This window comes from Actinomyces glycerinitolerans (genome assembly GCF_900098745.1).
Lineage (GTDB): Bacteria > Actinomycetota > Actinomycetes > Actinomycetales > Actinomycetaceae > Actinomyces > Actinomyces glycerinitolerans.
In genome coordinates this window covers 115344-230686 of the sequence record NZ_FQTT01000009.1, presented here as the reverse complement: position 1 = coordinate 230686, position 115343 = coordinate 115344, and the positions used below count along the sequence as shown (strand labels likewise).

Genomic DNA, 115343 nt, shown 5'->3' with positions numbered 1-115343 from the left:
CGTCCCACAGGTTGGGGGCGGCGGCCTGCTCGGACAGCTCGGCGATGCGTCCGCGCAGCGCCTCCGGGTCCGTCACGGCGACGACGGAGGCGTAGGTGTGTCGGAGCTGCTCAATCTCGGCGGGAAAGTCTGTGGCCACGGGCCCGAGTCTAGAACAGACCCGGGGCCGGCCCCGACAGACGGGATAGCAACGGCGACCGCAACGCCATCCTGAGCCGCTGCCCGTCCAGCAGGACCGCCGTCACCGGCCGCCCTCCGCAACCTACCCAACGGAGCCGCACTCGCAAGACCGGTTCCGGTTAGGGTGGATACGTGCATGTCGTTCCCTACATCCTCGCGCTGACGCTTGAGGAACACGGCGGGTTGTGCGCGTCCGTCATTCCCTCCGACAACTCCCCGGCATCGTGACTCCTCTCGCCGACACCGCTCGCGGCAGCTCCTCCGACGGCGATGTCCCCGCCGCGGACGCTCCGGTCACCACCGCGACTCCTACAGGGTTCCCGGCACCGACCGCCCTGGACTGGCGTCGGCACTGCCGTCTGATCGGCCCCACCCGCTACCGGATTCCGCTCAGCGACGCGGTGCTCACGATTCTGTTGGCGGTCGTGGTGCTGGCCGACTTCACACTGGTGTACACCTGGGGCCCGCACCCGGCCTATGTGGCGAACATGCTCGTAGCCCTGACGGTGACCGCGGCTCAGCCCTTCCGCCACCGCTCCCCCACGGTTTCGGGCGTGGTCGTCTACCTGGCGATGGTGGCCTACGTGGCGCTGCTGCGCGTCACCCCGGTCAACCTCGGCCTCTCCCCGATCATCGTGGCGGTGCCGACGGCGTTGCATGCACTCACCCGCTGGGCCGCGGACCGGCGCTGGGGCGTGGCGGGGCTGCTGGCCGCACTGGTCGGGGCGGTGATCAACCCGCAGACGGTGTACGCGGTCAACCCCCATACCGCCGACATGTTCAACTATCCGCCCTTCGGGTTCGCCCTGGCCTGCGTGCTCGTAGTGACCGTCACCTACCTGTGGGCGCTCAGTCGACGTGCCGGCGCGGAGTCCATGGACCGTACCGTCGCCGCAGCATCCCGGCTGGCCGCCGCCCAAGCGGTGTCTGCGGAGCGCCTGGCCGTTGCGCGGGAGCTGCACGATCTGGTCGGCCACGGCCTGACCGTGGTCAAGGTGCAGGCGGATACCGGGCTCGCCCTGGGTACCCCCGAGGCCGCCCGCGATTCCCTTACGGCGGTGCGCGATGCCTCCGCGGCCGCGCTCGCCTCCACCCGCGAACTGGTGGCCCTGTTGCGCAGCTCAACGACTCAGGGGCCGCCGGCCCCGGTGGCGGACCTGACCGCGCTGCCGGAACTGGTGGCACAGGCGCGCGCCACCGGCGTGGAGGTCGAAGCCGCGCTGCCCACTGCGGCCGAACTCGCCGCCTGGAACGACTCCTGGACGGCGTTGCAGCGGCTGACATTGATTCGGGTGGTCACCGAGGGCCTGACCAATGCGGCCAGGCACGGCGACGGCACCGCCCGGATCACCATTGCCCGGCACGACGACAGCTGCCGGGTGCGTATAACCAACCCGTTGCCCGGCGGCGTATCCACTTTGGCCGCGGACGGGGATAACGGCCACGAACACGGATATGGACTGACCGGTATGGCCGAGCGGCTGCGTCTGGTCGAGGGCCGGTTGGAGGCCGGCCCGAGCGACGACGCCGGGGCGTACTTCCTGCTCGACGCCGTCTTCCCGGCTGACTTCAGCCACGACCCCGAGGAGCATCGATGAACCAGGACCGGCTGCGTATCGCCGTCGTCGACGATCAGCAACTCCTGGTCGCGGCCTTCCGTTCCCTGCTGGACGCCCAGGCGGACATGACCGTAGTGGCCACCGCTCATGACGGCCGGGCGGCGCTGGAGTCGCTGCGCCGCGCCAGGGGCCGTGGCGAGCCGGCAGACGTGGTGCTGATGGACATCCGCATGCCGGGACTGGACGGCATCGCCGCCACGCGGCGGCTGCTATCCGATACCGCCCTGAGCGGCCGCGACGGCGACAGCCCCACACGGGTACTCATGCTCACCACGTTCCAGGAGGAGGAGCTGGTGCTGGGAGCGCTGCGGGCCGGGGCCGTCGGCTTCCTGCTGAAGGACTCCGGCCCGACCGACCTACTGGCGGCCGTTCACGCCGTCGCCGCCGGACAGGCCTGGCTGGACCCGGTGATCACCCCCTACGTACTGCGCGCGCTGGAGGGAGAACCCGAGCAGGCCGCAGCCGGTCCGGCTGCGGCAGCGGTCGATTCGGCTGCCACGCCCGTCTCTTCCCCGGTCGACGCGGAGCCCGCCGAACGTCCCAGGACCGAGGTCGGGCTCCTGCCCGGCGAGACGCTGACCGGCCGCGAGCGCGACGTGCTCGAGCTGGTCTGCCGGGGAATGACCAACCCGGAGATTGCCGCGCGCCTATACATCGCCGAGTCGACCGTGAAGACCCATGTCAAGGCGCTGCTCGGACACACCGGCTGCCGCAACCGGGTGGAGCTGGTGATCCACGCGCTCAGGTCCGGGATGGTCGACCCAGGCCTGTAGACGGCAACCTCTCTCCCCCTTTCGGAGGAGGCCTTTACGCGGCCGGTGGCTGTGCTCGTGTCCCTTGTGGGGATCCGCCGGCAGGCGCCCGAGCGGATTCTGGCCTCATGGCTACAGCACCATTGTCACCGCCCACGTCATCTCCCGCTTCCACCGCCGACTCGTCCCGGCCGGCCGCGGACCTCACCGCCCCGCCCGGGCTGGCACTGCGTAATGTGGAGGTGAGCTACGGCAGGCAGAAAGTACTGATGGGACTCAACCTGACCGCGCGCCCGGGGCGGGTCTACGGTTTGTTGGGGCTCAACGGCGCCGGCAAGTCCACCACCTTCAACACCGCGCTGGGGCTGTTGCGACCCGACGCCGGCTCGATCGAGGTGCTGGGCAGGCCCTTGACCCGCGAGAGTCTCAGCCACGTGGGGGCGAGCATAAACGGCCCGGCGTTCTACCCGCAGTTGTCCGCCCGCCGCAACCTGCACATCCACTGTCTGCTGACCGGCACCACCGTCGAGGTGATCGACCCGCTGCTGGAACAGGTCGGCCTGGGGCGGGCCGGTCGCAAACGGGCCGGGAGCTTCTCCACCGGCATGAAAGTGCGCCTCGCCCTGGCGATGGCGCTGCTGGGCGACCCGGAGGTGCTGGTGCTGGACGAGCCGCAGAGCGGCCTGGACCCGCAGGGCATCATCTGGCTGCGCGACCTGCTGCGTGAACTGGCCGCGGGTGGACGCACCGTCATCGTGTCCAGCCATGTGCTCGGGGAGATGGCGCGCACTTGCGACGACGTCGGGGTGCTCGCGGGTGGGCGCATGGTCTATGAGGGGCCGCTGACCGAGTTCGCGGTGGCCGGCCAGGACCTGGAGGACGTCTTCCTCGCCGCCGTCACCGGGGCCGCGGACCGCCGTGGGCAGGAGGTGCGGCGATGAGCACTGCAACCTCAGTTCCCATCACCACCCGAGCGGATTCCCTGCCGGGTGCCCGTCCGCGACGCCTGCCGGGGCTCGGAGCCGTGCTGCGCGCCGAGCTGGGGCGCAGCCGCCGCACCGCTACCTGGGGCATTCCGGTGGCGGTTGTGGTCTTCTCCCTGCATGCCCTGCTGGTGGCGCATGCCGCCCTTACCGCCGACGGCTGGAACGACGGCGTGTTGCCGTGGCTGAACCCCTACCCCGCCGCCTTCGCCCTGCCCATGGGGGCGTTGACCGGTGTCATGGCCGCCTGGCGCGAACGGCGCCACCGGGCGGGAGGGACCGCCTGGCGGGGCGTATCTCCGGCGCTTTCGGCGACGGCGAGGGTGTCCGTGCTCGCCGTCTCCGCACTGGTATCTCAGGCGCTCCTCCTGGCCCCGATCGTCATCGACGCACTCATTCGCGGCGCCGGCTGGGGGCCGTGGTCCCAGTACCTGTTGTTCGCCTTGGTGATGTGGGTATCGGTCACTGGTGCGAGCGTGTGGGGGCTGGCCCTGGGCCAGTGGCTTGGCGGCATCGCCGTCGGCCTGGCCCCGGCGCTGGCACTGGTGTGGTCGGCCGCGGGCGCGTTGCAGGCGGAGACACCGACCTGGTGGGCGCGGCCGTGGACCTGGGCGATGCGCCCGACCCTGCCGCTGTTGGAGGTGCATGCCAACGGCATCTCCCTGGAGGCGGGCTCACCGGTGTGGAACTATCCGGTGGCGCCGGGCGCGCTGGGCAGCGCCGGGTTGTGCCTGCTCGGCGTCGGCGCCGTACTACTGGGGGCTCGGCGGGCTAGTGCGCTCACGGGCGCGCGCCGGGCGGCGGGGGCTCTCGCCGTTCAGCGCCTTTTCACTCTTCGCCCACGTTTCTGGGCGCGGACACAAGCCGCCGAACCCGCCTCGACCGGTCCGCTGGACACGATGCCCACGCCGGTCTCTGCACCGGACGCCTCGATCTCTGCGCCGTCCGGGCCCGTCGGGCCGGCGCTCACCCAGGGCCATGCTGTTCCCGCCGGGAGGACGGTCGTAGCCGGCCGAATTGCGCACGCACCACAACACAGCCTGTCCCCTGCGGTTCTGGCCGGACTGACATCGCCGGGCTCGCGCAGTGCCTTCCGCGCGGTGGCCCTCGGCCTGCCCTGGCGGCTGTGGCTGATGCTGACGGCCGTGCTGCTGGGGCTCCTGGGACTGACGCAGGCGGTCTACTCCGCCGCGTACGCGCTGCCGCTGTTCACCCTGGCGGGCGCGCCGATTGCCGCCTGGGTGGCGGGGGCGACGGCGTGGCGGGCGCAGGCCGACGCCTGGCGGGGCCTGGTGCTGCGGGCCCGACCGGCTGCTCTGACGGCGTCGACGCTGACCTGGGCGATGGCGCTACTGGCCGCGGCGCTGATTCCGGCGTGGGCCATCGCCCGCCTGGGGGCGCCGCTGTTCCCTACCGACTCCGAACTGGGCGGACTGGGCGCCCCCGTGTACACGTTCATGGTGATGCCGTTCGTAGTCTTCATGCTGGCGGCGCTCGCGCATGCGGTGGCGGAGGTGGCCGGTACGGCGGTGACGGTCGGCGTGGGCGTGGGCCTGTTCCTGATGGGCCTGATCATCGACGGCAACGAGGTGCTGGTGGCGACGCCGCTTTGGCAGCTGGCGCCATGGGGCTGGATTCAGGCGGCGGGCACCTACCCGGGGCGCTGGGCCGCGATCGCGGCGGCAAGCCTGGCGATCGGCGTGGCTGCCTTCGCCGTCAGCGCCGCTCGCGGCCGCGCCGTCGCCACCCGGCAGACCGAATAGCTCGACGGCTCCCGCCGAGGCCGGCGCCGCCACGGCTTCACCCGCGCGGGCGCGTCAGCCCAGGGCACGTGGCTGGTAGCGGGGCCAGTTGGAGGTGTCCACGGTGTAGCCCTAGGCGGCGGCGTGCACAAACCGGTCTGCCGACAGGCCATAGAACCCGCATAGGCAGTACTTCTGCGATGATTGACCTGCCTCCACGGCGCGTCCCCGGAACGACTCAGCACAGCTCAGCCGGGGAGCGCACCGTAAGGAGGTGAGACTGGGCATGTCATCCAAGAAGCGGAAGCACCGCCGCAAGGCGCAGAAGCGGAAGGGGATGACGGGTGAGCAAAGGGCCCAGATTTGGCGGACCGTAGTCCAAACAACTCCGCCATTGATCTGGGCCCTGACAGCTCTTCTCAGTGTCTTAAGGCACTGAGCGACGCCCGGTTTCCCGGGGAGTCGGGCGGTTGCCGCCGCTCGGATCCCTGTCATGATCCCACACCCAGCCTGGCTCAGTCCAGGGCGCGCGGCTGGTAGCGGGGCCAGTTGGAGGTGTCCACGGTGTAGCCCCACGCGGCGGCGTGCGCGAACCAGTCGGCCGGCAGCCAGGTGCGGCCCACCAGCTGAGGGTGCCCGGGCATGTACCGGGTCGCCCACATGACCAGCACCAGCTCCGCCCACTGGCCGCGCAGCTTCCACCGCGCCGAGCCGGAGGCATTGGCCGCCGCCATCACCACCTCACCCACGCCGGTCAGCTGCACCTCCTGCACGTCGGCGAAGGCGATCGGCATGACGCCCTCACCCGTACCCAGGTAGATGCCGTGAGTGGACACCGTCAGCCGGGCGTAGGCCAGGTGCCGCCACTTCTCCACGGCGTCGGCCTCGGCGGCCCGCTTGCGCCGGGAATTCAGGTAGGCCTGCCCGCCGAAGAAGGCGGCGGTCAGCGCCAACCCCACCGGCCCGCCGGCCAGGAAGAAGCCCCGGGAGGGGTTGTAGGTAGCGTCGCCACGCCGCCACACCAGCATCTCCGCATCGCAGGTGGCCAGCATGACCTCCTCACCGGAGAAGGCGGCGCGAATGGGGTCGACCATCGGGGAGACGGGGTTGGGGCGGCGTCCCGCCCGCAGTGCGGTGAGCACGCCGGCGGTGTTCCACCACACGAAGTCCTGCCCGGTCCAGGGCCGCTGCGGGGCCGGACGTGACGGGGCGGCGGGAACGAGGTCGGCGGCCCGGGCGGGCACCAACTCGCCCGCGCCCGACCCATGGGCGGCCGCACGCGAGGAGTGATCGTCTTCGGGTCGGAACGACCCCGGTGGCATAGGGGTGCCGGTCATGCGTCCCGCGTGACGCGCTCGGCGTCGTCGGCGTTGGGCGTCTCGGCCTCGCCGGACCCGATGTTCTCGGCGGCGGCGGAGGTTCCCGGCACCATGTCCTCGGCGCGGCGCAGCAGGTCGCCGGCGGGCTCCCAGTAGGACAGCCCCACCAGGGTGCGCCCGTCGAAGGTGAGCGACGTCAGTGAGGCGAGCGCGCACTGGCGCCGCCGCGGGTCGTGGGCCAGCGGTCGCCCCTCCAGGTACAGGCGCAGCGCCCAAACGGGCAGTTGATGGGACACCAGCAGGGCCTCACGCCCCTCGACCTGCGGGATCGCCGCGCGGACGGCATCGCTCATGCGGGCCACCAGCTGCGTGTACGGCTCCCCCCAACTGGGGCGCAGCGGGTTTACGTAGTAGCGCCAGTTCTCGGGGCGCGCCAGAATCTTCCGGTCCCGGTTCACGGGCACGCCCTCGAAGTGGTTGTCGGCCTCGATCAGACGCGGGTCGCTGGTTGGGGTCAGGCCGAAGGCGGCCGCGGTGGGGGCGCCGGATTCGCGCGCCCGCTCCAGCGGGGAGGTGATCACGGCGGCGATGTCGTGACCGGAGGCGGATAGGACGTCGGCTACCTGGTCGGCCATCTGCCGGCCGAGCTCGGAGAGGTGGTATCCCGGCAGGCGCCCGTAGAGCACGCCCTCGGGGTTGTGGACCTCGCCGTGCCGCATGAGGTGAATGGTGGTACGCGCCATGTCGCGATTCTTGCACGCCCCGATCGACGCTGGCGACGTCGGCCCGGCACACTCCGCCGACGGGCCCGCCACCGCGGCCTGCGCGCCCCGACGACGCCACCACCCAGTGCGCACCGTGCACCACCGCCCGCCGTCCCGTATGGTGCATCCATGACGACTCGCAGCGCATGGGGTCTCGGCCTGGCGACCGTGACCGACGACGGCAACACCCTGGATGTCTGGTATCCGCGGCCGGTCCTGGGCGAGGCGCCCGACGACGGCGACGCCGACCTGCTGGCCACGCTCAGTTCCATGGAGCGCCGCGACCCGGCCCGCGGCGTGCACACCACGGTGGTGCGCACCTCCGCCGACCTGGACGACGCCCCGCAGACGGTGGCCGGCGCCTACCTGCGCCTGCACATGCTCTCGCACCGGCTGGTGCGCCCGAACACGATCAATCTTGACGGCCTCTTCTCCCGCCTGCCCAACGTGGTGTGGACGTCGGCCGGCCCCTGCGCGGTGGAGAACTTCGAAGCCACGCGCATCCGCCTGCAAGCCTCCCTGGGGCGGCCCGCGCAGGTGCTGTCCGTGGACAAGTTCCCACGCATGACCGACTACGTGCTGCCCTCCGGGGTACGCATCGGTGACGCCGCGAACGTGCGTCTGGGCGCCTACCTGTCCGAAGGCACCACCGTGATGCACGGCGGCTTCGTCAACTACAACGCGGGCACGCTCGGACGCTCCATGGTGGAGGGCAACGTCGCCCAGGGCGTGGTCGTCGGCGACGGCTCCGACATCGGTGGCGGCGCCTCCACCATGGGCCTGCCCTCGGGCGGGGACGGACGCCGGGTGGCGCTGGGCGAGCGCTGCCTGTTGGGCGCCAACTCGGGCCTGGGGATTCCGCTCGGCAATGACTGCGTGGTTGAAGCCGGCCTGTTCGTCACCGCGGGCACCCGCGTGTCACTGATGCCGCAGGGCGGGGTGGTGCCCGGCTCGCACGGGCTGTTCAAGGAGCCGCGCGTGGTGGCGGCCAGTGCGCTGGCGGGCGCGTCGAATGTGCTGTTCCGCCGCAACTCCCAGTCCGGGGCGGTGGAGGCTCTGTCCCGCGGCGGCAAGGGCATCGAATTCGATCCGCAGACCGCCTCCCGGTAGGGACTCGCAGGCCTCGCCGTGAACCGGGGCCGGGCACCGCGGCGTTCACGCCCGTACCCCCTAAACGACCATTCTGCGATACGTCGCCGGTCGCCATACAAGACATACGCCCACCGGCGCCCAGCATTTTGTGACACGCGTTACGATAAGCGTGTACCTGAACACCCATGGGTGACGCCCGCAGGACATCGTCGTCGAGGGGAGCTCTGATGCCCGCACAAACCCGCTCCCACACCCCGGACGCCGGCACCGCTGCACCGGCTGGCGCATCACAGGCGCCCCCGCGCGGCGATCTGCCCACACCGCGTCCGCAACACCGGCACCGCGTGTCCTACACCGCGCTGAAGACGACCATGGCGATCACCGGCACCATCATGGCGCTGTTCGTGCTCGTCCACATGATCGGCAACCTCAAGGCCTTCCAGGGCGCCGAGTCCTACAACAACTACGCCGCCTGGCTGCGGGAGATCGGCTACCCGCTCGTCCCCCACGAGGGCGTGCTGTGGATTCTGCGGCTGGTGTTGGGCACCTGCCTGATCCTGCACGTGACGGGAGGCATCACCCTTTGGTGGCGGGGCCGGAAGGCCCGCGGCTCCTTCCGCAGGCAGAACATGCGCCCGCGCACGCTCGGAGCCCGCAGCATGATCATCACCGGCGGCCTGATGCTGGTGTTTATCGCGGTGCACCTGCTCGACCTGACCATCGGCCGCCTGGTGGCCTCCGGCGGCTTCACGGCCGCCACCCACTCCGACGGGCAAATGACCGCCTATGCGTACGAGAACCTGATCGCCAGCCTGTCGCGCCCGCCCATGGCGATCTTCTACAGCCTGATCATGCTGCTCATCGGCGTGCACCTGGCGCAGGGACTGTGGTCGGTCGTCAACGATCTTGGCGGCACCGGCACCCGGCTGCGCCGCGTCTGCCTGGTAATCGCCATCGCCGTCGCCCTGGCCATCGCCATCTGCAACGGCATGCTGCCCCTGCTGGTGCTGAGCGGAGTGATCGCATGAGCCCTGTACCACCCCCGGTCGACAACCTCTACGACGTCGGCCCCGATCTGGACCCGCACCTGCCCGACTGCCCGCCCGAGCAGGCCTGGACGCGCCGGCGCGACGAGTACCGGCTGGTCAACCCCGCCAACCGACGGCGCCTGACCGTGATCGTCGTCGGCACGGGCCTGGCCGGCAGCGGGGCCGCCGCCACCCTGGGCCGCCTGGGCTACCGGGTGGAGTGCTTCAGCCTGCACGACCTGCCCCGGCGGGCCCACTCCGTGGCCGCGCAGGGCGGGATCAACGCCGCCCGCGCCCGCAAGGTCGACGGCGACTCCCTGAACCGGTTCGTGAAGGACTCCGTCAAGGGCGGCGACTACCGCGGCCGCGAGGCCGACGTGGTGCGCCTGGGGATGGAGTCGGTGCGGGTCATCGACCACATGTACGCCATCGGCGCCCCCTTCGCCCGCGAGTACGGCGGCCAGCTGGCCACCCGCTCCTTCGGCGGCGTGCAGGTGTCCCGCACCTACTACACGCGCGGGCAGACCGGCCAGCAGTTGGAGGTCGCCTGCGCCCAGGCGCTCCAGGAGCAGATCGCCGCCGGAAGCGTGCACATGCACGCCCGCACCGAGATGCTGGATCTGATCGTCGCCGACGGCCGCGCCCAGGGAATCGTCACCCGCGACCTGCTCACCGGCCAGATCCGGGCCTGGACGGCGCACGCCGTCGTGCTGGCAACCGGCGGCTACGGCTCCGTCTTCCACTACTCCACTCTGGCGATGGCCTCCAACGCCTCGGCCACCTGGCGGGCCCACCGCCGCGGCGCGGCCTTCGCCTCCGCCTGCATGGTGCAGTTCCACCCCACCGCCTTGCCGGTCAGTTCGCACTGGCAGTCCAAGACCACGCTGATGAGCGAGTCCCTGCGCAACGACGGGCGGATCTGGGTGCCCAAGCGGCCCGGGGACGACCGACCCCCGAACGACATCCCCGAGGACGAGCGCGATTACTACCTGGAGCGCAAGTATCCGGCCTTCGGCAACCTCACCCCGCGCGACGTCGCCTCCCGCAACGCCCGCGAGCAGATCGAGTCCGGGCACGGCGTCGGCCCGCTGCACAACTCCGTGTACCTGGACTTCCGCGACGCCCTACAGCGCCTGGGCAAGCCGGTGATCGCCGCCCGCTACGGCAACCTGTTCGACATGTACCTGGACGCCACCGGCGAGGACCCCTACGAGGTGCCCATGCGCATCGCCCCGGGTGCCCACTTCACCATGGGCGGCCTGTGGGTGGACTTCGACCAGATGTCCACCGTCCCGGGCCTGTTCGTGGGCGGGGAGGCGTCCAACAACTACCACGGCGCCAACCGGCTGGGCGCCAACTCCCTGCTGAGCGCCTCCGTGGACGGCTGGTTCACGCTGCCGCTGTCGGTGCCGAACTACCTGGCCGGGCTGGTGGGCACCGGCGTGCTCGCCGACGATGCCCCGGAGGTGACCGCCACCCTCGCCGACGCCCGCAGCCGGGTGGAGCGGCTGCTGGCGGTGGGCGGCACGCACCGACCCGTCTGGTTCCACCGGCGCCTGGGCGAGATCCTGTACGCCGACTGCGGCGTGAGCCGCTCGGAGGCGGGACTGCGCCACGGGCTGGAGCAGGTGCGGGCACTGCGCGAGGAGTTCTGGGCGGATGTGAAGATCGTCGGCGGCGCAGAGCGGCTCAATCAGGAGCTGGAGAAGGCGCTGCGGGTGGCCGACTTCCTGGAGCTGGCCGAGGTGATGATCCTGGACGCACTGGATCGACGCGAGTCCGCCGGGGCGCACTTCCGGGAGGAGTACGCCACCGCCGAGGGCGAGGCCAAGCGCGACGACGCCGACTGGTGCACCGTGTCCGCCTGGCTGACCGACGCCTCCGGTCGGCACACGCGCCGCAGCGAGCCGCTGACCTTCTCGCTGGTACCGATGCAGGTGAGGGATTACCGATGAGAGTGGAACTGGAGATCTGGCGGCAGGACGGGCCACGCGCCCGCGGCCGCTTCGAGTCCTACACCGTGGACGACGCCGAGCCGGAGATGAGCCTGCTCGAGCTGCTGGACCGCCTCAACGACCAGATCATTGAGGGCGGCGGCGAACCGGTCGTGTTCGAGTCCGACTGCCGCGAGGGCGTATGCGGCATGTGCGGCTTCCTCGTCAACGGCAAGCCGCACGGACCGCAGGACAACACCCCCGCCTGCCGCCAGCACCTGCGGGCCTTCCCCGGAGTGACGCGCTTCCGCCTGGAGCCCTGGCGCTCGGCGGCCTTCCCGGTCATCCGCGACCTGGTGGTGGACCGCACCGCCCTGGACGAATTGATCCGCGCCGGTGGAACGGTGGACGTGGCCGCGGGCACGGCGCCCGACGCCGACTCCGTGCCGCAGCCCTATCAGCAGGCCGAGCAGGCGCTCGACTTCGCCGCCTGCATCGGCTGTGGTGCGTGCGTGGCCGCCTGCCCCAACGGTGCGGCCATGTTGTTCGCCGGGGCGAAGCTGGCGCATCTGTCGCTGATGCCGCAAGGGCGCCACGAGCGCTCCCGGCGGGCCCGGCGCATGACGCAGGCGGTGGGCGAGCTGTTCGGCCCCTGCTCGCTGTACGGGGAGTGCGTGCCGGCCTGCCCGGCGGGCATCCCGCTGACGGCTATCGCAGCCCTGAACCGGGAGGCGCTGCGGGCCGGCCTGCGCGGGCACAGCCGCGACAACTGAGACCGCCGGGCTGACACATCCCCTCTTGGCCGGCCTGCCGACCGCCCAAGTCTTGTTCGGCAGACCGTTGCAGGCGCCGCCGTCGTCGGCTTTACGCGGGCTTATGGGCAACCAGGGCGATGCCCACCATGTCCTGCTCGTAGCGCTTGAAGGTGCGGCGCATCGTTAGCATGCGCTGCCGTAGCTCCCGGTCGGCGATGACGTTGCGGGCGATGCGCGCAAAACCGCCCAGGCCCTCGTCGCGCAGGTTGCGGCCGAGCTTCATCAGCGCCATGGGGGCGGTGTCCACCCAGTCGACCACGAGGCCGGCCTCCTGTAGCAGCTGCCGCCAGGCGGCCGCCGTCATGGGGCGGGCGTTGACGTGGATGGCGCGCGCCAGGTCCTTGCGCAGCTCGGTGTAGCGGGCCTCATTGATGTCGTCCGGAACCACGCCCAACTCGTGGATGGCGTAGCGACCTCCGGGACGCAGCACCCGGGCCGCCTCCGCGGCGATTGTCGCCTTGGCCTTGTCGCCCTGCATGGTCAGCATGGCCTCGCCGATCACCACGTCGGCACTGGCATCGGGCAGGCCGGTATTGGCGGCCTCGCCCCGGCGGACACGTCCGCGATCGCCGACCACCGCGGCAACCCTGCGGGCGGCGTCGGGGTCCCGGTCGATGGCGATGTAGGAGGCCGGGTCGGCGGCGATGACCTCGGCGGCGGTGCGGCCCAGCCCTGGGGCGAGTTCGACGACGTCGGCGCCGGCCAGGTGGGCGTGCTCGAGCATGGCGGCGGACAGGGCGGCGCCACCTGGACGCAGGACGCGTTTGCCCGCGCGGGCGAGCACCCAGTGGCCGGGTGCGGTCGCGACGGGGCGGTCGGCGTAGGGCAGGGGCGGTTCGGGGGAACCCGGCCCAGCGGTCACGGGTTCGGTGGCGTCAGAAGCAGTGGTCTCGGCGGCAGATCCCTCATCGGTCATGCGAGCTAGTTTAGCCTCGCCTCACATCTAAGTTACAGGGTGGCACAACACACTCCGAAAGTATCCGCCGAGGCAAGCCCGACTCGTCCACCACTCCCCCGCTGGGGAGCACTCTCAGGACCACGCTGCCCCACGCCGCACCACCTAACATGAAGGCGCATGCCGGCATTCGGCGCATCAGCCGGCGAAAACGACCGCCGCCACACCCAGCTCGAAGGAGACCATCCGATCATGGAAGCACAGATGCTCAAGGGCCAGGTCGCCCTAATAACTGGAGCCAGTTACGGCATGGGACGCACGATGGCCGAGCTGTTCGCCGAGGAGGGGGCCGCCGTCGCGGTCACCGCCCGCCACGCCGAGCAGCTCGATGAGGTCGTCGAGGCCATCCGCGCCAAGGGCGGACGGGCGATCGGCGTCGTCGCCGACGTCACCAGCCTGGAGGACACCGAGCGGGTCTTCGCCCGCGTGCTGGAAGAGTTCGGAGACCTGGATATCCTGATAAACAACGCCGGCATCGGTGAGCAGAAGACGATTGATGACACCGACGACGACTGGATGCTCTACGTCATGAACACCAACCTCGCCGGCCCCATGCGCTACATCCGCGAGGCGCTGAAGATCTTCAGACCAAAGAACGCGGGCTGCATCATCAACATCTCCTCGGTCAACGGGGAGCGTCCCTTCTGCGGCGCCGCCTACACCTCCACCAAGGGCGGGCTGAACACGCTGACGAAGAACGTGGCGATGCTGCTCAACGACACGGATATTCGTTGCAACGCCGTCGCGCCCGGTTCCACCGTCACTCCGGCGCACCTGGCCAACAAGGCCGGCGAGCAGCCTGGGGGACAGAAGATGCTGGAGCATTCCCAGCACTACGTCTACTTCCCCGGGCCGGAGTGCGACCCCATGGACCAGGCCTACGCCTGCCTGTATCTGGCCTCGAAGATGGGACGGGCCGTGCGCGGCCAGGTGATCCAGGTGTGCAACGGCGCCTTCCTCTGACCTTTCAGTGGCCGACTGTCAAAATCGGTGACAAACACCGGAACCATCCGCTCGAGCCGGTTCGGAAACCGCGTGATTCCAACGATTCGCAAAACGCGATTCGAGGCCCGGGGCGCGTTTGTCTCCATCTGTGACAATGCGCTGCCGCCCGGCTGTCAAATGGCTGTGTAACCGCCGTCCACGGGGATGGCCGTGCCGGTGACGTAGGCGGAGGCGGGCGAGGCCAGGAACAGGGTCGCGGTGTCGAGCTCACCCTCCGCGCCGTAGCGGCCAAGCGGGATCGTGCGCTTGGCGTGCTCCTGGAAGAACTCGGATTCGAGCGTATCGGCGGTCAGCTCGGTGTAGAAGTAGCCGGGGCAGATCGCGTTGACGGTGATGCCGTACTTGCCCCACTCGGCCGCCAGCGCCCGGGTCAGGTTGACCATCCCGCCCTTCGCGGCGTGGTAGGGGGCGGACCCGGCCACCATATTGCCTACCAACCCGTACATGGAGGAGATGTTGATGATGCGCCCGTAGCTGGAGGGGATCATGGCCTTGTTGGCGGCGGCGCGGGCCACGCGGAAGGAGCCGAGCAGGTCGATGTCGACCTCGCTGACGAACTGCTCGTCGGTGATGGTCTCCGCCGGCCCAACTGCACCGGTGCCCGCGTTGTTCACCACGATGTCGAGCCGCCCGAACTTCTCCAGTACCGCATCCACAACCGCCTCGACGTTGGCCGTGTCCGTGATGTCGCAGCGCAGGGCCAGGGTAGGTACGCCGTATTCCTCCGCGATCTCGGCGGCGACCGCCTCGATGCGGGGCACGCGGCGGGCGACGGCGACGATGCCGGCGCCGGCGGACGCCAGCGCCTTGGCCATCTGCACGCCCAGGCCGGAGGAGCAGCCGGTGACGAGGGCGACTTGCCCGGTCAGGTCGAAGTAGTTGCGGTCCATGTGTCCAAGAGGCCTTTCTATCGGGAGTTGCCGAGTGGCGGGGAGGTTCGGAGGGACGGTGAACGATCTAGGCGGCGCCGGGCTCGATCGACAACGACCGCTCCGGACGCGACGCGAGCCTATGTGCCCAGGTCGCCCTCCGGGAAGGATTGTCGTAATAATCCGCCCGGTAATCGCCCGCCGATATCACGCCGGCGCCCGGGGCTACCGGACGGCATCGGCGAGGGGCCGGTTTTGGCGCCCGGTGGCGACGACGGCGAGCAGTGCGGCGACAAGCATGACGCCCAGCAGCGTCCAGAAGACGATACGGGTGCCGGCGGTGGTGGCCGCGGCGACGTCGTCGGGGCGGGCGACCTGGGCGGTGGCGACGATCGTGGCCGCCACGGCGGTGCCGATCGCGCCGCCGAGCTGCTGAATGGTGTTGAAAGCGGCGTTGCCGTCGGGCTGAAGGTCGTCAGGGAGCGTGCGCAGCCCGTTGGTCATGGAGTTGGAGACGGACAGGCCCTGGCAGATGGGCATGAGGACATAGATCCAGGCCATGCGCGTGGCCGAGCCAGAGGTGCCGATCAGAGCGAAGAGAACCAGCGTTGCCACGCCGAAGGCAGCGCCGGTGCGGATCGGGCGAGCGGGGCCGAGGGCGTCGAGCACACGCCCGCCGAACGGTGTCAGGCAGGCACCCACGATGCAGCCGGGTAACAGCAGGCAGCCGGCCGCGAAGGCACCCATGGCGTCGGCGACTTGCGCGTAGTAGGGGATCAGATAGCCCAGGGCGAGCACGGTCGCCTGGACGAGCACCACGTACAGGATCGAGAGGGTGAACACGGGGCGGCGGAAGACCCCGACGCGCAGCAACGGGGCCTGCGAGCGCGCCGATACCAGGCAGAACGCCGCTACGAGGACGACGGCGAGTACCAGCAGCCCCAGCACGCGCGGGCTGGCGAACCCGGCGGTGGAGGCGGAGCTGGTGGCGATCACCAGGGCCGTGAAACCGGTGGCCAGGAGCAGGAACTGAACCGGCGAGAAGGGCGCGGGCGCCGTCGGATGGGACTGTCGGATCGTGGCCACGCCCAGGAGGAGTGAGACCAGTAGGAAGGGGACGAGCACCCAGAACACCGAGCGCCAACCGTAGGCTCCGATGAGGAAGCCTCCCAGCGATGGCCCCACCGCCGGAGCGATCGCGGTGATTAGTGTGGCGATGCCCATCATCATGCCGAGCCGCTCCAGGGGCGCCTGTTCCAGGACCAGGTTGAACATAAGTGGCAGGGCGATGCCCGCGCCGACGCCCTGAATGAGGCGGCCGAGGACGAGCGGGGCGAAGCCGGGAGCGAGTGCGCACAGCAGGGTGCCAGCCAGGAACGCCAGTCCTGCGGCCACAAACAGGCCGCGGGTGCGGAAGCGACGGTTCAGCAGGGAGGAGATCGGCATGATCACGGCGAGCACCAGCAAGTAGCCGGTGGTGATCCACTGGACGGTGGAGGTGGCGATCCCGAACTCCGCCATGAGGGCCGGAAAGGCGATGTTCATGGCGGTCTCCACCACCACACCGGCGAAGGACATGACGCCGATGGCGACCACGGCGATGACGAGGCGGGCGTCCAGACGCCGCTCGAATACGTTCGAAGCTGTCATGACTCTCCGGGACTATACGCCGGGCGGCCCCGACGTCCTTCTCCGGCCGCGAGCACGGGCGACGGCGGCGCGCAGGCGCGGCTCGGCCCAGTCCCAGGCGATGCGTTCCTGCTCCAGGCGCACTCCCCCGGCATCTAGTAGCGCCGTTCGCGTCTCCTCCTCAGCGGGCGTGAGTCTGGTCGCCCGCCCGACCTGCGGGTGCGGATCGGGAACACACAGGGTGCGGTGGTGCTCCAGGGTGGCGGTATCCATGAGCACGGAGGTCACATTGCCGTGGTGGTGGCGCAGCCGGTCGAGGATGGCGAAGCCGTCCTGGTCCAGGTCGCCCCAGTACACCAGTGGCAGTCCGGTCGCCCAGGGCAGCATGCCCAGGACGTCGACGGCGTAGCCGCCGCCGTGGACGGCGATCACACCGTCCAGGTCCGGCAGCGACAGCAGTGATTGCCGGTTCTCGCACACGACGACCACGCCGGGGGCCGGGCGGGTGCCCGCCGTCCACATGGTGGTCAGCTGCTTGGTGTCCAGGCGCAAATGCCGGATGCCAGCGGTGACGAGCGCGCCTGGGGCGCGCGGACGCAACACCGGGTCGAGGACAACCACGTCACGTGGCCGTTCCTCCCGGCGCAGGCCCAGCTCCCGCCCGCCGGGCAGGTCGCCCAGATGCCGGCGCGCCTCCAGGAGCGTCTGCACCAGGGCGCGGTGATGCTCCAGCCATTTGGTGTCCATACCCTCCACCGGCACCTGCCGCAGCAACAGGCCGGAATCGGGGTGGGCGGTCAGCCAGTCGATGACGCGCAGGGCCCGATCGAAATCCTCCGCGTCGCACTGGCGCACCGCGGCCAGTACCCGGCCAATGGCGCTGGCACAGACTTGCCGCACAGCGTCGGCGCCCGCGCCCCAGCGGCGAGTCAGGTGGTCCACACGGCCGTCGAGCAGGTTCCAGTCCTCCAGGTTCCCGGTCAACCGGGCCACCGCGCTGGGGCCGTCGACCACCACCCGCACCGGCACGCGCTGCCGACCGAAGCCGGACCAGGCGCGCTCCTCGATGCTCACGCGCCACGGCAGGGCGCCGGAGGCGGCCCTCTCCCAGGCGGCGATCCAGTCGGCGACGTCGGCCGGGGCCCTGCGGGCCTGCGCCGCGGTGGGCGGGTGCAGCGGCAGCGTCAACGGCCACTCGGAGTCGGCCCCGGCCAGCCAGTTCACGACGCCGCGCCGGTAGCGCACGGCGAGCAACTCGCGCACCCGCTGCGGGGAGCGCATACGGCTGCCGGTCGTCCCGGCTGAGCCGGCTGTGCGAGCCACCTCAGCCCGCCTCGCCGTCGGCAATCCCGGCCGACTCGCTGGAGCCCGCGTCCCCTGCATCCGACGCGGCGTCCGCGGGCACCGCGGCGCCGTCGTCGGCGACTCCGCGCCCGTCCTCAATGAGGATCTGCCCGATCTGTGAATCCTGCCCCGTCGGGTTGGAGACGGTGGCCGCGCCACCCACATACGGGCCGATCACCTGCAGCATCTTCAGCGGGGTGGCCAGCACCAGCTGGAAGCGGAAGGAGTCGAAGACCTCCAGGCTCGCCCGGGTGAAGTTCACGTCGGTCTTGTCAAACGCCTCATCCAGGGCGACGGTCCCGTAGCGGGGCACCTCGGTGCCGGCGTCAGCGAGCTGGTAGCGCAGCGCCGCCGCCAGGCAGAAGGTGACGAGCTTCTGCCCCTGCCCGCCGGAGCGGCCGCCGCTGCCCTCGTAGACGTCGATCATGGCGTCGGAGGCGTCGTACTCGACGGCCACGAAGGTGATGTGCAGGCGCGTGTCCAGTACGCGGCGCCGCCAGCTGCGGTCCGTGGTCTCGGCGGAGCCGAGCCGCTCAAGCAGGGTGTTCATCCTTTCGAAGCGCGCCTCGGCTCCGGCGGCGTCATCCCGGTTGAAGGCGCCCTCGGTGATGGCCTTGAGGTCGGTCAGGAAGTCCGTCACCTCTCCGGACCGGCACGAGCGCGTCTCGATGCGCAGCCAGTGCTGCTTCTCGCGGTCGAAGGGTGTGGCGGCCAGCGACTCGTTGACCGCCATGATGCGCTTGCGCACCTGCCGGTCGGCCCCCTGGATTCGGAAGGCCAGCTGCCCCAGGTTGTTTTGCGACTGCTCCGCCAGCAGCTTGTGGAAGCGCTCCTCGAACTCCGGCAGCCGGTCGGAGCGCAGCTGGTCAAGCAGCAGTAGAAAGTCAGGCGCCGAAGCCACGTCGTCGGGCACCAGGTTGACGGCACGGCCGGGCCACTGCTGGGCGTACAGACGCTGCTGGCGCAACAGCCGATTCTCGGCGCTTCCGAGGGCGCCTTGCGCGCGCCTCTCCTCGGTTTGCAGCTCCTGGCGGACGAGGCCGACGAGCCTACCGATGCTCGCCCGGTTCAGGGTGCGTCCGTGCGCGCGCAGTCGCTCCTGCAGCTCCTGCGCCTCCGTCTCGGTCAGCTCGCGCCCGGCCAGCAGCTGCTCGGCGTCAGCGATGGTCTGCTCACAGCGGCGGGCTGCCTCTTCCAGGCTACCTCGCGTGGCCTGGCTCTCCTCGAGTTCCGCACGCATGCGGCGCCCCTGCTCACGCAACTGCTCATGGCGACGACGCAGGGGCGCCAGGTCCTTGTCCGCCGATTCGAGGGCCCGCCTGAGCGCGTCCAGCTCGGCGCGCAGGCGGGCGGCACGCTCCTGGCGGGCGGTGACGTCGATCTCCTCCCAGCCGACCGCAGCCACGCGTGTGTAGGCGTTGGCACGCCGCACCCGCTCGCGGCGCTCATCTTCCAGCGTCTCGATCTGCCGTTGGGCGTGCTCCCGGTCTCGCTCAGCCCGGTCCAGGCGCGCGCGCAGTTCCTCCACCAACTCCTCGTTACGGGTGCCGATGACCCAGCGGGAGGTGTCATCAATGCGGAAACGGTCATCCTTGATGTGCCGGGCGCCGCCCTTCACGAGCCCCTGCATGGTCAGGGCCCGGCCATGCTCGGAGAGCTCGGCGACGTCGTCTACACATACGTGCGGGAAGCGCCGAGACAGCTCGGCACGCATCCAGTCCTCGAAGCGTCCCGGGGCGACGGCGAGCTTGCGTGCCGCCGCCCGCGGGTCGGTCGCCTCCACACGAGTATCGGTCAGGTCGGCGCGCAGGAACTCCAGGCGCAGCCCCAGGTGCTGGTCGTTGATGAGCCGCGCGACCTGTGCGAAGAGTGCTTCGGGCACCACCAGGGTGCGGGCGAAGCCGCCCATGAGGCGTTCCAGGGCTCCGGCCCATTCCGGCGCGGTGATGTCGGCTAGCTCACCGGCATAAGGCAGGGCAGCGGGCGGCTGCCCGACGGCGTCGGCGAGGCGGTCGCGCAGTTCGCTGCGGCGGGAGTCGATTCGGGAGCGGCGGCGGGCCAGAGAGACGAGTTCCTGCCTGAGTGCGGTCAGCCTGGCGTCGGCCTCGGTGCGCCGGGCAATGGGTTCGGCCAGGCGGTCCGCGTCCTGGACGGCGGCAAGGCGGTCGGCCTCCTCCTGCAGGGCGCGGGTGACGCGGGCATGCTCGGTGCGACCGGCAGGCGCGTCGACGTTGAGCGCCGCCAGCTGATCGAAGTAGTCGCTCCGGGCGCGCCGAGTGTGTTCGACGGCGGTCTCTGCCTCCGCCAGGGCGTTCTCCGCTTCGGTGAGCCGACCGCCGCCTCCCTGGACGATGGCGTCACGGGTGGTCTGCTGATCCGCCTCGTTAGCCTCGATGTCGGCGCGCAGCTGCATCTGCTGGGTGTCCAGTTCGGTGAGCCGGGTACGGATGCGGCCAAGTTCGCGCTGGGCCTCATCACGGTTGACGCGGGCCTCGTAGACGGGCAGCAGGTCCTGGTGACGGCGGGCCTGGTCACGGGTGCGCTGTGCGATCTCGCGACGCTTCCAGTCCTGGCGCAGCGGGTCGAGCACCTCCACCTGCTCGCGAGCATCGACGACGGCGGCGTGCGCCGCCCGCAGCTGTACGAACTGTTCTACGGCGGTGTCGGCGAGCCGGAAGGTATCGGGCTCGTCCAACATGAAGGTGCGCAGCAGCGCATCCAGTGAATTCAAGGACTTGGCGGCCAGGGTGCGGTGAAGGAGACGCTGGGCGGTGAGCGTGCCGATGCCCAGCCGGCGGCGCAGTGCGTTGCCGAAGTTGGGGTAGCGGCCGTACACCTGGGCGCCGGGGAAGGCACCGGTGATGCGCCGGGCGTTGATGCCCCGGTGAATCAGCGGCACCCACTCGGTCAGGTCTACCGGGCCGTCCAACAGCACGAAGGCGCTGGATAAGTCCTGGGCGGCCAGGGAGTTGCCCTTTACATGGAAGACGCGTACGGCGCTGACGGCGGTGACGGGCGCACGCACGCCGCCGTCGGCATCGCGGCCCGGTACACCGTTGGTCCAGGTCATTGAGATGGCCGAGCTGGTGGGGCCCGTGCGCAGGTGGGCGGTGCGGATCTCCTGGGTCTCGTCGTCGGACTGCTTGCGGTAGGCGCCGCGCACGTAGGACATGAGGCTGCGTTCGCGGTCACCGGCGGTGGTGCCGGAAGCGGCGGCGTTGAAGCGGGCCTCGCCGGGCGGCACCATGATCGCGGTCATGGCGTCGAGGACGGAGGACTTGCCCGATCCGGACTCGCCGGTCAGCAGCAGGCCGCGGCGTGGCACGGTGATCGGGTGACGTTCGGTGAAGGTGCCCCAATTGACCAGCTGTATTTCAGCGAGTCGGAACTGGCCGGGCGCCGGATCGGCGGCGGCGGTGCCGGAGTCCATGGTCTCGAGGGCGTCGAAGAGGTCAGGCATCGAGCTGCTCCTCATCAGAACCAGTATCAGAGTCAGTCTTCACGGTCGCGCCGAGCCCGTTCAGGGTCCCGGTGGCCTCTGCCTCCCCGGATCCGGTCGAGTCCCCGCCGCCTTCGAAGTCTTCGACGCCGTTTGTCTGCTGGCCGCGGGCCGCCCTGTACTCGGCCTCCAGGCCGGCCACGACGTCCGAGGTGACGATCAGGGCGAGGATGGGCATGATCTCGTAGCGGTCGTCCGCCTCCAGCGGGGTGAGGATCTTGTAGTCGACCATGCGTTTGACGGCGGCACGGGCGCGCCTGGCCACCAGGGCCAGGTCGGTGTCGCCCGGGTCGCGGTACTGGGACAGGTTGTCGACCATCTCCTCCAGGCCGACGTAGGCGCGCTCCCCCGCGGCCGCGGCGCGAAGCAGCAAGTGACGCAGGTGCAACAGCAGGGCGGTGTCGGCAAAACTGAGCGTCACCTTGCGCATGAGCCCGGGTCCGGTGCCGTCGGTGTCGGCATTGCGGGCAAAGGCGATCTCCTCATCCAGATCCACGGCGAGGTCCAGGAAGAGGTCGGCCAGACGGGAGCGGACAATGCGCTCATGGGCCACCAGGGTGGCCCACAGGTTCGGGGCCGTAGTCTGGGAGACGTAGGGTCCTTGCACCAGGCGCACCAGCACGGCACGAACCTCGGCCGGAAGAGTGCCCGTGTCCCCAGGCCACAGGGCATCGGCAGCCTGGGAGTCGGCCGCAGCGAGCCCGTCCGGGGCGGCGGCTTCGGGCCCCGTGAAGGCGGACGCGACTGTCGGGGTTTCGACGTCGTCCGGGGACGTGGTCATCGCGGCTCCTCGAAGGGTTCGGGCTGCTCGAAACGGTAGGTGCTGGTTACCCGGGCCGCAACCGTCACGTCCCCCTGCTTCCAAGAAACGTGCTCGGACTGCCCGGTCGGCCGCCCGTAGCGGGTGCCGAGCACATACAGGCCGACGACGGAGGCGAGCCCTTGGGTGGCGGGACGATGCTCCAGCACCTGGGCGATGGTTGCCGGGCCCAGGTCGCGCAGGGTCCGGGCCACGTTGGTGCGCAGCTCCTCGAAGTCGATCTCGGACTCGCGTACCAGGGCGTGCAGCGTCTGCCAGTCCACGGCGGTCCCGCGGCGGGTGGTGACCTGCCGGGGCGCCTCCACCTCGGAGGGCACGTGCAGGGCCAGACGCCCCACGGAGCGCAGGCTCGCCGTCGTGAGCTCCATCTGCCATTCCATGCGGTCCAGCAGCCGCAGGGAGCCGGCCGCCTCCACGCCGGCGTGCTGGGCGGCGCGCAGCCTCTCCCCCAGCTCCCGGTAGGCCTCGAATTGACGGGACTGGACGAACTGGCGCAGGGAGCGAGAGAAGTCACCCATGGTGCGGGACACGTCCAGGGACTCCTCCTGCAGCCGCAGCAGGTAGTCGCCCAGGTAGGCCATGGTGCCTGCGGGCACGTGCTCGGTGAGCGGACGCGTCGCTAGGGCGTCGACGGCGTCGGTGAAGCGGCTGCCGGACTCGGCGTCCATGACCAGGGCGTGGAAGGCATCGAAGGAACGGCCCTCGGGGCTGTCATGGATGCGGTCCACCCCCAGGAAGACGTCCTCGAGCACGTCGCCTTGTGGGGAGTCGTCCTCGATGAGGTTCTGACGCAGACGCCGGTTGAGGGAGGCCATGGACTGACGCACACGTGCGAAATCGGCCGGAACATCGCGGGCATCGCGCATGACATCCATCAGTCGGGCGGCGGCGACCTGCGGGTCGGCCGGTTCGAAGTCACCGGCCCGGGTGCGGGCGATGCGCTCGTCGAGGCGCTCGCGCTCCGCCTCCAGGGCGGCCAGGCGGGAGCCGAGGGAGTCGTCGGTGTCGTGCGCCAGGCGCTCCAGCTCGTCCATGATCATGGTCAGGCGCGACTCGGTGACGGTGGTGCGCGGCTCGGCCAGCTTCTCCAGGAAGCGGATGGCGTCGTGTCCGGCAGGCGATAGTTCGAAGACCTCCCCACGCCCCGCCGGTGCCGGATGCCGCACCAGCAGGCCGGAACGCAGCCAATCGGCGCAGTAGGCACGGGCTGTGCGATCAAGTTCGAAGCCCTGGCGGCGCAGCTCGTCCAGGTCGGCGTCTATGAGCTCGTAGAGTTCGGCGGCGGGCAGGCTGCGGTCGTCACCTCCCAGGTGTTCGGCGAGCTCCGCAGCGACGAAGGGCATGGTTTCCTGGCGCATGAGCCCCAGGATCGGGGACTCCTCTCGCAGGCGCCGCAGCGCCAGTGCCATGGTTACCGCGGACATGAGCGTGCACCTCCTCTACGCCTGCCTACTGGCCGCCTAACCATACTTGTCGGCCGGGACAGCCTTCAGGATAGCGAGGCCTAGGCCACTCGCCCTTATGATCCAGCTACAGCTCGAAGCACGACGAGGGAGCGCCCATGGACACCGAACGCTGTAAGGAATTTGTCGTGCTCGCCCAGACACGGAACTTTCTGGAGGCGAGCAACCAGCTGTTCATCGCTCAGTCATCGCTGTCAAAGCACATCAAGTCGTTGGAGAAGGAGCTGGGCGTCACCCTATTCAACCGTTCCACGCGCCACGTCGAACTGAGTCCGGCGGGCAAACTCTTCCTGCCCTATGCCAAAAAGATCGCCCACCTGGACTACGAGTTGCGTCGGGCGATCTTCAACAGCTCCGAGAATGAGCGGGAGGTCCTGGACATAGGCAGCATCCCCGTGATGGCTCCCTACGGCATCACACAACTGCTCGCCCGCTTCGAGCAGGACAACATCAGCGAACGCCTACGACTCGTTGAGGGCGACGCCGACGAACTCAAACGCCTGCTCCTCAAGCACAAGCTCGAGCTGGCGTTCATTCGGGAATCGGGTAGTGGCGTCGGCGACGGAGACCGCGAGGAGTTCAGCACGGTCCCCTTCACTGATGACCACCTCGTGGCGGTGCTGCCGCGTTCTCATCCATTGGCGGACACCGGCCGCATCCGCCTCGGAGATCTGGACGGCGAAGAATTCCTACTGCTACCCAAGGGCACGGTGATGTACTCCCTGATTGCCGACGCCTGCGCGGCCGAGGGGTTCGTACCCCAGGTGCGCTACCAGGGCAGTCGCGCCGAGAACATCCTCGACCTGGTGTCACGCGGCATGGGCGTCTCGCTACTCATGCGCAAGCCCGTACTCTACCTCGCGCGCGACGACGTCTCCATCGTCGACGTGGATCCAACCGTCACCACCCGAGTGAAGGTCTACTTCAGGAGGGATGGGGAACTGTCCCCCGCGGCGCAGAAGTTCCTCGCCTACCTGCCGATATACGGCGACGACGCGGCTTCGCGCCGATGACCTCCACCCCATGACCAGGCAATTCTGATTTGGAATAAATCCGCCGGAAAATCGAATTGTTGCAGAATAACTGGCTTCCTAAACTCTAACCGACGCAGTCAAAGAAGACGATCCTCGGAGCCGATCCGAAGGGCAAGGATGCGACGGCGCGCTTAGGAGGTCACATGATCATCGACGCAAACATGTACTGGTTCCCGGAGGAGCTGTTCACAGACGCGGAAGCACTCGACCGGTTCATCTCCGAGGTGCCGCGAGCTTTCGACATCAATGTCTATCGCACTTGCAAGGACGGTATCAACCAGCTCATTGTCGAGAAACCCGCCGGTTTCCCCGCCCTTAACTACGTCCAAGGCGACTACGTGCTCCAGACGATGCTCGCCGATATGGACGCCGCGGGCGTCGACAAGGCGGTACTCAAGGTCCCCGGCTGCAACGAGTGGATGTCGTTGGAGATGTGCAGGCGCTTCAACGACGGCATGGCGGCCTACGCCGAATCCACGGGCAGCCGCATGGCGCCCTTAGCCGTGGTGCCGGCCATCGGAGGTCCGCGCGTGGATGCCGAAATACACCGTTGCCTAGACGATTTGGGATTCGCGGGCGTGCAGCTGTGCGCCCACTACGGCAACCACTACCTCGACGACACGATGTTCGCTCCCCTCTTCGAAACCCTCAACGACGCCGGCGCCACCGTGTATGTGCACCACGTCCCCGTTCCTGTAGAAGCGCGCTCGCTCCTCGGCTACAACAACCTGCGCCGCTCCTACGGGCGCTGCCAGGATCAGATCACAGCCGTCGGCCGAGAGCTCTTCTCAGACTTCTTCATGCGCTACCCGAGACTCAAGATGGTGCACTCGATGCTCGGCGGCGGCTTCTTCGCCATCCAAGAGATGCTACTGCCCCGGCCGAGCATGCGCCAGGAGGCCGTCCAGCGCTTCCAGGCCGACGACGGCTCGCTCGCCCAGCGCCTGCGTGACCACGTCTACTTCGAGATGAGCCACGCACAGCCATGGGGCACGGCGGCACTCGAATGCGCGGTCAAGGTGCTCGGCGCCGACCACATCGTCTGGGGCACCTCATACCCCGTACGGAAGGAGTGGCTGCTCGACGGCCCCGCCTTCGTACGCAGCCTCGACATCACCGACGAGGACAAGGACCTCATTCTGGCCGGCAACGCCAACGCACTATATCGCCTCGACTCATAACAACCCGACGACCTACCGCGTCGACCAAGCCGAACAGCAATCAACAATACCGAACCAGGAAGTGCACACCAGATGAAACGCACAAAAGACTCCGACATCATCACTGGGAGAATTCCAGTCGTGTCGAAACTCGCCTATGGCCTCGGCGACGCATCGACTACACTGCTGCGCATCGTCATCATGACATACCTCGCGTACTTCTACACCGACGTCGCAAAATTGAACCCACTCGCCGTCGGAACCATGATGCTGGTCACCCAAATCATCAACCTGATTTCCGCGCCGGTAATCGGCCTCATGGTTGACGCGACACACACCAGAAAAGGCAAGGCCCGCCCCTGGTTCGCGGGCGTAGCGGTTCCTCTGGGACTATTTGGAGCCCTGTGTTTCTTCACACCCGACCTGAGCCCCGCCTGGCGACTCGCGTTCGCATACATATCGTACAACGGCTACAATATCTGCAACAACGCGCTACATATTCCACTCGGCGCCATTCTCCCCAACATGAGCACCGACTCCAACGAGCGCCAGTCCGCCAACTCGTGGCGCATGACCATCGGACAGATTGCAGGCGCCATGGCCTCGCTCATCACCGTGCCGCTCGTTACCTTCTTCGGCCAGGGGAACGAACGGCTCGGCTACAGCAGCACGACCATTCTTTATGGAATATTCGCGATTGTATGCTGCCTCTTCTGCTACTTCGTCATCCATGAGAACGTCAATCCCGAAGACCGCGCCGAGCGACACGGCAAGAAGCGGGAGAACCCATTCGCGAACCTGGGTGCGCTCCGGAACAACTTCCCACTGTTCGCCCTGCTAGTTGCGGACTTCTTCAACTCACTGTACACAACGATCCACAGCGCGGGCATGATGTACTACCTCAAATACCAGGTACACAACACGAACCTCATGCCCACGCTCTCCGTACTCACCTATCTATCAGTCATCGTAATCGCACTAGTACCAAGACTGAACAAGCGGTACAGTAAGAGGTCGATATTCGCAGCCGGACTGATCGCGGCAATCATCGCACGCGTAATCATCATGGCCGTGCCGAGTAACGTCGTGGTTCTGTACGCAGGAATGATTATCAACGGCCTGAGCACCGGCTGCGGCCTTGCACTCATGTACACCATGGCCGCCGACTGCATCGATTACGGAGAATGCCGCAACGGGACCCGCGCACAAGGAGTCACCTACTCGCTTAGCAGCATGCTCGAAGGCATTGCAACCGGTGTAGGAGGCGCGCTCGTCGGCTACGTACTCAACTGGGGAGGGTACGTGGCTGACGCCGAGGCTCAAACAGCGTCCGCCATGATCTCGATCAACTCGATATTCCTGTACATACCTATCGCATGCTGCGCAATCATGCTGATCGCGCTCGCGTTCTACAACCTAGATTCAAAGCTTCCTGAAGTCACCAAGGTTCTCAACGAACGCCATGCCTCCCGACAGACAGCGGTGCAAACCGACTAGAACAGAGAATCTGAGTCAGTCAGAGGACGTGCGCCCCTGAACACAAGGAGAGGAACAGATGACGACGAACAAATACTGCCCAACAAGTAGCGAATATGTGCCTTTCGACGGATTCGCCGGCGTTGTTGTACACCGACCGATTGACCCCAAGCTGCTGAAACCCGTGACCGTGGTGCTAATGCACTCCGACGACGTCTACTACGGTTTCATTCCGGGACCTGAGTTGGCGAAGCGCGGCTACACAGTGGTTGCAGGGGCAGTTCATCATTCAGAAGAGACTCTTGACCAGAAGATTCGCGATCTCGGAAAGGCAGTAGAGTACGCCAGAAGAACATATCCAGCCAACCCTATAGTCCTGCTCGGACATTCGGGCGGAGCGAGCTTGATCAGCGCCTATCAGGCCGTAGCCGAAAACAGCGAGGACGTATTTCGGGATGATTCACGCATCATCAAGCTGGCGCCTGTCGGCGAATTGGAGCCAGCCCAAGGCGTTTTGCTGCTGGACTCGAACTTCGGAAACGGCGTCATGACATTGCTCAGCCTTGAGCCGGGACTGGTAGACGCATCATCGGGCACGGAGATCGATCCCCGCTACGATCTGTTTGCTCCCGGCAACGGCTGGTCTGCCGGAGGCGCAAACTATGCTCCCGGTTTTGTACGTGAATACCTGCGCGCTCAGGCAGAGCGAAACGACGAGCTTATAGATTACGCACTCGAGCGCCTGTCGCTGATTGAAGCCGGCAGAGGCAGATTTCTGGACGACGAGCCCATGACCATCGTCGGCGGGAACCAATTCGCGCCTTGCAACCGACTATTCCCACAAGACTTGCACTATCTGTGCCATACGGAGCATCCTTGGCCAGTGATTCACTCCGATGGAAGCATAACCGAGCAGGTCGTACACTCGAGGAGGAAGGTCAGAAGCTTCCCCAATCCCGCCGCCAACAATGGGTTGTCCACGAAGCAGACCACCGTACGCAACTTCCTAACAAACTGCGCTGTGCGCACCCAGAATTTCCACTACGACTCCTCGCACGTGTACGGCATCGAATGGGATAGCGCCTACTGCAATACCCCGGGCAACGTTCAATATATTAGTTCTCCCACTCTGATCATGGGTAACACCGGCAGCTACGAGTTCATGGCCGCTGAACAGATCTATGTGAACATGACGGCCGACGACAAGTCCATGATCTTCGTCGAGGGCGCTGGGCATAATTTCACCCCCGAAACGTCCGCAGAAGAGTTTCCAGGGGAGTTCGGAGACACCACCAAGAATTGCTTCGATTATGTAGCATCATGGCTGGAGGAGAGATTCTAGATGACCTGTATTCCGAAGTCGGCCGGGTTGGAGTTGCAGGGGAAGACGGCTGTGCTCTCCGGCGCGACAGCAGGAGTGGGAGCTCAAGTCGCCTTGACCCTGGCGCGGCACGGAGCGAGTATTTGCCTGCTCACTCACAATCTCGCCGAAGCCGGCCGGCTCGTCAACCAAGTAGAGGATTCGGGAGGCCATGCCTGGGCTCTTTCATGCATGGTGGAGGAGGACGCGCAATCGTATGCCGCATTCAATGCGGCACGGAGGCATTTTGACTCCGGCATAGATATCGTTTTCACGAATATGGGACTCATGCCCGACGCCCCGACTTACCCCCGCAAGACTGTCGCCAACCTCGAACCATCGGATTGGAGGTCCTATATGGGCACCGCCTTGCAGGGCGTCATCAATAGCACGGCCGTAGCGCTCAAGATCATGCGTGAGCAGGATAGCGGTGGCACTATCATCAACACGGCGTTCTACGGAATGCGGCCGCGCCCCGGTCTGGCGCTGTATAACGCGTCGCGTTCTGCCATTAGGTCGCTGGTCGAGACCGTGAACCTCGAGGCTGCCGAGGGCGGGGCTCCGGTCTCGGCGTATCTGCTGGATTGTGAGTCCGAAATCGATTGTTGCGGCGCGCGTGTTGTCGAGCTTGTCTTGAGAATCTGCGCGGGCGCATACCAGGATGATCCCGGGCTCGTGGTGGTTGACGGCTGAGTCGCACCGCCGGTCCGCGTTTCGCCACGGCGCCGCGGGTAGGGGCATGGCGTTGCGGCGCCGTGGCTGCAGGCGCCTCGAGGTCAGTAGCGGTGAATGCCGCAGCTCTCCTTGATGCGTCGTATCCGCGGCGGGAGCTGGTCCAGCGGCATGTTTCGCGGGGCGTCGCAGGATCCCGTCGCCGCGGCAACCTCGTAAAACCAACATTTGTAGTCGATGAAGTCGAGGGTGGTCTGCAGTTCCTCCAGCTCGCGCACGACCTCGCGGCGACGCGCCTGGACCATGCGACGACGCGCTTCGATCGTGGAGTCCCCCTCGAAGTAGAGCCGCACATATTCGCGGATCTCCTTGATGGGCATGCCGGACTTCTTCAATCGCTCCACGTACCGGATCCACTCCAGGTCGTCCTCGGTGAAACGCCGCGTTCCCCCGCCCGTGCGGGCGACGCCCGGAATGAGGCCCTCCCGGTCGTAGAAGCGCAGCGCCGACGTCGTCAGGCCGGTCTCCCGGGCGGCCTCCCCGATCGTGTAGGTGCGTTCCGCGACTGCGGCTGGAGTGCTCATTTAGGCTCATACCCTTCGAATGTGACGATGGCCGCCCGACGGCCGCTTGACCTGAAGCTCACTTCAACTTGAAGACTATCCCCATCGGCGAGGTGCGCGGCTGCGGCTCCGCCGGGCCGAGCACGACCGCCGCTCTTGCGCAGTCCCGTCACAGCGGGACTGCCGACTCATGTTGTTCAAGGAGTACTCGTGTTCGTCATCGATCTGACCATCACCGAAGAGGTCGACGACGCCGTAGCGGCCGAGCACCTGGCCGCCCACCGGCGTTGGTTCGCCTCCCACGTCGAGTCCGGGGACTTCCTCCTGCTCGGACCCCGCCGGGACCGCTCGGGCGCCGGGATCATCCTCGCCCGCGCCGAGTCCCGGGCGGCGCTCGAGGAGATCCTCGCCGGCGACATCTACCACCCGGAAGGCGCCACCTACGAGGTCGCCGAGTTCAAGGCGACCATGGGGGCACCGGCCCTGGCCGACCTGCTGGAGTCCTGAGGCCGCGCCGGGCTCTGCCAGTACCTGGCAGCCGGTACCCGCGAACACTTAGGTTCGTGGCCGGGAAGTCCGAGCCGGTCTCCCCGGCAGGCCATACTTCGCCCGGGGAGCTCCCCTCCAAACCAACCAGTCGCATCCGCTCTTCGAAGGAGTTCTCTTGAAGACCACCGTCCTTGTCTTCCACCCCCGCCTGAACGCAGGCTCGCGCGTCAACGCGCGCCTGGCGCAGGCCGCCCGGGCCGCCGGCACCCCCGACACGCCCGTCGAGGTCCGGGACCTGTACGCCCTCTACCCGGACTTCCGCATCGACGTCGAGGCCGAGAAGGCCGTGCTGACCGCCGCCGACCGCATCGTCTGGCAGTTCCCCATGTACTGGTACTCAACCCCCTCGCTGCTCAAGCAGTGGGAGGACGACGTCCTGGAGCACGGCTGGGCCTACGGCTCCACCGGCACCGCCCTGCACGGCAAGGAGCTCGGCGTGGCCGTCTCCCCCGGCGCCCCCACCGAGCGCTACGACCACGAGGGCGCCTTCCACTACACGGTCACCGACCTGCTGCGTCCCCTGCAGGCGACCAGCAACCTGATCGGCACCCGTTTCCTGCGGCCCTTCGTCACCACCGGCGCCATGGCCATCTCCGATGCCGACCTGGAGGCTCAGGCCGACGCCTACACGGCATGGCTGACCGGCGAGGTGCCCGCGCTCGGCGACTTCGAGTAAGTCCACTCTCCTCGGCCGTGGAGCCCCCGCGGCCGAGGAGGCTGCGCAGGGCTCTCGTACCCGTCTGGGCAGTGGGCGGGATGACCTTCGACCGGCGTCGTTTCGCCTAGGAGTGGACATGTCTGTGGCTGCAAGCGGGCACGGGGCGCCCGAACAGGTTGGCCCCAAGGCGCTGATCACCCAGTTCACCGATCCCATGATGGGGCTGTCATGGGAGTGCGAACCGGCTCTGCGCAGGGTGGAGACGCACTTCCCGGGTGCGGTCGAGTTCGACACCGCGATGGGCCTGCTGGTGCGCGACGTGTCCGACTTCATGACGCCGGCCGAGCGCACTCTGGATGCGGCCGCCGGCATCCGCGCCTACAACGCCAGGCTGGCGGATATCTACCGCGAGGAGGAGCCGCTCGCGGGTATGCCCATCAACATGGAGGGCTTCTCCCTGTTCTCCCCGGCCCGGCGCTCATCGCTCCCGCTCAACCTCGCCTATGAGGCAGTCCGGTTGATCGCCCCCGGCCAGGCGGAGCGTTTCCTCTACCGGCTGCGCTTCGCGACGGTCGTCGAATGCCGGCCCACCACCGCGACCGAGGAGCTGGTGGAGGTGGTGCGCGCCTGCGGCCTGGACATCGGCACCTTCCTGGCGGCCTTCGACGGGCCGGCGGCCAGGGCGGCCCTGCGGGCGAGCCTCGAACGCCGAGCGGCCCTGGGCATCAGGGGCCTGCCCGCATTCATGATCAGCTACGGCGATGTCAGGATGCTGCTGGGCGGGGTCTGCGACTACGACGCCCTCGCCGCTGCGCTCGAGCGCGTCTCCGGCGGCCGGATGCAGCCGGCCGCCGTCAGCCCGACGACGACGGCGGTTGATGAGCTGTTGGCGGCCCACCCGCTGCTGTCCGACGTCGAGATCGGCGCAGCCCTGGACCTGAGTGGGCCGGATCAGGCACGCGACTTGGCCACTCCCCTCCTCGACACCGGCCGTGCCCGGCTCCTTCAGGCACCACGAGGCTGGTTCATCGAGCGGGTGTGAGCGCGCCCCGTTTCATAGCGGGCATCGGCGGTCAGGGAAGCTTGGAGCCGCGGTAGTAGAGCACCGCGATCTGGGTGCGGTTGCGTAGGCCGAGCTTGGCCAGGATGGCGCTGATGTGATTGCGCACCGTGCCCTCGCTCAGGTGCAGCCGGTCCGCCGTCTCGGCGTTGTCGAGCCCCCCGCTGATGGCCTGAACCACCTCGTACTCACGCTCGGTCAGCGCGGCAAAGGCCGGAGGGCGTACGTCTCCGGGCGTCGCCGCACCCGTCGCCATCCCCATGGCGGCGGTTCGCTCGAGTACCCGCCCCTCCAGGACGCTCATCCCGGTCATGACACTCCGCAGCGCGGGGGCTATCTGCGCCACGTCCTGCTTGATCAGGTAGCCGCGGGCCCCCAGTTGCAGCGCCCGTGCAATGTACTCATCGTCGGCGAAGGTGGTCAGAAAGACCACCTTCGCGCCCGGATCCAGGGCGAGGATCTGCTCGGCCGCATCCAGGCCGTCGGCTCCGGGCATCTGTATGTCCAACAACACCACGTCGGGGTGCGCGTCCCGGAAACCGGCTACCGCCTCCAGGCCGCTGGCGCCCACACCGACCACGTCGATATCCGCCTCGGCCCCCAGGATCGTCGCCAGGGAATGGGCGAGCAGACGATCGTCGTCGACGATTAGTACCTTCACGCGGTCTCCTTCGGGATGGTGGCGAGCACCGTGAACCTCGGAGAAGTCAGGATACGGAGCGTTCCCCCCAGGGACTCGACCCGATCGGTCATGGAACGTGTGCCGAGCCCCATGCCGTCGGCGTCCGGACGTGCGCTCAGCAGCGGCTGTGGGGACTCGGCCCACGCCGGGACGGAGCCGTCGTTGGCGATCGTCAGCCGCCAGAATCCGGGGAAGTCCGCGACCGTCACCCAGGCGGTCCTCGCCTCGCCGTGGCGGGCGGCGTTGGTCAGGGCCTCGCGTGTCACCGCGACCAGGCAGCGCGTCACCAGTGCCGGTGGAGACGCGTCGGGAGCACAATCGACCCTCACCTGCGCGACGCCACAGCCCACAGCGAGCCGGTTGAGAGCCACGGCCAGGTCCTCGCCCGTGTCATCCAGGGCATGAACCCCTGCGCGCATGGCCGACAGCGCCTCGTCAGCTGTCTGCGCAATCTGCCTCAGTTCGGCCACCGCAGCCGAGTCATCCCGGTGGGCGGCTTGGGCGGCGTGCACCTGGAACAGCAGACGAGTGAGCAGGTGCCCGACGCCGTCGTGAATCTCCCGGGCAATCCGAGTGCGCTCCGACAAGGCCGCGGCACGCGTCTCGTACTCCTGAGCCTGCTCCAGCCGAGCCTGCGTCTCCTGCAGCGCGGTAACCCGATGCTGTAGATCGTCCCGAACGGCGTGCAAGGCGCTGCGGGCACGGTCCACCTGCCCGGTGCGCACCGCCAGCAGGGCGGCCACCGCCGCCAGGGCCGCCGCCACCGACACAACGGCCCCAGAATCGCGCCGCAGCGCCAACACCAGGGGTGCCACACAGATCACCGCGCCGCCCCATGCCCAACGGCCCCGATCCGAGACCGCCCCCACCAGCTCATAGACGGCCAGTGGCACTCCCACGGCGGCCGCAGAGTCCGCGCATCCCGCCAGCAGGTAGGCGGCCGGCAGGGCACCCACGGCCGGCCACCGCCCCCAGGCGGCACAGGTCCCACTGCAGGTGACGGCAACCAGGAACCACACGATCGTCGTCGGCGTGGGCATCCCGAACACCAGCACCAGGGGGACGCAGGCCGCCAGCACCACGGTCCTGTCCGTCAGCTCCCTCACGCACCGATTATCAGCCACGGCAGCGCGGCGAGTGCGCGGACGGTGACAGCCCCTGACATTTGTCACGACCGGGCCGCCACCTCATGACAGCAGGCACTTCCGGCACCGTGCCGCCTCGCGCAACCATGGCCCCGAACCCGATCGACGGGCGAAAGGAGACGACGTGTCCGACATGGCGGTGGTCGTTGATGACCTGGTCAAGCGCTACGGGGAGCTGGTAGCCGTGGATGGGCTGTCGCTGGAGGTCGCCTCGGGCGAGATCCTCGGGCTGCTCGGCCCGAACGGCTCGGGTAAGACCACGGCGATCAATTGCATACTGCAGCTGCTTACCTACAACCGGGGCGAGATCCGCGTATTCGGCGAGCCGATGTCGGCCACCGCCTACGAGCTCAAGCGGCGAATCGGGGTGGTGCCGCAGGAGGTGGCCGTCTTCGAGGAGCTCACAGTCCGGGAGAACATCGACGCCTTCTGCGCCCTGTACGTCTCCGATCGCGCCCGCCGTCGCGAGCTGGTGCAGGAGGCGATCGACTTCGTGGACCTGGGGCGGTTCGCCAGGTTCCGCCCCAAGAAGCTCTCCGGCGGGCTGCTGCGCCGCCTGAACATCGCCTGCGGCATCGTGCACCGCCCCGATCTAATCATCCTGGATGAACCCACCGTGGCCGTCGACCCGCAGAGCCGCAGCGCCATCCTCGACGGGATCAAACACCTCAACACCCGCGGCGCCACCATCGTCTACACCAGTCACTACATGGAGGAGGTGGAGCAGCTTTGCACGCGGATCATCATCATGGACCGGGGCAGGCAGATCGCCGGCGGCACCGCCAGCGAGCTCAAGGCGATGATCGGCACCGGTGAGCGCATCCGCGTGGAGGTCGTCTCCCCCGCCGAGCTCGGCGAGCGCGAGCTGGAGCAGGTGCGTCGAGCGGAGCACGTCCGCACCGTCACCTACGAGCCGCCCGAGCTGGTCGTCGAGTGCGCGCCGGGGGCGCACAACCTAGCCGACGTGCTGGCGGCACTGGCGGCGGTGGACGTGACTTGTGGCCGGGTGACCTCCGAGCCGCCGACCCTGAACGACGTGTTCCTGGAGATCACCGGCCGGGCGCTGCGCGACGAGGCGGCCTGATATGCCCACCGTCTTCCGTTACCAGGTGCTCCGACTCCTGCGCGACAGGATCCTGCTGTTGTGGACACTCGGTATGCCGATCGCACTGTCCCTGATGTTCATGATGATGTTCTCCGGGCTGGAGGCGGGTTACGCCGTCGACCCCATCCGGGTCGGGATCGTTCATGATGATGCCTACGCGGCCGCGGCGGGATTGGGCGGCGCCCTTGACACTGTCTCCGCCGACGACGCCGAACTGCGGCTGCTCGATCCCGTGGCCTACGACACCGCGGAGCAGGCCGAGGCGGCCGTTCGCGACGGCGCGGTGGTCGGCTACATCGCGGTCCAGAGTGGCACGCCCGTGCTGCACCTGTCCCCGGAAGGCAATGACCTGTCCACCACCCCGGTACTGCGCGCCATGCTGGACACCTACGTGCATAGCCGCGACGAGATCACCTCGCTGATCGCCGCGGGAGCACCGCCTGCGGATGCCGCCGCCGCAGTACAGGACCGCCACGCATTCACCACCGAGGTCCAGGTCACCCGCGTGCCCGGAAAGCCCGAGGTGCCGTATTACTTCGCGCTGCTCGCCTTCACCAGCGGCATGGGTATGACGATCGCGGTAGTCGCCATCCGGGAGATCACCGCCCCTTCAGGGCCTCTGGCGGCGCGCCGCAACCTGGGGGCACTGCCGCGCTGGAGACTGCTCCTGGGGACGCTTTCCGCGGCCTGGGCATGCACCTGGGCCTGCCTGGTACTGGCATTCATATTCATGCGATTCGTGGTGGGTGTGGACTTCGGCCCCTACACGGCGCTATGCCTGTTGGCAATCGGGATCTCCAGCCTCATGGCCTGCGCCGCCGGCTCGGTCCTGGGAACCTTCCCGCGGATGCCGCTGGGCGGAGTCTCGGCAATCAGTTGCCTACTGTCCCTGTTCTGCGGGCTGTACGGCACCGCCTCACAGCGACTGGCCAATGCCATCGAACTCAGCGCCCCGCTGGCGTCCCAGCTCAATCCCCTATGGCAGGCGACCCGATGCTTCTACGGGCTGCTCTACTACGACTCCCTGGAGCCATTCGCTCGCAGCTGCGCCGTGCTGGCGGGTATGAGCGTCATATTCCTGCTGATCGCCCTAATGCGCATGCGGAGGACGAACCATGAGTACCTTTAAGACCTCGCTGCGGATTCTGGTGGCCCACCGCCTCTACATCCTGATCTACCTGGTGCTCATGAGCGCGGGCGCTGTCTTCGTCGGGACCGGCTCCGGCAACGCGACCGACGCCGGCGTCACCCAGGTGACGGCGGATGTTGCCGTGATCGACCGCGACGACTCCGCGGTATCCCGGGCACTGGCCGAATACGTGGGCTCCGTCGGCAACACCCGGCCGCTGGAAGACACCAAACAGGCACTCCAGGACGCCACCGCCAAGGACCGCATCCAGTACATCCTGATCATCCCCGCCGGCTTCGGCGAGGAGCTACAGGCCGCGGCCCAGGACGGAACCCAGCCGCCCGCCGTGGAGACCGTCGTCAGCTACCGGTCCTACATGGGCTCACTCATGAACGTGCACACCGACTCGTACCTGAACCAGGTCTACGACTATCTGCATGCCCTGAACACGGATGCCACCGGCACCCAGTCCGCCGAACAGTCCGTGGAGCGGGCCGTGACCCTGGCAAAAGGTTCAATGCGCGGCGGCTCCGCCGCTCGGCTCATCACCCAAGACGCACTCCCTCTGCCGGAGTCCTTGAAGCTGTATACGCTGTTCTCACTGTTCCCGCTGACGGCCTTCTGCGTGGTAGCGATTGCGGTGCTCATGGCCTCCCTCAACCGACCTCCCGTGCACTCCCGCGTGTCTTCCGCGCCCGTGACCGGCCGCTCACGCGGCCTGGGGCTGCTGGGCGCATGTCTTCTAGTGGGTCTGGTGGCATGGTTGTGGTTCTTCTGCCTGGGCACTGCGGTTTTCGCCGCCGATCGCATCGTGGATGCGGCACCACGGCTGGGGGTGATCGGTCTCGCGCTGGCCGCGTATACCCTGAATGGAGTAGCCATGGGCTTCCTCGTGGGGCAACTGCGACTGGGGGAGAACGCCGCGAACGCCATCGCAGTCATCGGCGGCATGGCATTCTCCGTCCTAGCGGGCGCGTGGGCCCCCCTGGACATGCTGCCCGACGCCGTGATCGCGGTCGCGCGGCTCACACCCGGATATTGGGCTACCCTGGCCACCGGTGGCGCCTTCAACGCCGGCTCGACCTCCGCCCAGGTGCTCACGCCGCTGCTCGGGTACTGCGGGATATGCGCCCTGTTCGCCGTCGCCATCGGAGCGATCGGGCTGGGTGTCGGCCGCTCACGGGCACGTGCGGCGGTCTAACCAGACATCGAGTCATCGGCAGAAATGTCCATCGGTGCCCACTTTCACCGCAGCCAGCCCATAGTTTCACGGCTCTTCGCGTTTGTGGGTGTGGTGGTTCGGGCTCGCGGGTGGTCGTGTTCGGCGCGGACGGGTCCGACTTGGTGGTCGTGTTCGGGACGATGAGGTCGTGCTCGGGCGTGCGGGAAACGAGGTCGTGGGTCCTGCGCGGACGTTCTGAGGCTGACGACGACGTCACCGGCGGCGGGGATGTCCTCGGGGCGGTGCCACGGGCGTAGAGCGAGTGGGATCGAGGCCAGGGCGCGGTCGTTGGGTACGCCCCTTCGGCCTCTGCTACGCCAATTTGACCTCCCCAGACCCCTTCAGCAGACACCCAACCGGCGTAGTAAACAGGCGCTTCCGGTTTGCGGGTGTGAGGTCCGGCCGGGGCTGCGGTGCGGGGGTGGTGGTCGGGGTGATGCGGTCGTGCTCGGGTCGGCGGGGACGTCGTCGGGCCGCCGAGGACGCTCTCCCGGGAGGCGTCCTCGAGGGCCGGGGCGTGTCCTCTAGCAACCCCGCCAGGGCATCCGGACCGGCTCGTCGTGCTTGTGGATGTGGCGGCCGGCGTGTCTCCGGGCGAGGAAACCGGTGGGCCTGCCGGTTCACCACGGTGACCGCCGCCCAGCTGTCACTGATTGCACCACTTTACCTGCCCGGACACGAGCCACCTAGCGCACATCGTTGAAATCATGCGGTTCTGTCGACCAAGATTCCGGCATGTCCCAGCAAAGTGGTGCAATCTGTGACAGCTGAGAGCACTATCGAATGTTCACGGGCTCTGCGGATTGTGGGTGTGGTGGTTCGGGCCCGCGGGTGGTCGTGGTCGGGCGCACGAGGTCGGCGTGGGGTCTGCGCGGACGTTCTGAGGCTGACGAGGACATGTGGCCGGCGGGGTCGTGTTCGGGCTGGCGAGGACGTCCTCGGCCCGGTAGGGACGCTCTCGCCGCGGCCGGGCGGAGTGCTCGAGGACGCGGGTTAAACCTCCACGGCGCCGGCTCGTCATTCCAGGCCTGGCTGCACTTGGCTGCCGATAGCTCCGGCGCCCGGGAGCGGGGCCGTCTACTGCGCCGCGTCGCCGTCTGCTACGCCACTTCGGGGTTAACAACGCCAGTTAACCGTCTGCTGAAGGCCCCAGAGGTATACAGCAGAGCGTTAAGTAGCGTTGTTAACGCCCAGCCGGCGCACCAGACACCCCACGCCACCCACCCCACCCCATGCCATGTCCCAGGACATCGGCAGCACTCCTGCCGCAGCCCGAGACAACCACCACACCCCCAAACCGGAAGAACCACTTTTCCTCTCGGCACGTCACCCGGGACAAGCTCCTCAAAGCCGTCGGAGGCCGAGGCCAAGCCAGCGGGGTGGGCCGCCGTGTGGCGGCCCACCCCGGAGTGCTCAGAGCTGCGCGAAGATGCGACTCAGCCGAGGTTGGTGCGCAGGAACTCGGTGATCCTCTCCCACGGGATGGCGCCGTTCTCGCCGCCGTCGTACAGGTCGGTGTGGGAGGCGCCGGGGATGGAGACGAATTCCTTGTTGTCGCCCTGCAGGCGGGCGAAGGCGTCCTTACCCATGTAGTAGGAGTGGGCCGCCTCCCCGTGGACGATCATGACGGCGTTCTCGATCTCCTCGATGTAGCCGAGCAGGGTCGCGTTCATCAGCGAGGAGCCACCGATGACCGTCCACCCGTCGTTGGAGTTCAGGGAGCGGGGGTGGTAGCCGCGGGGCGTCTTGTAGTAGGCGTAGTAGTCCTTGACGAAGCCGGGAGCATCCTCGGGCAGCGGGTCTACTACCCCGCCGGCCAGGGCGTAGGTGCCGGAGCGGTAGTCGGCGGTGCGCTGGGCGGCCACGGATGCGCGCGTCTGATTGCGGGCCTCGGCGGAGTCGGCGGAGTCGAAGTAGCCGTTCGCGGCCACCCGGCTCATGTCGTACATGGTGGAGACCACGGTGGCCTTGATCCGCGGGTCGGCGGCCGCGGCGGCCAGCGCCATGCCGCCCCAGCCGCAGACGCCGATGATGCCGACGCGTTCGGGGTCGACGTCGTCGCGCACGGACAGGAAGTCGACGGCGGCCTGGAAGTCCTCGATGTTGATGTCCGGGGAGTTCATGTAGCGGGGCGTGCCGCCGGACTCGCCGGTGAAGCTGGGGTCGAAGGCGATCGTGAGGAAGCCGCGCTCGGCCATGGTCTGGGCGTACAGGCCACTGGACTGCTCCTTGACGGCGCCGAAGGGCCCGCTCACGGCCAGCGCGGGCAGCTTGCCGTCGGCGTCCTTCGGCTTGTACAGGTCGGCGGCCAGGGTGATGCCGAAGCGCGTGTGGAAGGTGACCTTCTCATGGTCCACGGCGTCGGACTGGGGGAAGACCTTGTCCCACTCCTGGGTCAGTTCGAGGTTTTCGGTGCTCATTTCCTGATGCTCCATTCTCTGTATCTGTGGCTGTGCGTGGCGCCCCGTTACGGTGCGGAGCGCCTCCGGCATCTAAATTAACCACTCGGGCAACATGACGCTAATGACCATTTGTCATGCCTGACATGCCGTCTTGGCATATCTTGTTGGACATGGAGATACGCACACTGCGGTACTTCGCCGCCGTGGCCCGGGAGGAGAACATGACCCGAGCCGCCGCACAGCTGAACGTCTCGCAGCCTACGCTTTCGAAGCAGATGAAGGCGCTGGAGCGGGAGTTGGGGCACAAGCTGTTCGTCAGGCACTCCTTCAGCATCGAGCTCACCGAGGAGGGCCGACTGCTGCGCGAACGGGCCGAGGATCTAATCGGCCTGGCAGACCGTATCGAGGCCGACTTCCTTACCCTGGGTGACATCACCGGAGGCGATCTGTACCTGGGGCTGGCCGAGTCCTACCAGGTGGGTCTGCTCGCCCGCCAGCTCAAGCTGCTCAAGCAGGAGTGCCCCGGGCTGCGCTACCACGTCACCAGCGGCGACACCGAGCAGGTCACCGAGAAGCTGGACCGGGGCCTGCTCGACTTCGCGGCGATCGTCGAGGAGCCCGACGGCGAGCGCTTCAGCCGGTACGAGACGCTGCCCCTGCCAGTGGCGGACAGGTGGGGCGTGGTGTTGCGGCACGACGACGCCCTGGCCGGCAAGGAGGCCGTCACCGTGGACGACCTGGCGGGACTACCGCTCTTCTGCTCGGAGCAGTCCTGGGCACGGGACATCCCGGCCTGGGCCGGCAGCCGCATGGGCGAACTGCAACTTGAGGGCACCTTCCGCCTGCCCTACAACGGCGCGGTCTTCGCCCGCGAGGGCCTGGGCTACCTGCTCACCTTCGACCACCTGGTGGACACCAGCCCCTCCAGCGGACTGGCCTTCCGCCCGCTGGAGCCGGCACTCGAGTCGCGGATGTACCTCATCTGGCGGCGGCAGCAGGCTCACTCCCCCATGGCGGAGCGCTTCCTGGAACGGCTACGCGCCTCGCTGGCCGACGACGACACGCCCGCACCATCCACTAGCCTGTCGGTGCGACCGCGGTCGACCTCGAGAACACCGAGAAGGAGCTGAGCACGTGTACAGAGTTCTGGTGGTGGAGGATGATGCGGCGCTGGCACGCGGCATCATCGGCCTGTTAGAGCGCTACCAGTACGACTGCACCGCGGCATCCGACTTCGGAAACCTGCTGCACGAGGTCGAGCGCGTTGATCCGGACGTCGTCCTGTTGGACGTGAATCTGCCGCGCTACGACGGTTTCTACTGGTGTCGCCGCATCAGGGAGGTCTCCAAAATCCCTATCATCATCGTGTCCGCCCGGGACGCCACCGGCGACCAGGTCCGAGGCATCGAAGCGGGCGCAGACGACTATCTGACCAAACCCTTCGACCCGGAGCTGCTGCTGGCCAAGGTCGGTGGTGTGATTCGACGCGCCTACGGGGATTTGAGTTCCGCGGATGCCGAGGACGCGCTCACGGTGCGGGATTTAATTCTGTTCCCCGGGCGGCAGCTGGCGGCCATCGGCGGCCAGGAGGTCGAGCTGTCACTCACGGAGACGAAACTGCTGCAGGCCCTGATGCAGGCGCATCCCGATGCGGCCTCACGCGATCGGCTACTCGCCTCCGCCTGGGAGGACGCCGCCTACGTGGAGGACAACACCCTCACCGTCAATATTCGCCGGCTACGCGGCCGCCTCTCAGGACACCGTGTTGGAGTTGAACTCAGAGCCGTGCGCGGATACGGATACCGGCTCGTCGTCGGCGCGGATGAGCGTGGCGGAGGCACCACGTGAGACTATTTCTGCGCGAGCACCTGGGCATCGTGATGCTATTCGTCCTGGTTGTGGGAGGGCTGCTACCGCTTTACCAAGGTGTCGGCGGATTCAACACCACCGGCGGCATGACCTACTTCTTGTGCCTGTCCGGTTTTCTGCTGGTAGCGACCCTTACGGTGCGGTATTTCCGACGTCGGCGGCTGTATCGCTGGCTCGGCTCCCCGGGCCGGGTCCTGGAGGAGCTGCTCGGACAGGAGTCCACCGATCCGCTCGTCAATGCCTTCATCCAACACGGCAACGCCAGTTACCAGCGCTACCTGGGGCTGCTCACGGAGCAGCAGGCGGCGACCGAGCAGTGGCGCACCCACATCGTCCAGTGGGTGCACCAGATGAAGACGCCGCTCAGTGTCATCCGCCTGCTGGTGCAGGACGGCGAGGGGAGCCGTGATCCCTTCCCTGTTCTTTGTGAGCTCGACCGGTTGCAGCGGCAGTTGGATCTGGTGCTGAGTCTGGCCCGGATCGAGCGCTTCGAGAACGATCTGGTGACCGAGCAGGTGCACCTGAGTGATCTGGCACGTGGGGTCATGCAACAGAATCAGCGGCTGTTCCTGCAGAGCGAAGTGAGCGTCGCCTGTACCGGTGAGGACATCGTGGTGAACACGGATCGCAAGTGGATCGGCTTCGTCGCGGACCAGCTGATCCACAACGCCGTTAAGTTCTCCGAACCGGGATCCTCGGTGGAGGTACGCATCGGCGCCCGACCGGAGGGAGCGCAGCTGAGTGTCATTGATACCGGCTGCGGCATACGTCCCCGCGACCTGCCACGCGTATGCGACCTGTACTACACCGGTTCAAATGGCCGAGCGGGCTCGCAGTCCTCCGGGGTGGGCCTGTACCTGGTCAAGCAGGTGCTCGAACGCCTCGGACACTCGCTGCAGATCACCTCGGCCGTCGATGAGGGAACCACCGTCACCGTGCGCTTCGGCACAAGCACAGCCGCGGTTGCCTGACCACACCGCAGGTGACAGCGATTGTCACCCGCGGTCACCCGCTTCGATGGTTCGCGCCCCGTACGGGCAATAGCTTTAACGGCAGTTGCCGAACACACGGAAGGGGCAAGCAATGACTGAAACGGCAATGCGAAACACCGTGACACACGAGCCCGGACCGGCCGTGGTGTCGCTGGAGGGCGTGAGCAAGATTTACGGGGACACGGTCAGGGTCAAGGCCGTCAATCAGCTCTCGCTGCGCATAGGCGCGGGCGAACTGGTGGCAATCATGGGGCCCTCGGGTAGTGGCAAGTCCACGGTCCTGAATCTGGTGGCGGGAATCCTGCCGGTCACCTCGGGCACCGTACGCGTAGGAGGTCAGAATCCGGCCGACCTGAGCGAGGAGGAGGCCGCAGTCTTCCGGCGGACACGACTGGGGTTCGTGTTTCAAGACTTCAACCTGGTGGACACGCTGACCATTCAGGAGAACATCATGCTGCCGCTCATGCTGGCGGCGAATGAGAGCCCCGCCCGCATGCGACGCCGCTCCCGGGCGGTGGCAGAGCAGCTCGGCATCGGGGATGTCCTGGCCCACCGGGTGCATGAGGTTTCGGGCGGTCAGGCGCAGCGGGCAGCCATCGGACGGGCGATCATTCACGGACCGCAGCTGCTGCTCGCGGACGAGCCGACCGGGAATCTCGACTCCGCGGCCGCGCAGGACGTCATGCGTATCTTCTCCGATCTCAACGAGCGCCGAGGGGTATCCACCATCGTGGTCACCCATGATGCACGCACCGCGAGCTGGTGCAAACGGGTGGTGTTCATCAAGGACGGCGCCGTGCACTCCGAGCTGTATCGGGAAGACGACCGACTGGCCTTCTACGATGAGATCCTGAACGTCCTCAAGCTCATCGGCGGTGAGGGACGATGACCCTCTGGCAGTTCGCGAAGCACAATGTTCTGCGCGATACGGAGACCTACATCGCCTACTGGTTGAGCAGCGTCTTCACCGTCACGATCTTCTTCATCTTCGCCGTCAACGCCGATCACCCCGAGCTGGATCAGGACGACAGTAGCATCCAGTTGTTCATGCGGATGGCCTCGGTGATCGTGCTCGTGTTCGCGGTCATGTTCCTGTCGCTTTCGATCTACTCCTTCGTGGATCGGCGCCGACGCACCTTCGGCACGCTGCGGGCAATGGGCATGTCGCGCCGCCAGTTGCGGCGCATGCTGCTGGCGGAGAACTCCCTGATCGGGGCCAGCGCCATTGTGGTCGGCATGCTCGTGGGGACGGCCTTCGGCCATCTGTCGGTGCTGATCATGGCGCGCATCGTCCGCCTGTCCAACATAACCTGGAAGACGCCCCTGGCACCGATTCGCGATACGGCGATCGGATTCGCGGTGGTGTTCGTGCTGGTCACCCTGCTCCTGGTTCGCGGCCTGTCCCGGCGCCCCATACTCGAGCTGCTCTCCTCCCCGGGGCATGAGGCCAAGGGCGTGCGCTTCTCCGTCCCGCTGGCCGTTGTCGGGGCGGTGGTGCTGCTACTCGGCTATGCGCTCACCTTCTACCCGCGTTGTGCAGGAACCGCCCCGGCGCTGATCGACCACGTACTGGAGAAGACGCTGAACTACGTGCTGATCGGGTGCTTCATGGTGGGCACATTCCTGGTTCTGAGCCAGTTCGTCTTCCTGGCCATCACCGGCATCCAGAAGCACTCACGCCGCTACCTTCGCGGCGGCAACGCGCTGTGGGTCTCGGCACTGCTGTACCGCCTGAAGAGCGGGGTGACCTCCATGTTCATCTCCACCATGCTGCTCACCGCGGCCTTCTGCGCCGTCACCGCATCCATCTCCCTGGCCATGTCCGTCCGCGCCGATATCACGGCCAGCATCCCCTTCGCCGCCACCTACTACGCCTTTGGCGACAGCGATCGGGAGGCAGGGGACCTCGCGCTCATTGAGCGGGAGCTGGACGGCAACGGCATCGATCATCAGCAGTACACGCTGGACTTCATCCTCCTGGGAGAAGGAGACGATGTGGGTCTGGTGGACACCAAGTTCGTATCCGAGGAGGAGTACGGCCGGGTGACCGGAGAGCACCCCGACCTGGCGGCCGGCCAGGCGCTCGACATCAGTGGGGCGAGCGAAACAACCGGGAGTACGGTCGGCGTGGATGGCGTCGGCGAGCTCGAGGTGGTAGGCGCCGGCACCCGGCTGCTCGACAATCCGCGCAACATTGACTGTTACGTGGTCGCCGACCAGACGCTGCAGGAGATCTCCCAGCAGCCGCGCACGACCTCCATGCGTGCCCACCTGTTCGACTTCGACGACGCGCTGCATGACTCCGGCGCCCGCGCCTTCTCCACCACCGTGCGCAATACGATCGGCGTCGGGATGGCTGATGGCGAGAGCTTCCTGTTCATCCCGCGCATTGATGAGATCGACGCCGACGAGTTCAGCCACCAGATCTTCACCTACGTGGGCGTGCTGTTCTCCGCGGTCTTCATGGCCGCCTCGGCCAGCCTGATCTACTTCCGGCTGGTTTCCAGCGTGCGGGACAACCTGCCGATCACACGGAACCTGCACCGCATGGGCATGTCGCTGCGGGAGATTCTGCGCGTGCAGCGCAGGCAACTGCTGGTACTGTTCACCGTTCCGGTGCTGCTGGCGGTCGTCAACACGGGCTTCGCCATGAACTACCTGGTGATGGCACGGATCGCCTCCCGGCTCCTGTACGGGCGCTTTCTGATCATCCTCATCCCGCTGCTCGCCCTGCAGGCCGGCTACTTCGCCTTCCTGAGCAGTCGCTTCTCGGCCAAGGTGCGCATCTTCCTGAAAGATCCGCAGTAGGCGGGCGCGTATTCCGGGCACCTCAGGATGTGGGGAGATCGAGTCGATCATCCGGCTCGATCTCCCCACTGCCGCGAGTAATGAACTGCGTGGGGATCACAATGTGCTCCGGCCGGAGAACCTCACCCTCCAGGCGGCGGAACAGGCGCTGCGCCGCCACCCTTCCCATGCGCCGGGGGTCCTGCCGCACTACCGTGAGCGCCGGCTGAAGCATGTCCGCCAGCGGCAGGTCGTCGAAGCCGACGTGCGCTATCCGGTTGCGCAGTTCCAGATTGTGCAACGCGTGCAGCGCCCCCTCGGTGAGGAGGTTCTGCCCACTGAAGATCGCCGTCGGCGGGCACGGCTCATTGAAGAGCCCAGTGACGGCGCACTCGGCCGCCCCCGCCCCTACCAGCCCGGAGACGACAACCGCCCCGCCGAGATCGACCCCATAACCCGCAAAGGCGGCTGTGAATCCCTCCCGGCGCTCCACGGCCGTGGCTACATTCAGACGCTCGGTGAGCAGCGCGATTCGCCGGTGCCCACGCTCAAGCAGATGCAGGGTGGCCCGCTCGGCCGCAGACCGGGTATCACTGGTTACACAGTCGGCCCCGATGCCATGCGGCGCCCGATCCACGAAGACGATCGGCACCCCCAGATGCAGAACCCGCTCCAATGCGGCGCCGTCCACCGTGGTGGTGTTGACGATGATGCCGTCCACGTGGCGCTTGATGGAATCCTCCACCGCCGCCACCTCCCGATCCGGCTGCTCGTCCAGACTGGAGGCAAGCACCGCCACGTCGTGCTCCCGGGCCACATCCTCTACACCACGGTGGAGCTCACCGGCGAAGGGATTGTCGACGCTGCCGACCAGCAGGGCAATCGTGCGCGTGGCTCCGCCGGGGCGGCGCAGGCTGCCAGCACGCAGGTCGACGTGGTAGTCGAGTTCACGTACCGCCGCCCAGACGCGCTCGGCGGTCCGATCGGAGACATTGGGCTCACCGTTTACAACACGGGAAACCGTCTTTACGCCCACCCCCGCCAGGCGGGCGACCTGCTTCATGGTGGGGCGCCGCCGCGCCCCCGACGCCGCACCGACGGACGAGTATGACGTCACTGTCTCCTCCCCGATTCTTGAGACGCACTTGACCCACGTGGTGACCAACCGTACCATCGTTACTGCTGTTGACATCGTTGTCAGCACTGGAACGCCGCGGTTGGAAGCGTTCCAGTACCCCACTCCCCACAGCCGCTTCGGCGGCTCTCCCAACCGCCCCGGCACTCCCGGGATCGGGCACCTAGAAGCAATGGAGCAGATATGGCACCACCACAACCACCCCTGCTGAAACTGACGGACGTCTCCAAGTCCTTTCCCGGCGTGCAGGCCCTCAGCGGCGTCTCCTTCGATCTGCAGCCCGGGGAGGTGCATGCGCTCGTCGGTGAAAACGGGGCCGGCAAGTCCACACTCGTCAAAATCCTCACCGGCATTCACCCCGACTTCGAGGGCAGTTACGAGTACGGCGGCGCCCCAGCCGCCTTCCACTCCATCCGCGATGCTCAACGCGCCGGAATCGCCATCGTCCACCAGGAACTCAACATGATGGCCGACCTGAGCGTGGCGCAGAACATCTTCATCGGCAGGGAGTCCTCCTCTCTGTTGGTCTCCGATCGCGCGCTGAACCGCCGTGCCCAGGAGCTGCTCGCCGAGCACGAGGTCGACGTAGCCCCGCAAACCCTGTTGCGGGACCTGTCGGTCTCCAAGGCACAGCTGGTGGAGATCGTGCGCGCCATGTCCTTCGAGGCGACCAAGGTGCTGATTCTGGACGAGCCGACGGCGGCGCTGTCGGAGGCCGAGAGCGCCGAGTTGCTTCAGCGAGTGCGACGGTTACGGGACCGCGGTGTCTCGGTCGTCTACATCTCTCACCGCATGCACGAGGTCATGGCGATCGCCGACCGCATTACGGTCCTGCGCGACGGCGCGCATGTGGGCACGCTCAAGACGGCCGACACCGACCTCGACGAGATCATCGAGATGATGGTGGGCAGGCAGGTCGTCAACACCCCGAAAACCCACTCCGACGTAGCACCCGACGCGCCCGTCGTCATGCGGGCCGAGCATCTCGCCTCCGCCGACGTCAAGGACGTGTCCTTCACCCTCCATCGCGGGGAGATCCTCGGATTCGCGGGTCTGGTCGGCGCCGGCCGCACGGAGGCCATGCGGATTGTCGCAGGTGCGGACCGTCCCACATCCGGGCGGCTGGAGGTCAACGGCGCCGAGGTGTCCTTCCACCGTCCCAAAGACGCTATTCATGCGGGAATCGCCTATCTGTCCGAGGATCGCAAGCGCTTCGGCCTGGTCACGGGCCTGTCCGTCAGCGACAACACAGTCCTGGCCTCCTACGACGCCTTCACCACCGCCACGGTCGTACACGAACGTGCGGTACAACGCGCAACCCGCAAGTACGTGGACATGCTGCGCATCAAGACCCCGTCCACACGCCAGCGCGTACGCAACCTCTCCGGCGGCAACCAGCAGAAGGTGGTGCTGGCCAAGTGGCTGCTGCGCGACGTCGACATCCTCATCTTCGATGAGCCCACACGCGGCATCGACATCGGTGCGCGCGCTGAGATTTACCAGCTCATGCGCGACCTGGTGGCGCAGGGCAAGTCGATCATCCTCGTCTCCTCAGACCTCGATGAGGTCTTGCACCTGTCCGATCGCGTAGTTGTCATGCGCGAGGGACGCAAGACCGGAGAGCTGGACGCCTCCGAGGCAACGCAGATCAAGATCATGGAATTGGCCACCAAGCAGGAAGAAGGTCGCGCAGCATGAGCGCAAACATCATCAAGAAGAACCCGGTGCGCGCGCTGCCCATGCAGCAGCTGATGGCGCTGGCGGCACTGGTCATCCTGTATGCGTTCTTCGCCGTATTCGGCAATCACTTCCTGTCCCCCAGCACCTTCGTGTCGATCCTCGACTCGTCCTACTACATCGGTTTCCTGGCCATCGGGATGACCTTCGTCATCATCACCGCGGGCATCGACCTGTCCTCCGGGACGGTGATGGTCGGCTCCGCGCTGGTCGGCGGCGTGGCATACAACGTATGGCACCTTCCGATCGGCCTCGCGCTGCTGGTGGTACTCGCAACCGGGGTCGCCTTCGGCATCGGCAACGGAATCCTGGTCGGCTTCCTGCATATCCCGCCATTCATCGCCACCCTGGGCATGCAGTTCGCCTCCCTCGGCCTGTGCGCGGTGATCGCCCAGGTGCAGACACAGACCTACCCGAGCCTGACCTCCGACGACGGCTGGTTCAAGACGGTCCTGTACAAGGCGGGGAACCTGCCCGTGGGCATCCTCTGGCTGGCCGCGTTCTTCGTGATCGCCTGGTTCATCCTCACCCGCACCAAGCTCGGCCGCTACACCTACGCCATCGGCTCCAACGAGGAGGCGGTCGAGCTGTCCGGCGTGGTGGTCTCCCGCTGGAAGTTCTGGGTCTACGTGCTCAACGGCTTCTTCTGCGGACTGGCCGGGGTCATCTACGCGGCCACCTTCTCCTCCATTACACCCCAGACCGGCAACGGTCAGGAGATGTACGCGATCGCCGCATGCGTGATCGGCGGTACCTCACTGGCCGGGGGCGTCGGCTCCCTGTGGGGAACCATCATCGGCGTCTTCGTCATCTCCGTACTCAAGACCGGCCTGCTGTCGATGGGCCTGCCCGTGCAGTGGCAGCAGGTCCTTATCGGCGTCGTCGTGGTGCTGGCGGTCCTACTGGACGTCATCCGCACCCGCCGTGCCGGACGCGCGTAATCCCAAGAGCTCATCAAGCCCCACCCCATCCACGAAAGGAACCATCACCATGACCCCCATGCTCACCCGGAGGACCGCGCTGACAGCGGCGCTCGCCTCCGCCTGCTCCCTGTCCTTGCTGGCCGCCTGCAGCGATGACGGAGGCTCCGCCGGCTCGGACGGGAAGATGAAGGTCATCATCATCTCCAAGAGCTACCAGAACCAGTTCTACCAGGCCGCCTTCAAGGGTGCGCAGGACGCCGCCGACGAGCTTGGCGTCGACTTGGAGACCAACGGTCCCGACGCCGAGAGCAACGTCTCCCAGCAGGTGGAGCAGCTGGCCTCTGCGGTCAACCAGCGCCCGGCCGCAATCGCCCTGGCGGCCTGCCAGCCCGACGCCGTGCAGGATGCCCTGGTGAACGCCAAGAACCAGAACATCCCGGTGATCGGCTTCGACTCTGGCGTGCCCGACGACGCCTCCGGCGCGGTGCTGGCCACCGCGACCACCGACAATGAGGCGGCCGGCGGAAACGTCGCCACCAACCTCGCCGCGAACGCCGATCTGCAATCCGCTCTGGCCTCCGCGAGCGCGGACTCCCCCGCCGTCATCGGGGTACTTGCCCAGGACTCGACCTCCGGCTCGATCGTCCAGCGTGTGGACGGCTTCACCGCCACCCTCGTGACCGAGTTGGAGAAGCTCGACGGCCTCGCCGGTGCGGTCGACGTGTCCGGACAGCAGCGTTGGACCACGCCTTCGACCAACCCCGCCAAGGTGAAGATCGTCGTCACCGTACCGCCCACCACCAGCCAGGCGGACATTCAGTCCGCGGCCACCTCGATCCTGTCCACGGACGGCCTGGTGGCCTTGTTCGCCGCCAACCAGGACGCCGTCAACGGCGTCATCAGCGCCACCGCTGACGCCTCCCAGTTGGACCGTGACTCCGGCCGCTACAAGGACCTGCTGGTGGTGGGCTTCGACGCCGGCACTTCACAAAAGGACGCCGTGCGCTCCGGGGCCTTCCTCGGCTCGGTGACCCAGGACCCCTACCAGATGGGATACCAGGCGGTCACCCTCGCCGTGCAGGCGGCGAATGGTGAGAGCGTTGCGGACGTGGACACCGGTTCACACTGGTATGACTCCTCCAACATCGATGATGAGGACATCTCGGTGCTCCTGTACGACTGAGAGAACCGAACGACGTGGTGGCCGGGCGGCGCGTTACCGTCCGGCCACCACTTGTCTCCACGGCGGTCGGGTGGGGCACTCCCCCGGCAGCGTGGTCTTGCCGTGGCGCCCGGGTCTGTTCTGTGCCTGCGGACAGCCCGCACCGAACATGTGCGGCCTGAATGATTAGAAGCAGAGGGACCGATTTCAAAGCCTGTCGACGAACTCCGCAGCAACCTCGAGAGGGACCGGATCCCATTTCCTCACGTACTGGATGGCAGACACACGGCCTCTTTTCCCCGAGTCGCGTGTGCGCCTGATGTAATCAAGATCGAGCGGGCACTCCGCAAGCATACGATCCACCGAGGCTCCGTACATGTACCGAAAGTGCAGCCTCTGCATGTCTTTCTTTGTCAACACAGAGTTGCGTGAAGCAAAAACAGCGACCGCCAGCAACAGGATTACCGGAACCACAAAAAAGATTACGGCCAACACTGCCTCAGACAAGCTTATTCTCCTCTTTCCCGGCACCGCGCAAGTGCTTCAGCTCCGCCACGTGCAGCGTATCACCCAGGGTCGCCGATTCACTGAGCCGGGTTGGCTTCGCGACTGCGTCCCAATGACTCTCCCGTTTCCCCGGCGAGTCGCCGACTACTCCAAGGCCAGCCGCAGTTCTTCCGCGCGCTCCCTGCCGATCCGCCAGGTTATGGTGGTGGTCGCCTCCACCAGGGCGGCGTCGTGGGAGACGAGCAGCAGCGCCCCCGGGAATGGCGCCAGCATCCTCTCCAGCGCCCTAATGGACCCGATGTCCAGGTGGTTGGTGGGCTCGTCCATGACGATGAGCTCCGGCCGGTCGAGGACGCCGAGGGCGAGCATGAGTTTGCGCATCTCGCCGGGGCTGACCTCCTCCCCCGCCAGAACCCGCTCCGGCGAGGAGTTGAGCCTGGCCACGATCGACAGCACGCGGCCGCGGCGCTCGGCGTCCAGCCCGGCCAGGCGCGCCCGTGTCGCTTCCCGCGCCGCCCGGTCGGGTTCTTGCGGCACATACAGCCGCGCCGTGTCCTCCGGCAGCCGCGCCAGCAGCGCTCGGACGAGCGTGGTCTTGCCGGTGCCGTTGTCGCCCACCAGTGCCACGTGGTCGCGACTGTTCAGGTGCAGCGCCGGCGTGCGCAGGGTTGTGGCCTCTCCCAGGAGCAGGGCGAGCGGCTGTGTGCGCAGCAGTACTGGACGACGGCTCGGGGCGGAGTCGACCCACAGGTCGGCGTCGTAGCGCTTGTCGATGTGCATGGCCTCCACCTGGGCGTTCGCGCGGGCGAGCCGGGCCTCCATGCGGGAGGCGAGCCGGCCCGTCTTGCCGTCCTGTCCGGTCACCACCGCTAAGCGTCGACGGAAGCGTGCGTCGTTGTCGTGCTTGGCGATGTTGCGGGCGGAGCGGCGGGAGGCGGTGCGGGAAGCCTCCTCGCGGCGTCGTTGGGTCTCTCGAGCCAGGCGCCGCTGCTCCCGCTTGGCCGCCTCACGGCGCTGGACGGCGCCCTCCCGCTCCAGCTCGGCCTGGGCGAAGCCCTGCGTGTAACCGCCCGGCCGCATGACGCCGGTACCGGCGTTCATGAACAGGCACTGAGTGCACAGGGCGTCCAGCAGGGCCCGGTCGTGGGAGATGAGGATGCCGACGCCGTTGAAACGCGCCAGGGCGGCACGGATGGCCGCGCGGGCCGCGGCGTCGGCATGGTTGGTCGGCTCGTCAACCACCAGCAGGTCCGGCTGATCCCAAAGCGCACAGGCGACCTGGACCAGCTTGCGCTGTCCGCCCGAGAGCGTGTCGTAGCGCCAGGCCCACTCGTCGGCGACGCCGAGGTCGCGGCGCAACCGCATAGCGACCTCGTCATAGGCGCAGGCGAAGTCCATCAGCGTCGGCGGTGGCGCGGCGGCGTCCTGGGCACAGTAGTAGGCCACCAGGCGCGGAGCCACTGCGCCGGCGTCGGGCTTCAGTTCCCCGCAGGCGATGCGGGCGAGGGTGGTCTTGCCGCACCCGTTGTCGCCGACGACGCCGGTCCAGCCGGCCGGGAAGGTGGCGGTTACGCCGGACAGCGCCGGAGAGGCGGTGCCGGGGTAGGTGTGGTGGATATCGGACAGGGTGAGCTGCATGCGGGCCTCCTGGGGTAGGAGGCCGTGCGGCGGTGCAGGCTGGTCTCGAGCTGCGTTCCGACTGGGCCGTCTTCATGGGCAACCACCGGGTAGTGCGACGCGGGGGCGGCGTCTACATCCGCCACCATCGTGGGGATCGGGGATGCGGCTGGTCGGTATGGAGGTCAGCGATGCTGCACCCCGGGCACGGCCTCATGGGTTGAGTCTGTTTCCGTGTGCCCGTGGGGCATCGCTACTTCCTCATGGGCCCGACGTTACTGGGCAGGTGCGCGCCCGTCCAGCCCCGCCGCCTCTTTCTCCATCTTCGGCGGTCGTACGCCGCCGCACTTTCGCGCTCGGTGCGCAAGACACGACTCCGCCCCGGCGAGAGCATTAGCTACTGCCGGGGCGGAGCGATTCTGATCGTGATTCGGTTACTTGCTCACGCTGGTGCCGGCGAGCGGCTTGTCACCGGGGCGGGCGAGCGGGCCGACCAACTCGTGGGGCTGGTAGGGCTCCTCCAGGTAGGCGATCTCCTCGGGGGTCAGCTTCAGGTCCAGGGCGCGCACGGCGTCGTCGACCCGGCTGGGCCGCGAGCAGCCGACCAGCGGCGCGGCCACGCCCCGCGCCCAGTGCCAGGCGAGCGCCACATCCGCCATGGGCACGCCGTGCTTGTCCGCAGTCTCGGCCACGCGCTCGATGATGGGCATGTCGATCTCACGGTCGCGGTCGTACTTGCTGCTCATGACCTTGTCGGTGGTCGAGCGCACGGAGTCGGAGTCCCAGGTGCGTCGGGTCAGGTGACCGGAGGCCAGCGGGCTGTAGGGGGTCAGGGACATGCCGTACTGCTGGCACACGGGAATCAGCTCACGCTCATCCTCGCGGTAGAGCAGGTTGTAGTGGTTCTGCATGGAGGCGAAGCGGGTCCAGCCGTTCGCATCCGCGGCCAGCTGTAGGTTGTGCAGCTGGTAGCCGAACATGGCCGAGGCGCCCAGTGCCCGGACCTTGCCCGCCTTCACCAGGGCGTCCAGCGCCTCCATCGTCTCCTCGATCGGGGTGCCGTAGTCGAAGCGGTGGATGATGTACAGATCCAGGTAGTCGGTGCCCAGGCGCTTGAGGCTGCCCTCGATCTCCCGGTTGATCGCCTCCCGGGACAGGTGCCCCTCGTTGAAGTACACCTTCGAGGCCAGCACCACGTCCTCCCGCTTGACGCCGAGGTTCTTCAGCGACTGTCCGATGAACTCCTCGCTGGTGCCGCGAGCGTAGGCGTTGGCGGTGTCGATGAAGTTCACGCCCAGCTCCAGTGCCCGGGCGATCACCTCCTGGGTGGCGCTCTGGTCGATGGACCACTGGTGAGAGTCGGGGAAGACCTCCCCGAAGCTCATGCCGCCGATGCACAGGCGGGGGATGGTGATGTCCGTGGTTCCGAGCTTGGTGTACTCCATGTCAGAGTCTCCTTGGGTACGTGAGTCGGTTGCGCGTTCGGGCGCGGGGGCGGCGGCGCCGTTGCCCTGGCCTTAGCGTGCCCCGAGCGGTGCCCGCACCGCCAGGTTCTGACAGTGCCCCTCGCGGCGGCCCGACATCGCAGACCCCGGCGGCTCGGACAGACTCCAGCCCACGACCGCATGGCACCACACCGTCAAACGCGCGGAGTCAATCACGGCCCGACCGGGCCAGACCAACGCGCCGTACGCCGGACGGCAGCGACGAGCGGCGAAATCCGGGAATAGCGTTCCCGAATGCGTCCGATGTCGCCGGACTGGTCGAGGTCGACCGCAAGACCGCAAGAGCGTGGCTGTCCGTGCCGCAGGCGTCGGGAGTCGTCCGCGTCCTGCACCCGGTGGAGGTCAAGATGGGCGTCCAGATCGGCGTGGAAGCAACCAAGAGCTTCTTGCGCCTTGAGCGCATTGCGGGCTACGAGCTTGGATTCGGGCACGTGATCTGCCAGACGAGGGAGCCCTACCCCATTACGCGCGACATACAGGCGGTACCCGTCTGGGCGATCTAGCGGTTGTGGTCCATGGCACCGTCCACGGCCCCTAGAAATCAGACGTGCGAAGGATGGTCGCTGGAGGCGCGTCGTCGGGATGGCCGCTACGCGACCACGCCGGCGCCGCGGTGTCAGTTGCGCAGGCAGGCCAGGGGGATGACGAAGACGCCGTCATCGCGGCGGTAAGCGGTAGCTCCAGCGGTGATCACCGCGAGGAAGGACGGCTCGCCCATTCGGTCCCAGTCCACACGATCCCGCAAGCGACGCAGGTGGGCAGCAGCATCGTCAAGCTGCGCGGAGCCGAGCTTCACCTCGACCGGCGCCCACCGTCCGTCGGCGAGGACGACGACGGCGTCCGCTTCCAGACCGGTCTTGTCGCGGTAGTGGAAGAGCGCCCCGTCGTTGGCTTCGGCGTAGACCCTCAGGTCACGCACACACAGCGACTCGAACTGCAGTCCGAAGGCCTCGAAGTCACGCAACAAGTCAGCCGGAGTCCAGCGCATGACGGCAGCACCGATCGATGGGTCCACGAAGTGACGTGTCGGACTGGTTCTTATCGCGGTCTTCGAGCGCAGCGCGGGATTCCATGCGGGCAGATCCTCGATCACGTAGGCGCGAGACAACGCATCGAGATAGTCGCTTACCGTGTTGGGCGCCATAGAGGCTTCATCAACCGCGAGATCGGCCGCGATCGTGGCCTGTGAGGCCTGGGTGGAGATATGACGCGCATAGGCGCGCATGAGTGCGCGCATGCGGGTGGCGTTCCGGGCAACACCATCCATACGCGCTACGTCGGAGTAGATCAATCCCTCAACGTAGTTCCTTGCCAGGCGCCCGGCCGGCGTCTTCGCGCCTGCGGTGACGGCGGCAGGCCAACCGCCGCGGCAGAGCACCCGCGCCATGTCTTCCACGTCGAGCGTGGCGACACCGGCAATCTCCGTTTCTCCGTCAAAAAGCGCCTTCAGAGACACCCGCCCAGTGGACTCCTCCGACTCGAAGAGCGTCATGGTCCGCATAACTAGGGAGGCAATCCTCCCAACACCGGAATGCATCCCCTGCACAGTCGGCGTAGATGAGCCGGTGAGTATGAACTGCCCCGGCTCGCCGCGGCGGTCGACGGCGAAGCGGATCGCATCCCACAGCTGCGGCGCCATCTGCCACTCGTCAATGAGTCGCGGGGTCTCCCCCTCCAGCAGCACTGAGGGTTTCGCATCCGCGAGCGCGAGGTAGGACCGACTGCGGTCAGGATCCTGGAGGTAGATGACGCTGCCGGCCTGTTGTAACGAGGTCGCGGTTTTGCCGCACCACTTCGGCCCCCTGACCTGCACCGCACCGCTGATCGTTAGCGCCTCGGCAAGCAGGTCATCTGCGAGTCGTGGCAGGTAGCGCATAGCTCGTTCCTCCGGCTTCCGAAACCCGCATGTTTCCGCCATCACCCTACCCGACTGCGTGACTTGGACGGAGTTCGTTGCGTCAGTTGGACCGGGTCCGTTGCGTCAGTTGGCGGCGGTCCGGCTCTTCCGGTTCAAGAGTGCGTCGGCCGGGAAAGGCTGACGGTGTTCAGGTGCGAGCGCATCGCGGCAGCCAGTTCCGACGGACCGATCCCGGCGCAGGCCGTAGCGGAATGTCCAAAAACGGCACGAACCGCGCCAGGCACGTCAGCAACCGCAAGCAAAACGTTGAAATCATGCGGATGCCGCATCAGGCTGCATTGGCATCGACGGCGTTTCTGCCGAATCTGGACATTTCTGCCTCCGCCCTGGGGCGTGCGCCCCAGCAGGCCCTGACGAACGAGCCTGCCGCTGCCACCGCACCCCAAATGTGCAGTTTCGCGCCGTGTTACTCCTGCCAACGCCGCAGATGCGGCAGCACGGCGCTCATGTAGGAGATGGCCTCGTCCTCGGTGATGTGCACGCCTTCGGACATGTACGGGGCGCTGTACTCGATCAGTTCTTCCAGGGTCTCCGGGCCGACGAAGGCGCCGTCCTGGTAGCACCAGGCACAGTAGTCCTCAGACTTGGTCCCGTCGATCTCGCTGCCGTGCTGCTCCTCCTTCGGAATGGGCATGCCGCAGCTCTGGCAGTGCGGCCCGGGCGGCGCCTCAAGAAGGCGGGTGACCGGCACCTCCAGCGCGGTGGCCAGCAGCTTGCACATGTCGATGCCAGGCGTGGTGGCGCCGGTCTCCCAGCGTGAGACCGCCTGCCGGGTCACCATAACCCGCTGCGCCAGTTCATCCTGCGTCATCCCCCGCAACGCCCGAACCTCAGCGATGACTTCTCCGATTGCCATGTCGGCCTCCTCTTCCGCGACCCCCGGTGATGCCGCCACACAAGAACAGCACAGTTGGCACACGCCGTCGAGCAACGGGTTGTTGCATCCCCCCGCTTCCCCAATCGCTGCTCACGGGCGCAGGGCGCTCAGGGGAAAGGTGAGGACGCCGTCGGCCAGCTTCATGGTGGGCCCGTCGGCGGTCACGACGGCGGTGAAGACCGGCGCGGGCGTACGTCGCGTGTCGATGTCCGCCACGAACGCGGCTAGGGAGTTCTGGGCCTTCGCTATCTGCCGTTGCCCCAATTTGACTTCAAAAGCAGCCCAACGTCCGTCGTCGAACTCGACGACGGCGTCGGCCTCCTTTCCCGACTTGTCCCGATAGTGGTAGACATGCCCGCCCCGCAACTCGGCGAAGGTGCGCAGATGCTGCACAACTTGCGACTCGAACCACAACCCGGCGGTCTCCAAGTCCTGCATCAGGCGCTCCGCCGAGGTCCCGGTGACGGCTGCGGCCAGGGCAGGATCCACGAAATGGAGCTTGGAGGAGGTACGTACGGCGTAGCGTGAGCGCAAGTGCGGGGCCCACGCAGGCTGCTCCTCGACAATGAAGAGCCGCCTAAGGGCATTGATGTAGCTCGCTGCCGTCTCCGCGCTGAGCGCCTGAGTCGTCACGTCCTTCGCGATGGTGGTGAATGAAGCCTCGGTGGCGATATGGCGCGCAAGCGAGCGCAGAAGCGCTCGCAACCTGATCGGATCGCGACGCGGCTCCCCATCGAGCCGCCCCATGTCGATGCTGACGACGTCCTCCACATAGTCGCGCAGATACCGCTGTGCCTGCGCGGTGGTGGCATCGACGTCGCCCGGCCAGCCGCCGTGAACCAGCGCATCCAGCGCCTCCCGGACGCTCGTGCCGGAGTCAAGCGCGGGTGACGGCTCCTCGCCGTCGAACAGTGCCGTCAACGAAACGTTCCCTGTACCCAGGCCGCGCTCGAACAGAGTCATCGGACGCAGACGCACCCTGGAGATCCGGTGGGCACCAGAGTGCCGCGTAGCATCCTCGGCGGGAACCGAGGAACCGGTGAGTATGAACTGTCCGGGGCGTTGCCTGGCGTCAACCTCCCGCCGTACCGCGTTCCACAGGTCTGGCGCAAGCTGCCATTCGTCGATCAGCCTGGGAGTTTTCCCTTCCAGCAGCAGCGCGGGATCAAGGTCAAGCGCAGCGCGTATCTGCGGCAGGCCCGAGTCCAGAGCGACCTCGGATGCGGCATGCTGCCGTCCGGTCATGGTCTTGCCGCAGGCACGCACGCCTTCGATGAGAAGACCACCTGAGTAGCCCAGGATCTCGCTGATAGGCGGGTCAACGACACGATGCCGGTAGCTCACGTCGGCCATCGACTTCCTCCTGCGATCCAGAGCGAAACCCACCCCAATCCTGGAGTTGGCTTCATTCTAACCGGGCAGTTGGCGTCGCTTCAACCAGGCACATGGCGTCATTACAGTCGGTGTTCTGGCGTCACGACGAGCACGTAGGGCCAGTCGAGCCGCATCGCCAGAGCGGATGCTCTCCTCCTCGGCCGCATGTCCCTGTTCGCCCCGAGACCGGGCCGCGGCAGTTAAGGGCACCAAGTTGCCTTCCGAGTTGCTTATCCACCCATTCGTACCGAAAGAGACCATCGACGCCGTGCCCGCGCGCTCCTAGGTTGAGTACGAACGAACCAACAAGCAGAGAGGACTCCCGCATGGCCCCCGCATCGAGCCTGAAGCACCAGACCTATCTCACCCTCAACGACGGCAACCGCATCCCCCAGTTCGGCATGGGCGTGTACCTCGTGCCCGACGGCGAACCCACCGAGACCGCCGTCGCCGAGGCCCTGCGACTGGGCTACCGCCACATCGACACCGCGCACGCCTACCAGAACGAGCGCTCCGTGGGCCGCGCGGTCAAGGCCAGCGGCATCGACCGCTCAGACATCTGGATCACCACCAAGCTGTGGCCCAGCGAGTACGGCGAGGGCGCCACCGCGGCCGCCATAGACAAGATGCTGGAGCGCCTGGACACCGACTACATCGACCTGCTGCTGCTCCACCAGCAGTTCGGCGACTACAAGGGCGCCTGGAAGGACATGGAGCGCGCCGTCGCGGCCGGCAAGGTGCGGTCCATTGGCATCTCCAACTTCGAGTCCGCCAACCTGGAGGACCTCATGGCCGCAGCCACCATCAAGCCGTCGGTCAACCAGGTGGAGTGCCACCCCTACTACCCGCAGGACGAGCTGCGCGAGCGCATGGCCCCCTATGGCACGCTCATCGAGAGCTGGTACCCGCTCGGCCACGGCGACGCCGGCCTGCTCGACGAGCCGCTCTTCGCCGAGCTCGGCACCAAGTATGGCAAGACGCCCGCCCAGGTGATCCTGCGCTGGCACATCCAGAAGGGGAACATCATCTTCCCCAAGTCCACCAACCCCGAGCACATTGCCGCCAACATGGACATCTTCGACTTCGCCCTGACCGAGGCGGAGATGGAGCGCGTGGCCGCACTCGCCAACGGCAGGCGCTTCTACAACGTCTCCCTGGCCGACCAGGAGAAGAACCTCGGCGCCTGGGCCCCCGCCGACTGAGTCCTGCGCTTACCGCGGTCGCCCCGGCTGCGACGGTGTGGCTCCAGGCCGGCCAACTCCGGTCAACACCTACGCCGACGCGTTCCGCATTCCGCTCCCCTCCCACCAACTTCTTGAAAGGAACCCCACAATGATCTTCGACCGCAATGAGAACCGCCCCGTCATCGCGCTGCTCGGTGCCGGTGCCATGGGCACCGCCATCGTTCGCCGCATCGCCAACGGCAAGCAGATTCTGCTCGGCGACATCTCCACCGAGAACCTTCAGACCGTCGCCCATGACCTGGCCGCCTCCGGATACGAGGTGGCCACCCAGCAGGTGGACGCTCTGGACCGGGCCAGCGTCGAGGCCTTCGCCACCAAGGCCGCCTCCCTGGGCGAAGTCCGGTACTTCATCGACACGGCCGGCGCCTCCCCCAACCAGTCCTCGCCCGAGCACATCGTGGCCCTCGACCTGGTTGCCACCGCCATGGCGATCGACGTCTTCGCCAACGTCATTGCGCGCGGCGGCGCCGGCCTGGTCATCTCCAGCCAGACCGGTTACATGATGCGGCTGAGTGACGAGGTCGAGCGTCAGCTGGCACTGACTCCCACCGAGGAACTTGCCGAGCTCGACTTCCTCAAGCACGACGCCGTGGCCAGCTCCGGCGTCGCCTACATGGTCTCCAAGCGTGCCAACCATCTGCGGGTGCGCACGGCGGCCGCCACCTCCTGGGGCGATCGGGGCGCCCGCATCAACACGATCAGCCCCGGCATCATCGTCACCCCGCTGGCCTACGACGAGTTCCGGGCCGCCGGAGAGAACTACCAGGCGATGATCGACGCCTCCCCGGCCCGCCGTGTGGGCACCTCCGATGAGATCGCCGCGGCCGGCTCCTTCCTGCTCGGTGAGCAGGCGGCCTTCATCACCGGCACGGACCTACTGATCGACGGCGGCGTGATCGCCGCCATCAACGCCGGCCGCTTCACGCTGGGCGGCTGACGCCGAAGTTCAGCACCGTGCCGAGGCACGTGGCCCGACGCCGCCCTGTCTTGCCACCCCTTCTTGGGGGTAGGAGAGCAAGGCGGCGTCGGCGACCTCCAGGCAGGCGTCGGTCAGAGCCTGGATCTGCTCGGGCGTGGCGTCGTCGACGTGGATACCGGCCGCCACGGACACCGGCTCGCCGGTGCCGAGGCACAGGCGCCGGGCGACGGCGGCGGCCGCCTCGGCGTCCTTGTGTCCGGGGACGGTGGCCACCCACAGGTCCACACGCGACAATTGCTCCCCATGCAGCTTCGGCCCGGGGCTGGCCAGGGCCTGCCCGCCCACATGCGGCAGCGTGCCGCCGTACAGGAAGCAGGCCAGGCCCTGACCGTCGGTGTGGGTCACGTGCAGCGTCACCTTCAGGTCGCCGTCGCCCGCGTGCACCGTGATTGTCCTCATGCTCATCCCTCCCAGGGGCGCAGGCCCTCGTAGGCGATCCCGAACTGCATCAGGATGCGTCCCACCAGGTGATCCACCTGGTCCGCCGTTGTCTCGCAGCCGTTGTAAAAGGTGAGCATGGGCGGCAGCAGCACGTAGCCGTCCTCCGCGGCGCGCAGCAGGTTGCGGCAGTGGGCGCGGTTGAGCGGCGTCTCCCGGGGCACGAGCACCACCTTGCGCCCCTCCTTGGCGCAGACGTCGGCGGCGCGCACGAGCAGGTCGTCGTCGTAGGCGTTGACAATGGCGGACAGGCTCCGCATGGAGCAGGGCGCCACCACCATCCCCTCCGTCATGAAGGAGCCGGAGGAGATGGCGGCCGCCTGGTCGTGGTCGTCCCACACGACGTCGGCGCTGGCTACAAGCTGCTCCACGGTCAGGTCGGTCTCGCGCGCGAGGGTGAGCCGGGCACCGTCGGTTATCACCAGATGCACCTCGACGTCCGCCCGTGCACGCAGTGCCTGCAACAGCCGGTGGCCGATCTGCACGCCCGAGGCGCCCGTAATCCCCACAATGATGCGTTTCACTGATTCTCCTCTCGATTGCGGCCGTGCGGCTCCGAGCTCGGCACTCGCCCTCACATGAGCCCCAACAGGCGGAACCAGACCGCCTCCACGAGTACGACGACGAACACGACCGCCGTGAGCGGCGTTCCCATCCGCACGGCCTCCTTTGAGCTGTAGCCGGCGTTGTCCTCGCCCTCACCCACCAGGATGGCCAGGTTGTGGAACGGCAGGATGTAGTGGATGTTGATCGCGGAGAAGACCATCATGGCCACCGCGATGTCACTTACGCCCGAACCGGCGGTGAAGGCGATGAACGCCGGCACGCAGATGCCGAGCACGGCCATGACCGAACCCATGAACATGTGGATGATCACCGTGATGCCGGCGATCAGCAGAGCCAGCACCAGCGCGTTACCGGGTACGGAGTCGGGTAGTACCACGCTCGCGATCCAGGCGTTCATGCCGGTGGCCTCGCCAACCGTGCCGATGCCCATGGCGGCGGTGAGAAACACCAGGGTGTTGATGGGTACGGAGTTCCACGTCGCCGGGGTGATCACCTCGCCGATTACGGGCAACGCCAGAACGGCGCCCACCAGCAGGGTGACGAAGCCGATGTTGAGCCCGGTCATGGATTCGGTCAGCCACAGGGCGATGGCGATGACCAGCCAGACAACCGTGCGCTTCTCCTTGCTGCCGACTCGGCCGAGGGCGGCCTGTTTGGTGCGCACCTCGTCGAAGTCGATGCGCATCTGTGTCTCGGGCCGGAACAGCACCAGACCCAGGCCCAGCGTGCACAGGGTCGCGACCAGCATGGGTACCGACATGTAGACAAACCACTGGATGAAGGAGCAGCCGTCTGCGGCGTAGGAGGCCACCAGTGGATTGAGGGTCGCGTCCCCGGTGAGGAAGAACATGGAGCCGGGCGCGGCCGCCGCGAACACGAGGAAACCCACCTTGATCTTGTCCGCTCGGGACATCTTGGCGGCGTCGCAGATGACGAGCATGACCGCCAGGATCATGAAGGCGCGCGGGAAGGGGTGCGGGATGAGCAGCGACAGGATGAAGGTGAGCGCGAAGATGCTGACCACGAGTGAGGTCCAGCCGCGCACGAACTTCAGCGCGAACCAGTAGGCGATGCGCTCGCCCAGGCCGGAGTCCTTCACGGCGGCGGCAATCAGGTAGGCACCGATCACCATCCACATCTGCATCTTGGTCCATGACGCGAACACCGTGCCCGTATCGGCCGTGCCGGTGAGGATGAGCAGGGCCAGGTAGACGGCCGACACGTAGGCGGGCTGGGCCACGCCCGTCGCCCACCACACCACGGTCATGAGGGTGAGGGCCAGGCAGTGCTGGCCGGCGGCGGAGATGGGCGCGAGGCCGTCCAGCGGGACGACCCACACCAGGGCGCAGGCGAGGATGCCCGCGAGCAGGCCGACGACGCGCTTGTCGAGCTTCATGGGCGTCTCGCTCCCTCAGTGGGCGAGCTCGGCGGCCCACTTGTCCTGGTCGATGTCCAGGAACCGGCACCGCTGGAACTCGTCCTTCAGGTCATAGGGGACGGTGCAGTCGAAGATGGCCTTGCAGGCGATGCCGTGCACGCGGATGGAGGGGGCGAAGGCCGGGTCGTTGGACGGGTCCAGCACATGGCAGTGGGCGCCGGGAATGGTGATCAGGCCGGTGTCGGCCTGGAAGCGTGTGGTCATCGCCCACATGACGTCGCTCATGTCGAAGATGTCCACGTCCTCATCCACCAAGAACACGTGCTTGAGCTCGGAGAAGGCGGAGAAGGCAAGCATGGCCGCGTTGCGCTGGCGCCCCTCATCGTTGATGGAGCTCTTCTTGAACTGGAGGACGGCCACGAACTTACCGCCGCCGCAGGGGGCGGCGTGCACATTGAGCAGGCGTCCGGGGATGGCGGTCTCGACCATCTTGTAGATGGAGGCCTCGGTGGGAATGCCGGCCATGGACACATGCTCGTGAGAGGGCCCGATGCAGGACTGCATGATCGGGTGCTCGCGGTGGGTGACGGCGGTGACGTGGATGACGGGCAGTTCGGGTTTGGCCTCGCCGGTGTAGCCGGGGAACTCCGGCATGGCCTTGCCGGTGTTGGTGTTGACGTCCTCACGCACCGTGTCGGTGATGGACAGGTAGCCCTCGATCACATACTCGGCGTGGGCGATGCAGGTCTCGGGCACGGTCAGGGCGGGGGCCAGCTCGACGGCGCGGCCGCGGATACCGCCGGCGATCTGCAACTCGTTATACCCCAGCGGGGTGGTGGGCGCCTCGAAGCCGGCGCACATGTACACGGCCGGGTCCAGACCGATGGACACGGTCACGGGCATGTCCTCTCCCTTCTCCTTCCACTGCTCGAAGAAGGCGCCCAGGTGCCGACTGCCCGGCGTTATCCACATGCCCATCGTGTCCTTGGACTCGATGCACAGGCGGTGAATGGTGACGTCGGTGTCCGAGTTGAAGGGGCTGTGCCCGGCGATCAGGCCCATGGTGACGTAGGGGCCGGCGTCCTCGGGCGTGTTGGTGGGGGCGGGCACGAGCCGACGCAGATCGAAGTCCGGATCGGTCGCCAGGTGCACCACCTCCTGGCAGTCGATGTGCTTGCCCTCCGCGATGGGTGCGGGCGGGATGGTCTCGGCGAGTTTCTGACCGATCTGCAGGCCCAGGTACTGTTCGTCCATGCCCAGCAGGGCGGCGACGCGCTTGCGGCTGGAGAGCAGGCCAATGGCGACCTTGGCGTCGTCGAAGCCCTTGACGTTGTTGAAGACCATGGCCGGACCCTCCTTGGTGGGGCGGGCGACGGTGCCGCCCGCGCCCACGTGCCGGTAGACGCCCGAGACCTCGGCGTCGCAGTCGACTTCGGTGTCGGTCTCGAGCAGCTGTCCGGGCATGTCCCGCAGGTAGTCGAGTGCACTGCGCAGGTCGTGGATGGTGTCGTTGATGTTCTGGCTGGTCTGGTGGATCTGCGTCATTGGAGGCCTCCTTTGTGCCCATACGGGACGGTGCGGGGCCGCCGTCGCCCCGGGGACGGAACCAGCCTGCAACTGTGTAGTTGGTATCGGGTCAAGCGGCTTTCCCGAGGCAATTGCCGACGGCGTTCAGGCGAGCAGGATCTCCAAGCGACAGAAGTCGGCGTCGTGCTCCTCGGTGTGGAAGACGGTATCCAGCAGGCAGCGGTCCACCACCGGCCCCGCCGCTTGCATACCCCGGTCGGACATCCAGGACAGGAGCTCGCGGGCGGGCTCCACGTCGTAGGGCATTGAGTACTTGTACATGCAGGCGTACTCCCCCGCCGGCAAAGTGACGAACTCGGCGTCGTCGAGGGGAATTTCGCGAGGCAGGATGATAAGACTTCCGGCGCCCGCGAGCGGGCGGTCGCCCGCCAGTGCTGCGGCGTCCAGCAGGAAGCCGAAGCCGCGTGAGGGGATGGCGCCGGCGTCCAGGAGCCGCCCCCAGGCGTCCATGAGCGCCAGGTGCAGTCGTTTGAGATCCGCGTCCCCCTCCGCGGGGTACGGTGCGAACAACGCCCGCCGCTGCGGGAGTGTGCGCACATGCGGGGTGTCCACATTCTTCTCGCTGGCGGTCGCGGTCGCGAAGATATCGTCAAGCCGGGCGATATCCTCCCACTGAAGCCGCAGGCGGACGATCTCCTCCTCGATCTGCGCGGCGCGCTCACGCAGTAGACCGCGTATGCCCTCCACAGAGCGGTCATCCAGATATGCCTTGATCCGGGCGAGCGGCACACCCATCGCCTTGAGCAGGCAGATCAGGCGCAGCCGCGGCACCTGGTCGATCGAGTAGTAGCGGTAGCCGGTATCGCTCACGTGGGCAGGCTTGAGCAGCCCGTTGCGGTCGTACAGGATGAGCGTCTGCCGGGAGACGCCGTGCAGCGCCGCCATCTCGGAGACCTTGATGAGGTCTCTGCTGAGATCATCTTGTCTCATGCCGGTCCTCCTCCGGCTGCCCGTGCGCGGGTAGCTCCGGGGTTGCGCGCCGACTGTAAGGGATCAGCCTGCCGCGGCGGGCGCATCTTGGAGCTCACGCACCATCAGCCATTCGGTCTCGTCGAAGCCGTCGCCCACGATCCGGAAGCCCAACCGCTCATACAGGTGCACGGCCCGATTGGCCTTGGCGACGCCGAGCGAGGCACGCGCGTAGCCGGCCTCCCGCAGCTGTTCGAGCATGCACCGCAGCATCCGGGTGCCGATTCCCCGGCCCCGGTACTCCCGGTAAAGGGAGATCGCGAATGCCGGCGTCGAGTCGTCCAAACGGCCATAGCAGTCGGTGGTGCGCACCCAGCAGGCACCGACGACGCGACCGTCCACTTCCGCAACCAGCGCCCGGTCATCCGGCAGCGTCCCGAAGCCCTCGAAGTGGGCGCGGCACATGGGGTCGTCGTAGATGACGCTGCGCGGCACCTGCCCGGTGAAGTCCTCGGGCACGTATACGGCCTCCAGCAGGAAGTCCTCCAGCAGAAGCGCCTCCTCGGGGCGCAGCGGCCGAATCAGTACAGCATCGTCGTCGATCGTCATGACGGGAGATTTTAGGGCGAAATACCGCCATTGCAAGGCACCTGCGGCGAGTCCTGTTCGCACGCCCTCAGGAGCTCACAACCGAGCCTTCCATACATGTCATACATGCATAACTATAAGATATAGGCGTTGGACACGGGTCAAAGATCCGAGTTATACACGTATTGCAGGACGCCGAGGACGTCGATATCTGACGCGCACCCGGCCGACACGGAGGAGAGGCATGACGAGCAAGCGCAGTCTCGGCGGAAGCGGGTTCGATGTCGCACCGATCGGCTACGGCTGTATGGGCATCAGCCATGCGCACGGGTACGCGATGGAGTTCGACGACGGCGTGCGCACCGTACGCGAAGCGGTCGAGGCCGGGTACACCTACTTCGACACGGCCACCACCTATACCGGCATCACCCGGTCGGGCAAGTCCTCGATCAACGAGGAGGTCGTGGGCACGGCCTTGGCCCCGTATCGCGAGCAGGTGGTTGCGGCCACCAAGTTCGGAGTGACCATCAACGCCGATCACAGCCTCACCCTCGACTCCTCCGCGGCGGCCATTCGCGCCACGGTGGAGAAATCGCTCCGCCAGCTGGGATTCGACCACCTCGACCTGGTGTATCAGGCCCGCATCGATCCCAACACCGAGCCGGAGGCCGTGGCCCAGACCATGGCCGAGCTCATGGCCGAGGGGAAGGTGCTCAACTGGGGAATCTCCGAGACCGGCGAGGAGTACCTGCGCCGCGCACACGCCGTAACGCCCGTCGTCGCCATCCAGAACGTGATCAACATGTCCCGCCGCGAGCACGAGGCCATGATTCCCGTGACGCAGGAACTGGGCATCGCCTTCACCGTGTTCACCCCCTTGATGAAGGGATTCCTGTCCGCGCGCACCGACCCCAACCGCCTCTTCCGCGAGGGCGACGACTACCGTCGCATGATGACGCAGTTCTCCGCCAAGGGCGTGGCGCAGGCGGCGCCCCTGTATGCGCTGCTCGACGAGTACGCGAATGCCCATGACGCCACCTGGGCTCAGATCTGCCTGGCGTGGCTGCTGGCCAAGGGCCCCAACCTCATCCCCGTGGCCGGCACCACCAACCCCGACCGCATGCGCGAGAACCTCGCCGCCGCGGACATTGTGCTCACCGCCGCGGAGCTGGCCGACATCGATCGCCGCCTCGCTGAGATAAAGCCCGAGAACTTCGGCAAGGAATAGCAGCTGCCGACTACTCCCACTCGATGGTGCCGACGGGCTTGGGGGTGAGGTCGTAGGCCACACGGCACACGCCGGGGACCTCCGCCAGGATACGGGCGGTGATCCGCCGCAGCAGCGCCCAGTCGAGCTCGGGCACCTCGGCGGTCATGGCGTCGACGGTGTTGACGCAGCGGATGATGACGGGCCAGTCGAAGGCTCGCTTGCCGTCGCGCACGCCGGTGGCGCGCATGTCCGGCACCACGCAGAAGTACTGCCAGATGTCCTGGCCGGCGGCCTCGATCTCCTCGCGGACGACGGCGTCGGCCTCGCGCAGCGCCTCCAGGCGGTCGCGGGTGATGGCGCCCAGGCAGCGCACCCCCAGCCCCGGGCCGGGGAAGGGCTGGCGCTCCACCATGGACTCCGGCAGGCCGAGCCGGCGGCCGACGACGCGCACCTCGTCCTTGTACAGGAGCTTGACGGGCTCAACGAGTTCGAAGTCCATGTCCTCGGGCAGGCCGCCGACGTTGTGGTGGGCCTTGACGCCGTCGGCGGACTCGAGGATGTCGGGGTAGATGGTGCCCTGCCCCAGGAAGCCGACACCCTCCAGCTTCGCCGCCTCCTCGGCGAACACGTTGATGAACTCGGCGCCGATGAGCTTGCGCTTGGCCTCGGGCTCGGCCACGCCCGCCAGCAGGTTCAGGAACCGGTCCGTGGCGTCGACGTACACGAGGTTGGCGTCCAGCCCGTCCCGGAAGACCTCAATCACCTGCTCGGATTCTCCCTTGCGCATCAGGCCGTGGTTGACGTGGACGCTGATCAGCTGCTTGCCGATCGCCTTGATGAGCAGGGCGGCGACGACGGAGGAGTCGACGCCGCCGGACAGGGCGAGCAGCACCTTGCCGTAGCCGACCTGCGCGCGCACGGCGTCGACGGCCTCGGCGATGAAGGCGTCCGCCAGCTCGGGGGTGGTGATGCGCTCCATGTCGGCGGGGCGTTGGTTGGAGGTGAAGTCCACGGCGGTCTCCTTCATCGTCGCGTGCGCGGGTTCGCGCCCGACTCTACTGCCATTCCCCGAGATGGCGCGGAAGAAGCCGCCCCTCCCGACGAGCGGGCACCCAAGATGTCAAAATCGATGACAAACGAGTCCGGGGGCGTTGGCGGCAGCGAACAAAACGTTGGAATCATGCGGGTGCTGGGTCGGCTCTCGCCGGCATCGAGAGTGTTTGTCATCGATATTGACACTTCCACCCCGGACACGCAGCCCCTCGCGTAAGCTCCCCCGCCCCAAACCGGAAGAGCCCCTTCAGGCTGCGCCTATTCCAGGCCCAAGACGACGACCAACTGCCGCGAGACCTCGGCCATGTCATCTTTGTCCAGGATGCCAACTCGCTTTCCGAGAAGTTGTTTGTCCACAGTGACGATCTTCTCGGTCATCACGTAGCTCGGCTTCGCAAGCCCATTGCCTTCACTCGGCTCGATAGGGACCCTCGTGGGGATGTCGCGCGAGTCGAAGCTCGTGAATAGGCACAGGACAACCGATCCGAAGCCTGTCAGCTCATCGTTCTGTACGACAACGACCGGTCGCGCCTTGCTAGCGTAGGCATCGTCGCGCAGCGTCCAAACCTCACCGCGTCTCATTGATCGCCCTCAGGGAGAGGTCTGTCGCAAACCTGGTGGCGTCCTCCTCGGTGGCGAACGGCTCGACGTCCTCCGAGAGGCGCACGTCGTAGGGGAAGCCACGGTGACTGTTGAAGGCGGTCACGAACATGCGCAGCACGTCCGCCGGGGTAGTGCCGAGCTTTCTCGTGGTCTCCTTGAAGAGCTCCGCCTGCTCCGCGTCGACCCTCGTGGCGATCTGTCTCATTGCCATGACATGCCTCTTTCCGTCAAGACAAATCATACCAGCTATGCGGTGCAAAATATACCTATTTGCTAGCTATGCCTGGCGGTCAGGGAGACTCCGACGACTACTCCCACTCGATGGTGGCGGGGGGCTTGCTGGTCACGTCCAGCACCACGCGGTTGACCTCGGGGACGGCGTTGGTGATGCGCGTGGAGATACGGGCCAGCACGTCGTAGGGCAGACGCGTCCAGTCCGCCGTCATCGCGTCCTCACTGCTCACCGGCCGCAGCACCACCGGATGCCCGTAGGTGCGCCCGTCGCCCTGCACGCCCACGGACCGCACACCGGCCAGCAGCACCACCGGGCACTGCCAGATCTCCTCATCCAGCCCGGCCGCCGTCAACTCCTCGCGGGCGATGCCGTCCGCGGCCCGCAGGATCCGCAGGTTCTCCGCCGTCACCTCACCAATGACGCGAATGCCCAGGCCCGGCCCGGGGAAGGGCTGGCGGGCCACGATCCCCTCGGGCACGCCCAACTCCCGCCCGATCGCGCGCACCTCGTCCTTGAACAGCGCCCGCAGCGGCTCGATCAGCTCGAAGTCCAGATCCTCGGGCAGCCCACCCACATTGTGGTGGCTCTTGATGTTGGCGGCGCCCTCACCGCCGCCGGACTCCACCACGTCCGGGTACAGCGTGCCCTGCACCAGGAACTTGATCTCGCCGCCGGCGGCGCCGACCTCCGCGATCACGCGCCGCTGGGCGGCCTCGAAGGAGCGGATGAACTCCCGGCCGATGATCTTGCGCTTGGCCTCCGGCTCGGTGACGCCCGCGAGTGCGGTCAGGAAGCGCTCGGACTCGTCCACGGTGATCACGCGGATGCCCATGCCCCGGGCGTAGTCGCGCTCCACCTGCTCGCGCTCGCCGGCGCGCAGCAGGCCGTGGTCCACGAAGATGCAGGTCAACTGGTCCCCGATGGCCCGGTGCACCAGGGCCGCCGCCACGGAGGAGTCGACGCCGCCGGACAGGCCGCAGATGACGTGGGCGTCGCCCACCCGCTCGCGGATGCGCTCGACCTGCTCGTCGATGATATTGCCCGGCGTCCAGGTGGCGGGGATGCCGGCGCCGTCGCGGAGGAAGTTGGCCAGCGCCCGCTGGCCGAACTGCGAGTGCATGACCTCGGGGTGCCACTGCAGCCCGTACAGGCGCCGGGCGGAGTCCTCGAAGGCGGCCACGGGCGTCTGCGAGGTGGAGGCGGTGACGGTGAATCCGGCCGGGGCGGCCTGCACGGCGTCGCCGTGGCTCATCCACACCGCCTGCCGGACGGGGGTGCCGGCGAACAGGCAGGAGTCGGGGTCGACGTCGGCGTCGGTGTGCCCGTACTCGCGGGTGCCGGTGCGCCCGACGGTGCCGCCGAGCGCCTGGGCCATCGTCTGGAAGCCGTAGCAGATGCCCAGCACCGGCACACCCGCGTCGAACATGGCCGGGTCCACGCTCGGGGCGCCGTCGGCGTACACGGAGGCGGGCCCGCCGGACAGGATGATGGCGGCCGGCTGCTTGGCGAGCATGTCCGCCACCGGCATGCTGTGGGGCACGATCTCGGAGTACACGCTCGCCTCGCGCACACGGCGGGCGATCAGCTGGGCGTACTGGGCACCGAAGTCCACCACGAGGACGGGGCCGATCCGGCCCTCCTCCCCGGTGGCACCATGGGGAGATGTCGTCACCGGCACAGGATAGCGGGATCCGCCGGTGCGACGACGCCGGCGTCCGCGAGCGCCACAGCTGAGCGCCACAATCTCCCGGGCTCTCGACGGCGTCCGCGCGTCCCGCTCCCTCCGCACGCTTTGCTATCGGCTAGAGTCTCCTTGTCCGCATCCTCGCCGAAGCGGGCAGGATGGAGTACCTAATGGCCGCCAACGGTCACGACGTCACCCAGTCCGACGTCGCCGCTGCCGCCGGGGTATCCCGCAGCCTGGTCTCCCTGGCGCTGAGCGGCTCCCCGCGGGTCGCCGAGGACACGCGCGCACACATCATGCAGGTGGCCGATTCGCTCGGTTACCGGATCAACACGGCGGCCTCGGCGCTGGCGCGCCAGCGCTCCACCACGATCGGCCTGGTACTGCCCAACCTCCGCAACGCCTTCTTCGAGCAGGTCTCCCGTTCCCTGGACGCCGCCGCCGCCCAGGCGGGGCTCACGGTCTTCGTCACCGTCGGCGCCGAAGATCAGGAGCGTCTGCGGCGGGCCATCGACTCCCTCCTGGGCGTGCGCGTACTCGGATTAATCCTGGTGTCCCCGTGGCTGACGAACGCACAGCTGGTCGCATTGGGCGAGGAGACGCCCACCTGCGTGATTAGTCGACGCTCCCCGGGCGGACATGTCGACGCCGTCCACATCGACGAGCGGCACGCCGCCGAGCAGATCGTCTCCCACCTTCTCTCGCGGGGAGTCAACTCCTTGGGATACGTGACGCCCAGAATGGACGACGACGCCTCTCGCCTGACCCGCGGGAAGTCCCTGGCCCGGGCCGCCCACAGCGCCGGACTGGTTCTGAACACCGCGGAAGCGGGCGACGACGACGCCGGCACCGCCATACGCCGACTGCTGGACGCCGGCACACCGCGAATGGGGCTGATCACCCACAACGACATGCTCGCCATCGACGCCGTCGCCGTGCTGCGGGAGCTGGGGCCCGAGGGCACGGGGCGCGTGCCACTGGCCTCTTACGACAACACCTATCTGGCACGGCGGGCGGAGTTCGCACTCACCAGCTTGAATCAACCGGATCAGCAGATGGCCCGCGACGCCGTGCGCCTCGTCGTCGAGCGGGCCGATGCCCTACTGCGACGGCCAAACAACCCTCCCCCGCCTCAGGACGTCGGTGCCGAGGGGCACCTGGTTGTCCGCGCCTCCTCCACCGGCTGACGTTCAACCCGGCGCCCCCGCCCGACGTCGTCGAGGTCGGTGCACGTTACCGTCGACCGACCTCGGCGCGTCACTTCAACTGACTTCGGCGACGGGAGGTCAGCTGTATTCCCGCTCGAAGCGCTCCTCCAGCTCCTCCAGGGAGTCGTACTTCGTCTCGGGCACGAACTTGATGTAGAAGATGAGCGATACGACATTGACCGCAGCGAAGATGAGGTAGGTCAGCGCCCCGCCCAGCCCCTCCATCATGATCGGAAACACGGCGGCAACGATGGCGTTGGCGATCCACAGCGCACCGATGGCGAGTCCGACGGCCGTGCCGCGGATCTTGCTGGGGAAGATCTCGGCGACGATAACCCAACTGACCGTGCCCGACTGCTTGGCGAATACGAACAGGCTCACAATGATCAGCACCAGGAAGGGTGCGAAGGTCGGGGCGCCAATGATGTCGCCGTCCTCATTCTGGTAGGGCTGAATGAGAAAGAAGAACACCGCGGCCAGCAGGGTCAACGAGATCACGATGCTGGTCTCCTGATAGATGCCGACGTGGCGGCGGGCGAACTTGGTAACCAGCCACAGGCCGACCGCCGAGCCGATGAAGGACACGCCTCCGGAAATCACGTTGAGCGAGATGGCGTCACTCATGGGCAGACCGGCGGCGGCGAGCACCTTCGGCGTGTAGTACATGGCGGTGTTGATGCCCGTCATCTGGTCGGCCAGCCCCAGGATGATGCCGATAATGAGCAGGTGGCGCGTCCACTTGGTGTGCCAGATCTGGGACAGCCGCCACTTCTCCTGATTGGCCTCCTTGCGCTGGACTTGAAGCATCTCATCGATCTCGTCGGCGATGGGGCCGTCCTTTTCCTCGTTGCGCACGCGCTTGAGGGAGCCGATCGCCTCTGGAATACGCAAGTTGGCCACGTACCAGCGCGATGACTCGGGCATGAGGCGGATACCGATCCACAGTGCGACGGCCGGGATCGAGGCCAGCACCAGCATGTAGCGCCAGGTCACCCCGTTGCCGGACACCGCCACGACATTGGCCAGGTTCTGCACACTCTCCCAGGTGACGGTCTCGCCCGCGCGAGCGACCGTCTCACCGGCGGAATTGACGACGTCGTTCGCGACCGTGACCCGGGGCCCACCGCGCGCGTGGGCGAGGATGGCATTCATGGAGTAGGCGAGGAATTGCCCGAAGACGATCATCATCTGGTCCACGGCCACCAGGGTGCCGCGGATGCGTTTTGGGGCGGTCTCGCCGAGGAAGACCGGGACCGTGACGGAGGCCCCGCCGACGGCGAAGCCAAGGATGACCCGGAACAGGCACAGGATCCAGAAACTCGGCGAGGCGGCGCAGCCCAGGGCGCCGATCAGGAAGATGATCGCCAACATGGTGATGTTGTGGCGCCGCCCGTACCTGTCGGAGAGCTTGCCACCAACGGAGGCGCCCACCGCGGCGCCGATGCACAGGAAGGTACCGACCAGGCCCTCCTCCCAGGTCTTCAGGGCGAGGCCGTCGGCGTCGGCGGGCAGATACATGTAAGGGAGGGCACCGGAGATCACGCCGGTGTCGTAGCCGAAAAGCAGTGAACCAAGCGTGGCTACCAGGGCTATGACTCCCAGCGAACGCTTCTTACCCGACGGCGGAGTCGCTTCGACCAGATCCTGGATTGTCTCAAGACTGTAGTCGCCAACGGCAACCCGGGATGGGGACATAGTTATCTCCTTGAAGATCCTGCAGCCTTGAGCAGGCTAGAACACGAGCCGAAATTGGCGTCCCCAAACCTACCCGCGGACGCCGCAGCGCCGTACCATGTTGTTCATTGACACGCTATGTGTTCAATGATCACCCGCCCAGAGAGCCTGCATGCCGGACACCCCCTACCAGCCAGAGATTGTCATTGACCGCACCAGTGACCTCCCGCTGTACACACAGATCGCGGAGACACTCGGCGCGCTCATACTGGACGGCACCCTTACGCCCGGGACCCGCATCGAGGACGAGGTCTCCATGGCGCGGCGCCTGCAAGTCTCCCGCCCCACCACACGCCAGGCACTACAGTCCCTGGCGGATCGAGGCCTGGTCTCCCGGCGCCGCGGTGCCGGCACGGTGGTCGCCTCCCCGCATGTGCGCCGCCCCATGGAACTATCCAGCCTGTTGGCCGACCTGACCGCCGCCGGCTACCAAGTCTCCACCCGGCTGCTGGAATACGACACCCACCCAGCCGACGCGAAGGAGGCCGAGCACCTGGAGGTAGACCCCGGCACCCAAGTAACCCGACTGCGCCGTCTGCGCAGCGCCGACGGCGAACCGATCGCCCTCATGCACAACCTCCTCCCCGCCGCCATCGCCCCTTCCCGCCAGGAACTGGAGCAGAAGGGTCTATATGACCTGCTGCGTTCACGCGGAGTCATGCCCGCCACCGCCAAGCAGGTGATCGGCGCCCGCAATGCCACCGCCAAGGAGGCGGACACCCTGCATGAGCGCCGCCGCGCCGCACTACTGACGGCCCAACGCACCACCTACGACGCCGCGGGGCGCGTCATCGAGTACGGCGACCACCTCTATCGCGCTTCGCGCTACTCCTTCGAAACCTCCCTCTTCACCGGCTAGACCCTGCTCCACCCCCAGCCGGATCGGGGCGGACGACGAGGGTCACTCCAGGCAGCCGCGAGCCCCAAGGTGACCAAAAAGTCGGTCATAAACACCCGCTGGCCGTCTCTGCGGCCCCCAAGACCGCGTCGGTTGGGGCAGACTTAGGTCCGATGCGCTACGGCCGCCCGCGGCGCACCCACACTCGACGTCGAGACGCAAGAAGGACAGCTGAACCGTGGCGCGCAGCATTTACATCGCCTCCCCCAATGCCGGTACCGGCAAGTCGACCGTGGCCCTGGGCCTGGTCGCCTCCCTGACGAAAGTCGTGGCGAAGGTGGGTGTGTTCCGCCCCTTCGTCGCCTCCCGTGACAACGAGCCCTTCCTCGACCTGCTGCTGCGCCGCTGCGGCTCCACCACCCCGGCCGCACAGTGCATCGGCGTCACCTGGGACGAGTTCCACGCCGACCCCGACGAGTCCTTGTCCCGCATCGTGGACGCCTACCGGGCCGTCGCGCGCGACCACGACGTCGTCATCATCGACGGCTCGGACTTCTCCGACGTCGTCGGGAATCCCGAGCTGGAGCTCAACGCCCGCGTAGCCGCGAACATCGGCGTGCCCGTGCTGCTGGTGGTCTCCGGGCAGGGCGACCCCGAGGATGTGCGCGGCAGCGTGGAGGTCTCCATGGCCGAGATCGCCGACAACCACGCCCGCACCGTCGCCGTCGTGGCCAACAAGTGCCCGGCGGACACGCGCGCCGATGTGGCCGCCGCCCTGGCCGACCTGGAGGGCGTAACCACCACGACCCTGCCCGAGGTGCCCCTGCTGAGCGCCCCCTCCGTACGCGAGGTGATGAACGCGATCGACGGCACTCTCATCAGTGGTGACGAGGCCCTGCTCGACCGCGAGGCGGAGGGTGTACTGATCGCCGCCATGGATGTCTCCCACGTGCTGGAGCGCCTGGATGAGGGGCAGGTGGTGATCGTCCCCGCCGACCGCTCCGCCGCCCTGATCTCGCTGGCGGCCGCGCAGGCCTCCGCCGGCTTCCCGAACCTTTCCGGCCTGGTCCTCAACGGCGGCTTCGAGGTGGCTCCGCACGCGCTGCGCCTGATCAAGGGCCTGCGCCTGCCGCTGCCGGTTATGACCTCGCCGCTGGACACCTTCGCGGCCGCCTCCGTTGCCGGCCCCCTGCAGGGCGGGCTGGGCCAGGCATCGTCCCGCAAGCTCGACGTCGCCGTGACCACCTTCGAGCAGGAGGCCGACGTTGACGGCCTGCTGGCCGCCCTGGAGGTGGAGCCCAGCGAGGTGGTCACCCCCATCATGTTCCAGGCGGAGCTGATCGAACGCTCCCGCGGCGACCGCAAGACCATCGTGCTGCCCGAGCCCGACGACGACCGCATCCTGCGTGCCGCGGACGTCATCGCCCGCCGCGGCATCGCCGACCTGATCCTGCTGGGTGACGAGGCCACGGTGCGGGAACGCGCCGCCGAACTGGGTCTGGACATCTCCGCGGCCCGCGTCGTATCCACCACCGACCCCGAGCTGCTGGAGAAGTACGCCGTCGAGTTCGCCCGCCTGCGCGCCAAGAAGGGCGTCACCCTGGAGCAGGCGCGCGACCGGGTGCAGGACGTGTCCTACTTCGGCACCATGATGGTGCACATGGGCGACGCCGACGGCATGGTCTCCGGGGCGGCCCACACCACCGCCCACACGATCGTGCCGTCCTTCCAGATCATCAAGACCAAGCCGGGCACGTCAATCGTGTCCTCGGTGTTCCTGATGCTGCTGGAGGACCGGGTGCTGGTGTACGGCGACTGCGCCGTCAACCCCGACCCGACCGCCGAGCAGCTGGCCGATATCGCCATCTCCTCCGCGGAGACCGCCCGCCAGTTCGGGGTGGAGCCCCGGGTGGCCATGCTGTCCTTCTCCACCGGTACCTCCGGCAAGGGCGCCGATGTGGACAAGGTGCGCGAGGCCACCGAGATCGTGCGGGCGAAGGCCCCCGAGCTCGCCGTGGAGGGCCCCATCCAGTACGACGCCGCCATCGACCCGACCGTGGCCGCCAAGAAGGCCCCCGGTTCGGAGGTGGCCGGCCGCGCCAACGTGTTCATCTTCCCCGACCTGTCCAGCGGCAACATCGGCTACAAGGCCGTGCAGCGCTCCTCCGGCGCCGTCGCCATCGGCCCGGTGCTGCAGGGCCTGAACAAGCCGGTCAATGACCTGTCCCGCGGCGCGCTGGTGGAGGACATCGTCAACACCGTGGCCATCACCGCCGTCCAGGCGCAGGCCTGACCCAGTGCCCCGGCGACCCCGCCGGGGCACTGCCGGCTTCGGCCGGATCCCATCCCGTTTCCCCGTCCGTAAGAACCCGACCGTATGAAAGGCTCATTGTGACCACCCGGACCGTCCTCGTCATCAACTCCGGCTCCTCCTCCATCAAGTACCAGCTCGTCGACCCGGACTCCGGCCAGTCCCTGGCCTCGGGCCTGGTGGAGCGCATCGGTGAGGAGACCGGCACGATCATTCACCGGCACGCCGGGGAGAAGACCCAGTTGGACGAGCCGGTGCCCGACCACGGCTACGGCCTGTCCGAGGTGCTGCGCCTGTTCGACGAGAAGGGCCCGACCCTGTCCGAGGCGAACATCGTGGCCGTGGGCCACCGCGTGGTTCAGGGCGGCCGCTACTTCTCCGGCCCGGCCCTGGTGGACGAGGACGTGATCGCCAAGATCAGCGAACTGGTGCCGCTGGGCCCGCTGCACAACCCCGCCCACCTCAAGGGCATCGAGGTGGGCCTGGAGCTGCTGTCCGACGTGCCACACGTGGCCGTATTCGACACCGCCTTCTTCCAGGACCTGCCGGAGGAGGCCGCCCGCTACGCCCTTAAGCGCGAGGTCGCCGACAAGTACTCCATCCGCCGCTACGGCGCGCACGGCACCAGCCACCAGTACGTCTCCGGTGAGGTATCACGCATGCTGGGGCGCGACGACCTCAAGCAGATCGTGCTGCACCTGGGCAACGGCGCCTCCGCCTCCGCCGTCGTGGCCGGACACGCCGTGGACACCTCCATGGGGCTGACCCCCCTGGAGGGCCTGGTCATGGGCGGGCGCACCGGTGACATCGACCCGGCGGCGGTGTTCCACCTGGGCCGCGTGGCCGGCATGAGCGTGGACGAGATCGACTACCTGTTCAACCGCGAGTCCGGCATGAAGGGCCTGGCCGGGGACAACGACATGCGCGAGGTGTGGAAGCGCATCGACGCCGGCGAGCAGGACGCCCGCGACGCCATGGACATCTACCTGCATCGTCTGGTCAAGTACGTGGGCGCCTACACGGCCGTCATGGGCGGCCTGGACGCCCTGACCTTCACCGCCGGCATCGGCGAGAACGACGACCGGCTGCGCGCCGAGCTGGTGGAGCGCCTGGGATTCATGGGGATGCGGATCGACGCCGACAAGAACTCCGTCCGCTCCGGCGACGGGCGCATTGTCTCCACCCCGGACTCGGCCATCGCCGTGCTGGTCTACCCCACCAACGAGGAGCTGGCCATCGCCCGCCAGGCCATGACGCTCATCTGAGTTCCACGTAAGGGCGGTGACGGGAGCATTAGAAGAGCGTGTCGGCCCCGGTCGACGCCCGTCGCCGCGGTTCGGCGCCCGGCTCTGCGGAGTCAGGCGCCGACGCGTCCCCGCCCACCGCTGCGCTCCCGCCGGGACGGGTCCAGCCGGGGCCCGTCGGCACACTGGCGCCCCGCTGATAGGCGGTGGCGGCGGCGCGGGCGCGCTGGTCGGCGGCCTCGTTCAGGGGGTGGCCGACATGCCCGCGTACCCACTCGAAGCGCACCTTGCGTCCGCGCATGGCCGCGTCCAACTGCTTCATGAGGTCGTCGTTGAGGACCGGCTTACCGTCGCCCTTGCGCCATCCACGTTTCTTCCAGCCATGAATCCACTTGGTCAGGGAGTTGATGACGTACTGGGAGTCGGCCTGGATGAGCAGTTCCTCGCCTGCCAGGCCTGCCTGCGCCGTCGCATGCAGCAGCTCTAGCACGGCGGTCAGCTCGCCGCGATTGTTGGTGGAGTTCTCCCAGCCGCCCGCGGCCCAGCAGTCCTCATCCACATACCAGGCCCAGCCGGCCGGGCCGGGATTTCCCAGGGCGGAGCCGTCCGCCGCAGCAATGATCGTCATGGGCGCACCCTACCGGCTCGACTCACCGACCTATCTCACCTGGCTGCAGGTCGGCCGAATGCCGAGGTACATCGATATGGCGAGTTATCGGCGCAAACATGTGTGCAGGATCAGGGTTCTTCGTTGACTTGGCGGGGAAAGTCGGAGCCAATTAACAGTGGGGCATGATTCAGCACGCCTCGCACTAACACAGGCCGTGTTTTGCACGACCCTGGTGCGCGTTCCACGACCTTGGTGCCTGTTGCACGACCACCCCGGGGTCGTGGAAAGCGCACCAGGGTCGTGCAGTGTCGCCCGGGGTCGTGGAAAGCCACCCCGGCCCCGGCGCCGGACACCACCACCCACACAAAACCCCGGCCGAACGAACCAGCAGGCAGACCACAACACGCCCCAACCACACACATCCGCGCCGATAACCCGGCCTCCCCACGACACGCCGGCCTACAGCACCGCATTCGCGCCGATAACCCACACTCACACTGACAATCCCCTGCCGGCGGTACGGGACCGGCGAAATGAGCGAAGCCCCCGGGACCTTGTGGGTCCCGAGGGCCATCGCCGTGGCTCCGACCGGCGCCGTCCCGCTGCAAAGGACGCGCCACCTGCGAACCCGTCTCAGGGAGGCGGGCGCAGGTGGCGCGTCTTGTGCGGTTAGTGCGTCAGGCGTCGAGGTCGGTCTCGAGGAGGGCCTTGAGCTCCTCCAGGGCGCCGTCGGCGCCATCGGCGTCGGAGGCGAGGGTGACTACGTCGCCGAAGCCGGCTCCGAGCGTCATGACGCCCAGGATGGAGGAGGCGTCAACGGGGGCGCCGCCCTCCTTGGCGATGGTGACGGGGACGCCCTTCTCGGCGACGGCCTTGACGAAGGTCGCGGCGGGGCGGGCGTGGAGGCCGACCTTGGAGGCGATTGTGGCGGTGACCTGGGCCATGTGTACTCCTTTGAGAGAACCGGGATCAGCGCGCGGGATGCAGGGATTGCACCTTTGCGCCGATGCGAACCAGCACGACGGCTGATGTCAGGCTCACACTACCCGACTTCACCGCTGCGCGGCTGCGAACAACGCCACGAATACGGTTTGGACCTTCACTCGCTGTGCGCGGAGGTCTCGAACAGCAGGTTGACCTGCTCGTTGTAGTCGGTGAGCGTTGACGCGGGAACCCGATCCACCCAGACCGCGTCCACCGCCGGCGTAATGATCGCGTTGACGTCGGCGCCGAAGTAGGTCAGCGGGAAGAAGAAGGTCTGCCCGCCCTCCTCCAGGTACACCGTGAAGGCATCGGTCGACAACCCGGTCTCCTCGAACACCTCAATGGCCTTCTCGGTGGAGGAGGAGATGGCCGGGAAGACGATCCCGTAGGAGGCGACGATGTCCTGCGCCTCGGCGGTACCCAGGAAGGCCACCCACTGGGCGGCCAGGTCCACCTTGTCCGAGTCCTTGACGATCGAGTCTCCCAGTCCGTTGAACAGGGAGGCGCGGTTACCGTTGGGACCGATCGGGGTGGGGGCGATGCCCACGTTGATGTCGAGCCCCGCGAAGGTGTTGAACATCCACGCCCCGTGAATCGCCATGGCGATGGACCCCGAACCGAGTTGGATATCGGTGCTAGTGGCGTCGGAGAAGGCCCCGTTGGGGTTCAGATAGCCCTTGTCCACCAGCCCGAAGTACCAGTCCAGGGTGCGCTGGAAGTCAGGATCGTCGTAGCGGTAGTGGGTGCCCCAGGTCTCCTTGTCCGTGTAGTACCAGTCCCCCACGGTGGCGGTGAAGGGGCTCCACGAGGTCTGGCCGTCGTTGGAGCCCGAGTTCTGGATGCCGAGCCCATAGACCTTCACGTGCTTAGGGTCGAAGCCTTCCTGATCACCGCGCACATTATTCTGGTCCACGGTGAGCCGCGCCAGGATCCGCTCGAAGCTGCCGCCGTCCTCCGGGTTCCAGTCGCAGGTCTGGATCTCTTCCTCGGAGATACCGGCCTCGGCGAGCATGTCCTGGTTGTAGAACAGCGCCACGGTGTCCCAGTCCTTGGGGCAGCCGTACTGGTGGCCGTCGTCGCCCTTCCACAGGTCCAGCAGTCCGTCCTGGAAGGCGGACTCGTCGACACCGGACCAGGCGGGTTGCTCGTCCAGCGGCACGAGCACGTCCAGGTCTACAAACTGGGCGAATCTGGCGATGTGGTCGACGAACGCGTCCGGGCCGGTGCCGGCGATGAAGCCGGCGGTCAGCTTGGTCCAGTAGTCGTTCCAGCCGATCTGGGTGATGTTGACGGTGATCCCCGTCTTCTCCTTGAAGCGGTCCGCGCAGGCCTGATACGCGGGCTCCTGGCTCGCGTCCCACAGCCAGTAGTCGATCGTGTTGGACTTCGTCTGATTGTCACCGCCGGAGCAGGCCGCGAGCGTCAGCGCCGTGGCGCCGGCGAGCGCGCCGGTCAGCAGGCTCCGGCGAGTGAGCATGAGCTTGTTGTTCATCTCGCGTTCCTCACTTGATTCCGGTGAAGCCGATGGAGTTGACGATGCGCTTGGCCGCCACCATGAACAGCAGCAGCATCGGGAGGGCCGCCACGAGCGTGGCCGCCATGAGTCCGGACCAGTCGGTGCCGGAGGTGGGCGCCTGGGACCGGAAGACAGCCACGGCCACCGTCAGCACGCGGGAGGAGTCCGTGTAGGACACCAGCAGGGGCCAGAAGTAGTCGTTCCAGGCGGTGATGTAGGTGATGATCGCCAGGGTGGAGATCGGTGCGCTGGCCATCGGCAGGATCAGCTGGAAGAACACCCGGATCTTGGAGGCGCCGTCGAGCAGGGCGGCCTCCTCCAGCTCGCGCGGGATGTTCATGAAGAACTGGCGCAGGAAGAACACCGCGAACGGCGTCATGAACATGGTCGGCAACGCCACGCCCAGCAGGTTGTCGATGAGTCCGATCTGCTTGACCAGCACGAAGTTGGGCAGCAGCGTGAAGATCGAGGGCACCATCAGGGCTGCCAGGAACAGGGTGAACACCGCGTCCCGGCCGCGCCAGCGCAGGCGGGCGAAGGAGTATGCGGCCATGGCGGAGAAGAACACCTGGCCGGCGGTGACCAGCGTTGCCACGATCACCGAGTTGCGCAGGTAGATCCAGAAGTTCATGGAGGCGCCGGAGCCGCCGTCGGCCAGGGCCTCCTCGGTGGACTGCATGCCGAACACACGGGCGAAGCCGCGCAGGTTGAAGTCAACCGGCAGGACCGAGGTGGGGTCGGAGGTGATCCCGGCGTTGGAGGACAGGGCGGTGCGCAGCACCCAATAGAAGGGCAGGATCGTAATGACGATGATCAGGGCCATGAAGATCCAGGCGATCACCCGCCCCACGGAGATGCCGTTCTTGCGGGTGCGGCGGCTCTCGGCTGCGGGGCTCGCATCGGGGGCGGTGGTGGTCAAAGCGCTCATGCTTGCTCGTCTCCTCTCAGTCCAGGTCCGTCTCGCCCGCACGGGTCATGCGGTACTGGAGAATGGTGATGGCCGCCAACACGATGAGCAGCCCCACCGCCATGGCGGAGGCGTAGCCGAACTGGAAGCGGCTGAAGGCCATGTCGTAGATGTAGTACTGCAGCACGCGGCTGGCGTTGACCGGGCCGCCCTGGGTGGTCACCGAGACGGTGTCGAAGACCTGGAAGGAGCCGATCATCGTCATGATCAGCACCAGCGCCAGGATGGGGCGCAGCAGCGGCACCGTGATCTTCCAGAACATGGTCCACTCGCTGGCGCCATCCATCTTGCCGGCCTCGTAGACCGTCTCCGGAATGGACTGGAGCCCCGCGAAGATCAGCAGGGCGGTGTAGCCCACGTGGCGCCACACGTTGATCAGGGCGATGGTGGGGATGGCCAGGGCGGAGGAGAAGAAGTTGACGCTCTCCCCGGTGATGGCGGAGATGATCTCGTTGGAGATGCCCAGCGTGTTGTCCAGGATCCACAGCCAGAGCATGGCGACGACGACGTTGGACACCAGGTAGGGGGTCAGCACGATCGAGCGCACCAGCGTCGACTGGGTCAGCCGCTGCATGAGCACGGCGATCACCAGCGCGAGGATGGTCTGGAGGCCAATGTTGATCAGCACGTACTCCAGCGTCACCTTGACGGCGTTCCAGAAGATGGAGTCGCCGATCATGCGCTGGTAGTTGCTCAGGCCAATGAACTGCTCCGGGGTCAGCAGGTTGTACTCGGTGAAGGACAGCCAGATGCCCCGGATCAGGGGCCAGATGTAGAAGGCGACCAGGCCGATGCCGGCGGGAATGATGAAGGCGATGCCGAGTAGGCGGTCATCCTTCGGTTTCCTGCGCAGCGCCGGTCCGGCGGCGGCGGTCGCTGTGGACATGGGCGATACTCCGTTCCTGGCGGGATTTGGATCGGGAAATACGGGTTGGTGGTCAATCGCTCCGGTGCGACGACGCAGCCAGGGTCAGGCGGCGCGCCCTTGGGCGCGGGGCGGCTCAGACGGCGGTGACGCGCACGAGCAGCATGTGGTCGGGGTGGATGACGGGCAATGACAGGCCGTTGTTCACCAGGTACGAGCCCGGCAGGACCACCCCCTCGGGGCGGGTCCAGGCGGCCTGGTAGACGTGGCCCGCGTACAGGGGCGCAGCCAGTTGCACCCGGTAGGTGCGCTGCGGGTCAAGGCCGGGCAGGGGCCGGGGAGCACCGGGCCAGGTGAGCGCCTGTCCCAGGCTGGTCAGTCCGAACAGGGCGTCGGAGCGGTCCGGGGCGACGACGCCCTGAATGCGTACGACGTCGTCCTCGTCGACGTCGGCGTGGACGACGGTGCCGGAGTGCAGCAGGGGGCGCAACTGCTTGTGCATGCCGATCAGCTCCGCCAGGCCCTGCTTGTCGGCGTCGCTGGCGCTCAGCAGGTCCCACTCCACGCCCATGTGCCCCCACAGGGCGGTGGCCGCACGGAAGGAGATGTCCAGGCTGCGCAGCGTGGTGTGGTCGCGCCCGGAGCCGACGTGGGTGCCGATCAGTTCGGGCGGAAGTAGCAGCATGGTGCCGCGGTTGATGTTGGCCCGGTCGTGGGCGTCGTTGCAGTCGGAGGTCCACACGCGCTGGGTGTGCTCGATGATCCCCAGGTCGATGCGGCCGCCGCCGCCGCAGCAGGACTCGATCTCCAGGTTCGGGAAGCGCTCGTGGAGGGCGTCCAGTAGCCGGTAGAGGGCGAGGGTCTGGTCGTGGATGGCCGGGGCGCCGTAGCGGGTGCCGAGTGCGGCGTTGGGGGCCATGTGCCCGGCGGCAAGCACCGTGGAGTTGTGGTCCCACTTGATGTAGGCCAGGTCCAGGCGCTCCACCAGGTCGCTGATGGCACCGAACAGGTAGTCCCAGGCGCCCGGGGCGGTCAGGTCCAGCACCCGCTGGTGGCGGTGCTCGACGGCGCCGCCGGCCCCGTCGGACAGGATCCAGTCGGGGTGGGTGCGCGCCAGCTCGGAGTCGCGGTTGATCATCTCCGGCTCGAACCACAGTCCCAGCTCCATGCCCAACTCGCGCACGTGCTGCGCCAGCGGTTCCAGCCCGGTGGGCCAGACCTCCGGGGAGACCTGCCAGTCGCCCAGGCCGGAGGTGTCGTCGCGGCGCGAGCCGAACCAGCCGTCGTCGACGACGAAGCGCTCGATGCCGATGGCGGCGGCCTCGTCGGCCAGGGCCTTGAGCTTGTCCAGATCGTGGTTGAAGTAGACGGCCTCCCAGATGTTCAGCAGCACGGGTCGCGGGCGGGCGGGGTAGGAGGGCAGGGCCCGCACGTGGGCGTGCGCCCGGGCGGCGAGTGCATCCAGGCCCTCCCCCCAGGAGCCGACCACCCACGGGCTGGTGTAGCTCTGGCCGGGGCCGAGCACGATCTCACCGGGGTGGAGCAGCTCCCCGGCCCCCAGTAGCCGATAGCCCTGGGCGGGGTGGGCGGCCAGGGCACGGGTGTTGCCGGACCAGGCGAGGTGTACGGCGTGGACGCGGCCGCGGCGCCATCCGAAGCCGGCGGTGCCGGCGACCAGCCAGGTGACGGCGTCGTGACCGGTGCGGCCCTCCCAGGACTCGCGCAGGCGGGTGCCAGGGGTGAAGGGTGTGCGCACCGGCTGCCGTTCGAAGGCGTGGTGGCCGGTGAAGTCGAGCAGCTCGGTGGCGTCGGCGGGCACCGGCAGGAGCGGGGTGAGTTCGTCGACCTCGAGGGGTGCGGCGTCGGGGCCGGCCGCGTCGGCGACCTCGGCGCGCAGACGCACTAGTCCGGAGGGCTCCAGACGCAACACTGTGGTCAGGACGATGCCGTGGACCGGGTCGGTGGCGGTGGAGGTGACCTGATCGGCCTGGCCGCCGGGGGCGTCGACCGCCTCGACCGTGTGGGTGACGTTCTCGGGGTGGATGGAGAAGGCCGAGCCGTCGGCGCGGTGCAGCAGAACGGCGGGGCGGGCGGACCAGCCCAAGTGTGGCAGCGGCAGCACAGGCAGATCCGGGGTGGTCCAGGTCTGGTTGGAGCCGGTAGCCGTGTTCTGGGCGATGCCGACGTCGGCGAGGGCCGCACCATCGAGCTCACCCAGGTCCTCGCCCCAGTGCCGCACGACCGGGTGCCGGTCGGGCATCAGGTCCAGGACCAGTGAGGTGCCGGCCCGGCGCAGGTGGACGATACGAGAGTGGGACACGGGGTCTCCTTCGACTTATGTGGGATCTGCGGCTGGGATTGCGGACTGTTGCCCGTGGGCCCGGCCGCCGCGGCGCGGCCGGACTGATGCATAGCGATTATTTTCTAGTCGAAGAAATGCGTGACGTCAACCACCGACGCCGTGTCCCCGTCGGGTTATCCACAACCGGGCAGCGACGAGCGCAGCTACGGCCCGGGCACCCCAGACCCGAGACCGCCGACGCTCACTTGGGCCACCCGCGCCCGGCTGGGTCCTTGCCCGCTTTCACCCCCTCCCCGGCGTACTGCTGGCGAAACCGGCGATCATGCGCCACGATCGCTTCATGACGCCGGCCCCCTCACCCGCCCCGCCCGAAATTCCCGCGCTCGGAACCAGCCCGGTACGCGCCGTGCTGCTCGACGCCGACGGCGTTTTGCAGCTGATCGGCACGCCCTGGGATCAGGCGCTGACCAACGGCGGCGGGGAGCGCTTCTGCCGTCGTCTGCTCGCCGAGGAGGGCCCCGCTCTGAGGGGAGACGAGGATCTGCGCACCCTGCTTGAGCGGCTGGTAGACGAGTTACGGCTCGGCGCGAGCGTGGAAGAACTGCTCGACCTGTGGTGGCGGGCCACGCCGGACCCGGCCGCCTGGCAGGCGGTCCGCGAGCTGCGGGCCGCCGGCTACACCACGGTGCTGGCCACCAATCAGCAGCACGAGCGTCGCGCCTGGATGCGCTCGGCACTCGGGTACGACGGACTGTGCGACGTGGATGCCTACTCCTGCACGCTCGGCGTGGCCAAGCCCAGCGCCGAGTACTTCCGCACGGTGCTGGACCTGGTTGGCGTGGCTCCACAGGAGGCGCTGTTCGTGGATGACAGCGCGACCAATGTGTCCGCGGCGGCGACGCTCGGCATCCGCACGGTGCACCACCCGGCGGACGCGGGCGGGGACCTGCTGCGCCGCGAGATCGTCGCCGTGCTCGACGGCACCGCAGCGGCCTGAGTCGCCTCCGCCGGGTAATACGGCGTTCTGTCGTCTCCTCGGTCGGCGCTGCACGCAGCCGACCGGGCCCGACTCAGCGCTCTCCTCCTGCGGGAGGAGAGGTACCCGGCTTTTCTCATACTTTCGGAACCCAGACTTCATCCGCACGGACTTGCCAGGCATCGGCGGTGGTACAAAACTCAAGCCTGTGAGCGCAGCGGGTGCGGCGCCTGGAAGGATCACCATGACGAGCATTACGACGTCCGGAAATGTGCGGGAGCAGCGTCAATCCTCTCCCGCGGCCCGGACGTCGGATGCCGTGAGGGCCACAGCCGCCGCCCGTCGTCGTTTCGATGCTCGCCTGCAGGATCCGGCGCGACGTGCTCCGCGCGTATTCCGGCACCTCATCGACCGCATTCACCGGCTGCTGCCGGGGTTCCTGCGCCGCCGAGTACCGGTGACCTTCATCGGCTACGCGCTCATCAACGGCTCCGGATTCGTCATCGACATCAGCTTCCTAACGCTGTTCTACGAGCAGTTGCACTGGTTCTACCCCCTGGCCGTCACCGTGGGCTATGCGATCGCGGGCGTGTACTCGCTGCTGCTCAACCGCTGGTTGAACTTCCAGTCGCACGGCTCGCTGGTCTCGCAGGGGTCGCGCTACGCCGTCGGCCTGGTCTCACAGTACGTGATCTTCATTCTGGGCCTGTCCAGCCTGCTGCACCTGGTGGGGGTGAACGCGGAGCTGGCGCGGCTGATCTCGGCCTGCTGCGAGGGGATCTACCTGTACGCACTGATGCGCCTGTGGGTGTTCCGCGGCACGCCCGAGCCCGTCGGCGAAGCCGCCTGATCCCGCCCGCGTAAGCGCGGACGGGCGGCGACTGCAGGCCGGTCGCCGTCGCCACCCGCTTACCCGCCGTTCACCAGCAGGCGCGTGTGGTCTCCGTGGGCCCGTCCAGCTCGGTGAAACCCGCATCCACCACCGACACCGGCCGCGGGCGATTCCGCCAAGAGGCCTCCGATGGGAAGACGACGCGTACCCGGTAGCCCTGCGCGGCCCAGCGCTCCCGCAGGTCGGTGGGCAGCTGCGGGCTCTCCCAGGCGAGCTGGGCGGCGTGGGCGACCTGCGCGCACAGCTTCCCGCTGGTCATCTCCTCCAGCGGAGTGACTTCAACCGTTACCGGGGCCTGCTGCGAGGCCGAGTCACTGGTGAGCACGATCCCGCGGGCGGCGGCGGGGTCCTTGGCGACGGCGGCCGTGATCGCGGCGGGCGGCGGGGGCAGCTCGCCCCCGTGCGGGAAGTGGGTGCCCTCCACCTGGGTCTTGGCCAGCGCGGGCGGCAGTGGACGGACGGGCCCGGGCACGATCGCGCGCGCCTCGGCCCTCCCCCAGCCCGCCGGTCCGTCCTGGGCGACGGTGACGCCCGGCAGCTCCTGAATCTCATCCCAGCGCCGACCGCGAGCGCGGCGCACCAACTTGCGGATGCGCCCGTCACGCCAGTACTCCACGGCGTCGTGCCAGGGGCCGCCGGGGGCGGACTCGGGGGCGGCGAGCAGGGCCACGACGGCGCGGGCGCTGGCCTCCGCGACGTCGATGCGGCGGGGCGGGTGGACCTTGTCGTAGTGGACGGCGATTTGCATGGCCCAGGGAACGGGGTGGTCGGCATGAGCGGATGGGGAGGGCGAATCGGCCGCACCGGGGACGTTTTGCGGGGACAATGGCTGCATGCGTCACATTATCTGGGACATGGGCGGCACCCTGGTAGACACCTACCCGGAGGTCGACCGGGTGCTGTGCGAGGCGGCCTTCGGCGACGCCGACCCCGCCCACCTGCATCACGTGACCGAACTGACCCGTCACTCCATCGCCCATGCGATCGCCACGCTCAGCGAGGAGCGGCGCCTCGTCCCCCACGGGCTGGAAGAGGCATACGACGATCTGAAGAAGCGGTGGCACACGCAACCCGCGCCGGTCATGGACGGGGCGCGGGAAGTGATGGCGCGGGTACGGTCCCTGGGCGGGTTGAACCTGCTGGCCACACACCGGGACCGCGACTCCGCCACTGCCCTGCTGCAGGGGCTGCACTTGAAGATGGATGACATCGTCTGCGCCCCGGACGGAGTGGCCCGCAAGCCCAGCCCGGACATGAACCTGCTGCTGGCCGAACGCCACCGGCTCGACCCGGCGGAGGTGCTGTGCGTCGGCGACCGACCGATCGACGTGGTGGCAGCCCGGGAGGCGGGTATGCCCGCGGCGCTGCTGGTGCGCCCGGGGACGTCGGTGACTCTGCCGGATGATGCTCCCGGAGCGCTGGTCGTCGCCAGCCTGCGGGACCTGCTCCCCCTGCTGGACTGAGCCCCCGGCCCAAGGGGCTTGCCCTCGGACTCCGCCCCCGTCGCTTAGACCGTCGTGCCCGGCAGGCGCATCAGCAGGGCGTCGCCGTCGAAGACGAGGCCCGCGTAGCCGTCCACGTGGGCGGCCTCCTGGAAGCCGGCGGCAAGGTGAGCGGCGACGGAGGCGTGGTTGGCGGTCTCGACAACACTGAACAGGTCCTCCCCCGGATCGATCTCCTGCACGGCGGCGCCCACCGCGGCCAGCAGGGCACGGCCGATGCCGCGGCTGCGGGCGCCGGGATCGACGATCAGACCGGAAACCATCCAGCGCTCCGGGCGGTCATCCTCCAGGTCCCCGGGCAGGATAAACGCACCGGACAAGGCGACCGGGGCGGCCGTGTCATCAGCTTCGGCCGCGTGGGCTACCGCATCGACCTCGGCCGACCGTGCGGCCGCGCCTCCGGCCCCGGTGGGCTCAGCGTCGTCGGCGGGGAGGGAGGCCAGCAGCAGCACCGGTAGGGCGGCAATCATGCGCGGCGCCTGTTCCAGCGCCTCCTCCACGGTGATCCCGCGCAGGGCCAGCAGGCGGGCAACCCGCGCCTCGTCGTCGGGACGGGCGGGACGAATGGTCACGCCCGACGGCGCCGCGGTCATGCCCGTTCCCCCTCTGCGTCGGCGGGGTCGGTCGGCGGGCTACCCGCCTGCCCGTCGTATGAAGCCAGTTCCACGAGGTTGCCGTCCGGGTCGCGCAGGTAGACGCTGTGCATGGGCCCCCGGGCTCCGGAGCGGGCGACCGGGCCGAGCTCGATCTCGGTTCCCGTCCGGGCCAGGTGCGCGACGACGTCGTCGAGCGGCGCGTCGACGACCAGGCACAGGTCGGCGCTGCCAACGGTGGGGGCGGCGGCCTCGGGGGTGAGGCGCCCGTCGGCGGGACGCAGGTTGAGTTTCTGGTTCCCCAGCCGCAGTGCGACCCGGCCGCCGTCGAAGGTGAAGGCCTCCAGGCCGAGTACGCGCGTGTAGAAGTCGACCGCGGCGGGGACCGAGGCGACGGTGAGTACGAGGTGGTCGATGCCGGTGACGCGCATGGGAGCCATCATGCACCCGTGGGCCCCGGCGCCGCCTGTACGACGACGCCGGGGCCCACGCAGAGGCCGACAACCCGGGCGGTTCATCCCGAGCCGTTTACCGGGCTCCCGCTACGAGGCCCGCCCCAGCGGGTGAGTTCCGGGGTGCCGGGAGACGGCCCGCACCTCGTGCCGGGGAGTGTGCGGCCCGCTCGCGGCCCAGTCGGCGCGCGGATGCGGCGGGTTGACCAGGATGGCGTCACCGGTGGCGTGGTCGGGCTCCAGCTGCCAGCTGGGCCGGCGCAGCGCGTAGAAGATCAGCGGCGGCACCCCCAGCCCCACGATCACCAGCCCCACCACCAGGGCGTAGCCGACGGTGCTCAGTCCGGTGAAACCGGACGGACGCACGAAGGACAGCACGAAGGCAACCGCACAGGCCACGAAGCCGACGCCGGCCACCAGCCCCATCGCGGGTGTGCGATAGGTGCGCTGCACCTGCGGGCGGGTGGCGCGCAGACGCAGGGCGGCGGCGAACAGCATCATGTACATGATCAGGTATAGGGCGGCGGCCATGTCGATCAGCGTGACGAAGGCGGTGTTGCCGTTGGGGATCACCACGAACAGCAGCGCCAGGATCGTCACGATGACGCCCTGCAGCAGCAGGATCGAACGCTGCACGCCGGCGCCGTTGCGCCGCTGTAGCGCCGGAGGCAGCAGACCGGTGCGGGCGGCGGCGAGCAGGCCCTTGGACGGGCCGGCGATCCAGGTGACCACGGAGGCGAAGGCGCCCAGCGCGATCAGCAGCGAGATCACCGGTGTGCCCCAGGCCAGGTGCCAGTGGTCGAAGAAGGTCTTGAAGGCCAGGTTGATGCCGTCGACTACTCCGAGGCTGGCCTTGGGCACGGCGACCGCGATCGCCAGGGTCGGCAGGATGAAGATCGCCAGGATCACCACCGCCGAGATCAGGACGGTGCGCGGATAGCCGCGGCCGGGGTCGGCCAGGTCGTTGGCATGCACCGCGTTGACCTCCATGCCCGCGTAGGCGAGCACGTTGGACACGATCAGCACGATGGAGGCCAGGCCCGTCCAGGGCGGCAGGATCGCCGACGTCGTCAGCTCCGTCTGGGAGGGCGTGCCGGAGATCAGCCAGGCGGCGCCGAAGATGATCAGCAGCGCGGCCGGGAAGAGCGTGCCGATGATGCCGCTCCACGAGCCGACCTTGGCGAACAGGTTGCCGCCGGCCAGGGTGATGAGGGTGGATACCCAGTACAGGACGATGATGACACCGGCCACGTACACGCCATTGTTCGCCAGCGTGCCACGGCCCAGCACGTAGGACAGGCTCACGGCGATGAAGGCGATTTGAGTGGGGTACCAGACCACGTTCTGCACCCATTGCAGCCAGATGGCTACGAAGCCCCAGCGCTCCCCGAAGGCCTCGCGCACCCAGATGAACACGCCGCCCTTCCAGCCGGTGGCCAGCTCCGCGGCCACCAGCGCCGTCGGCACCATGAACAGCACCGCCGGGATGATGTACAGCACCACCGAGGACAGGCCGTAGCCGGCCATGGCGGGCAGGGAGCGCAGCGAGGCCACGGCCACCACCGTGAGCATGGCCAGGTTGAATACGCTCATTGAGGCGGGCGGGCGGACCGCGTCCTGGCTCGGCCCGACGGCGGCGGGTGCGGCAGGAGCGGCAGGAGCGGCAGCCCCGGGCGCGGGCAGGTCCCCGAGCGTCCCGGCGGGTGGGTGGCCGGACCGGGCACCGCGAAAGGCGGATATGCCAGACGGGGCGGGTGAGTTAGCGGTGCTGGCGCGAGCGCCGTCGTCGGGGAAGGAGGTTCCGGCAGCACTGCCGGTGGTTTTGACGGACATTTCGACCCCTCAGTGGTGGAAGGCGGTGGGGCGGTTCGACTCGTGGGGCAGCGGCCCGTCGAGCCGGTCGAGGTAGGCGACCTCGGCGCGCATGTCCTCCAGGAGGGCGTCGGCCATGTCGTGGCTGAGCCCGTTGCGGACGACGATCCGCTGTACGGTGACGTCGGTGAGGTCATCGGGCATCGGGTAGGCGGGGACCAGCCAGCCCTTCATGCGCAGCCGGTCGGACAGGTCGTACAGGTTCCACTTGTCGGCGTGGTCGGCGCGCAGCCGCCACGCGAACACGGGGATGTCCGAACCGTCGTTCCACAGTTCGAATGGCCCCATGGCGGCGACCTGGTCGGCCAGGTAGCGGGCGACGTCGCGGCTGTTGGACTGTACCCGGCGGTAGCCGTCGAAGCCGAGCCGCAGGAACATGTAGTACTGCAGCAGCACCTGGGCGCCGGGGCGGGAGAAGTTGAGCGCGAAGGTGGGCATCTGCCCGCCGAGGTAGGAGACCTCGAAGATCAGCTCCTCGGGGAGGGCGGCCTCCTCGCGCCACACCACCCAGCCGATGCCGGGGTAGACCAGACCGTACTTGTGGCCGGAGGTGGAGATGGAGGCCACCCGATCGATGCGGAAGTCCCACTCCAGTTCCGGCTGGATGAAGGGGGCGATCATGGCCCCGGAGGCGCCGTCGACGTGGATCGGGATGTCCAGGCCGGTGCGCTCTTGGATGGCGTCCAGCGCCTGGGCGATCTTCGCGACCGGCTCGTACATGCCGGTGTAGGTCACCCCCATGATGGCCACGACGCCGATGGTGTTCTCGTCGACGTAGTCCTCCAGCCGGTAGCCGTCCAAGACCTTGTGCTCCTCGGTGATGGGCACGTACCGGGGCTCGACGTCGAAGTAGTTGCAGAACTTCTCCCAGCACACCTGCACGGCGCTGGACATGATCAGATTCGGGCGGTCGGTGGGCTTGCCGGCGGCGCGGCGGGCGTTGCGCCAGCGGCGCTTGAGCGCCAACCCGCCCAGCATGCAGGCCTCCGAGGAGCCGATGGTCGAGGTGCCGATGGTGTGCTGCGGATCCGGCGCGTGCCACAGGTCCGCGAGCATGGTCCAGCAGCGGGTCTCGATCTCCGCGGTGCGCGGGTACTCGTCCTTGTCGATCATGTTCTTGTCGGCCGCCTCCAGGTACAGGCGGTTGGCGCGTTCGTCCATCCAGGTGCCGACGAAGGTGGCGAGGTTGAGCCGGGCGTTGCCGTCCAGCATCGCCTCGTCGTGGACCACCTGGTAGGCGGTCTCGGGCAGCGCCTCCCCGCTGGGGAAGCGGAACTTCGGCAGGTCATAGGCCTCGCCGGGGCGGGCGAACAGCGGGTTGAGCTCACTGCTGCCCGGATCCGGGGCGGAAGAACCGTCGAATACTGGCCGCGACATGTCGGATTCTCCTTTCGGTTGGCAACGATTGACATAGGAATATCACCACGCCGTGCTTGCCACCACACACACCAGACAATAAGGCCGCATTTGCAATTTACCACGGATATTCCTCCCAGCTTTCCGAAACAATTGCTACACCTGCCAGCATTCTTCAAGCTTTTCTTTCTAGCCGACGTCGCCAGGAGTCACTTGAAAAGCACCAGAAAGCAGGCTGGAAATAGTCGCACAAATTCATGCAAGCGCGCAGGCGCGCCGCGTACACCCGCAATTTGAACAGCACCTGAAAGCGTCCACGGAAAAGCCTGAACCGGCCGCCGGATTTGTGCCCACACGGACTGCGACAAGACGGGCTCTCCATGTTCGAAGGCGCGCTGGGGTCGTGAAATACACCCCGGGCACGCTCCCCAGCACCGCCGCCAGCCTAGATCGCGGTTCATGCAGGGACTGCGACGGTGTGGTCCGATAGGCTGCGAGCAATCCACGCATTGACAGCTCCCTGCCTCACGGCCCAACTGGAAGGCACACCATGAAACTGCTTGTCCTCGGCTCCACCGGCCCCACCGGCATGCACGTCCTGTCCCACGCGCTGGACCACGGTGACGACGTGAGCGTCCTGGTGCGTAGCCCGGAGAAACTGGGGAAGCAGTCGGGCCGCATTGCCGTCACCGTCGGGGATGCACGCAACGCCGACGATCTATCCCACTCAATGGTCGGCTGCGACGCCGTAGTCTCGGCGCTGGGCCGCGGCGCCTCTCCCCGCAACGGCGGATTGTTCACCGATGCGGCCGAAGCCGTCATTGAGGCCGCGCACACCACCGGTGTCAGACGCTTGGTCTGGCTGTCCTCCTTCGGGGTCGGGGATACGATCCGCACCGCGACGCCGCCACAACGCTTCCTCTACCGCAGCTTCCTGCGCGGCATCTACGCGAACAAGGCCGCAGCGGAGAAGTTGCTGCGTGACTCCGATTTGGACTGGACGCTCGTCTACCCGACGACGCTTACCAACGGCCCCGCCCAGGGGCGGTATCGGATCGGGGAGTCACTGGTGATGCGCGGCAGGGAGCGCATCGCCCGTGCCGATGTAGGCGCTTTCATGCATGAGGAGGCGCACGCGGACCGCTGGGTGCGGCGGGGTGTCGTCATCTCCGACTGAGCCTGCGACCCTGCCTCGAGTCGGCTGCAACGACTCCGGTTCTTCCGGTTTGTGGTCACCCACATCCGCACTGACCATGCCATGCCGGTTCGCCGTGCCCGCGGCGGTTGCCGACATCCCCGCGCCCGGAGGCGGTGCCACCTGCTACGCCACTTCACCGTCTGCAACGCCACTTCGGGGTTAACAACGCCTGTTAACGGTCTACTGAAGGGCTCCGAGGTATACAGCAGACCGTTAAGTAGCGTTGTTAACGTCGGACCCGCGTAGCAGACACCCCCACCCACCCCGCCCCAAGCACGAAGAGCCATGAATCCGGCCGAAGCCACCGTCGGTTGACTTGTTCGTGACATTATGGCTGTGTGAGTTCCCCGAATCAGTTCCAGCCCGGCCCATACAGCACGCCGCCCTACGGGTACGTGCCGCAACCCGGCGGCTACCCGCAGTCGGCCGCCCAGCCGGGCGCCTGGCAGCCGCCGCAGACCTTGGCCGCTGGGCAGTATCCGCCCGCACAGCAGAGCCCGTCTGGTTTCCCCGCATATCCGAACGCGCAGCAGCCGACACCCTACGGGTACATTGCCACACCACCCACTCCTTATCCGGTACGGCCGAGGCGGAAGCAAGTGGCGCTCATATCCGCGCTGGCGGTCGTCCTCGTACTGGCCATCACGGGCTCCATCGTCCTCGTCTTACGGGGACGCGGCACCGACGACGTCCCTGAGAACAGCCTCTGGTCGCAGGCCTGGGTGGATGGCTTCGAGGAGGCCTGGTCCCTCGAGGCTCCCGCAGACTTCCGTGGACAGGAGATGTCGACGCGCGTCCACGACAACCGCCTGGTGAGGATTACCAGCACGTCCACGACTGCTACCGTCACCGTTTTCGACATCTCCGGAGATAGCCCCGAGCAACTGTGGGAGACCCAGCAAGAGGTTACCGAAGTCGTCGACAGGACAAGGCTCTGGGACCGTCAGATCATCGTCGAGAACACGCTGATAGACATCGACTCCCAGGCACGCAGCGCCGCCCCCTGGGACGCGGAGGCCAGGGTAAGCGTCACGTCAGCGGGTGCGATCGCCTGTGTCGAAACCACCTGCCGGTGCTGGTCGAGTCCCTCCGAAATGCTGTGGGAGACCGACTTCGCCACGGATAGCCCGATGACTGTGCTGTCGTACGCAATCGTGGACGGGCATGTACTCGCCAGCTCATCCGATTACGACTACTTCGTGGTCGACTTGAACACCGGCGCCACAAACCAGCTGGACGCGGACAAGTACACCATCCAGCAGCCACTCGCCGACGGCTGGCTGGTTCACACCAGCGGCGACTTGCATGCCGACGCAACCATCGACCTGTACGAGGCCGATGGCACCCTCAGCGAATCGTTCAAGTTCAACCGTAACACGTCGTTCTCCGCCTACCCATGGTCACCTACGCCTTTCACGCGGGAACAAGCCCGCCTTTGGCTGGAGAGCTTCGACACCTCCTGGGCTCCATCAACCTACACCATCTCAGAAGCCGACCACGATTGTCAGTCGATCACCATCAACGGCAACGACGTCGTGCTCGGCGAGCCTAACTCCCTGGTCCAGGCGAGACGCGGGGGAGCATGCACCTCCACCAGCGCCCTTCAGGCCCTGTATCACTCCGGACAGGGACAGGTACAGAGCTTCAACAAGACGGACGGAGACGAACAATTCCTGGTGCTGGTGGACATGGTTACTGGACGCAGCTCGGAGCCGATTCCCCTTGGCACGAGGGAAGAATTCGCAGGTTATACACCTCTCGGAGACATGCTCATTGTCGAACTCGAATCCGGTGAAATCCTCGCCTACCGGCCCACCACATCATAATCCGGCTCTTCTGGTTTGAGAGTGTGGTGGGCTGACGGGTCGGTTCGCCGGGCTGCTGGTTGGCGTGCGCGTCCCGGCGGCGTGATGCGTGGCGCGTTGGGCAGGGCTGCAGGGTGGCTCACGGTGGATCAGGCGCGTCGGATCGTATGTTCGGGTCGGCGGTTCGTGCGAACCGTCCGCCCCACCACACGCCGGCCCCACTGGCCCGGCACAGCGAGCTCTTAGAGCCGGCCTGGCCCCGCCGACGACGTCCTCATCGGCCCGAACACGGCCTCCCACACCCGAACGTAACCACCGCGCAACTGCCGCCGGGACCGAGCCACCACACCGACATGCACGAACAGCCCGTCATCAAACCCCGCGCCGCGACGTCATCATCTTGGCCTGAGTCTGCGGTCAAGCGTCGAACCGACCACATATGAACCGCGCCAAACAGTACCGACAGGTGGCCTATTCGTGACATTATCGGCGACATGACTGAGCCTGGCCAACCCCAGCCCAACCGGAACAACATGCCTTCCCCGCAGGCTCAAGCCGGCGGTTTCCAACAGCCACAAGACCAACCCGGAGCCTGGCAGCAGCAACCGCAATACCCACCGCCGGTGCAGTATCCGGCCGCGCAGGGCTCTCCCCAGTACCCCGCCGCGCAGGGCTCTCCCCAGTACCCGGCCGCACAGGGCTCTCCCCAGTACCCCGCCGCACAGGGTTACCCCCAGTACCCGCCCCAGCAGCAGCCGGCGGGAGCCTACGGGTACCTCGCCACACCCCCACAGGCCACGCCGACGCAGTACCCGGCCGCACAGAGTTATCCCCCATACCCGCCCCAGCAGCAGCCGGCGAGAGGCTACGGGTACCTCGCCACACCCCCACAGGCCACGCCGACGCGGTCGAAGCGGAGGCGAGTGGCGCTCGTGGCCACGTTGGTGGTCGTACTCGTGCTGACCATTGGAAGCGTCACCCTGTTCATCCGGAACCGAGGCACCGACGACCCCTGGTCACAGGCCTGGCTGGATGGCTTCGAAGAAGCCTGGTCCCTGAAAGCGCCAACCGATTCCGACGGCCAGACGTTGTCCACAGCCCTCCTTGAGGATCGACTGGTGCGTGTAGCCAGCACATCCAGCACCGCAACCATCACCGTGTACGACGTCTCCGGAGACGCCCCCGAGCAACTGTGGGAGACCGAGCAGGACATTACCAACACCGTTGTCTGGCCGGCGCTCTGGGACCGCCAAATCATCATCGAGAACACGTTCATAGACCTTGATTCTCAAGCGCGCAGCGACGCCCCCTGGGACGCCGACGCCCGCGTAACGATCATGTCAAACGGCGCGGTCGCCTGCGTTGACACCACCTGTCAGTTCTGGTCGAGCCCCTCCAAGAAGCTGTGGGAGGTAGAATTTCCTACCGACACCGCCGTGGAAATGTGGTATTCCCGCACCGACGACTATTCAATCGTCAGCTCAATTGAATATGAGGACTACTTCGTGGTCGATTTGAAGACCGGGAACATGAACCGACTTGACGGCAAGAAGTACGTATTCCCATATAAACTGAACGACGGCTGGTTAACATACGAGGGCAACGCTTCAACGGAGCCCACAACTTATCACCTGTACGAGCTCGACGGCACCCCCAGCGAATCATTCAAATCCGACCACCAGTACGACTTCTCCGAGTATCCTTGGTCACCAACGCCTTTCACTCGGGAACAGGCCCGGCTGTGGCTGGAAGACCTCGACCTCTCTTGGGCTCCCGCCACCTATACGGTCTCGCAGACAGACTCGGACTGCGACTCAATCACTATCAACCGCAACGACGTCGAACTCGGCGAGACCAATGCCCTGACCAATGCAGAATCTGGTGGCGAGTGCACGGGAACCTCCCCCGTGCAGGCGCTGACCTACGCCGGCTACGGCCAGGTCCAAAGCTTCAACATACAGGATGGCGATAAACGCTACCTGATGCTGGTGGACATGCTCACCGGGCGCTCATCAGAGCTGATTTCTCTCGGTTCGTTCGATGATTTCGCGAGCTATGGCTTGCACGAAGACCTGCTCCTCGTCACCTATCAGTCCGGCAAAGTCGTCGCCTACCAGCCGAACTCCTAGCCGGACCTCGATCAACTCGCATCAAGCAGGTCACGGATCTCCTGGGCGGTCAGGCGGGCACGGCTCGCCGCCGCACGGGTGCCAGCTGCTCCCCCGCCGACAGCCTCGCGGGCTACCCCGTCCGCGGCGTCGTCGGCAGAGCCCTCCACCACGCGGTCGAAGAGCTCGGCCTTCTTCTCCTTCAGGTCCATGACCTTCTCCTCGATGGTCCCGGCGGACACCAGCCGGTAGACCATGACGGGCCGGTCCTGGCCGATGCGGTGGGTGCGATCCACTGCCTGCTCCTCGGCCTGCGGGTTCCACCACGGATCCAGCAGGAACACGTAGTCGGCCTCCGTCAGCGTCAGCCCGAAGCCGCCCGCCTTCAGCGAGATTAGGAAGACATCGGCGTCCCCGGCCCGGAAGGCGTCGATGACCTGTTGCCGGTTGGTGGTGGTGCCGTCGAGGTAGGCGGTGCGCATGCCGGCGGTCTCGAGCGCCTCGCGCACTCCACTCAGGTAGCGAGTGAACTGGCTGAAAACCAGGGCCCGGTGTCCCTCGGCGACCACGGGCTGCAGCGTCTCCAGCAGCACCTCAACCTTGGCGGTGGGCTTGCGCCGTCGGCCGGTCTTAGAACTCCCAGCGGCGGTGTCGGTGCCCTCCACCAGTGCCGGGTCGAGCGCCATCTGCCGCAGGATCGTCAGTGATTTCAAGGCGGTAAATCGAGACTGGGCGGTGTCCTCCTCCAGCAGCCCCAGTACCTTCTGGCGTTCACGCGCTAGCCGCCGGTCGTAGGCACGCCGGTGTGCGGGAGGCAATTCCACCGCCAGGATCTGCTCGTTCTTGGCGGGCAGGTCGGCGGCGACGTCCTCCTTGGTGCGGCGCAGCATGAAGGGGTGGATGCGAGCGCGCAGTGCCGCCAGGGCGGCGTCGTCCCCGTGCTCGATGGGCCGCCGATACAGCTCGGTGAAGCGGTCCGGGCCGGGCAGCAGCCCGGGCGCGGTGATGGACAGCAGGCTCCACAGGTCCATCAGCGAGTTCTCCAGCGGCGTGCCGGTGATCGCCACCATCGACGGCGTGCGCAGGCGCCGCACGGCCCTGTAGGTGACCGCGTTGTGGTTCTTGACGAACTGGGCCTCATCGAGTACTACCCACGCCCAGTCGACGGCGGTGAAGTCCTCCTCCTCGATCCGGGCGATGGTGTAGCTGGTGACCACCAGGTCGGCGCCGGAGCGGATTGCTTCCAGGTCCTCCCCCCGCTTGCCGCGGGTGCGGGTGACGGTGCGCACGCGCAACTCGGGACAGAAGCGGGCGGCCTGTTCCGCCCAGGCGCCGACGACGCTCGTGGGCGCGACCACCAGCACCGGGGCCGCCGCGGGTGGCGCGGCAGGCTCGGTCCCGTGCGGCTCCGCCCGGGCACCGCCGGCGGCCGGGCCGGCCGCGGGGCCGTCTGCGGCCCGCCGCTCCACCATGCGCTGAACCACGGCGAGCACCTGGAGGGTCTTGCCCAGCCCCATGTCGTCGGCGAGGATGCCGCCGAGCCCGGTGGACTGCAGCAGGGCGAGCCAGCGGTAGCCCTCCAGCTGGTAGGGCCGCAGCTCGGCTTGCAGTCCCGCGGGCGCCGGCGCATCCACGATGTCGACGGCGTGCTGCCCTTCAGCGTCGCCCACTGCGCCGTCCCCCTCGGCGCTGTCCCCCTCGGCGCCGTCGACCGTGGCCGTCACCGCCAGGAGCCGTTCGACGCCTTCGCGCCAGCGCCGAGTCGCCTCCCCGATAACGCCCAACTGCTCCAGTTCGGCGTACAGGCCCGCCTGGAAGGGCGTGACCGACAGGTCGCCGGCGCTGCGGGAGCGCGGGTCGCGCAGGTCGCGGCCCTCCTCCATGAGCCGGGCCAGGCGCACGATCTCGGGACGGTTGGCGAGGTTGATCCACTTGCCGGAGTCGAGCAGTACCTCGTCCGCGCCGGTGGCGACCGCCGTCATCAGCCGTTCGATGGGCGCGTCCTCGTCACCGACCTTTACGCGCACCCGCAGGGAGAACCAGTCCGGCCGGTCGTCGTCGTCCTCGACGTCGGTGGTGATCAGCGGGGCGTCCTCGGCCTCCCGGTAGTCGGGCACCTGCCCGTCCACCTCGACGACGACGCCGTCGATCGCCTCCAGCGCGGGCACGGCCCGGGTGATGAGGCGAGCGGTGTCCATGCCGGTGAAGCGGCCCGGCTGCCACAGTGGGCGGTGGGTGGGGGCCAGCGGCGTACAGGCGTCGATGATGCGGCGGGCCAGACGGTCCTCGGCCTGGGCGTCGCGCGCCGAGGGGGCCTGCCGGGATTGGCTTCCAGAGCCCGTGCCGCTCACCGCGGCCGCGCCGTCGTAACCCGTCTGTGCAGCGCCGGTGGAGCGGTCCCAGTCCGGAGGCGCGGACCCGATGATGAGTTCCGCCAGGCTGCCGACGGCGACCTCGCCGCGACTGGCGCCGGACGCCGTCTCGTAGCGAATGGACCAGGAGATCTCGGCGCGGTGCTTGGAGGCGTCCATGCTCACGCGGAGCACGGCGACGGGTGTGCCCAGGTCCGGCACGGTCAGGGTGGGATCGAGGTCGACGATGGGCACGGCCGTGGCGAGCCTCCCCAGGTGGTCACGCTCGAAGCGGTCCACGTCCGCGGCGGGAATGGTGAGGTGCTCGTTGCGCGCCAGTACCCGCCCCAGCACCTCATCCGGGGGTGGCTCCAGCGGCATGAGGTTGAGGGCGCCGTCGGCACCCGTGAGCGCGTAGGCGTGGGTGGGGTTGCCCAGCGGCCGGTTTTCAGCGAGTTGCCCCTCGCCGAGGGTGAGCCCCTCGACGGCGTCGAGGTCCAATGCGGGGGCGATCAGGGCGGTGCCGTCGGGCTGACGGGTAACTGCGAGGCCGGCGCGCAGGCCGGACAGGATGCGTACCGGGTTGCCGCCGTGCTGGGCCGTCGTCAGCGTCACCCCGGCGGCGACGGCGCGCCGCAGCGCATCCCAGACGCGGGCCGGCAGCGCGCCCAGATCGATGACGGAGTTGCTGTAGTAGAAGTCGCCGTAGGGGTCCATGACCGCCAACTCGGTCAGGGCGGCCAGTACATCCGGGGCCACCTCACCGGTCAGGTCCCCGTTCGTGAGGCCGCGCCAGGAGATGCCCTGCTTGACCCAGCCGCGCTTGCCGGCGATCAGCGGGCGCAGGTGCAGGCGGCCCGGCCGGGCGGATCCGGATCCGAAGCGGCCGGTGCGGCGGGAGCCGGCGCCGTGCTGAGCGGCCCCGGTATCTACCACCTCAATGGCGACGGCCCGGCGTGCGGTCTGCCGCGTGTGCAGCAGTTGGGCCAGGCGGCGTTCCCAATCGGCGTCGCCGGGCGGCGCGGAGGCCGCATGCGCCAGGTGGCGGGCGGTCAGCACCAGGGCGGCCGTGTGCTTGCAGTTTCCGCCCACCGGGCAGGAGCAGGTGCCGGACCACTTCACGCGCTCACCGGAGATGCGCGCATAGACCATGGTCTGATAGATCCGCCCCTGCGCGCCGCGCACCGCGGCGGCAAGAATCTCGCCGTTGCCCGAAACGGAGAGGTTGGCTACCCGCCCCTGCTCCGCGTAGCGGCGTCCGCGGCCGAAGGCCGGCGCACCGACAACGGCCGCGATCTCGGCGTCGGCTACTCGTGCCGGCCAATCCTCGGGGGTGATCTTTCGGGCCATGCCCCCACCATACGGGCGGGGTCCAACACGTTTCGAGCCGACTCAGCGCAGTGGCGGGCCGCGCAGAAGCACAAACCTCCGAGTCCCTCAGCCCCGCCGTGCTACCACCCGTCGTCCTCCCGCTCGACCTGCGCCAGCGCATCGGTCAGGGCATCCTTTACTCCGCTGGCGCTGAGCCTGCGCTTCTTGACGCTGAGCCGTTTGAGCGCCTGATTGCAAAGATCCTCGGTAGATACCCATCCGGCTGAGCCGGCACGGACTTCACGCATCAGCGCTTGCAGTTCACGAGGGTGGATCTCCTTGATGGAGTCCACGTGATCCAGCGCGTGACGCCGATAGTGCATGGGCAACCGGGCGGCGTCCACGCTCCGCCACACGAAGCCCTCGCCATCGGTGTAGGCGAATGCGTCGCCCAGCAGCTCATCTACCTTCTGCTCCCGTGACTTCACCACCCGGGTGAGCCCATAGGCGCGGCAGAGCTTGACGATCAGCCGGTGCCGGGTGAGTGGGGACTCGACGTCGCAGATGGCGCGGGCTGTTGCAACCACCTGTGCGCGTTCCGGCGAGTCCTTGTCCTGGGCGCGATCGAGCACCTCGATTGGCTGCACGCCCTCGGGCCGCCACTGCCGGTACTCCGTAGCAGTCCGTGGTGCGGCCTCCGGGGCGGCCGCACCAGCCGCCGCCGCGGCCTGCGTCTGCTCGGGCCGGGGCGCGGACGCCACGTCCTCCTCCGGCGCCGTTGTCGCCTGTGTCTCCGGCGCCGTCGGCCGTGGCTGAGAGGGCGCCGTCGACGGCGAGGCTGGAGACGCCGCAGACACCGTCGACGCTGCCGGCAGCGCAGGGGCTGCGGCCTGCACGCCTGCCGGCTCCGGCGCGCCTCCGGAGGCGGCGAGCAGGCGCGCTACCACGGCATCCGCATCAGCCACCCATGTGGGCATCCAGACGCGCTCAACCTGCTCCCACCCCATTGAATGCAGCACGTCTACCGGCAGCAGGTCACGGTCCGTGACGCTCGCCCGCCGGCTCCAACCGGGCCCGTCCAGCAGCACCGCAACGCGCCTTCCCCCGGCCCCGGTGACCACCAGGTCGATCTCGAAGTCCGAGTGCCCGACGCCGGACATCACCTCAACGCCCGCCTCCCGCAAGCGCTCGGCGATCTGATCGCGGTGCAGGTCCACGGAGACGGCCGAGCGGGGTCGGCCGTGCGGCGCGATGCCGCTGCGGGCCCGCCCCAGGTACTCGCGCAGGTCCTTCACCCCCTGGTGGGTGGAGCGCTCGGCGTGCAGGTCCTCCGGATCGAAGCTGGAGAATACGACCACCTGCCTGCGGGCCCGAGTAATCGCCACATTCAGCCGCCGCTGACCGCCGGCCTGGCTCAGGGACCCGAAGTTGAGCGGCAGGTCGCCGCGCTCGTTGGCTGAGAAGGTCACCGACACCAGGATCGTGTCGCGCTCCTCCCCCTGAACATTGTTCAGGTTGCGCACGAACAGGCCATCGCGCGCATCCAGCGCCTTGATGATGCGTTCCCGGCCGCTGTTTCGCAGCTCGGCCTCGATCAACTCGCACTGGTGATTGTTGAAGGTGATGATTCCCAGCGACGGGGTGGCCTGCGGCGATGCCTCAAAGCGCCTGCCGACCTCGTCTACGATCTGCCGGGCCTCCACGGGGTTGGTGTTGGGTCTGATACCGCGGTGCTTGGCCGTCTCGGCGCGGTAGTAGGTGCCGTTGACGCGCCGCAACGAGATGCCGTAACCATCCGGCCCGTCATCCGGAGCGGCCGCTATCGCCAGTGGGCTCGGGAAGGACAGCAACCTTCCGTCGTAGTAGTGCCGGTTGGAGAAGGCGATGAGTGACTCGACCCGGCTGCGGTAGTGCCAGGTCAGGCGGCGGGTTGGGAGGCCTAGTGCCAGGCAGCGGTCGAGGATCGAGTCCGCGCCGCCGTCCCCGGAGGCGCTACGACCAGACGCGGCCGCCGTGCCCGGCGAGGGCGTGGGCGGCATCTGCTTGGGGTCCCCCACCACCACTGCGGTGTGGCCCCGCCCCAGGGCGCCGACGGCGTCGGCGACGGTGATCTGGGAGGCCTCGTCGAAGACCACCATATCCACGTAACGCCTGTTCGCCGGGAAGAAGCGGGCCACCGAGTCCGGGGACACCAGGATGCAGGGGGTGATCGCGGTGATCAGGTCCCAGTAGGAGTCGACCAGGGCACGGACATTCAAGGTGCCCTTGCGGCGCTCGACCTCGCGGCGCAGCTCCTCTGCGCGGTCCCCGGACTCGCGCAGCACGCGGTCGCGACGCCTCAGGACCTCATCGAGCAGCTCGGGCGCCAGCTGTCCGCGCAGGCTCGCCTGCAACCGCCGGTACTCGTCCAGCCGCGCCTCGTGCTTGCCCGCGTCGAAGCCGTCCAGCCCGCTACGGGCAGCGCAGGCGTCGAAGAGTGTCTGCGCCCGCGACGCCGCGGACACGTCTGCATCTGTGGCCTCCACCAGTTCCTGGCGAGCCGCATAGTAGGACTTGCCCGCCTGTCCCGGCGCGTGCAGGTGCTCGCGATACGCCTCCAGCTCGCCGCGCGAGTCCGCCAGCTGCCGGCGCAGTCTCACCATCGCTGCGGCGTCGTGACCGGGTGCCTGCAGCTCCAGCGCCCTGCGTAGCGCCTTACGGACCTCGACGGGTCGCATGCCGTTGTCGTGCAGGTTGAGCAGCAGGTCCCCGATGCCGGTCTCCTCGCGCAGGCGCCGGGCGACGACGTCGAGCGCGGACTGCTTCTCCGCCACGAACATGACGGTGCGCCCCAGCGCCAGGGAGCGGAAGATGAGGTTGGCGACCGTCTGGGACTTCCCCGTGCCGGGAGGCCCCTCGACCACCAGGCTGCGCCCGGAGACGGCGTCGGCGATCACTCGCGCCTGGGCGGAGTCCGCCACCAGGGGCAGGTTCTCCACCACTTCATCGAGATCCGTCGGGGCCCCGATCGCCTGATCCGCAGTGCCGGCGCCGGGCGTGCCGTCCAGCAGGCGCGCCACCAGCGGATTGGTGGTTATGGTCGGCCAGTCCTCCGCGAGGTCCCGCCACATGCGGTAAGTGGAGAAGCGGAACAGCCCGAGGTGGACGGTGGGCTCGACGCGGTCGCGGCGCCCTGCGGCACGCAGCTGTTGCCGCAGCTTGTCCAGCGTGGCCTCAACATTGACGCCGTGGTCGTCGTATTCGGGCTCGCGCAGCGCCGTCAGCTCGATGCCCGTATCCGCCTGGAAGCGCGCGAGCAGGGAATAGTTGGGGGTGGACACGCCGGCCTCATCCAGCGACACAATGAACGTGTCACCCTCCCGTTCCAGCTTCACGGGAACCAGGATCAGGGGAGAGCGCACACGCTGGCCGTCGGCGTACCAGCCGAGCGTACCGATCGCGAGGTACAGGTTGTTCGCCCCGGTCTCCTCCAGAGTGGTGCGAGCGGATGCGGCCAGGTTCTGCAGGCGCCGCACGTACTCCTTGCTTCCAAGAACCGCACCCACGGTGTGCGCCTTCAGCAACTCCGTGGCGTCATCCGCCGCCTGCGCGACGCCCCGGGCGGGCCTGCCGCCGAAGCCCGCTGCGGCTCTGAGGGCCAGGTTGTCGCGCTTGTTGACGATGTCCTCGAAGTCGCCGACGAGTTCCGGCGGCACCCTGAGCTCGATCGCTGAGCGCGCGGTGCGGTCGATCAGCGGGTTGCGCAGGGACAGGTCTAGCAGGGCCCGTTTCCACTCCTCCACGCGCGCCGGTGCCGCACCCGCCGCCCGGTCGGTGCCCGGCTCGGGCGTCGGAGCGGGCAGGCCCGCAGCATCCTGTTCCGCCCAGGTGGCGGACGGGGACAGCTCCACGACGACGTCGTCCTCGTCGCGTTCAAGCGCGGGCTGCGGCAACGCCCCGCCGGAGCGTGCGGCAGCGACCGGAACCACCAGGGTCAGTTCTGCGAGGGCGGCCTCCACGATCTGCTGGGCCGCGCCACCCGGCGCGTGTAGTACCCCCGCGGGCGAGCGCAGTGCGGTGACCGGGTCTATCAGCCCGATGCCGCCCTGCCGCACCCCTGCGGCGAAGGCCTCCGGGGAGCCATCCGCACTCGCCGCGCCATTCCTGGCGTAGCCGAGCAGCACCGAGGCGGGCGTCAGCGCCAGCACCGGTTGGACCCCGAGTCGTTCCAGGATGCCGGCCAGCAGGACCGCGACGTCGAGCGCGCTGCCGGTACGCGCATCCATGACCTCGCCCGCGGTGCGGACCGTAAGCGGATCCCGCCCCCGAGAACCATCCCCATCCGCCGCCAGGCCGCGACTGCGCAGTAGGGCGCAGGCCGCGTCGGCAACGTCGTCGGGTGCGGAGGCGGCTGTACTCAGGCCGGCGCGCAAGCGCGCCTGCGCTGCCAGCGCCTGAACCGCAGGCTGATCGGGCTGGACGAAGGTCGCCAGTGCCGGGCCGGCCCAGCAGTCGCCTCCGGCCTGCTGCCACTGGCGCGGGGGCAATGCGGACAGGGCATCAATCCGCCGGACCAGCTTCGCGCCCTCCCGAGTGCGCAGCTCCACGCGCACGTGAGCAGGACCCGGCTGATCGACCTGCGCCAGGTTGTCCCGGTTCAGTTTCAAGGCCCTGCTGGTGTGCAGTTCGCGCTGCGCGCCCGCGTCCCAGGTGAACCGCCACGGCTCGACCAGCTCGTGGCCGCCGCCGTCCTCAATAATGGTCACGGTCGCCTCGACGGGGCCCGGGACGACTGCCGCAGAGTCGGGAAGGCTCAGGGCAACGGATACCTCCGCCTCCAGGCCTGCGACCGCGTGCGCGTAGCCGATCACGGGCGCGCACTCGACCTTGATGTCGACGGCGTCCAGCGGGCCGCGGCGTGCGCCCCGGCCGTCGTCGATGCTGCCTATGAGCTCGCGTATCTGCTCACGCCCCGACTCAGCTCGGATGAGCCGCAGCAGCTCACTCACGGCTACCAGGGCCGCGAGGGTCTTGTCGGCGTCGAAACGAGCCCCGTGTACCGCTTGATTGCGGAAGCGGCGCACCTCGTGCAGCTTGCTGCCCGCGCCCGGTGGCAGCGGCATGAGGTAGCGGCCGTTGGAACCACGCGCGGTAAGGATGCGGATCTGGATGGACAGATCCGCCAGGTCGGGGAGCTCCGGAACCGGCCCCGACCCGGCGAGCAGAGCACGCAGCATTTCAGGTGTGCAACGATTCCCCAGCGTGTTGCGCAGGTAGCGCTCCAGGTAAGGCGGGAGAACGCTGAGCATGCCGTGCAGGGCCAGGTCGTGATTACTGAGCTTCATGGATTTCGGTGCGGAGATGGTTGAGGTTGCCCTGAGCTACCGGGCGTTTGAGCGTATGCCCAGCACTCCCCGGAGGACGGGTCCACAGGGCGGGGTGGAGCCGACTCGAGCAGGCTACCGGTTCCTCACGACACGAATTGCTAGACGTTCGCTCCGCAGGTCCTACTCAGCGCCGCCGACGCACGATCTGGGCGATCAGTTCCCGGCTGCAGCCGAGTGCCTGGGCGAGGGCGGTGTAGGACCAGCGCTTCGGCTCGGCCTCGCGGAGCCGGTCGATGAGCTCGTCCCGCTCGGCCCGGTAGCGGGCGGCCAAGGCGTCGGCCTCGAGGGCCTGTGCGTGCAACTCGGCGGCCCGGGCCGCCAACGGGTCGGATACTCCCATTGAGCGTGCCGGAGGGCGGCCATCCCCGTCTGGGACGGCCGCCCTCCGGTTGCGCACTGTGCGCAGCGGGTCAGAGCCCACCTGAGAGCCCCCGCGAGAACTCCGTGATCAGGCTCGGCACCGCGGTGTCGAAGCCAACGACGTCGAGCATGCCGGCATCGTCCGGGTCGGCGATGGAAAAGCCCGTGGAGGTCATTCCCACCACGACGAGCCTGGCGGGGATGCCGCTGTGCTCGCGGTAGCGACGCAGCGCCTGGAACGGGTGGATGTCACCGGCCCAGGTCTCGTTATCGGTGTAGATGACGAAGGTGTCCACTTCCAGGTCGTGCTCGGCGGCGTACAGCATGGGCAGTGCGCAGTCCGTACCACCGAAGGGCATCGCGTCCACCACCTTCAGCGCGTCGTCGAGACGACGGCGGAGGCTGATGTCCAGCGGGGCCATGGCGGCCGGCTGCCAGTATCCCGGGCGAGCGCTGGAGAAGGCGAAGGCGGCGGAGCCCGGCTCGGTGGCCAGTTGCACCAGCGCCAGCGCGGCCGCCGCCTCGCGGGCCGTCAAGGCCATGCCGGAGATCGGCATACCCATGGAGCCGGACACGTCGACGGCCAGCATGGTGCGCTTCCCCGCACTCTCCGCGGCACCGAAGGCCGCGTAGAAGGCGGCGTCCAGGGCGTCGGCGACCTTCGTCGTCGGCGTCCAGGCGCTCTTGCCGCGCCGGGAGAACCCGGAGGCGTAGGTGCGCTGGGCGATCAGCGCGGATACCGGGTGCACGCGGGCGGCACGCAGGCGCTCGGTGTCGGTCAACTGCGCGCAGACCTCATCGGTGCGTCCACCCATTGCGGGCAGCAGCCCCAGTCGGGTCAGGCGCGGCAGCTGGCGCATGAGTGCAGTCAGCGGCACCCCGGCGTCGAGCAGCGCATCCCAGACTTCGGGCCGGGCCAGCGCCGCATCCGGCAGCATCTCCCAGGTCAGGCGGTAGTCGCGGACGATCCGCGCCCAGGTGGCATCGGCGTCGGCCCGAGCGGCATCCACTTCCTGAGCCTTGACGAAACCCTCGATCAGGGAGGGCGTCTCCTCCCCTACGGTGCCGTGGGCGATCCAGTCGAGGGTGGCGCGCATGTCGGCCTCCGCGGCGGCCGGGTGAGCCAGGCGCAGCAGGTCGCGGTGCGTCCAGCCGTCGCGCTGGCGGTACTTGACCGCCTGGTAGGCGAGCTGCTCGGCGGTCTTGGTCGTGTACCAGGAGCCGACGGCGCGGCGCAGGCCGCGCCCCCATCCACGGAACTGCTCGACGTAGGTGGCGAAGGTGAACAGGTGCGTTCCGGTGCGGGCCACACGCGGCAGCGCCGCGAGCGCGGCGTCACGGGCCTGCGACACGGAGGCGGCGTACGCCAGGGCGAACAGCGTCGGGTTCTGCTTCGGCGCAGCACCGGCGGTGGAGACCTCGATGATCGTGTTCACCAGCCCCTGCGGGTCGGCGACCGCCATGCGGTGCAGGACCTCGGCGTTCTCAAGTGCCAGCGTGCGGGCGTCGGTGTAGTAGGTACCGCCGTCCACCCCCAGGATCAGGAAGCGACGCAGGCGGGCGGCGTCATCGAGCGCGAAGCCGTAGCCGCCGGCGGCGTTACGCACCTGGCCGGTTCGAGCCGACTCACGCTGCGGCGTGCGCCGAGTACTGATGCCCTTCAAGAAATCCATTTCTTCTTCCCTCTCCTTTCCTGTTTCCGGGGATATGAGATGTGCCGGGGTGGCGGCGGGCGTGTTCTTGCCCGCCGGACAAGCGGTGTCAACCGCGCTGTTGGAGAGCGATAACCGACCGGCTTCGGCCCGCCGCCATCCCGCACGAGCACAGGGGGTGCGCCCGTATTCAGGCTGCACGAACGGCGGAGGCGGGCGTGTGTTCGGCCTCCGGATCCTCCGAGGAGGGTTGGGGTCGAACCAACTAATACCGATAACCGAAGACCTTCCGGCCCGCTGGCGCACCGTTCGCGCATATCGGCCGTGGCCGACTCGCAGGAGTGTAGACCCCTACACACCCGGAACTCAATCCATCCTCACCGGTGATGTTTGTGAGGTGACACACCCGCCCTACCACGCCGCCCGCCAGAACCGGCTCCCTACCAGCACGCGAGACCGTCTCAGAGCCCTCCGACTCCGGGCCGCGTCTCGTACACGAGTTCTCTGCAAAGACACGACTTTTGGAGCTTCGCGTGCGCTGTGTACGTGCAAAGCTCCGGAACTCGTGTATCCGACGCAAACTCGTGTTCCTGCCACCGCGCCGACTCCCACGCCCCCCACGCCATCGGTCCGGGCAACATGTGCGCGAGCGGGCGTGAACCTGGTGGGCTGTCCGAGCGGGCGTGGCACGATGACCGGAGCCGACCGCTCTACCCTTGAGCTACCGGCGAAGCGCCGACGAGGACTCGAACCCCGAACCGCCGGTCCGATAACCGACCATCTCCGGCCCGCCCGAACGCTTGTACCGTAAGCGCTCGCCCGGTACTCCGTCAACCGCCCGAGCCGGAGTCAATAGGTCCGAGTTCGCTCGACATCCCTCACGGCCTCTGCGGCGCGAGGATCCGTCCTTCCGCAGGCGAACATCCCCTCGCTAGGGGAAGTCAGTGAAGGGAGATGTCCGCGTCCGTGACCCGCCAGGCGTGGAAGGGCACGGTCAGCCCGGCTCGACTGGGAGCACACAGGAATGGGCCGGCCTCGGCTACGGCATCCTCCGGGAAGGGCAGTAGGCGCACCATGCGCAGTGCAGCGGTGCCGTCGGGCGCAATCAGACCGGCGCGCATGGTGATTGCATCGCCCTTGCGGCTGACGCGGATGCGCACGCGCTTGCCCTGCCAGTCGGGCACGGGGGCCACCGACCAGTCGGAGTTGCCGGCCGTGACGACGGCGCCCAGCTGGCAGGCGCCGTCGGAGAACTCCACCCCGGCCTTGACCCAGTTCTCGGTGTCGACGCGCACCATGACGCCGGCCTGGTCGAAGTTCTCGGTGAAGGCGGCGGTCATGTCCACCTCGACCGCGGTGTTCTGCTCGAAGGGGGCCAGCAGGGCGTGGGCGGTGTCGACGATGAAGCCGTAGCTGGTGCGCCGCCAGGCGTCGGACTTCTCGACGGCGGTGACCAGCAGGTCTCCGTCCCTCTCCTCGACTGCGGCGGGCGGGTTCAGCCAGTGTCCTGCGGACCAGGGAAGCGTCGTCATGATCCGAGCCTAGCCGCGGTTGCCCCGGCTGTCGCGCGCTTGGCGCCGGGAAACGAAGCGCCTCAGGTGCAGCGCCCCCGATACAGGCCGTTGCAGATGGGGCGGGAGCCGCAGTTCAGGCAGTCGCCGTCGAATTGGGGCACGTGCAGTTCGACGGCGGGAATCTCCCAGCCGAGCGGGGCGCGCAGGCGCCAGGGTCGGCGATCCTGCGCGGTGTAGGACAGGCCGGAGCGGTGGGCCTGCACGGACTGGTTGCGCTTGGAGCCCATCCGGTAGGTGCGCCCGTCCTTGATCAGCGTGGAGCCGGTCTCGATGAAGGTCATGGACACGTCCGCCTGCTCGCACTGGGCGCGCAGGGAGCGGACCCAGTCGACGTCGAGCGGCCGGGCGCCGCCGTAGTTCTCTCCGCCCACGATCAGTTGCTCGATCTGCCCGTCGGACAGATAGCGCCCCAGTTCGATGGGGCCGATCAGGGGCGCGGCCATGGCGCCCTTGTGCGTGAAGGGCAGATCGAGCAGCACGGGCAGGCGCTGGTCGGTGCGGCGCTGGTTCTCAATCGACACCGAGAGCATGACGTTGTCCCAACCATCGCCCCAGTCACTGGGCAGGCAGCGGGCGACGCGGTGGGGGCGCTTGGTGAGCAGGAAGAACTTCACGTCCGGGCGGGCGCGGATGATGTCCCAGGCCTCCTCGCGCCAGGGGTCGGCCTGGCGCAGGAAGAAGTCGCTGGTCATGCACACGCGCAGCATCTCGCCGGCGCGGACCTTGTAGGCGCCGGTGCGGTCGACGGCGAGGGGATAGCGGAAACCATCGTCGCCGACGCGGCGGATGAGCTCGCCGTCGACGCCTCGCGAGGCGTCTTGGAACATCATGAAGCAGTTGTCGCAGCCCTCGGAGACGCGGCGGCAGCCGTGCCAGGGGTTCCAGGTGTCGTGCACGCCCCTCCTCTCATGTCGGCGCGAGCCGAAGCAGGCCGACTCACATCGAATCGATGCTAACCGATTCTCGTGCGCCCACCTATCCGCGGACCGCGGAATTGTGAAACGCCACGTGTGTTCAGCCGCGCGTCCGCGCAAGTGGCGGGTCTTGCCGCGCCGCTTGGTAGCGTCGAAGCGTGCGGACGGCTCCAACAGACCTCACAACGACGACGCGCCCCTCGCCTGAATGCGGCGAGGGGCGCGTGCCAACGCGCGCGGGCACGAGGCCCGACAGCGAACCTTAGGCCTGCGACTGCCCGGAATCCGGGTTCTGCGGGCCAGCCGACTGCTGCGGCTGCTGTGACGCCGAGTAATCCTGCGGCGCCTGCGGCTGAGGAGTCGGTACCTGCGGCTGTTGAGGCGCCGGGTAACCCTGCTGAGCCTGATGGGCCTGTGGGAACTGCTGCTGCGGGGCAGCGTAAGGCTGCGGACCGGCGGGCGGCTGAGCCTGGTTGGCCTGCCACTGCTGAGGCGCCGGGTAACCCTGCTGAGCCTGATGGGCCTGCGGGAACTGCTGCGGGCCCCCATAGGCGGGGAACGCCGAAGCGGCGGCGGGTTCCTTCTTGACGAGGGACATGATCGAGTAGATGGCGATTGCGATGAACAGGAGCGCGTCAATCAAGACCATGAAGTAGCCGAAACCGCGTGAGGCTCCGTAGTCGAAGACCTCGTTGTTACCGAGCGCCTCACCGAACCCCATCAGAGCGCCGACGATGGCAACACTCGGGATGACCCACATGACCCCCTTGGCGACTTTGTCCTGCAGGAAGACAAGAACCGTGGCGGCGATCGTGCCAATGAGCAGGATCCAGAAGAAGGCTCCGTCCCGGCTCCCAGCCAGTGACATCGAGTTGGAGTAACCCCACACGGAAATGGATACGAACGGGGTGAACATGGCCAGGAGCGTGACAACCACGGTGGCCGCGGACAAGCCGCCGAGAATATTGCGCACATTCGTCGGGAAATGCGGGCTCGGTTTGGCCAGCAGGTTCTGGAACTGCGCCTGGGCCTGTTGTTGGAAGCCCGGTTGGGCGGAGGGCGGCGCGGCGGATTGCTGCGGTGCCGCATAGGCCTGCTGCGGTACCTGAGCGGACTGGTAGGCGGGCGACTGCGGCACACCCGCCTGGGCCGAGGATGCCGGATCGGAGCCGGCCGGTGCGCCACTCTGGGCGTTGGAGTCGCTCGGGATGCCGTTCTGAGGCTCCGGAGACACGGGGTTACTCATGCGCTCACCCTACGTCGGCTCAGTCGCAAGCCGCATGGGAGGTACGACACGGTGAAGTTACAGGTCACCGCGGAGGCGAGTCTCGCGCGGGAGCTCAGGTTGTGCCGCTACGGCGACAGGCCACTCAGACGCTCATGCGGCACCGGCCGCCCCGGGCGCGATGACCGCCAGCCCCAGAGCTCTGGCAGCTTCGCCAAATCTGTGGTCGTACGTGAGTACCGCATCTACATTTAGCCTGATCGCAGCCTCAAGGTGCAATGCATCCAGGGTGCGCAGATATGGCATCGGCAATAAACCCGCATTGCGAAAGACCGCCCGGTCGAGGGACGCGAACGACACTCCTTCAAGGAGCCGCGTCACGTCGTCCTGATTAAGACTCTCTCGGACCGCAATACGGCGCAACTCAACCTCAAGCAGATCACTGGAGACCAGCGTGCTTGGTGTCCGATCGAGCCAGTCGAGCAGCGCAGGATCAAGCTCATTCAATGGCACTATCCGCCGACACGTATGCCTGGAGCAAGCACCGACATCCTGCTCGTCACCGCTCACCCCGAAGCACGTCCGCCTCCCAAGCGGCCACGGCGGCCAACTCCCGCCGTGCGTGCAGCCAGTGTGCGCCGCCTGGCACAACCGTCAGGTCGGCGCTGAAGCGGCGGCAGAAGTCCTCTACCGACTTGTGCGGTACCAGTTCATCCCGCTCCCCCATAATGACCGACGTCGGCACGTCCCAGGAGAGCCCGCTGTTGTTTTCCGCGTAGACCAGGTATCGCCACGAGAGCACACCCGAATCGGTGCGGATTTCTCCCTGTTCGGCCAATTCCTCACGGGAGACGTCTGCCTGACGCAGCATCCGCTCGATCATGCCGACCATGTCCAACAGCGGAGACTGGAACAGCGCCAACGCCAGGGGCTCATCACACAGCGCCACCAGGGACAGCCAGGCGCCGATACTGGTGGCACGCAGCCCGAGCACGGGCCAACGGCGCCGCATCCGCGCCGCAAGGTGACGCAAATAGGGCACGCAGTCCCAGGGCAGCAGCCCCTCAGGCAGGTCGCAGGCGACCGCCTGCCAGCCGGTCTGCGCGGCCCGCAAAGCGAATCCCTCGGCGTCGCGTCGCGAGCCGCCCGCCCCATGGACGCAGAGGAATGCACGCGGCGCGCTCTCACCCCAGACGGTCACACCGCCGAGGCCAGGAACATCGAACACTTTCGCAGCGGTCATTGCTATCGGCCTGTGGGCGCGGGCGGCCACGCCGCCCCGCTCGCGTGAGCGGTCGGCGGGCCGCCGCGCGCTTCCGGTCGCGCTTCACAGGTAGTGGGCGCGCAGGTCCTGCGAGGTCTTGGCGGACAGGTCCGCCAGCGTCACGTCGAAGACGGTGCGCGCACCGGACTCGCCGCGGGCGGCCAGCCTCACCGCCGCCCGCCCCATGGCGGCCACGACGGAGCCGGTGAACTCCGGGTTGGAGTCGAGTTGCAGCTCGAAGTTAACGGTCTCGGCGACGCCGTCGGAGGTGTGTCCACGGCGAACCACGGTGCCGCCGTGCGGGATGCCGGCGTGCTCGGCGGCCAGTTCCTCGGCGGTGATGAAGTTGACGGTGGTGTCGTAGTCGGCGAAGTAGTTGGGCATCTCCTTGATCTCCCGCTCGATGCGGGCCAGGTCGGCACCCTCTTCGGCCACCACGTAGCACTCGCGCGTGTGCATGGAGCGGGTGGTCAGTTCGACGTCGTCGCCGGCCTTGACCGCGGCGACGGTCGCCTCGACCGGGCGGGTGTACTGCTTGGCGTCCACGACGCCGTCGATGCGGCGCAGGGCGTCGGAGTGCCCCTGGGAGACACCGGGGCCCCAGAAGGTGGTGGTGGCGCCGTCGGGCAGGACGGCCTCGCCCAGGACCCGCAGCATGGAGAACAGGCCCGGATCCCAGCCGGTGGAGATCAGGGCGACGTGCCCGGAAGCCTTGGCGGCGGCGTCGACGGCGGCGAAGTGCTCGGGGATGCGGGCGTGGGTGTCGAAGGAGTCGACCGTGTTGAATAGCGCGGCGGCGGCAGGCGTCTGTTCGATCAGATCGGTGGCCGAGCCGCCGCAGTTGAGGCAGACGTCGACCTTGTCCGCCCAGGCGGGCATGTCGTCGACGTGGGCGACGGGCGCGCCCTGAGTGGTGACCGTGGCCGGGTCGCGCCGGGTGAAGACGACGACGAGCTCCATGTCCTCGTTCTTGGCGATGGCCTGCTCGGCGCCGCGCCCGAGGTTGCCGTATCCGTTGATCGCTACCCTGATCATGCTTCCTCCTGGTGTGTTTGCTATGGGGCGATCCTAGAGACCGGGCGTGTT

General features: G+C 67.8%; 95 protein-coding genes (1 of these 95 only partly in view). 42 read left to right on the top strand and 53 right to left on the bottom strand.

Going from position 1 to position 115343, the window contains the following annotated elements:
- Positions 1 to 139: the 5' portion of a peptide chain release factor 2 gene (prfB, locus tag ACGLYG10_RS05160; RefSeq protein ID WP_073328622.1), read on the bottom strand. The gene continues 983 nt to the left of window position 1, outside the view; the window shows 139 of its 1122 coding nt (coding positions 1-139); the start codon lies at positions 137 to 139; its stop codon lies off the left edge, out of view.
- 265 nt (positions 140 to 404) lie between these two features.
- On the opposite strand from prfB, the gene ACGLYG10_RS05155 reads away from it, so the two are divergent.
- The 4 genes from ACGLYG10_RS05155 to ACGLYG10_RS05140 all read left to right on the top strand — a co-directional run bounded on the left by ACGLYG10_RS05155 (position 405) and on the right by ACGLYG10_RS05140 (position 5297).
- Entirely contained in the window at positions 405 to 1778 is a 1374-nt protein-coding gene (locus tag ACGLYG10_RS05155) for a sensor histidine kinase (RefSeq protein WP_139240846.1), read from the top strand.
- The gene (locus tag ACGLYG10_RS05150) at positions 1775 to 2572 is read left to right on the top strand and encodes a response regulator transcription factor (RefSeq protein ID WP_073328617.1); all 798 of its coding nucleotides are present in this window, start codon (positions 1775 to 1777) and stop codon (positions 2570 to 2572) included. The genes ACGLYG10_RS05155 and ACGLYG10_RS05150 overlap by 4 nt, the downstream gene beginning before the upstream one ends.
- Positions 2573 to 2679: 107 nt before the next feature.
- Positions 2680 to 3492, top strand: a complete 813-nt coding sequence (locus ACGLYG10_RS05145) for an ABC transporter ATP-binding protein (protein WP_073328613.1) — start codon at positions 2680 to 2682, stop codon at positions 3490 to 3492.
- A complete protein-coding gene (locus tag ACGLYG10_RS05140; protein ID WP_083565549.1) occupies positions 3489 to 5297 on the top strand; it encodes an ABC-2 family transporter permease in 1809 nt (602 codons plus the stop codon). The genes ACGLYG10_RS05145 and ACGLYG10_RS05140 overlap by 4 nt, the downstream gene beginning before the upstream one ends.
- 494 nt (positions 5298 to 5791) lie before the next feature.
- Here ACGLYG10_RS05140 and ACGLYG10_RS05135 read toward each other — a convergent pair whose 3' ends face one another.
- Positions 5792 to 6613: a hypothetical protein gene (locus tag ACGLYG10_RS05135; RefSeq protein ID WP_073328611.1), complete on the bottom strand. Its 822-nt coding sequence runs from the start codon at positions 6611 to 6613 to the stop codon at positions 5792 to 5794.
- On the bottom strand, positions 6610 to 7338 hold the full coding sequence (locus tag ACGLYG10_RS05130) for a histidine phosphatase family protein (RefSeq protein ID WP_073328608.1): 729 nt from the start codon (positions 7336 to 7338) through the stop codon (positions 6610 to 6612). The genes ACGLYG10_RS05135 and ACGLYG10_RS05130 overlap by 4 nt, the downstream gene beginning before the upstream one ends.
- Positions 7339 to 7488: 150 nt before the next feature.
- On the opposite strand from ACGLYG10_RS05130, the gene dapD reads away from it, so the two are divergent.
- The 4 genes from dapD to ACGLYG10_RS05110 all read left to right on the top strand — a co-directional run bounded on the left by dapD (position 7489) and on the right by ACGLYG10_RS05110 (position 12186).
- Positions 7489 to 8469 carry a 2,3,4,5-tetrahydropyridine-2,6-dicarboxylate N-succinyltransferase gene (dapD, locus tag ACGLYG10_RS05125; RefSeq protein ID WP_073328605.1) on the top strand — a complete coding sequence of 327 codons (981 nt, stop codon included), beginning with the start codon at positions 7489 to 7491 and terminating at the stop codon, positions 8467 to 8469.
- A gap of 209 nt (positions 8470 to 8678) precedes the next feature.
- Entirely contained in the window at positions 8679 to 9479 is an 801-nt protein-coding gene (locus ACGLYG10_RS05120) for a succinate dehydrogenase cytochrome b subunit (protein ID WP_211482980.1), read from the top strand.
- On the top strand, positions 9476 to 11434 hold the full coding sequence (locus ACGLYG10_RS05115; protein WP_073328603.1) for a fumarate reductase/succinate dehydrogenase flavoprotein subunit: 1959 nt from the start codon (positions 9476 to 9478) through the stop codon (positions 11432 to 11434). The genes ACGLYG10_RS05120 and ACGLYG10_RS05115 overlap by 4 nt, the downstream gene beginning before the upstream one ends.
- Complete coding sequence (locus ACGLYG10_RS05110) at positions 11431 to 12186, top strand: succinate dehydrogenase/fumarate reductase iron-sulfur subunit (RefSeq protein WP_073328600.1); 756 nt, start codon at positions 11431 to 11433, stop codon at positions 12184 to 12186. The genes ACGLYG10_RS05115 and ACGLYG10_RS05110 overlap by 4 nt, the downstream gene beginning before the upstream one ends.
- Positions 12187 to 12277: 91 nt before the next feature.
- Here the strand turns inward: ACGLYG10_RS05110 and ACGLYG10_RS05105 are convergent, their stop codons facing one another.
- Positions 12278 to 13144, bottom strand: coding sequence for a class I SAM-dependent methyltransferase (locus ACGLYG10_RS05105; RefSeq protein WP_083565547.1), 867 nt, complete (start codon positions 13142 to 13144; stop codon positions 12278 to 12280).
- A gap of 231 nt (positions 13145 to 13375) precedes the next feature.
- Between ACGLYG10_RS05105 and ACGLYG10_RS05100 the strand changes: the two genes are divergently transcribed.
- Positions 13376 to 14146 (top strand): SDR family NAD(P)-dependent oxidoreductase, encoded by a 771-nt coding sequence (locus tag ACGLYG10_RS05100; protein WP_073329271.1) that lies wholly within the window; start codon positions 13376 to 13378, stop codon positions 14144 to 14146.
- Positions 14147 to 14301: 155 nt separating this feature from the next.
- Here the strand turns inward: ACGLYG10_RS05100 and ACGLYG10_RS05095 are convergent, their stop codons facing one another.
- From ACGLYG10_RS05095 to ACGLYG10_RS05070, 6 genes are all read right to left on the bottom strand, one after another.
- Positions 14302 to 15078 carry an SDR family oxidoreductase gene (locus ACGLYG10_RS05095; protein ID WP_073328597.1) on the bottom strand — a complete coding sequence of 259 codons (777 nt, stop codon included), beginning with the start codon at positions 15076 to 15078 and terminating at the stop codon, positions 14302 to 14304.
- 204 nt (positions 15079 to 15282) lie between these two features.
- Complete coding sequence (locus ACGLYG10_RS05090) at positions 15283 to 16707, bottom strand: DHA2 family efflux MFS transporter permease subunit (protein WP_073328595.1); 1425 nt, start codon at positions 16705 to 16707, stop codon at positions 15283 to 15285.
- A gap of 12 nt (positions 16708 to 16719) precedes the next feature.
- Positions 16720 to 18009, bottom strand: a complete 1290-nt coding sequence (locus ACGLYG10_RS05085) for a DUF3322 domain-containing protein (protein WP_170866458.1) — start codon at positions 18007 to 18009, stop codon at positions 16720 to 16722.
- Between the two features lies 1 nt (position 18010).
- Positions 18011 to 21490, bottom strand: a complete 3480-nt coding sequence (locus tag ACGLYG10_RS05080) for an ATP-binding protein (protein WP_073328589.1) — start codon at positions 21488 to 21490, stop codon at positions 18011 to 18013.
- A complete protein-coding gene (locus ACGLYG10_RS05075) occupies positions 21483 to 22310 on the bottom strand; it encodes a DUF4194 domain-containing protein (protein ID WP_073328586.1) in 828 nt (275 codons plus the stop codon). The genes ACGLYG10_RS05080 and ACGLYG10_RS05075 overlap by 8 nt, the downstream gene beginning before the upstream one ends.
- A complete protein-coding gene (locus tag ACGLYG10_RS05070; RefSeq protein ID WP_073328584.1) occupies positions 22307 to 23773 on the bottom strand; it encodes a DUF3375 domain-containing protein in 1467 nt (488 codons plus the stop codon). The genes ACGLYG10_RS05075 and ACGLYG10_RS05070 overlap by 4 nt, the downstream gene beginning before the upstream one ends.
- 137 nt (positions 23774 to 23910) lie before the next feature.
- Here ACGLYG10_RS05070 and ACGLYG10_RS05065 point away from each other — a divergent pair, with 137 nt between their 5' ends.
- The 5 genes from ACGLYG10_RS05065 (at position 23911) to ACGLYG10_RS05045 (ending at position 29535) form a co-directional block, all read left to right on the top strand.
- Positions 23911 to 24825 carry a LysR family transcriptional regulator gene (locus ACGLYG10_RS05065; RefSeq protein ID WP_073328580.1) on the top strand — a complete coding sequence of 305 codons (915 nt, stop codon included), beginning with the start codon at positions 23911 to 23913 and terminating at the stop codon, positions 24823 to 24825.
- Between the two features lie 164 nt (positions 24826 to 24989).
- Positions 24990 to 26027 carry an amidohydrolase family protein gene (locus ACGLYG10_RS05060; RefSeq protein WP_073328577.1) on the top strand — a complete coding sequence of 346 codons (1038 nt, stop codon included), beginning with the start codon at positions 24990 to 24992 and terminating at the stop codon, positions 26025 to 26027.
- Between the two features lie 72 nt (positions 26028 to 26099).
- On the top strand, positions 26100 to 27503 hold the full coding sequence (locus ACGLYG10_RS05055; protein WP_073328574.1) for an MFS transporter: 1404 nt from the start codon (positions 26100 to 26102) through the stop codon (positions 27501 to 27503).
- 58 nt (positions 27504 to 27561) lie between these two features.
- Positions 27562 to 28824 (top strand): alpha/beta fold hydrolase, encoded by a 1263-nt coding sequence (locus ACGLYG10_RS05050; protein ID WP_139240843.1) that lies wholly within the window; start codon positions 27562 to 27564, stop codon positions 28822 to 28824.
- A complete protein-coding gene (locus ACGLYG10_RS05045) occupies positions 28825 to 29535 on the top strand; it encodes an SDR family NAD(P)-dependent oxidoreductase (protein WP_073328571.1) in 711 nt (236 codons plus the stop codon).
- Positions 29536 to 29618: 83 nt separating this feature from the next.
- Here ACGLYG10_RS05045 and ACGLYG10_RS05040 read toward each other — a convergent pair whose 3' ends face one another.
- Positions 29619 to 30098: a MerR family transcriptional regulator gene (locus ACGLYG10_RS05040; protein ID WP_073328569.1), complete on the bottom strand. Its 480-nt coding sequence runs from the start codon at positions 30096 to 30098 to the stop codon at positions 29619 to 29621.
- A 189-nt stretch (positions 30099 to 30287) separates the two neighbouring features.
- On the opposite strand from ACGLYG10_RS05040, the gene ACGLYG10_RS05035 reads away from it, so the two are divergent.
- From ACGLYG10_RS05035 to ACGLYG10_RS05025, 3 genes are all read left to right on the top strand, one after another.
- Positions 30288 to 30584: a YciI family protein gene (locus tag ACGLYG10_RS05035; protein ID WP_073328566.1), complete on the top strand. Its 297-nt coding sequence runs from the start codon at positions 30288 to 30290 to the stop codon at positions 30582 to 30584.
- Between the two features lie 157 nt (positions 30585 to 30741).
- Entirely contained in the window at positions 30742 to 31302 is a 561-nt protein-coding gene (locus tag ACGLYG10_RS05030; RefSeq protein WP_073328564.1) for an NAD(P)H-dependent oxidoreductase, read from the top strand.
- Positions 31303 to 31420: 118 nt separating this feature from the next.
- Entirely contained in the window at positions 31421 to 32326 is a 906-nt protein-coding gene (locus ACGLYG10_RS05025) for a DsbA family protein (RefSeq protein ID WP_073328561.1), read from the top strand.
- 31 nt (positions 32327 to 32357) lie between these two features.
- Here the strand turns inward: ACGLYG10_RS05025 and ACGLYG10_RS05020 are convergent, their stop codons facing one another.
- On the bottom strand, positions 32358 to 33005 hold the full coding sequence (locus ACGLYG10_RS05020) for a response regulator transcription factor (RefSeq protein ID WP_073328559.1): 648 nt from the start codon (positions 33003 to 33005) through the stop codon (positions 32358 to 32360).
- On the bottom strand, positions 33002 to 34132 hold the full coding sequence (locus ACGLYG10_RS05015) for a sensor histidine kinase (protein ID WP_073328556.1): 1131 nt from the start codon (positions 34130 to 34132) through the stop codon (positions 33002 to 33004). The genes ACGLYG10_RS05020 and ACGLYG10_RS05015 overlap by 4 nt, the downstream gene beginning before the upstream one ends.
- Positions 34133 to 34304: 172 nt before the next feature.
- Here ACGLYG10_RS05015 and ACGLYG10_RS05010 point away from each other — a divergent pair, with 172 nt between their 5' ends.
- Genes ACGLYG10_RS05010 through ACGLYG10_RS05000 form a run of 3 tightly spaced genes read left to right on the top strand, consistent with a single transcriptional unit; the run spans position 34305 to position 37606 of the window.
- The gene (locus ACGLYG10_RS05010; protein ID WP_073329267.1) at positions 34305 to 35255 is read left to right on the top strand and encodes an ABC transporter ATP-binding protein; all 951 of its coding nucleotides are present in this window, start codon (positions 34305 to 34307) and stop codon (positions 35253 to 35255) included.
- A 1-nt stretch (position 35256) separates the two neighbouring features.
- Positions 35257 to 36405, top strand: a complete 1149-nt coding sequence (locus tag ACGLYG10_RS05005) for an ABC transporter permease (RefSeq protein ID WP_073328554.1) — start codon at positions 35257 to 35259, stop codon at positions 36403 to 36405.
- On the top strand, positions 36392 to 37606 hold the full coding sequence (locus tag ACGLYG10_RS05000; protein WP_170866457.1) for an ABC transporter permease: 1215 nt from the start codon (positions 36392 to 36394) through the stop codon (positions 37604 to 37606). Before ACGLYG10_RS05005 ends, ACGLYG10_RS05000 begins: the two co-directional genes overlap by 14 nt.
- A 1457-nt stretch (positions 37607 to 39063) precedes the next feature.
- On the opposite strand, the gene ACGLYG10_RS04995 is transcribed toward ACGLYG10_RS05000, so the two are convergent.
- On the bottom strand, positions 39064 to 40047 hold the full coding sequence (locus tag ACGLYG10_RS04995; RefSeq protein ID WP_073328551.1) for an alpha/beta hydrolase: 984 nt from the start codon (positions 40045 to 40047) through the stop codon (positions 39064 to 39066).
- A gap of 152 nt (positions 40048 to 40199) precedes the next feature.
- Here ACGLYG10_RS04995 and ACGLYG10_RS04990 point away from each other — a divergent pair, with 152 nt between their 5' ends.
- From ACGLYG10_RS04990 to ACGLYG10_RS04970, 5 genes are all read left to right on the top strand, one after another.
- Positions 40200 to 41159 (top strand): LysR family transcriptional regulator, encoded by a 960-nt coding sequence (locus ACGLYG10_RS04990; RefSeq protein ID WP_073329264.1) that lies wholly within the window; start codon positions 40200 to 40202, stop codon positions 41157 to 41159.
- 4 nt (positions 41160 to 41163) lie between these two features.
- Positions 41164 to 41877, top strand: coding sequence for a response regulator transcription factor (locus ACGLYG10_RS04985; RefSeq protein ID WP_073328549.1), 714 nt, complete (start codon positions 41164 to 41166; stop codon positions 41875 to 41877).
- Positions 41874 to 42869 carry a sensor histidine kinase gene (locus ACGLYG10_RS04980; RefSeq protein WP_073328546.1) on the top strand — a complete coding sequence of 332 codons (996 nt, stop codon included), beginning with the start codon at positions 41874 to 41876 and terminating at the stop codon, positions 42867 to 42869. Before ACGLYG10_RS04985 ends, ACGLYG10_RS04980 begins: the two co-directional genes overlap by 4 nt.
- A 112-nt stretch (positions 42870 to 42981) precedes the next feature.
- On the top strand, positions 42982 to 43779 hold the full coding sequence (locus ACGLYG10_RS04975) for an ABC transporter ATP-binding protein (RefSeq protein WP_244542583.1): 798 nt from the start codon (positions 42982 to 42984) through the stop codon (positions 43777 to 43779).
- Positions 43776 to 45698, top strand: a complete 1923-nt coding sequence (locus tag ACGLYG10_RS04970) for an ABC transporter permease (protein ID WP_073328541.1) — start codon at positions 43776 to 43778, stop codon at positions 45696 to 45698. The genes ACGLYG10_RS04975 and ACGLYG10_RS04970 overlap by 4 nt, the downstream gene beginning before the upstream one ends.
- A gap of 22 nt (positions 45699 to 45720) precedes the next feature.
- Here ACGLYG10_RS04970 and ACGLYG10_RS04965 read toward each other — a convergent pair whose 3' ends face one another.
- Complete coding sequence (locus ACGLYG10_RS04965; protein WP_211482979.1) at positions 45721 to 46794, bottom strand: LacI family DNA-binding transcriptional regulator; 1074 nt, start codon at positions 46792 to 46794, stop codon at positions 45721 to 45723.
- A gap of 201 nt (positions 46795 to 46995) precedes the next feature.
- Here ACGLYG10_RS04965 and ACGLYG10_RS04960 point away from each other — a divergent pair, with 201 nt between their 5' ends.
- The 3 genes from ACGLYG10_RS04960 to ACGLYG10_RS04950 are packed head-to-tail and all read left to right on the top strand — an operon-like array spanning position 46996 to position 50655.
- Positions 46996 to 48510, top strand: coding sequence for a sugar ABC transporter ATP-binding protein (locus ACGLYG10_RS04960; RefSeq protein ID WP_073328535.1), 1515 nt, complete (start codon positions 46996 to 46998; stop codon positions 48508 to 48510).
- Entirely contained in the window at positions 48507 to 49490 is a 984-nt protein-coding gene (locus tag ACGLYG10_RS04955) for an ABC transporter permease (protein ID WP_073328533.1), read from the top strand. The genes ACGLYG10_RS04960 and ACGLYG10_RS04955 overlap by 4 nt, the downstream gene beginning before the upstream one ends.
- A gap of 49 nt (positions 49491 to 49539) precedes the next feature.
- Complete coding sequence (locus ACGLYG10_RS04950; protein WP_083565539.1) at positions 49540 to 50655, top strand: substrate-binding domain-containing protein; 1116 nt, start codon at positions 49540 to 49542, stop codon at positions 50653 to 50655.
- Positions 50656 to 50841: 186 nt separating this feature from the next.
- Here the strand turns inward: ACGLYG10_RS04950 and ACGLYG10_RS15835 are convergent, their stop codons facing one another.
- The 3 genes from ACGLYG10_RS15835 to ACGLYG10_RS04935 all read right to left on the bottom strand — a co-directional run bounded on the left by ACGLYG10_RS15835 (position 50842) and on the right by ACGLYG10_RS04935 (position 54203).
- Positions 50842 to 51141, bottom strand: a complete 300-nt coding sequence (locus ACGLYG10_RS15835; RefSeq protein WP_073328529.1) for a hypothetical protein — start codon at positions 51139 to 51141, stop codon at positions 50842 to 50844.
- A gap of 144 nt (positions 51142 to 51285) precedes the next feature.
- Positions 51286 to 52779, bottom strand: coding sequence for an ATP-binding cassette domain-containing protein (locus ACGLYG10_RS04940; protein ID WP_073328526.1), 1494 nt, complete (start codon positions 52777 to 52779; stop codon positions 51286 to 51288).
- Between the two features lie 413 nt (positions 52780 to 53192).
- Positions 53193 to 54203: an aldo/keto reductase gene (locus tag ACGLYG10_RS04935; protein WP_073328524.1), complete on the bottom strand. Its 1011-nt coding sequence runs from the start codon at positions 54201 to 54203 to the stop codon at positions 53193 to 53195.
- A gap of 407 nt (positions 54204 to 54610) precedes the next feature.
- Between ACGLYG10_RS04935 and ACGLYG10_RS16320 the strand changes: the two genes are divergently transcribed.
- Positions 54611 to 54766: a hypothetical protein gene (locus tag ACGLYG10_RS16320; protein WP_211482978.1), complete on the top strand. Its 156-nt coding sequence runs from the start codon at positions 54611 to 54613 to the stop codon at positions 54764 to 54766.
- Between the two features lie 113 nt (positions 54767 to 54879).
- Here the strand turns inward: ACGLYG10_RS16320 and ACGLYG10_RS04930 are convergent, their stop codons facing one another.
- The 3 genes from ACGLYG10_RS04930 to ACGLYG10_RS04920 all read right to left on the bottom strand — a co-directional run bounded on the left by ACGLYG10_RS04930 (position 54880) and on the right by ACGLYG10_RS04920 (position 58411).
- Entirely contained in the window at positions 54880 to 56139 is a 1260-nt protein-coding gene (locus ACGLYG10_RS04930; RefSeq protein ID WP_073328521.1) for an ATP-binding protein, read from the bottom strand.
- A gap of 448 nt (positions 56140 to 56587) precedes the next feature.
- Entirely contained in the window at positions 56588 to 57037 is a 450-nt protein-coding gene (locus ACGLYG10_RS04925; RefSeq protein WP_073328518.1) for a zinc ribbon domain-containing protein, read from the bottom strand.
- Positions 57038 to 57148: 111 nt separating this feature from the next.
- Positions 57149 to 58411, bottom strand: coding sequence for an ATP-binding protein (locus tag ACGLYG10_RS04920; protein WP_073328516.1), 1263 nt, complete (start codon positions 58409 to 58411; stop codon positions 57149 to 57151).
- Between the two features lie 347 nt (positions 58412 to 58758).
- On the opposite strand from ACGLYG10_RS04920, the gene ACGLYG10_RS04915 reads away from it, so the two are divergent.
- Positions 58759 to 59634 (top strand): aldo/keto reductase, encoded by an 876-nt coding sequence (locus tag ACGLYG10_RS04915; RefSeq protein WP_073328513.1) that lies wholly within the window; start codon positions 58759 to 58761, stop codon positions 59632 to 59634.
- 130 nt (positions 59635 to 59764) lie between these two features.
- Positions 59765 to 60613: an SDR family oxidoreductase gene (locus tag ACGLYG10_RS04910; RefSeq protein WP_073328511.1), complete on the top strand. Its 849-nt coding sequence runs from the start codon at positions 59765 to 59767 to the stop codon at positions 60611 to 60613.
- A 9-nt stretch (positions 60614 to 60622) separates the two neighbouring features.
- Here ACGLYG10_RS04910 and ACGLYG10_RS04905 read toward each other — a convergent pair whose 3' ends face one another.
- From ACGLYG10_RS04905 to ACGLYG10_RS04880, 6 genes are all read right to left on the bottom strand, one after another.
- On the bottom strand, positions 60623 to 61054 hold the full coding sequence (locus tag ACGLYG10_RS04905) for a prenylated flavin chaperone LpdD (RefSeq protein WP_073328508.1): 432 nt from the start codon (positions 61052 to 61054) through the stop codon (positions 60623 to 60625).
- A gap of 2 nt (positions 61055 to 61056) precedes the next feature.
- Entirely contained in the window at positions 61057 to 61617 is a 561-nt protein-coding gene (locus ACGLYG10_RS04900; protein WP_170866456.1) for a UbiX family flavin prenyltransferase, read from the bottom strand.
- A 50-nt stretch (positions 61618 to 61667) separates the two neighbouring features.
- A complete protein-coding gene (locus ACGLYG10_RS04895; protein WP_073328505.1) occupies positions 61668 to 63056 on the bottom strand; it encodes an SLC13 family permease in 1389 nt (462 codons plus the stop codon).
- A 15-nt stretch (positions 63057 to 63071) separates the two neighbouring features.
- Positions 63072 to 64583 carry a UbiD family decarboxylase gene (locus ACGLYG10_RS04890; protein ID WP_211482977.1) on the bottom strand — a complete coding sequence of 504 codons (1512 nt, stop codon included), beginning with the start codon at positions 64581 to 64583 and terminating at the stop codon, positions 63072 to 63074.
- 126 nt (positions 64584 to 64709) lie between these two features.
- A complete protein-coding gene (locus ACGLYG10_RS04885; protein ID WP_073328503.1) occupies positions 64710 to 65555 on the bottom strand; it encodes a MerR family transcriptional regulator in 846 nt (281 codons plus the stop codon).
- 63 nt (positions 65556 to 65618) lie between these two features.
- Positions 65619 to 66143, bottom strand: coding sequence for a GNAT family N-acetyltransferase (locus tag ACGLYG10_RS04880; RefSeq protein ID WP_073328500.1), 525 nt, complete (start codon positions 66141 to 66143; stop codon positions 65619 to 65621).
- Between the two features lie 223 nt (positions 66144 to 66366).
- Here ACGLYG10_RS04880 and ACGLYG10_RS04875 point away from each other — a divergent pair, with 223 nt between their 5' ends.
- Positions 66367 to 67350 carry an aldo/keto reductase gene (locus ACGLYG10_RS04875; protein WP_073328498.1) on the top strand — a complete coding sequence of 328 codons (984 nt, stop codon included), beginning with the start codon at positions 66367 to 66369 and terminating at the stop codon, positions 67348 to 67350.
- 10 nt (positions 67351 to 67360) lie between these two features.
- Here ACGLYG10_RS04875 and guaA (ACGLYG10_RS04870) read toward each other — a convergent pair whose 3' ends face one another.
- The 4 genes from guaA (ACGLYG10_RS04870) to guaA (ACGLYG10_RS04855) form a co-directional block, all read right to left on the bottom strand.
- On the bottom strand, positions 67361 to 68344 hold the full coding sequence (guaA, locus tag ACGLYG10_RS04870) for a glutamine-hydrolyzing GMP synthase (protein WP_211482976.1): 984 nt from the start codon (positions 68342 to 68344) through the stop codon (positions 67361 to 67363).
- 299 nt (positions 68345 to 68643) lie between these two features.
- Positions 68644 to 68967: a type II toxin-antitoxin system PemK/MazF family toxin gene (locus ACGLYG10_RS04865; RefSeq protein ID WP_073328492.1), complete on the bottom strand. Its 324-nt coding sequence runs from the start codon at positions 68965 to 68967 to the stop codon at positions 68644 to 68646.
- Positions 68954 to 69199, bottom strand: a complete 246-nt coding sequence (locus tag ACGLYG10_RS04860) for a type II toxin-antitoxin system RelB/DinJ family antitoxin (protein WP_073328490.1) — start codon at positions 69197 to 69199, stop codon at positions 68954 to 68956. The genes ACGLYG10_RS04865 and ACGLYG10_RS04860 overlap by 14 nt, the downstream gene beginning before the upstream one ends.
- Before the next feature lie 97 nt (positions 69200 to 69296).
- Positions 69297 to 70853, bottom strand: coding sequence for a glutamine-hydrolyzing GMP synthase (gene guaA / locus ACGLYG10_RS04855; protein ID WP_139240876.1), 1557 nt, complete (start codon positions 70851 to 70853; stop codon positions 69297 to 69299).
- Between the two features lie 224 nt (positions 70854 to 71077).
- Between guaA (ACGLYG10_RS04855) and ACGLYG10_RS04850 the strand changes: the two genes are divergently transcribed.
- Positions 71078 to 72094, top strand: coding sequence for a LacI family DNA-binding transcriptional regulator (locus ACGLYG10_RS04850; RefSeq protein ID WP_073328487.1), 1017 nt, complete (start codon positions 71078 to 71080; stop codon positions 72092 to 72094).
- Positions 72095 to 72193: 99 nt separating this feature from the next.
- Here the strand turns inward: ACGLYG10_RS04850 and ACGLYG10_RS04845 are convergent, their stop codons facing one another.
- On the bottom strand, positions 72194 to 73810 hold the full coding sequence (locus tag ACGLYG10_RS04845; protein ID WP_073328484.1) for an MFS transporter: 1617 nt from the start codon (positions 73808 to 73810) through the stop codon (positions 72194 to 72196).
- A 151-nt stretch (positions 73811 to 73961) separates the two neighbouring features.
- Here ACGLYG10_RS04845 and ACGLYG10_RS04840 point away from each other — a divergent pair, with 151 nt between their 5' ends.
- The 3 genes from ACGLYG10_RS04840 to ACGLYG10_RS04830 all read left to right on the top strand — a co-directional run bounded on the left by ACGLYG10_RS04840 (position 73962) and on the right by ACGLYG10_RS04830 (position 78263).
- Positions 73962 to 74708, top strand: coding sequence for a GntR family transcriptional regulator (locus tag ACGLYG10_RS04840; RefSeq protein WP_073328482.1), 747 nt, complete (start codon positions 73962 to 73964; stop codon positions 74706 to 74708).
- A gap of 217 nt (positions 74709 to 74925) precedes the next feature.
- Positions 74926 to 76980 (top strand): phosphate acetyltransferase, encoded by a 2055-nt coding sequence (gene pta, locus ACGLYG10_RS04835; protein WP_073328479.1) that lies wholly within the window; start codon positions 74926 to 74928, stop codon positions 76978 to 76980.
- Between the two features lie 98 nt (positions 76981 to 77078).
- On the top strand, positions 77079 to 78263 hold the full coding sequence (locus ACGLYG10_RS04830) for an acetate/propionate family kinase (RefSeq protein ID WP_073328477.1): 1185 nt from the start codon (positions 77079 to 77081) through the stop codon (positions 78261 to 78263).
- Between the two features lie 28 nt (positions 78264 to 78291).
- On the opposite strand, the gene ACGLYG10_RS04825 is transcribed toward ACGLYG10_RS04830, so the two are convergent.
- The 6 genes from ACGLYG10_RS04825 to ACGLYG10_RS04800 form a co-directional block, all read right to left on the bottom strand.
- Positions 78292 to 78870, bottom strand: a complete 579-nt coding sequence (locus tag ACGLYG10_RS04825) for a ribonuclease H family protein (RefSeq protein WP_073328474.1) — start codon at positions 78868 to 78870, stop codon at positions 78292 to 78294.
- 659 nt (positions 78871 to 79529) lie between these two features.
- Positions 79530 to 79796, bottom strand: coding sequence for an HPr family phosphocarrier protein (locus ACGLYG10_RS04820; protein ID WP_073328472.1), 267 nt, complete (start codon positions 79794 to 79796; stop codon positions 79530 to 79532).
- Positions 79797 to 79951: 155 nt separating this feature from the next.
- On the bottom strand, positions 79952 to 81328 hold the full coding sequence (locus ACGLYG10_RS04815) for an ABC transporter substrate-binding protein (RefSeq protein ID WP_073328469.1): 1377 nt from the start codon (positions 81326 to 81328) through the stop codon (positions 79952 to 79954).
- Positions 81329 to 81338: 10 nt separating this feature from the next.
- Complete coding sequence (locus ACGLYG10_RS04810; protein WP_073328466.1) at positions 81339 to 82280, bottom strand: carbohydrate ABC transporter permease; 942 nt, start codon at positions 82278 to 82280, stop codon at positions 81339 to 81341.
- Between the two features lie 16 nt (positions 82281 to 82296).
- Positions 82297 to 83205 (bottom strand): carbohydrate ABC transporter permease, encoded by a 909-nt coding sequence (locus ACGLYG10_RS04805; RefSeq protein ID WP_073328464.1) that lies wholly within the window; start codon positions 83203 to 83205, stop codon positions 82297 to 82299.
- A 115-nt stretch (positions 83206 to 83320) separates the two neighbouring features.
- Positions 83321 to 85504 (bottom strand): alpha-galactosidase, encoded by a 2184-nt coding sequence (locus ACGLYG10_RS04800; protein ID WP_244542582.1) that lies wholly within the window; start codon positions 85502 to 85504, stop codon positions 83321 to 83323.
- A gap of 322 nt (positions 85505 to 85826) precedes the next feature.
- On the opposite strand from ACGLYG10_RS04800, the gene ACGLYG10_RS04795 reads away from it, so the two are divergent.
- Both ACGLYG10_RS04795 and ACGLYG10_RS04790 read left to right on the top strand, forming a co-directional pair.
- Positions 85827 to 86483 (top strand): HAD-IA family hydrolase, encoded by a 657-nt coding sequence (locus ACGLYG10_RS04795; protein ID WP_073329255.1) that lies wholly within the window; start codon positions 85827 to 85829, stop codon positions 86481 to 86483.
- 223 nt (positions 86484 to 86706) lie between these two features.
- On the top strand, positions 86707 to 87312 hold the full coding sequence (locus ACGLYG10_RS04790; RefSeq protein ID WP_073328461.1) for a GtrA family protein: 606 nt from the start codon (positions 86707 to 86709) through the stop codon (positions 87310 to 87312).
- A 70-nt stretch (positions 87313 to 87382) separates the two neighbouring features.
- Here the strand turns inward: ACGLYG10_RS04790 and ACGLYG10_RS04785 are convergent, their stop codons facing one another.
- Positions 87383 to 88102 carry an aminoacyl-tRNA hydrolase gene (locus ACGLYG10_RS04785; protein WP_073329253.1) on the bottom strand — a complete coding sequence of 240 codons (720 nt, stop codon included), beginning with the start codon at positions 88100 to 88102 and terminating at the stop codon, positions 87383 to 87385.
- A gap of 85 nt (positions 88103 to 88187) precedes the next feature.
- Between ACGLYG10_RS04785 and ACGLYG10_RS04780 the strand changes: the two genes are divergently transcribed.
- A complete protein-coding gene (locus tag ACGLYG10_RS04780) occupies positions 88188 to 88817 on the top strand; it encodes an HAD-IA family hydrolase (RefSeq protein WP_073328458.1) in 630 nt (209 codons plus the stop codon).
- A gap of 44 nt (positions 88818 to 88861) precedes the next feature.
- On the opposite strand, the gene ACGLYG10_RS04775 is transcribed toward ACGLYG10_RS04780, so the two are convergent.
- From ACGLYG10_RS04775 to ACGLYG10_RS04760, 4 genes are all read right to left on the bottom strand, one after another.
- Positions 88862 to 89449 (bottom strand): GNAT family N-acetyltransferase, encoded by a 588-nt coding sequence (locus tag ACGLYG10_RS04775; protein ID WP_073328456.1) that lies wholly within the window; start codon positions 89447 to 89449, stop codon positions 88862 to 88864.
- Positions 89446 to 89880 (bottom strand): VOC family protein, encoded by a 435-nt coding sequence (locus ACGLYG10_RS04770; RefSeq protein ID WP_073328453.1) that lies wholly within the window; start codon positions 89878 to 89880, stop codon positions 89446 to 89448. Before ACGLYG10_RS04770 ends, ACGLYG10_RS04775 begins: the two co-directional genes overlap by 4 nt.
- Before the next feature lie 111 nt (positions 89881 to 89991).
- On the bottom strand, positions 89992 to 91734 hold the full coding sequence (locus ACGLYG10_RS04765; protein ID WP_211482975.1) for a glutamate/gamma-aminobutyrate antiporter GadC: 1743 nt from the start codon (positions 91732 to 91734) through the stop codon (positions 89992 to 89994).
- Between the two features lie 9 nt (positions 91735 to 91743).
- Positions 91744 to 93150 (bottom strand): glutamate decarboxylase, encoded by a 1407-nt coding sequence (locus ACGLYG10_RS04760; RefSeq protein WP_073328449.1) that lies wholly within the window; start codon positions 93148 to 93150, stop codon positions 91744 to 91746.
- A 529-nt stretch (positions 93151 to 93679) separates the two neighbouring features.
- Between ACGLYG10_RS04760 and ACGLYG10_RS04755 the strand changes: the two genes are divergently transcribed.
- The 3 genes from ACGLYG10_RS04755 to ACGLYG10_RS04745 all read left to right on the top strand — a co-directional run bounded on the left by ACGLYG10_RS04755 (position 93680) and on the right by ACGLYG10_RS04745 (position 98261).
- Positions 93680 to 94306, top strand: coding sequence for an NAD(P)-dependent oxidoreductase (locus ACGLYG10_RS04755; protein ID WP_073328446.1), 627 nt, complete (start codon positions 93680 to 93682; stop codon positions 94304 to 94306).
- A 620-nt stretch (positions 94307 to 94926) separates the two neighbouring features.
- On the top strand, positions 94927 to 96153 hold the full coding sequence (locus ACGLYG10_RS04750) for a hypothetical protein (RefSeq protein WP_073328444.1): 1227 nt from the start codon (positions 94927 to 94929) through the stop codon (positions 96151 to 96153).
- Between the two features lie 902 nt (positions 96154 to 97055).
- Positions 97056 to 98261, top strand: coding sequence for a hypothetical protein (locus ACGLYG10_RS04745; RefSeq protein ID WP_073328441.1), 1206 nt, complete (start codon positions 97056 to 97058; stop codon positions 98259 to 98261).
- An 11-nt stretch (positions 98262 to 98272) separates the two neighbouring features.
- Here ACGLYG10_RS04745 and ACGLYG10_RS04740 read toward each other — a convergent pair whose 3' ends face one another.
- The 10 genes from ACGLYG10_RS04740 to ACGLYG10_RS04695 form a co-directional block, all read right to left on the bottom strand.
- Positions 98273 to 101941, bottom strand: a complete 3669-nt coding sequence (locus tag ACGLYG10_RS04740; RefSeq protein WP_073328439.1) for a DEAD/DEAH box helicase — start codon at positions 101939 to 101941, stop codon at positions 98273 to 98275.
- A gap of 101 nt (positions 101942 to 102042) precedes the next feature.
- Complete coding sequence (locus ACGLYG10_RS16805; RefSeq protein WP_280173592.1) at positions 102043 to 107226, bottom strand: DUF4011 domain-containing protein; 5184 nt, start codon at positions 107224 to 107226, stop codon at positions 102043 to 102045.
- Positions 107227 to 107392: 166 nt separating this feature from the next.
- Entirely contained in the window at positions 107393 to 107608 is a 216-nt protein-coding gene (locus ACGLYG10_RS04730; protein WP_073328436.1) for a hypothetical protein, read from the bottom strand.
- 70 nt (positions 107609 to 107678) lie between these two features.
- The gene (locus ACGLYG10_RS04725; protein ID WP_073328434.1) at positions 107679 to 109301 is read right to left on the bottom strand and encodes a TROVE domain-containing protein; all 1623 of its coding nucleotides are present in this window, start codon (positions 109299 to 109301) and stop codon (positions 107679 to 107681) included.
- Between the two features lie 920 nt (positions 109302 to 110221).
- Positions 110222 to 110812 carry a DUF1349 domain-containing protein gene (locus ACGLYG10_RS04720; protein WP_073328431.1) on the bottom strand — a complete coding sequence of 197 codons (591 nt, stop codon included), beginning with the start codon at positions 110810 to 110812 and terminating at the stop codon, positions 110222 to 110224.
- Positions 110813 to 110874: 62 nt separating this feature from the next.
- Positions 110875 to 111750 carry a DUF5131 family protein gene (locus ACGLYG10_RS04715; protein ID WP_073328428.1) on the bottom strand — a complete coding sequence of 292 codons (876 nt, stop codon included), beginning with the start codon at positions 111748 to 111750 and terminating at the stop codon, positions 110875 to 110877.
- A gap of 280 nt (positions 111751 to 112030) precedes the next feature.
- Positions 112031 to 113014 carry a hypothetical protein gene (locus ACGLYG10_RS04710; RefSeq protein ID WP_139240837.1) on the bottom strand — a complete coding sequence of 328 codons (984 nt, stop codon included), beginning with the start codon at positions 113012 to 113014 and terminating at the stop codon, positions 112031 to 112033.
- 132 nt (positions 113015 to 113146) lie between these two features.
- Positions 113147 to 113500: a type II toxin-antitoxin system VapC family toxin gene (locus ACGLYG10_RS04705; RefSeq protein WP_211482974.1), complete on the bottom strand. Its 354-nt coding sequence runs from the start codon at positions 113498 to 113500 to the stop codon at positions 113147 to 113149.
- A 52-nt stretch (positions 113501 to 113552) separates the two neighbouring features.
- Positions 113553 to 114236 (bottom strand): alpha/beta hydrolase, encoded by a 684-nt coding sequence (locus ACGLYG10_RS04700; RefSeq protein WP_073328423.1) that lies wholly within the window; start codon positions 114234 to 114236, stop codon positions 113553 to 113555.
- A gap of 84 nt (positions 114237 to 114320) precedes the next feature.
- Positions 114321 to 115292, bottom strand: coding sequence for a diaminopimelate dehydrogenase (locus ACGLYG10_RS04695; protein ID WP_073328421.1), 972 nt, complete (start codon positions 115290 to 115292; stop codon positions 114321 to 114323).
- Positions 115293 to 115343 lie beyond the last annotated feature (51 nt).

Bases quoted from the DNA above. Each gene is read 5' to 3' on its own strand.
- ACGLYG10_RS04975 (WP_244542583.1), top strand. From the start codon at position 42,982: ATGACTGAAACGGCAATGCGAAACACCGTGACACACGAGCCCGGACCG.
- ACGLYG10_RS04770 (WP_073328453.1), bottom strand. From the start codon at position 89,880: ATGCGCGTCACCGGCATCGACCACCTCGTACTCACCGTCGCCTCGGTC.
- ACGLYG10_RS04730 (WP_073328436.1), bottom strand. From the start codon at position 107,608: ATGGGAGTATCCGACCCGTTGGCGGCCCGGGCCGCCGAGTTGCACGCA.
- ACGLYG10_RS05135 (WP_073328611.1), bottom strand. From the start codon at position 6,613: ATGACCGGCACCCCTATGCCACCGGGGTCGTTCCGACCCGAAGACGAT.
- ACGLYG10_RS05145 (WP_073328613.1), top strand. From the start codon at position 2,680: ATGGCTACAGCACCATTGTCACCGCCCACGTCATCTCCCGCTTCCACC.
- ACGLYG10_RS05090 (WP_073328595.1), bottom strand. From the start codon at position 16,707: ATGACAGCTTCGAACGTATTCGAGCGGCGTCTGGACGCCCGCCTCGTC.
- ACGLYG10_RS05070 (WP_073328584.1), bottom strand. From the start codon at position 23,773: ATGTCCGCGGTAACCATGGCACTGGCGCTGCGGCGCCTGCGAGAGGAG.
- ACGLYG10_RS04930 (WP_073328521.1), bottom strand. From the start codon at position 56,139: ATGCGCTACCTGCCACGACTCGCAGATGACCTGCTTGCCGAGGCGCTA.
- ACGLYG10_RS05005 (WP_073328554.1), top strand. From the start codon at position 35,257: ATGCCCACCGTCTTCCGTTACCAGGTGCTCCGACTCCTGCGCGACAGG.
- ACGLYG10_RS04915 (WP_073328513.1), top strand. From the start codon at position 58,759: ATGGCCCCCGCATCGAGCCTGAAGCACCAGACCTATCTCACCCTCAAC.
- ACGLYG10_RS04995 (WP_073328551.1), bottom strand. From the start codon at position 40,047: ATGAGCACCGAAAACCTCGAACTGACCCAGGAGTGGGACAAGGTCTTC.
- ACGLYG10_RS04765 (WP_211482975.1), bottom strand. From the start codon at position 91,734: ATGTCCGTCAAAACCACCGGCAGTGCTGCCGGAACCTCCTTCCCCGAC.
- ACGLYG10_RS04775 (WP_073328456.1), bottom strand. From the start codon at position 89,449: ATGACCGCGGCGCCGTCGGGCGTGACCATTCGTCCCGCCCGTCCCGAC.
- ACGLYG10_RS04960 (WP_073328535.1), top strand. From the start codon at position 46,996: ATGGCACCACCACAACCACCCCTGCTGAAACTGACGGACGTCTCCAAG.
- ACGLYG10_RS04955 (WP_073328533.1), top strand. From the start codon at position 48,507: ATGAGCGCAAACATCATCAAGAAGAACCCGGTGCGCGCGCTGCCCATG.
- ACGLYG10_RS05095 (WP_073328597.1), bottom strand. From the start codon at position 15,078: ATGGACCGCAACTACTTCGACCTGACCGGGCAAGTCGCCCTCGTCACC.
- ACGLYG10_RS04805 (WP_073328464.1), bottom strand. From the start codon at position 83,205: ATGTCCACAGCGACCGCCGCCGCCGGACCGGCGCTGCGCAGGAAACCG.
- ACGLYG10_RS04720 (WP_073328431.1), bottom strand. From the start codon at position 110,812: ATGACGACGCTTCCCTGGTCCGCAGGACACTGGCTGAACCCGCCCGCC.
- ACGLYG10_RS04890 (WP_211482977.1), bottom strand. From the start codon at position 64,583: ATGACGCAGATCCACCAGACCAGCCAGAACATCAACGACACCATCCAC.
- ACGLYG10_RS04875 (WP_073328498.1), top strand. From the start codon at position 66,367: ATGACGAGCAAGCGCAGTCTCGGCGGAAGCGGGTTCGATGTCGCACCG.
- ACGLYG10_RS04815 (WP_073328469.1), bottom strand. From the start codon at position 81,328: ATGAACAACAAGCTCATGCTCACTCGCCGGAGCCTGCTGACCGGCGCG.
- ACGLYG10_RS05105 (WP_083565547.1), bottom strand. From the start codon at position 13,144: ATGACCGATGAGGGATCTGCCGCCGAGACCACTGCTTCTGACGCCACC.
- dapD (WP_073328605.1), top strand. From the start codon at position 7,489: ATGACGACTCGCAGCGCATGGGGTCTCGGCCTGGCGACCGTGACCGAC.
- ACGLYG10_RS05050 (WP_139240843.1), top strand. From the start codon at position 27,562: ATGACGACGAACAAATACTGCCCAACAAGTAGCGAATATGTGCCTTTC.
- ACGLYG10_RS04950 (WP_083565539.1), top strand. From the start codon at position 49,540: ATGACCCCCATGCTCACCCGGAGGACCGCGCTGACAGCGGCGCTCGCC.
- ACGLYG10_RS04850 (WP_073328487.1), top strand. From the start codon at position 71,078: ATGGCCGCCAACGGTCACGACGTCACCCAGTCCGACGTCGCCGCTGCC.
- ACGLYG10_RS04760 (WP_073328449.1), bottom strand. From the start codon at position 93,150: ATGTCGCGGCCAGTATTCGACGGTTCTTCCGCCCCGGATCCGGGCAGC.
- ACGLYG10_RS04710 (WP_139240837.1), bottom strand. From the start codon at position 113,014: ATGAGTAACCCCGTGTCTCCGGAGCCTCAGAACGGCATCCCGAGCGAC.
- ACGLYG10_RS04790 (WP_073328461.1), top strand. From the start codon at position 86,707: ATGACGAGCATTACGACGTCCGGAAATGTGCGGGAGCAGCGTCAATCC.
- ACGLYG10_RS05140 (WP_083565549.1), top strand. From the start codon at position 3,489: ATGAGCACTGCAACCTCAGTTCCCATCACCACCCGAGCGGATTCCCTG.
- ACGLYG10_RS04990 (WP_073329264.1), top strand. From the start codon at position 40,200: ATGGAGATACGCACACTGCGGTACTTCGCCGCCGTGGCCCGGGAGGAG.
- ACGLYG10_RS04925 (WP_073328518.1), bottom strand. From the start codon at position 57,037: ATGGCAATCGGAGAAGTCATCGCTGAGGTTCGGGCGTTGCGGGGGATG.
- ACGLYG10_RS05120 (WP_211482980.1), top strand. From the start codon at position 8,679: ATGCCCGCACAAACCCGCTCCCACACCCCGGACGCCGGCACCGCTGCA.
- ACGLYG10_RS04825 (WP_073328474.1), bottom strand. From the start codon at position 78,870: ATGACGATCATTGCTGCGGCGGACGGCTCCGCCCTGGGAAATCCCGGC.
- ACGLYG10_RS05060 (WP_073328577.1), top strand. From the start codon at position 24,990: ATGATCATCGACGCAAACATGTACTGGTTCCCGGAGGAGCTGTTCACA.
- ACGLYG10_RS05055 (WP_073328574.1), top strand. From the start codon at position 26,100: ATGAAACGCACAAAAGACTCCGACATCATCACTGGGAGAATTCCAGTC.
- ACGLYG10_RS04700 (WP_073328423.1), bottom strand. From the start codon at position 114,236: ATGACCGCTGCGAAAGTGTTCGATGTTCCTGGCCTCGGCGGTGTGACC.
- ACGLYG10_RS05150 (WP_073328617.1), top strand. From the start codon at position 1,775: ATGAACCAGGACCGGCTGCGTATCGCCGTCGTCGACGATCAGCAACTC.
- ACGLYG10_RS16805 (WP_280173592.1), bottom strand. From the start codon at position 107,226: ATGAAGCTCAGTAATCACGACCTGGCCCTGCACGGCATGCTCAGCGTT.
- ACGLYG10_RS04905 (WP_073328508.1), bottom strand. From the start codon at position 61,054: ATGAGGACAATCACGGTGCACGCGGGCGACGGCGACCTGAAGGTGACG.
- ACGLYG10_RS04895 (WP_073328505.1), bottom strand. From the start codon at position 63,056: ATGAAGCTCGACAAGCGCGTCGTCGGCCTGCTCGCGGGCATCCTCGCC.
- ACGLYG10_RS05040 (WP_073328569.1), bottom strand. From the start codon at position 30,098: ATGAGCACTCCAGCCGCAGTCGCGGAACGCACCTACACGATCGGGGAG.
- ACGLYG10_RS04695 (WP_073328421.1), bottom strand. From the start codon at position 115,292: ATGATCAGGGTAGCGATCAACGGATACGGCAACCTCGGGCGCGGCGCC.
- ACGLYG10_RS04865 (WP_073328492.1), bottom strand. From the start codon at position 68,967: ATGAGACGCGGTGAGGTTTGGACGCTGCGCGACGATGCCTACGCTAGC.
- ACGLYG10_RS05115 (WP_073328603.1), top strand. From the start codon at position 9,476: ATGAGCCCTGTACCACCCCCGGTCGACAACCTCTACGACGTCGGCCCC.
- ACGLYG10_RS04780 (WP_073328458.1), top strand. From the start codon at position 88,188: ATGCGTCACATTATCTGGGACATGGGCGGCACCCTGGTAGACACCTAC.
- ACGLYG10_RS05025 (WP_073328561.1), top strand. From the start codon at position 31,421: ATGTCTGTGGCTGCAAGCGGGCACGGGGCGCCCGAACAGGTTGGCCCC.
- ACGLYG10_RS04860 (WP_073328490.1), bottom strand. From the start codon at position 69,199: ATGGCAATGAGACAGATCGCCACGAGGGTCGACGCGGAGCAGGCGGAG.
- ACGLYG10_RS05065 (WP_073328580.1), top strand. From the start codon at position 23,911: ATGGACACCGAACGCTGTAAGGAATTTGTCGTGCTCGCCCAGACACGG.
- ACGLYG10_RS04725 (WP_073328434.1), bottom strand. From the start codon at position 109,301: ATGGATTTCTTGAAGGGCATCAGTACTCGGCGCACGCCGCAGCGTGAG.
- ACGLYG10_RS04910 (WP_073328511.1), top strand. From the start codon at position 59,765: ATGATCTTCGACCGCAATGAGAACCGCCCCGTCATCGCGCTGCTCGGT.
- ACGLYG10_RS05100 (WP_073329271.1), top strand. From the start codon at position 13,376: ATGGAAGCACAGATGCTCAAGGGCCAGGTCGCCCTAATAACTGGAGCC.
- ACGLYG10_RS04755 (WP_073328446.1), top strand. From the start codon at position 93,680: ATGAAACTGCTTGTCCTCGGCTCCACCGGCCCCACCGGCATGCACGTC.
- ACGLYG10_RS05110 (WP_073328600.1), top strand. From the start codon at position 11,431: ATGAGAGTGGAACTGGAGATCTGGCGGCAGGACGGGCCACGCGCCCGC.
- ACGLYG10_RS04820 (WP_073328472.1), bottom strand. From the start codon at position 79,796: ATGGCCCAGGTCACCGCCACAATCGCCTCCAAGGTCGGCCTCCACGCC.
- ACGLYG10_RS04845 (WP_073328484.1), bottom strand. From the start codon at position 73,810: ATGTCCCCATCCCGGGTTGCCGTTGGCGACTACAGTCTTGAGACAATC.
- ACGLYG10_RS04785 (WP_073329253.1), bottom strand. From the start codon at position 88,102: ATGCAAATCGCCGTCCACTACGACAAGGTCCACCCGCCCCGCCGCATC.
- ACGLYG10_RS04920 (WP_073328516.1), bottom strand. From the start codon at position 58,411: ATGGCCGACGTGAGCTACCGGCATCGTGTCGTTGACCCGCCTATCAGC.
- ACGLYG10_RS04840 (WP_073328482.1), top strand. From the start codon at position 73,962: ATGCCGGACACCCCCTACCAGCCAGAGATTGTCATTGACCGCACCAGT.
- ACGLYG10_RS04795 (WP_073329255.1), top strand. From the start codon at position 85,827: ATGACGCCGGCCCCCTCACCCGCCCCGCCCGAAATTCCCGCGCTCGGA.
- ACGLYG10_RS05080 (WP_073328589.1), bottom strand. From the start codon at position 21,490: ATGCCTGACCTCTTCGACGCCCTCGAGACCATGGACTCCGGCACCGCC.
- ACGLYG10_RS16320 (WP_211482978.1), top strand. From the start codon at position 54,611: ATGGGCGTCCAGATCGGCGTGGAAGCAACCAAGAGCTTCTTGCGCCTT.
- ACGLYG10_RS04880 (WP_073328500.1), bottom strand. From the start codon at position 66,143: ATGACGATCGACGACGATGCTGTACTGATTCGGCCGCTGCGCCCCGAG.
- ACGLYG10_RS05045 (WP_073328571.1), top strand. From the start codon at position 28,825: ATGACCTGTATTCCGAAGTCGGCCGGGTTGGAGTTGCAGGGGAAGACG.
- ACGLYG10_RS05075 (WP_073328586.1), bottom strand. From the start codon at position 22,310: ATGACCACGTCCCCGGACGACGTCGAAACCCCGACAGTCGCGTCCGCC.
- ACGLYG10_RS04740 (WP_073328439.1), bottom strand. From the start codon at position 101,941: ATGGCCCGAAAGATCACCCCCGAGGATTGGCCGGCACGAGTAGCCGAC.
- ACGLYG10_RS05010 (WP_073329267.1), top strand. From the start codon at position 34,305: ATGGCGGTGGTCGTTGATGACCTGGTCAAGCGCTACGGGGAGCTGGTA.
- ACGLYG10_RS05130 (WP_073328608.1), bottom strand. From the start codon at position 7,338: ATGGCGCGTACCACCATTCACCTCATGCGGCACGGCGAGGTCCACAAC.
- ACGLYG10_RS04810 (WP_073328466.1), bottom strand. From the start codon at position 82,280: ATGAGCGCTTTGACCACCACCGCCCCCGATGCGAGCCCCGCAGCCGAG.
- ACGLYG10_RS04885 (WP_073328503.1), bottom strand. From the start codon at position 65,555: ATGAGACAAGATGATCTCAGCAGAGACCTCATCAAGGTCTCCGAGATG.
- ACGLYG10_RS04940 (WP_073328526.1), bottom strand. From the start codon at position 52,779: ATGCAGCTCACCCTGTCCGATATCCACCACACCTACCCCGGCACCGCC.
- ACGLYG10_RS05000 (WP_170866457.1), top strand. From the start codon at position 36,392: ATGAGTACCTTTAAGACCTCGCTGCGGATTCTGGTGGCCCACCGCCTC.
- ACGLYG10_RS04970 (WP_073328541.1), top strand. From the start codon at position 43,776: ATGACCCTCTGGCAGTTCGCGAAGCACAATGTTCTGCGCGATACGGAG.
- ACGLYG10_RS04935 (WP_073328524.1), bottom strand. From the start codon at position 54,203: ATGGAGTACACCAAGCTCGGAACCACGGACATCACCATCCCCCGCCTG.